Consider the following 115,343-nt stretch of genomic DNA (forward strand, 5'->3'; position numbering starts at 1 on the left):
GCGTTCACCGCGTGGCTCTCCAAGCGCATCGGCGAGGCGGAGGAGGACGGCGAGCGGTACGACGAGCTCGGCCCCCTGCGCGTGCTCTACGACATCGACGGCAAGGTCCCGGTCGAGGAGCACACCCTCGACCACCTGCGCGGCCACCGCGGCTCGACGCCGGTGCGCGTCGGCAACGCCGCCGTCGACCAGCTGCAGCTCGACATCTACGGCGAGCTGATCGACTCGGTCTACCTCTTCGACAAGTACGGCAGCGGCATCAGCCACGACGGCTGGACCGACCTGACGAAGGTGCTCGACTGGGTGCTCGAGAACTGGGACCGCGTCGACCAGGGCATGTGGGAGATCCGTGAGGACCCGCAGGCCCACACGACCTCGCGGCTCATGTGCTGGGTGGCGGTCGAGCGGATGATGCGCATCGCCCGCAAGCGCGGCCTGCCCGGCGACGTGGCCGCGTGGCAGAAGACCCGGGACGCGATCTACCACCGCATCATGGACCGCTCCTGGAACCCGGACGTCGGCCCCGAGGGCGCCTTCACCCAGTCCGAGGGCTCCGACGTGCTCGACGCCGGTGTGCTCCTGATGCCGATGGTGAAGTTCGTCGCGCCGGGCGACCCGCGCTTCCTCTCCACCCTCGCGGCGGTCGAGGAGCACCTGGTCACCGACTCGCTCGTCTTCCGCTACGACCTGGGCGACGGGGCTGACGGGGAGGACGGCGGCACCGACGACGGCATCGCCGGCGAGGAGGGCACGTTCTCGATGTGCTCGTTCTGGTACGTCGAGGCCCTCACCCGCGCGGGCCGCGTCGACGAGGCGCGGCTGTCGCTCGAGAAGATGTTCACCTACGGCAACCATCTCGGGCTCTACGCCGAGCAGGTCGGCCTCACCGGCGAGCAGCTCGGCAACTTTCCCCAGGCCTTCACCCACCTCAGCCTCGTCAGCGCCGCGATCAACCTGGACCGCGCGCTGGGCTGACGGTTTAACCGCTCGAGCGGTTAAACCGCCGCTTTGCGCCCTGAATTCAGAGCGCAAAGCACCAGGATCGTGCACACAGCCCGGTCTACGGCGCCGCGTAGCCCGTGGCCGCGTGACGCGAGAGCCATTCGTCGACGACGCCGTACGCCGCCTCGCGCGGCTCCTTCAGCGACAGGAAGACGTCGTGGCGGGCGTCGGTGATCGGCACGACGGTGGTCTCGCCGCCGAGGCAGCCCGCCCACCGGGCGATCTGGCGCACGTCGAGCACGGTGTCGGCGCGGTCGCTGGCGTCGGTGTAGCGCCGTGACCAGTGCGTCTTGTCGGAGCGCAGCACCAGCGACGGCACCCCGACGTCGAGGCCCCGGTGCAGCCGGGCGTGCCCGCGCCGTACGGCGTTGAGCCACCCCACCGTTATGGGGAACGTCGTCACGGGCTTGAGGTCGACGTCGAACTCCCACTCCCCCGTGCCGCTCGTGTGCAGCGTGGAGCCGTAGACGCTGTCGGGCAGGTCGAGCGGCCGGAACGGGCGCACCCGCGACGCGCCGCGGAGACCCCAGGTGACCGGCCCGCGCATGACGGGCTTGCCCTGCAGGTCGAACCAGGGGCTGTTGAGCACGAGGGCGGCGACGGGCTCGGTACGGCGCTCGCGGCGCCGCCGGTCGAGCCAGAGCGGCGTGATGAGCCCGCCCGTCGAGTGCGCGACGACCGTGACCGGGAGGCCGGGGTGGGACTCCGCGATCGCGGCGATGCTCGCCTCGAGCTCCTCGTCGTACTGGACGAGGTCGGAGGCGTAGTGGGCGGTCTGCCCGGGGCGCCGCGAGCGTCCGCACTTGCGCAGGTCGAGGCCGAAGAACGCCATGCCGCGCTCGGCGAAGAAGTCCGCCAGCTCGACCTGGAAGAAGTAGTCGGAGAAGCCGTGCACGTAGAGCACGGCGCCCGTGGGCCGTTCGTCGTCGCGCACGGTACGGCGCACGAGCACCGCCGCGATCTCGCCCTCGCCGTCGGGGTCGGTGCCGAGCTCGATCGTGTGCTGGGCGTAGCCGTCGCCGAGGAGGTCGGGGGCCCAGGTGCGGGCGCTCACGCGTCGGCCCCGACCAGCGCGCCGTCGTCGGTGACGGGGGTGGCGGCGGTGACCGGCGCGAGCGTGCGGTCGAGGTCGGTGCGCAGCGTGTGGAGCGAGTCGAGCACGTAGTTCTGGCGCACCTGCCAGGGGCGGCGGTCGCCCTGGCGCGGGAACGAGCCGATGGAGCGCTGCACGTAGCCGGCGGCGAGGTCGAGCAGCGGCTGCGGCTCGAGGTCGCCGTCGGGGCGGGGGGCGACGACGTCGTGGCCGCGCTTCTCCATCCAGCCCAGCACCTTGCACACGAGGCGGTGGGTGAGGTCGGCCCGCAGCGTCCACGAGGCGTTGGTGTAGCCGATGCAGACGGCGAAGTTCGGGACCCCGGTCATCATCGCGCCGTTCCACACGAACTCCTCGGAGAGCTCGACGCGGTGACCGTCGACGTACGGCTCGATGCCGCCGAAGGCCAGCAGCCGCAGACCGGTCGCGGTGACCACGACGTCGGCCTCGATCACCTCGCCGGAGCGCAGGCGGACCCCCTCGGGCACCAGGCGGTCGACGTGGTTCGTGACGACGTCGGCGTCGCCCGCCTTGATGGCCCGGAAGAGGTCGCCGGACGGGATGGCGCACAGGCGCTGGTCCCACGGGTCGTACGGCGGCGTGAAGTGGTCGGCGACCAGCTGCTCGTCGCCGAGGATCTTCGTCGCCATGCCCGTGAGCAGCTTGCGCGCGGTCGCCGGGCGGCGGCGGCAGAACTGGTAGAACGCCGTGCTGAACGCGATGTTCTTGGCGCGCACGACGTGGTGGGCGACGCCCTCGGGCAGCACCGCCTTGATGCGGTCGGCCTTCTTGTCGCGGCTCGGCACCGCGCTGATCCAGGTGGGGGTGCGCTGCAGCATCGTCACGTGGGCCGCGGCGCCCTCGCCCTTCAGCATCGACGGCACGAGCGTGACCGCGGTGGCGCCGGAGCCGATGACGACGACGCGCTTGCCGGCGTAGTCGAGGTCCTCGGGCCAGAACTGCGGGTGCACGACCTCGCCGGCGAACGACTCGGTGCCCTCGAAGACGGGGTCGTGGGGGTTGTCGTAGTCGTAGTAGCCCGCGCAGGAGTAGAGGAAGCCGCACGTCATCGTGCGCCGCTCCCCGGAGTGCGTGTCCTCCAGCGTGAGCGTCCAGCGGGCGGCGGCCGTGTCGAAGTCGGCGCCGACGACCTTGCTGGCGTAGCGGATGTGGCGCTCGATGCCGAACTCGTCGGCGGTCTCGCGGATGTAGTCGAGGATCGACGCGCCGTCGGCCAGCGAGCGGCCGTCCTTCCAGGGCTTGAAGCCGTAGCCCAGCGTGTACATGTCGGAGTCGGAGCGCACGCCCGGGTAGCGGAAGAGGTCCCACGTGCCGCCGAGGTCGTCGCGGGCCTCGAGGATCGCGTACGTCGTGCCCGGCCGCTCGGTCTGGAGGCGGTAGGCGGCGCCGACCCCGGAGAGACCGGCACCGACGACGACGACGTCGACGTGCTCGGGCGTGCCCTGCGTGTCGGCAGCGGACTCGGCGGACGAGGTCGGATCGGCGGGCGTGGAGGTGCTCATGACGTCGAGTCTGCGCCGCGCGCGCCGTACAGAACTTGCCCGAGTGCGACATAGTCTTGTCTCAGCGTGACAGGAGGCGCCCATGGGACACATCCGATCGGCCTGCCTGCGGGGCCTGCGGGCCACCGTGGCCGAGCTCGGCGGCGACGCCGAGCGGCTGGCACGGTCGGCCGAGGTGCCGGTGGAGGCCCTCGACCGCGACGACCTGCTCATCACCGAGCGCGGCGCCGCCACCATCCTCGAGCTGGCCGCCCACACCCTCGACTGCCCCGACCTCGGGCTGCGCATCGCGGCGCGGCAGGACATCACGATGCTGGGCTCGCTCGCGGTGGCCATCCAGCACTCCCCCACGCTGGGCGACGCGCTCGAGTGCACGACCCGCTACCTCTTCGTGCACAGCCGGTCGCTCACCCTCACCGTCGCGCCCGACCCGGCCGGCGACCGCGGCGTCAGCGCCCTGCTCTACGGCCCCGCCACGGCCGCCGGGCCCGTGCAGGGCACCGACAGCGGGCTGGCGTTCCTGCACCGGACGATCCTCTACCTCGCCGGCGGCCCGTACGGCCTGCGCAGCGTCGACCTGCCCTACCGGCCCGCCGCGCCCGCGGGGGTGCACGAGGCGTTCTTTGGCGCGCCGGTGCGGGTCCGGCGGGACGTGCCGGCGGCGGTGCTGCGGATGCCCCGGAACCTCATGGACCACCCGATCGGCACGGTCAACGAGAACATGCGCCAGCTCGCCCTCGCCTTCCTCGCCGAGCAGGCGCCGACGGTCGCCGCCGACCTGGCCCCCCGGGTCCGGGCCGCGGTGCAGGAGTCCCTCGGCACCCGACCCGTCGAGGTCGGCGCCGTCGCCGCCCTGCTGGCGGTGCACCCCCGCACCCTGCAGCGCCGCCTCGAGGCCGAGGGCACGACGTTCGGAGCGGTGGTCGACGACGTACGACGCCACACCGCCCGCCGCCTGCTCACCACCACCGACCTCCCGGTGGGTCAGGTGGCGCACCTCGTGGGGTTCGCCGAGCAGTCCGCGCTGTCGCGCGCCGCGCGGAGGTGGTGGGACAGCTCGCCGCGGGAGGTACGGCGCGGGGGCTGACCGGTCAGCTGCTCAGTCGATCGTCGAGACCGCCCCGGGGTCCTTGAGCACGACGGTCACGCACCGGACGAAGGTGTCGCCGACGTTCTCGAGGTCGTGCACGGTGCACTGGTCGCCCGCGTAGGTGAGGAAGTTGGTGTGCCCCACCTCGACGTCGACGACACGGCTCGTGCCGTCGTCGTAGCGCTGAAGGACCCGTCCGGGGTCGGTGACGGTCCAGAAGTAGTCCTGGTCGTGGCAGTGGAACGGCAGCCGCTCACCGGGCTGGAGCGAGAGGTCCCACACCTGGACCCGGTCGTTCTCGAACCAGATGCGCGTGCCGATGCGACGGTTCTCCCGCACGTCGCGCAGCTCGTCGGCGTAGGTCTGCGGGTCGAACACGGGTCCGGTCCCGGCGCCCTGCGTCTGGCCGGGCGCAGGCTTCTTGGTGGTCTCTCCCACGGTGGGCTCCTCGTGTCTCGTGGCGACGGGTGGGTCGGGCGGTGGTCGTGCGTCTCGTCAGCGGGGCGTCGGGCGGGATCGAGCGTCCCGCACGAGCGCGCGTGCCTGGTCGTGGGCAGCGGCGAGCGGCGTGGTGCCCCGCTCGCGGGCGTCGGCCAGCACGCTGCCGACGCGGTCGGCGATCCGGCCGAGCGCGGGCCCCAGCTCGTCGGCGGGCCACCCCGCGACGAGCGAGTGGATGTGGATCACGCCACCGGCATTGGCCACGAAGTCCGGGACGTAGAGGATGCCGGCAGAGTGGAGGTCGTCCGCGCAGGCGTCGTCCTCGAGGGTGTCGTTGGCGCCCCCGGCCACGATGCGGCAGCGGAGACCGGGGATCGCCGCTCGGGTGACCACGCGTGCCGCCGCGCAGGGGGCGAAGACGTCGGTGGCGTGGGTGAGGACCTCGTCGGCTGCGATGGCACGGCCGTCGATCTCGTGCGCCACCCGCTCGGCTCGATCGGCGTCGAGGTCGGTGACGGTGACCCGCGCGCCGTGGTCGACCAGCAGCCGCGCGAGGGCGGCTCCCACGTTGCCGACCCCCTGGACGAGGACCTCGACGTCCTGCACCCCGTCGGAGCCCAGCTGGTGCACCGTCGCCGCGCGGATGGCGTGGAAGACACCGAGCGCGGTCCACGGGGACGGATCGTCGGTCGAGCAGGTGGACGGTGCGCCGGCCGTCGCCATGAGCGCCAGGTCCTCGGTCGTCGTGCCCATGTCGACGCCCGGCAGGTAGGCACCGCCCAGACGCGCGACGAGCTCGCCGAAGCGCACGAGCCGCTCCCGCCGGTTGCGGTGGTCGCCGTCGTCGAGCACGACCGACTTGGCCCCGCCGTACGGCAGGCCGGCCAGCGCGTTCTTGTAGGTCATCGCGCGTGCGAGCCGCTGCGCCTCGAGCGCGCCGGCCCAGAACGAGGGGTACGCCTTCATCCGGACACCACCGAGACCGGGACCGAGGTCGGTGCTGTCGATGGCGATGACGGCGCGCAGGCCGGTCGCCGGGTCGCTGCAGGTGATCAGCTGCTCGGACGTGAGCGGGTCGGGCAGCTGACGGGCGGTCGCGGTGGCGACGGGGGGCATGGCGGGCGCTCTCTTCTGGGTGGAGGGGGTGAGGGTGGGACGCTCGGGAGGACGGTCAGACGCGCGCGGCGGCGCGCAGGCCGGCGTTGCGCTCCTCGATGGCGGCCCGGGTCGGCGGGAACAGCAACGCGGCTCCCTGCCCGGCGATGGCCTGGGCGCGGTCGACCAACGGACGCATGCGGTCGTCGTAGCCCGCGAGGGCCGCCGGCAGGTCGCCGCCGGCGGTGTCGAGAGCGAGCGCGAGCGCGTGGGCGCCGACCATGGCGAGCGTCGTGCCCATCCCGGAGAAGAAGGAGGCGCAGTACGCCGCGTCCCCGACCAGCACGCACCGGCCGCGCGACCACGACGACATGCGGATCTGGCTCACGGAGTCGAAGTAGAAGTCGTCGGCGTCCAGCACCTCGGAGACCGCCTGGGGCGCGACCCAGCCGTCCATCCCCTCGAACGCCCGCCGGACGATCTCACGCTGCGCCGAGGCGTCGCGGAAGTCGTGGTCCAGCCACTCGGACCGGAACCCGAGCAGGGCGGAGGTCGACGTGCCGTCGCTGCGGAGCATCACCATGCGGCCGGGGGTGTTGAGCACCTCGGATCCGGTCTCGACCCGCACGGTCCGGCAGCGCTTGGCGATCGAGACGTAGAGGCCGAGGTGGTGCACGAACTGCTTCTCGGCACCGAACACCAGCTCCCGCACGTTCGAGTGCATGCCGTCGGCGCCGACCACCAGGTCGAACCGGCTCGTGCTGCCGTCGCTGAGCGTCACCACGACCGGGCCGCCGTCGGGTCCGTCGGCGATCGCCGCGATCCACGTGTCGAACCGGAAGGTCACGCTGTCCGGCACCGCGGCCCGGAGGATCTCGCCGAGCACGTCGCGGGAGATCTCGACGTCGTCCGAGCTCTCGTAGACGTCGGCGGCGGGTCGCAGCTCGGCCTGGGTCGTCCCCGACTCGTCGACGAAGCGGTACACGTCCTCGTGCGGCACGCGACGTTCCTGGATCTCGTCGAGCACCCCCATCCGTCGCGCGACCTCGACCGCCTCCTCCCGGACGTCGATGGAGACGCCCCCGCTGCGCAGACCGTCGGCGCGCTCGACGACGGTGACCGTGTGACCTGCCCGTGCGAGCCAGTGGGCGGAGGCGAGCCCGGCGATGCTGGCGCCGGAGATGAGGACGTCCATGGGTGTTCCTTGCGAGGTCGGGGTTCGGTGGGGCGGCGTCGCGGGGAGGCGGGGTCGGGCCGTCACGGTCGCGGGTCCGCGGCGGCGGCACCGCCGGCCCAGGAGGCCTCGAGGAAGTCGAGGGCCTGGCGCACGAGGGGCGCGGACGCGAAGACGTCCGCACCGTGGTCGGCCCCGGGCACCACCTCGAGGTGCGCCGGGACGGCGCGGTCCCGGAGCGCCGCGACGAGCCGTCGTGACTGCTGCAGGTCGACCCTCCGGTCGGCGTCGCCGTGGAGGACGAGGAACGGGGGCAGCGCGTCGTCCCCGGGCGCCGGGGTGCTGATGTGGTCCACCAGCGATGTCGGTACGGCGCCGGCGGAGCCGTCGAAGAACTGGGCCATGACAGTGGCGAGCGCGTCGTCCTCCGCCGGCGAGGAGAGGGTCGCGTCGCCCCGCAGGTCCGCCGGGCTGCTCACCGGGTAGTGGGCGACGACCGCGCCGACCCTCGGGGACGGCTGCGCCGCACGATCGGACACCCGACCCAGGGGCCGACCGTGGGTGAGGGCGACCAGGGCCGCCAGGTATCCGCCGGCCGAGCTGCCCCAGAGCGCGAGACGGTCGAGATCGAGCCCGAAGCGTCCGGCGTTGCCCGCCACCCAGGTCAGCGCGGCCCGGACGTCCTCGACCGCGGCAGGGAAGGGGGCCTCGCCCGAGAGACGGTAGGAGACAGAGGCGACCGCGACCCCGTGGGCCGGGAGGCTCGTCCACGGTCCCATCGCCGGGACGCCGGCGAGGAACGAGCCCCCGTGCACGTAGACGACCACCGGGTGCGGTCCGGTGCCCACGTCCGCTCCGAGGGGCAGGTGCAGGTCGAGCTCGAGCGGTCGCCAGCCCTGCACCACCGCGTACCGGAGACGGAAGTGGCTGCGTGTCCCGGGCAGCACCTCGACGGGCGGGATCTCCACCAGGCGCGGGTCGACGACGGCCTCGAGGTCGAGGGGTGGCATCAGGTCGTCCGGGTGCGGTCGCACGGTGACCTCCTCGGGGTCCGGGCGTCGGGTGGTCTCAGGATGCATCGATGTCGATCTCCCCGTCGCGTCGCGCCCGCACCGAGTAGGCCACGGCGCCGTACACCCCGGCCGCCAGCGGCAGCAACGGCATCGCCGCGATCACGAGCGAGGTGCTGCCGGTGACCTCCTGGTAGTTCGTCAGGATGATCACGCAGATCACGATCATGCCGACGCCCGCGACGACCGGGGCGACGAGCGTGACCCAGGCGCTCTCCGGGAGGAGGCCGCGACGACCGGCCACGACGATGCTGAGGCAGCAGCCGATCATCAGCGACGTGAGGGAGATGCTGGTGATGCCGGAGACGGCCGGGAAGAGGTTGAGGATCGGGTCGGCCCCCGAGACGGCGAACGGCACGAGCATCACGATCGAGAGCCCGATCTGCAGGGCGCTGCTGCGGTGGGGGGTGCCATGGCGCGGGTGGGTCGTGGCGAGCGCGCGGGGAAGCAGGCCCGAGCGCCCGAGCGAGTAGTGGTAGCGCGCGGCCATGTTGTGGAAGGCGACGCCAGCGGCGAGGAAGCTGACCGTGACCATCGTCGAGAGCAGGCCTCCCGACCAGGAGCCCAGGTAGGCGTCGGCAGTCCGGAAGACCAGTGATCCCGGGTCGGCGGCCGCGGCGGCACGGACGTCGTCGAAGGCCGCCACGATCGACCAGGTCGAGAACACGAAGATGCCGACCAGGAGGGCGATCGACGTGTAGGTCGCGACGCGGATGGAGCGTCGTGCGACCCGGGCCTCCTCGCCGTAGATCGCGGTCGCCTCGAAGCCGACGAAGGAGAGGATGCAGAAGACCAGCGTCATGGCGACGTTGCCGTCGAACATCTGGCCGGGCGTGAAGACGCCCAGGTCCCACCCACCGGGCCGCTGGACGAGCACCGCCAGGCCCAGCACGATGATGACGGCGAACTGCAGCAGCGAGACACCGGTCGTCAGGCGCTGCGCGACGTCGACCCCGCGGCGACCGAGGTAGGCCGTCAGCCCCAGCGCGACGACGCCGTAGGCGTACCAGGGCAGATCGACGCCGAGGTAGGCCTCCGCGGTCACCCCCGCGAAGTAGCCGGTCGCTGCGATCATGCCGCCGGCCGCCATGTTGTAGGCGACCGTGGCGACGAACGCCGCACCGGCCCCGGTCGCCCGGCCCAGCCCGAACCCGATGAAGGCGTAGTAGGCGCCGGCGTTGGTGACGTGGCGGCTCAGGGCGACGTACGCCGCAGCGAAGACGGCGAGCAGTGCGGCCACGACGACGAGCAGCCCGACCGTGCCGCCCCCGACGCCGAACGCCAGGCTCAGCGAGATGTTGGAGGCCATCGCGGTGAGCGGGGCTGCGGCGGCCACCACCATGAAGGTCAGGCCGAACGCTCCGATGGTGTTGCGCCGGAGGCCCCTGGCGGTGTCGACCGGTTCCGGCTGCAGTGCTGAGCTCACGACGCCACCTTCTGGATTGGATGCGATACAACAAGATTGGATGCAGTTTGCGCCGGTTCGGTCTCCGAGGCAAGGGGTGTGCCGGATCTGTTCGCTCCCCGTGACAATCGCCCGCGCCGCGCTCAGGAGCGGGGGCCGACGCCCAGCAGGTCGGAGAGCCCGGCGAGCTGCGGGTCCCACGGCGCTGTCGGGCGGCGTACGGCGGCGCTGGCGATGAGGCCCTCCCGGCGCCAGTGCTCCTTGCGGATGGCGATCGCCGCACCGGGCTGCGTCTCCACGTGGCACCTCGCCGCCACCCGCCCCACCGCGGCCAGGCTGGCCGCCACGTCGCCGCGCTCCCAGTCCCCCACCGCGCCCACGAGGGCGCGCGTGGGCGTGGCCCCCAGTGCGACGGCCCGCGCGCCGGCGTGCAGGTCGGCGACGAGGCCCAGACCACCCATGCCCGACATCGGGACGACGTCGCTGTGACGCGCCAGCGCCGCCACGGCGGCGAAGGTCGGCGGCGACTCGCACTTGACCGCGGGGACGAAGTCCAGGCCGTCCAGCGCGCGGAGCAGCCCGTCGACGCCGATGGTGATGCCGGTCGAGCGCGGCAGGTCCTGCACGACGACCGGCAGGTCGGCCGCGGCGTGCACCGCCCGGAGGTGACGGCGCAGCTCGCGGTGGTCGCCCGAGACGACGGGCACGAGGACGGCGTCGGCTCCCGACCGGAGCTCCTCCGACCGACGTACCTGCGTGACGGCGTCGTCGGTGCCGAGCGCGAGCACGCTCACCACCAGGCCCGCCCCTCGCGGCCGCGTCAGCGCCGCCAGCCGCGAGACGACCTCGCGACGCTCCTCCTCCGCGAGGGTGCCGGGCTCCGCGATCACCCCCAGCGCGACGAGACCCGCGCACCCGTCGTCGAGAAGCGAGGTCGCCAGCCGCTCGAGCGACGCGACGTCGAGGCTCGCCCCGTCGGGCGTGAACGGCGTCGGCACCATCGCCCAGCAGGGGACGGTCCGGCGCTGCCGCGTCACGGGGCCACCCGCAGAAGGCCGATGGTGGGGGGACTGGTCGTGCGCTCGGATTGGATGCAAAACTGCGGTCGGCGAGTCCGACGGGCGAGCCTCGCCGCGGGGGCGCACCCCCGACCACGACGGGCCCCGTGCCCCAGGAGGTCCCAGCCTTGGCCACCGAGCCCGCGACCAGCGAGACCGGCGACACCGATGGCGCGCTCGGCGAGAAGCTCGCCGACGAGCTGCTGCGTCGGATCCTGTCCGGGACGATCCCCGTGGGCAGCTGGATCCGGCACACCGCCGTCGCGGAGGAGTTCGGGGTGAGCCGGACCCCCGTGCGGGAGGCCCTCCGCGTGCTCCACGCCCAGGGTGTCGTGACGATCACGCCCAACCGCGGCGCCCGGGTCAACGGCCACAGCGGCCGCGACATCCGAGAGCTGGGCGCCGTGCGCGGAGAGCTCGAGGGACTGGCGGCCGAGCTCGCCGCCGAGCTGATCGACGACGAGCAGCTGCGACGGCTGAACTCCGCCTGGGACCGCTACGACCGCGCCGTCGCGGCGCACGACACGTCCGACCCCGTTGGCGCCCAGGAGACCTCCCGGCTGTGGGCCGAGGCCAACGAGGACTTCCACGGCGTGATCCTGGAGGCCGCGGCCAGCCGACAGCTCAGCCTGACGATCGCCGAGATCAGCCGACGGCTGCCCCGCAACTCCGCGTTCGCGGCGTACGCCGGCAACTCGCGCCTGCTGCGCCAGAACTCGCAGGAGCACCGGCAGATCGCGGAGGCGATCAACGCGGGCGACGGCGCGCGCGCCCGTCGGGCGATGACGCGTCACGTCCGGTCCTCCGCCGAGGCGATGGCGCGCTGGGTCGAGAACCAGGGCGCGAGCCGCGAGGGCTGAGCGACCGGGCACGGGCTCCCTGTCGACTCCCACCGCGATCAGCGCCGCGGGACGGTGGGACCGTCACGGTGCACCCACCAGCCGACCGCAGCCACTCCGACCGTGAGCGCGGCGGACGTCGCGATACCGACGGCCGGGTGCACGCGGAGGGTGAGGGCGCCGACCAGGGCGCCGGCCCCGATGGCGACGACCGCGCACGCGCGTCGTACCCAGGGCTGACCCGCACCGGACCCGAGCCTCGAGTCCGCAGCGAGGCCGGTGATGGTCGAGGTCACGACGACGGTCGTCACGTCCTTGACCCCGACGTGCCGGGCCACGGCCGCCTGCAGGCCCATCGCGGTGGCGATGACGCCTGCCACCACGAGGCCCTCCGTGTGCCCGTACGACGTGGGCCTGGCCGCGGCGTAGCCGGCCGTGCCGGCGAAGACCGCCGCGACGACGACGAGGAGGACGGTCGTCCTCGTCCGCCACCCGACCGGGACGCCGCGCTGCGCGCGGCCACCGACCGCCGCGCCGACCATGAAGGCCGCCAGCGCGACGAGCGGACCGGCCACCGGAAGTCCGTCCTCACCGGCCACGCCCATCCCGAGGATGACCACGTTGCCCGTCATGTTGCCGGTGAAGACCTTGTCGAGCGCCAGGTAGCCGATCGCGTCCGCGACCCCGGTGGAGAAGGTGAGGACGAGCATGAGCCCGACCGTCGTCGTCGCCGCTCGGGCGGACGCGGGCACGTCCGCGGCGGGGCGGGTCCCCATCCTGGTCACCGCCCGGCCGCGTAGCCCTGGGCACCGCGTGCGTTCGCCGCCGCGCCGAGACGCCCGGTGACGGGATCCCGGGTCACGGCGGAGAGCCGACCGAGGCTCCAGCCGTCCGCAACCGTCACCGCGTGCCCCCGCCGCTCGAGCTCGGCCACGACCGCGACACCGAGGCGGTCCTCGACCACGAGACCGGCCGGCGACCACTCCCGGGGCCAGAACGAGCCGACCAGGGCCGTGGTGTGGAAGGCGGGGGCGTCGATCGCCTGCTGCGGCGTGTGCCCGCCCACGATCGTGCGCAGCAGGTAGAGGAGCTGCCACTGGTCCTGCTGGTCCCCGCCCGGGGTGCCGAGCGCGCTGGTGGCCACGCCGGAGCGGCTGAGGAGGGTGGGGCTCAGCGTCGTCCGAGGCCGGGTGCCCGGCCGGAGGGCCGACGGGCTCGCCGCGTCGAGCCAGGTCATCTGCAGCCGGGTCCCCAGGCAGAAGCCGAGGGACGGGATCGTCGGCGACGACTGGAGCCATCCGCCCGAGGGGGTCAGCGACGCCATGTTGCCGTGCCGGTCGACCACGTCGACGTGGCAGGTGTCGCCGCGAGTGCGTCCGTCGCGCGCCACCGTCGGCTCGCCCGTGCCGATACCGGCCGCGCTCCCGCCGGCGCGTGTGAGGGGCGCCCTCCAGGCCGTGAGGCCGGGCACGTCGCCCGGTCGGTGCTCGCGCGACGCCGTCTCCGCGATCTGGGCCGCTCGAGCGGCTGCGTAGGCCGGGGAGAGCAGGACGGTCCGGGGGTCGACGTGGGCGGTCCGCTCGACCGCGTCGCCGTAGTAGGTGTCCCGGTCGGCCATGGCGAGCTTCAGCGCCTCGGCCACGGTGTGGACACCGAGGGCCGTCGACGGGTCCACGTGGTCGTCGGGGAAGTGGTCGAGGATCGCGAGCGCCTGCAGCAGGACGGGGCCCTGGGTCCAGAAGCCGGCCTTGTGCACCGTGACGCCCCGGAAGTCGACGGACAGCGGCTCCTCCGTGCGCACCGCGGCGGCGGCGAAGTCCTCCCGCCCGATCACGCCGACGTGTTCCCCGCCCGAGGAGTGTCGGTGGCGCGTCGCGGCGACGTCGACGGCCGCGGCCGCCACGAACCCGCTCCGCCACTCCTCGAGCACGGCGTCGATGCGGGCCGCGCGGTCGCCTCCCCGGGGCGCCGACGCCAGCAGGCGCCGCAGCGTGGCCGCGTACGCGGCGTTGGTCACCACGTCACCGACCCGCGGGGGGCCGCCGTCACGCAGCCACAGCGCAGCCGAGGAGGGCCAGTGCTCGCGGAAGTGGTCGGCCATGGTCGCGATGACCGAGCTCAGCTGTGCCCCGGCGGGGTGCCCGTCGTCGAGGTAGGCGAGCGCATAGGCCCACACGTCGTCGAGATCCCAGGTGCCGTGCTCCCGCAGCACGTGCAGGAGCGCCGGGACGGCACCGGGGACCGCCGCCGCGAGCGCGCCGCTGCCCGGCACCTCGGTGAGTCCCTCACCGAGCATGTGCTCGATGGTCGCGCCGGACGGCGCCGGCCCCTGGCCGTCGACGACGACCGGCGCCCGGCCGGCGGGAGCCACCAGGGCGACCATGTCGCCACCCGGTCCGTTGAGGTGCGGCTCGACGGCGTGGAGCACGAAGGCGGCGGCGACCGCCGCGTCGTACGCGTTGCCGCCCCGCTCGAGCACCGACTGCGCCGAGGCGGTGGCGAGCCAGTGCGTCGACGCCGCCATCCCGAACCAGCCCTCCAACGTGGGACGGGTGGTGTGGCCTGCGGGCGGCGTGAAGGCGGCGGGGTTCGCGAGGTGGGAAAGCACGACCGAAGTATGCAATCCGAGAGAATTGGATGCAATATGCCCGCCGGTCCGACGACTCCAGCTACCGCGCGCGGGCCACGACCACCATCACGGCGGAGGTCTCCGTCAGCGGGCCCCGGGCCCAGTCGCCGTACACCGCCTCGACCTCGAAGCCGGCGGCCGTCAGGTCGCGCTCGATCTCGTCGCGTCCGCGGAAGTGGAGCAGCAGCTCCTCCGTGACGGTCTCGCCGTCGGGGAACGCGTTGCGAGCGACGAGCCGGACGACACCGGGGGCGACCTGCTCGGCCTCGGACCACTCGACGAGCGGCCCGTGCACGGTCGGGCGGGTGGTGGGCGCCGTCGTCCAGGTCTCCCAGGCCCGCGCCGCGGGGTTGCGGCTCTCGAAGGCCAGCACACCGCCGGACCGGAGGGCGGCGGCCAGGTCCGCCAGGGTGCGCGCCCAGTCGGCCTCGGGCACGTGCTGGGCGACGTTGCCGGTCATCACGGCGTAGTCGAACCGGCCGGCCGGGATCGCGCGACTGTCGCCGTGGCGCCAGTCCACCGCACCGCTACCGGGGCGGCTGCGGGCCAGGTCGAGCATCGTCGAGGACGGGTCGACACCGACGACCGTCCGGCCCCCGCGGGCCAGCGAGACGGTGAGCATCCCTGTGCCGCAGCCCAGGTCCACGACCGCGTGGGCGTCCAGCTCGTCGGCGAGCGCCCGGTAGAAGTCGTGATCGGGCCCGTCGGGGTTGTCCTCGTCGTAGAGGTCGACGAGCCGTCGGTCGTAGTCCGCCACGCCGCTAGCCTAGGCACCCGAGATCGAGGGGGGTGGGGCCGTGAGTCCGAAGGCGTTGCGAGTGCTGATCGTCGGGCAGCTGGTGCTCGGCCTCTACTGGACCGTGAAGTCGCTCGTCCGCATCGCCGCAGACCAGTACCCCTACGACGGCTTCCTCGTCCTGGACCTGGCGGTCGGCCTCGGATACCTGGTACTCGTCGTGGCCATGGTCCAGCACTACCGGCGCCGCGATTGGGCCACCGAGCGCGCGCAGGGCGGGTCACCCGAGACCGCCGCACACCCCGACTGACCCGCAGCTCCTGTCGCGCCGGGGCAAGAACTCGTCGCGCGCGGGCAAGTCGCCGTACGACGCGGCGCGCCAGACTGCCGCCATGGCTCTCCCTCGATTCACGTTCACCGGTGCCCACGTCGTCCTCACCGGGGCGGCCAGCGGGATGGGCGAGCAGATGGCCCACCAGCTCGCCGAGCGCGGCAGCCACCTCGTGCTCGTCGACCGCGACGGCGACCGGCTCGCCGGCGTCGCCGCCGCGATCTCGTCGGCGCACCCTCGGACGCAGGTGCACACCGAGGTCGCCGACCTCTCCGACATCGAGGCCCTCGCGGGCCTCGTCGAGCGGATCCTGGCCGTCGCACCGAAGGTCGCGCTGCTCGTCAACAACGCCGGCATCGCGGCGGGCGGCCGCTTCACCGACCTCACGGCGGACGAGTACGACACGGTCCTCGCCATCAACTTCCGCGCCCCCGTGACGCTCACCCGCCTGCTCCTGCCCTCGCTCCAGCAGACCCCCGGCAGCCACGTCGTCAACGTCTCCAGCCTCTTCGGCCTCATCGCGGTGCCGGGGCAGTCGGCGTACGCCGCCAGCAAGTTCGCCCTGCGCGGCTTCAGCGAGGTGCTGCGCCAGGAGCTCGAGCCCGAGGGCATCGGCGTCAGCACCATCCACCCCGGCGGCATCCGCACGCGCATCGCCCAGACCGCGATGGTGGCGGCCTCGGCGACGCCCGAGCAGGCGCGCAAGGGCAAGGAGTCGTTCGAGAAGCTGCTGACGTTCCCCGCCGACAAGGCGGCCACGCAGATCCTCGACGCCGTGCACACGCGCAAGGCCCGGGTGCTGATCGGCATGTCCGCGGTCGTCCCCGACCTCCTCGCCCGGGCCCTCCCGACGCGCTACACCGGGATCATGGCGCGGCTCACGGGACGCAGCTGACGGCCCCGGACCCCGGCCCGGCTCCACCACCGGCGCTACATTCGACGCGTGGAGCGCGCATGAGCACGACGTACGACGACGACCTCGACCACCGCGACGAGCGCGGGGACGAGCTCACCGACGACGAGCTGGCGGAGTGGGCCGACGAGGCCCGCGACCGGCGGCTCGGCTGGCTGATGCTGGTCGGCGGCCTGATCGGCGCCGTCGCGGCGTTCACGCTGGTCATCGAGCGGATGAAGCTGCTCGCCGACCCCTCCTACGTGCCCTCCTGCAGCTTCAACCCGGTGCTGTCGTGCGGGTCGGTCATGCAGACCGACCAGGCGAGCGTCTTCGGGTTCTCGAACCCTCTCATCGGGCTCGCGGCCTTCCCGGTCGTGGCCGCGGTCGGGGCGGCCCTGCTCGGCGGCGCCCGGCTGTCGCGCTGGTACTGGGCCGGCCTGCAGGTCGGCGTCGTGCTCGGCATCGCGTTCGTCGGCTGGCTGGTGGTGCAGAGCATCTACGTCATCGGCGCGCTCTGCCCCTACTGCATGGTCGTGTGGGCAGTGATGATCCCGCTGGCCTGGCACGTGACGCTCCGCAACGCCGAGGCCGGCGTGCTCGGTGAGGGCGTGGCCCGCTCCGGCGCGGTCCGGTTCCTGCGATCCTGGTCGCTGCTCGGCATCGTGCTCGTCTACCTCGTCGTCGTCGCGATGATCACCGAGGCGTTCTGGTGGTACTGGTCGACGCTCGGCTGAGCCTCACCGCACCAGCACCCCCACGGCCCCGAGGGCCAGCAGTGCCCGCACGGTGTTGAGGTGCGTCCACGTGCCCACGTACTCGACCCAGTACGACGCTCCCTGCGCCGCCAGCCGGTCGTTCAGCGGCACGTTGCCCACCACCGTGATCGCCACGCTCCCCAGCACCAGCCCGGCGGCGACGACGTGCCGCACCTCGACCGGGTCGTCCGACCCCGGCCGCAGCGCCAGCGCTCCCAGGGCCACCGCGGCCAGCGCCGACCCGACGAAGAGCACGATGAACGGCCCCCGCTCGGCCCGCACGTTGATCTCCTGCATCGCGGCCGTGGCCGCCGCCGGCTCGAGGCGTCGCAGCGCCGGCACGACCATCGCCGAGAACGCCGCGTAGACCCCGCCCACGGCGGCGGCCCCGACCCCGGTGGCGACGGCGGCGACGGAGAGGGCGTTCACGGGGCGACTGCCTGGGGAGAGGTCATGACGCCAGTCCACCTGACGGTGGCCGGACGCTGAATGACTGTTCGTCGCCGATCCTTGTCAGATCGTCTAGCGTCAGGGCCGTGGACCCCCTCAGCCAGTTCCTCGACGGCCCCCGGGCGGTCCGCGCGTTCACCCTCGGCGTCTCGATGACGGCCCCCTGGGGCATCGACGTCCGCGACGGCGCCGCCCTCGCCCTGGTGGCGCTGACCCGGGGAGAGGCGGTCGTCGAGGGCCTCGACGCCGACGGCCGTCCGGCGACCCGCACCCTGGCGGCCGGCGACGTCCTCCTCGCGCGCGGCCCCGCGCCGTACCGGATCGGCGACCGGGCCGGCGGCGACCCGACGGTGCGCATCGGGCCCGGCCAGGTGTGCACGACCCTCGACGGCGAGCCGGTGCACGTCACGCTCAGCCGGGGCCTCCACCGCTGGGGCAACGCCGACGACGGCGAGACGCAGATGCTCCTCGCGACCTACGAGCGCGGCGGCGACATCGGACGCCTGGCCACCATCGCGCTGCCGCCGCTGGCCGTCGTACGACGCGACGCGGCCGACCCGTCGCAGGCCGCGCTGCTGACGCTGCTCGACACCGAGCTGGGCCGCGACGAGGTGGCCCGCTCCACGGTGCTCGACCGCCTGGTCGACCTGCTGCTCGTGGCGTCGACCCGGGCGTGGCTGGCGGCGCACCCGTCGGAGCGGCCCGCGTCGTGGCTCGTGCGCGGCGACCCCGTGGTCACCGCCGCGCTCGCCCTGCTGCACGACGACCCCGCCGAGCCGTGGACCGTCGCCTCCCTCGCCCGGCGCCTGGCCGTCTCCCGGGCCACGCTGGCCGCCCGGTTCAGCGCCGGCGTCGGCACACCGCCGATGCGCTACCTCGCGGAGTGGCGGATGAGCCTCGCGAGCGAGCAGCTCGCCGACCCCGCCGCGACCGTGGCCTCCGTGGGGCGCCGCGTCGGCTACGAGAGCCCGTTCACGTTCAGCGTCGCCTTCAAGCGCCGGTACGGCGTGAGCCCCAGCGCCTACCGCCGGACGGCGCGGCTCACCGGCTGAGCCCGCCGAGCTGCTCCATGAGCGAGCGGCGCAGCCAGTTGCGGAAGCTCTGCTCGTCGAGCCCGGCGTCGACGGTCATCCGCGTGTAGGTCTCCACCGACACCAGGAGCCACAGCGTGGCCGCGAGCTCGTGGTCGTCCACGTCCGTGCGCAGCCAGCCCCGCGGCCGCACGACCTCGACACCGGTGCGGAACGCGGCGCGGCCCGAGCGGATCTCGCGCTCCCAGAGCTCGTTGACGACCGGGTCGACGTTCGTCGCCGCCTTCCACGCCCGCCAGAACCCGGCGGTGAGGCGGGTGTTGACGCTGTAGAACTCGACGAGCGCGTCGACGGCGCCGGCGAGGTCGTCCGCGGCGAGCACGGCCTCCATCACCGGTGCGTCCAGGATGCTGGCGAGGTCCATCGAGCCGAGCACGCCCATCCGGCGGGCGCCGTCGAGCAGCTGCGCCTTGGGCCCGTACTTCTGGACCGTCTCGACCGAGACCCCTGCCGCCCTCGCCACGTCGGCCAGCGTCGTGCGCGTGTAGCCGTGGGCGCTGAAGAGCTCGAACGCCGCGCTGTGGACGGCCTCCCGGGTGCGCGCGGCCTGCTCGCGGCGCCGCGGCGCGTCGTACTTGCGACGCGGTGACCCGACGACGGGCTTCCCCGTTCCGTCGACGTCAGGCACGGTTGGATACTACGGTGATGTGTCGAATAGACATGGTATCTCCCACCGCCCCTCCCCCGACCCCTCCAGGACCCCTCCCGATGCCCAGCGCCGTCATCTGCAGCATGCCTGCCGAGGGACACGTGCGCCCTCTGCTGGTGGTCGCGCGCGCCCTGCTCGCGCGGGGCTGGCGGGTGCGGTTCCTCACGGGAGCACGGTACGAGGCGCTCGTCCGGGACGCGCAGGTGGACTTCGTCGCGCTGCCCGCCGAGGCCGACACGCTCGACGCGATCGGAGCCGGGCCGCGCACCCGGGGGCGCGACGCGATCAACACGGGCGTGGCCGACGCGTTCCTCGCCCCGGCACCCGCCGCGGGCGACGCGCTGCTCGCCCTGCTGGCCGCCGAGCCGGCCGACGCGGTGATCCACGAGCCCACGTTCGTCGGCGTGCAGGCGCTCTTCCGGCTGCCTGCCGACGCGCGTCCCTTCACCGCCATGTGCGGCATCATCCCGCTCGGGCTCTCCAGCCGCGACACCCCGCCGTACGGCATGGGCCTGGCGCCGCTGCGCCACCCCGGCCTCAACCGGCTGCGCAACCGCGTGCTCGCCACGGTGGCCACCCGGGTCGTGCTGCGGCCGGTGCACCGCGCGGCCGACGCGATGCTGGCCCGCATGGGCGCACCCGCGCTCCACGGCCGGTTCTTCATGGACCTCCTCCGCTCCTCGGACCTGCTGGCGCAGTTCACCGTGCCCGAGTTCGAGTTCCCGCGCAGCGATGCGCCCGACAAGCTGCGGTTCTACGGCCCGCTGACCCGGATGACGGTCAGCGACGTGGAGCCGCCGACGTGGATCGACCGGTTGGACGGGGGTCGGCCGGTCGTCCACGTCACCCAGGGAACCGTGGCCAACACGGACTTCTCCGAGCTCGTGGGCCCGACCCTGGAGGCGCTGGCCGAGGCCGACGTCACCGTGGTCGTGTCCACGGGCGGGAGGCCGCTCAGCGAGCTGCCGCCGCTGCCCGCGAACGCGCTGGCCGCCGAGTTCCTGCCGTACGACGTGCTCCTGCCCCTCACCGACGTGCTGGTCACGAACGGCGGGTACGGCGGGCTCCACCACGCCATGGAGCACGGCCTGCCGATCGTGATCGCCGGCGACTCGGAGGACAAGGTCGAGACGTCCGCCCGGGTGGGCTGGTCGGGCGTCGGCATCGACCTGCGCACCAGCACCCCGACCGTCCCGGCGGTCCGCGAGGCCGTCGGCCGGGTCCTGGGTGACCGTGGGTACGCCGAGGCCAGCGGCCGGATCGGCCTGGCGATCGCCGCGTCGCCGGGCGTCGAGGCCTTCGTCGACGACGTCACCGCCGCCGTGGGGGCGCGCACCGGGTCCTGACCCGTCGTACCCGTCCGGTGGTCCTGGGGAGCGACCGGCCGGGTACGACGGGTGAGGCCCACGGCGCGTCCGCGCGAGCGGACGTCGGTGAACCCGCTCAGATCGTGGCGACCGAGCCCGAGTCGACGCGGTAGTTCGAGCCGTTGACGAACGAGGCCCGGTCGGAGCAGAGGAAGGTCACCACGTCGGCGACCTCCTCGGGCTTCCCGCGACGGCCGAGCTCCATGTAGGGGCGCTCCTCGTCGAGGAACGACTCGATCGCCTCGTCGAACGACACCCCGAGCTCGTCGGCCCGCTTCTCCATCATCGCGTCGGTCATCGGCGTGTGGATGAAGGCGGGCGACACGCAGTTCACGAGGAGGCCCTCCTCGGCGTACGAGCGGGAGAGCCCCTTGGCGAAGGCGAGCACCCCGGCCTTGGCGGCGCAGTAGGGCAGCTCGTCGTCGTACGGCTGCACGGCGTCCTCGCTCGCGAGGTAGACGATCCGGCCCCAGCCGCCATCGCGCAGCTGCGGCAGGAACGCCCGGGTGATGCGGATGGGTGCGAGCAGGTCGATGGCGAACGTGTCGGTCCAGCCGGCGTCGTCGATCTCGTGGAAGAGGCCCTGCGCACCCGTGATCCCGGCGGCGTGCACGAGCACGTCGATCGTGTCGACCTTGCCGAGCACGGCGTCGCGCAGCGCCAGCACCCCCTCCTCCGTCGCGAGGTCGGCAGCCACGTGGTGGAGACGGCCCTCCGGGGCGTCGAGCTTGCCGGCGGCCTCGGCGAGGTCGTCGGCGTCCTGGTCGGTGAGGACGACGGTGGCGCCCTCCTCGAGCAGGAGCCGTGCGGTGTGCCAGCCGATGCCGGAGTCACCACCGGTGACGAGTGCGGTGCGTCCAGAGATTCCCAGGTCCATGACCCCACGGTTGCCCGGACGTCCCCGCCCACCCCCACCCCTCGGGGTGTGCGGCGCCTCCGGCCGTCGGTCGTGGGGCGGCGATCCCATCTCCCGAAACGGCTCGAACGACGGTTCTCGACGGCATGTGGAAAGCCGTCGAGGCGTCGTGGGAGCAATTCCCCATCACCTGTGGGCGCCTATCCCCACGACACATGGGGGCGCATTCCCATGCATTGCAGAAATGATCCTCAAGGATTCGAAAATGGCATTCTTCAGGGCGCTGAACTGGGACAACACCTTGTACGGTCGCCACGTCCACCGCATTCCGTCCGCATTGTCGGCGGCCTCGTCGCGCTATTTCACGGGGGTATCGCACTGCGCGCCGTCCACCCGAGGAGACCCACCGGATGAATCCCGGCGAGACCGCGTCCCGGGCGGGCTGGATCGACATCGCCAAGGGCATCTCGATCCTCCTGGTCGTCTGGTTCCACGCGGCGATCGTGCTCGACCTGCAGGAGCTCGCCGGGCCGTGGCGGCGCCTCGCCATCCCGCTCGACGGCCTGCGCATGCCGCTGTTCTTCACCGTCTCGGGGGTCTTCGCGGCGAAGGTGCTCGCCCTGCGGCTCCCGGAGCTCTGGTCACGGCGCGTCGCGAACCTGCTGTGGCTCTACGTCGTGTGGGTGCTGCTGTCGACGGTCGTCTTCGGCTACGTCACGGCCTCCGGCGAGCCCGGGCCGGGTGTCAGCTGGTCGAGGACCGTGGACGCCTTCCGGGCGCCCCACGACCACCTGTGGTTCCTCCTCGCCCTCGGCGTGTACTTCCTCGTGGCGTGGGCGACCCGACGCCTCCCGGTGCTGGTCCAGCTGCTGCCCGCCGCCGCGATGGCGGTCTACTTCAGCAGCGCGTGGGCGCTCTCCCACGACCCCGTCGTCGCCAAGATCGGCGGGCACCTCGTCTACTTCCTCGCCGCCGTGCGCCTCGGGCCGCGGCTCCTGCGGCTGGCCCCGCGGGTGACCCCGCTCGTGACGCTCACCGTCCTGGCGACGTGGGCGCTGCTGGTCACCACGGCCATCCAGCGCGAGCTGCTGCTCGTGCCGGGCGTGCGACCGGGCCTCAGCCTCCTGGCCCTGACGGCCGGCATCGGCCTCTCCGTGCTCCTCGCCCGCTCCCGGGTCTTCGACGTCCTGGCCTGGCTGGGCCGCTCGACGCTGCCGGTCTACGTGCTCCACTTCTTCCCGCTCATGGTGCTGGCGCGCCTGTTCACGACCTACGTGTACGTCGACGAGCGGCCCCCGGTGATCGTGCTCCGGCTGCTGACCCCCGTGCTCGTGCTGCTCGCCGTCGGCTGCTCGCTCGCGGTGCACCGGCTCACCCGCTGGGTGCCCGGCCTCTACGCGCTGCCCCGGTGGCGTCGCCCGCGCCGCGACCCCGCCGCCCTCCCGCCGTCGAGCCCCGAGGATCCCGCCCGCGTCCTGGTGACCTCCCGGGGCGGCACGCACTAGCGTCGGGCCCGTGACCACGCGACTGACCTCCGCCGACCTCATCGACCTCGTGCTCGACGACGGCTCCTGGCGGTCGTGGGACAGCCCGCCGGTGCGTCCGACGGACCTGCCCGAGGCGTACGCCGCCGAGCTGGTGGCCGCGGCGGAGAAGGCCGGCACCGACGAGTCGGTGGTGACGGGCGAGGGGCTCATCCGGGGTCGTCGGGTGGCGCTGCTCATCGGCGAGTTCCGGTTCCTGGCCGGCTCGATCGGCCGCGCGGCCGCCGACCGGGTCGTCACCGCCGTCGAGCGCGCCACCGCGGAGGGCCTGCCCCTGCTCGCGGCGCCCGTCTCGGGCGGCACCCGGATGCAGGAGGGCACGCCCGCGTTCGTGCAGATGGTGCGCATCTCCGGGGCCGTCGCCGCCCACAAGAAGGCCGGGCTGCCGTACCTCGTCTACCTGCGCCACCCCACCACCGGCGGCGTGATGGCGTCGTGGGGCTCGCTGGGCCACATCACGGTCGCGGAGCCGGGCGCCCTGGTCGGCTTCCTCGGGCCACGCGTCTACGAGGCCCTCTACGGCCGGGAGTTCCCCGCCGGCGTCCAGACGTCGGAGAACCTCTACGCGCGCGGCATCATCGACGCCGTCCTGCCGCCCGAGGACCTCGTCGACATCGTCGACCGGGCGCTCGCGATCCTGCTCGCACGCCGTGCCGGTGTCGGCACGGTGCCGGCTCCCGAGCTGACCCCCGTGCCGGACGTCGAGACCTGGGACGCGGTGACCCGCTCCCGCAACCCCGAGCGCCCCGGCGTCCGTCGTCTGCTGCGGTACGCCGCCAGCGACGTCGTGCTGCTCAACGGCACCGGCGAGGGCGAGTCCGACCCCGGTCTCATCATCGCGCTCGCCCGGTTCGGCGACGCCCCGTGCGTGTTCCTCGGCCAGGACCGGCGCGGCCAGACCCGGGAGCACCCGATGGGTCCGGAGGCGCTGCGGGAGGCCCGGCGCGGGATGCGGCTCGCCTCCGACCTCAAGCTGCCGCTCATGACGGTGATCGACACCCAGGGCGCGGCCCTGTCGGCCGACGCCGAGAACGGCGGCCTCGCGGGCGAGATCGCCCGCTGCCTCGCCGACCTCGTGACCCTCGACGCGCCGACGCTCTGCCTCATGCTCGGCGAGGGCAACGGCGGCGGGGCCCTCGCGCTGCTGCCGGCCGACCGCGTGGTCGCGGCCCAGCACGCGTGGCTCTCCCCGCTGCCGCCCGAGGGCGCCAGCGCGATCGTGCACCGCGACCTCGACCACGCCCCCGAGATGGCCCGCGCCCAGCACGTGCGCGCGATCGACCTCGCCGCACTGGGCGTCGTCGACGTCGTCGTGCCCGAGCTGCCCGACGCTGCCGACGAGCCGGAGGCGTTCTGCCAGCGCGTCGGCGGCGTGCTCGAGCACGAGCTCTCCCGGCTGCTCGTCGCCGGCGCCGGCAGCGTCACCCAGAGGTCGCGGCGCTACGCGTTCTGAGGACGCTGCCGGTCGCCCACGGTCAGAGCAGGAGCCCGTTCGCCGGGTCCTCCATCACCGAGGCGACGTCGGCGAGGAAGCGCGAGCCGGCCTGACCGTCGATGTGCCGGTGGTCGAACGAGAGCGTCAGGGTCGCGACGTCGCGCACCGCCAGCTCGGACGAGCCGTCCTCCGCCGTCACCACCCAGGGCTGCTTCACGACCTGCCCGAAGCAGAGGATCGCCGACTCCCCCGGGTTGATGATCGGCGTGCCCCCGTCGATGCCGAACACCCCGACGTTCGTGATCGTGAACGTGCCGCCGGCCATGTCGGCGGGCTGGGTCCGACCCTCCCGCGCCGTGGCGGTCAGCTCGGCGAGCGCGCCCGCGAGGTCGACGAGCGGCAACGTGTCGGCCGACTTCACGTTCGGTACGACGAGGCCCCGCGGCGTCGCCGCCGCGATGCCCAGGTTGACCCGGTCGCGCAGGACGACCTCGCCGTCACCGCCCGCGGCGTCGGTGTCGAACCAGGAGTTCAGCAGCGGCGAGCGTCGCATCGCGAGCGTCACGGCCCGCGACAGCACGAGCAGCGGCGAGACCTTCACGTCCCGGAACTCCCGGCGGGCGCGCAGCTGCTCGACGTACGCCAGCGTGCCCGTCACGTCGAGGGTCTTCCAGATCGTCACGTGCGGCGCCGTGAACGCCGAGGCCACCATGGCCTGGGCCATGGCCTTGCGCACGCCCTTGACGGGCTCGCGCTGCTCTCCGCCCGTGCCCGCCACCGCCGGTGCCTGGTGCGTCACGGGGCGCGGAGCCTCCGCGGTGGGCGCCGGCGCCTCCGGCTGCTCCCGGACGGCGCCGGCCACCGCGCGCTCCACGTCCTCGCGCGACACGGTGCCGTGGGGCCCCGTGGCCGCGACCGTCGCGAGGTCGACGCCGAGCTCACGGGCCAGCAGCCGCACCGGCGGCTTGGCGAGCACGGGGGCGTCGACGGCCTCGGGCTGCGGGCTGACCACGGCCTCCGGCGTACGGCGCGGGCGTCGCTGCGCGCTCGTCTCCCGCGGGCCGTAGCCCACCAGCGTCGGGTTGCCCTCGGGCGGGACGTTGGTGTCGATCGGCTCGTCGACCGCCGGAGGGGCGGACGGCACCTCGACCTCCACGACGCTCGCCGCGGCGGGCTCCTCGACGGGCGGTGCGGCCAGCGCCGGCGGAGGAGCCGCCGGGGCGGCGGCGGGCTCGCCCACGACGATGATCGGCGTGCCGACGGCGACCGTCTCGCCGACCTCGACGAGCAGGGCGGTGACCTCCCCGCCGTACGGGCTGGGCAGCTCGACCACGGACTTCGCGGTCTCGATGTCGACGATCGGGTCGTTGACCTCGATGACGTCGCCGACCTTGACGTGCCAGGCGACGATCTCGGCCTCGGTGAGGCCCTCGCCGACGTCGGGCAGCTTGAACTCAGGCATGCGGCAGCCCTCTCAGAACGCGAACGAGCGGTCGACGGCGTCGAGCACGCGGTCGAGGTCGGGCAGGAAGTGGTGCTCGTTGCGGGCGGCCGGGTAGGGCGTGTCGAACCCGCCGACGCGCAGCACGGGCGCCTGGAGCGAGTAGAAGCACTCCTCAGTGATGCGGGCCGAGAGCTCCGAGCCCATGCCGAGGTTGCGGTGCGCCTCGTGGGCGACGACCGCGCGGCCGGTGCGCCGGACGGACGCGAGCACCGGACCCATGTCGAGCGGCGAGAGCGTGCGCAGGTCGATCACCTCGACCGAGCGGCCCTCGCTGACCGCCGCCTCGGCCGCGGCGAGGCACGTGCGCACCATCGGGCCGTACGCCAGGAGCGTGACGTCGTCGCCGCGCCGCACGACCTGCGAGGTGAACAGCGGCGGGGGCGCCACGGACGTGTCGAGGTCGGCCTTGTCGGCGTGGTACTGCCGCTTCGGCTCGAGGAAGATCACCGGGTCGTCGCTGGCGATCGCCTGCTGGATCATCCAGTAGCCGTCGACCGGGTTCGAGCAGGCGACCACCTTGAGGCCCGGGGTGTGCGCGAACTGCGCCTCCGGGCTCTCGGAGTGGTGCTCGACCGCGCCGATGCCGCCGCCGAAGGGGATGCGGATGACGAGCGGCAGGGGCACCTTGCCCTGGCTGCGGTAGGACATCTTCGCGACCTGGGTGACGATCTGGTCGTAGGCGGGGTAGACGAACCCGTCGAACTGGATCTCGATCACGGGGCGGTAGCCGCGCATCGCGAGGCCGACCGCGGTGCCGACGATCCCGGACTCCGCCAGCGGCGAGTCGAGCACGCGGCGCTCCCCGAAGTCCTTCTGCAGGCCGTCGGTGATGCGGAAGACGCCGCCGAGACGGCCGACGTCCTCGCCCATCAGCATGACCTTGTCGTCCTGCTCCATCGCGGCGCGGAGGCCGGCGTTGAGACCCTTCGCGAGGGTGATGCGGCTGGTGCTCATCGGGAGACCTCCTCGAACTGGGCGAGGTAGGCCGCGTACGAGTCGCGCTGCTCGGCGAGCTCGTCGGGCACCTCGGCGTACACGTGGTCGAACAGGGCGAGCGGCGCCGGGTCGGGCAGCTCGTGGCAGCCGCGACGCAGGGTGGCGCCGAGGTCGGCGGCCTCCTCGGCCAGGCTCGCGAGCCAGGCGTCGTCGACGGCGTCGGCGCGGCGCAGGTAGGCCTCGACGCGGGCGATCGGGTCCTTGCGCTTCCAGGCGTCGACGTCGTTGCCGGAGCGGTAGCGGGTGGGGTCGTCCGTCGTCGTGTGGGCGCCCATCCGGTAGGTGTAGGCCTCCACGAAGGTCGGGCCCTGGCCGCTGCGGGCGCGGTCGGTCGTGGCGCGCATGACGGCGTACGTCGCGAGCACGTCGTTGCCGTCGACCCGCACGCCGGGGAAGCCGAAGCCGGGGGCGCGCCAGTGCAGCGGCGTGCGCGACTGGCGCTCGATCGGCGCCGAGATGGCCCACTGGTTGTTCTGGCAGTAGAAGACGACCGGGGCGTTGTAGGTGGCCGCGAAGACGAACGACTCGAGCACGTCGCCCTGGCTGGAGGCCCCGTCGCCGAAGTGGGCGACGGCCACCGCGTCGCGGTCGAGGTCGCCGGTGCCGACGTCGCCGTCGGCCTCGATGCCCATCGCGTAGCCCACCGCGTGCAGCGCCTGCGCGCCGATGACGACGGTGTAGAGACCGAAGTTGTGGTCCTTCGGGTCCCAGCCGCCGTGGTCGATGCCGCGGAAGAGGCCGAGGAGCCGGACCGGGTCGAGCCCCCGCACCCACGCGACGCCGTGCTCGCGGTAGGTCGGGAAGATGAAGTCCTGCCGGCGGGTGCCGTGGGCCGCGCCGATCTGCGCCGCCTCCTGGCCGAGCAGCTGGGCCCAGATGCCGAGCTCGCCGTGACGCTGGAGCGCGGTGGCCTCGGTGTCGATGCGACGGGCCATCACCATGTCGCGGTAGAAGGTGCGCACCAGGTCGTCGTCGCCGTCGAAGGCGTAGTCGGGGTGCTCGCGCCGCTCCCCGTCCGGGGTGAGCAGCTGCACGTAGTCGGGCTCGCACTCGGCCGACTCGTGGGCCGTGGGGGCGCCGGTCAAGATCGTCATGACACGCTCCTCGCTCGGCTGCGGGATCACCGCCTCCGGGCTCGTCGTGACGACGCCGTACGACGCGGGGGTGGGCGCCGGACCGGAGTCGTCGGTCTGCAGATGTGTGACCCAGGTCATACGGGCCTGGCGCCACGGTAGCCGACGGAGCGCGGCCGCGCACGCCGCCGTCCCCAGCACGCACCGGAGGGCATACGGCGGACCGTGCCGGAGGCCGGAAGTGCGGCGGCCGATCGGGCCCCGCACGGGTGAGCCTGCGGTGGCCCGGGCCGCCGTACGTTGGGCGGCATGAGCATCCGCACCGGCACGACCGTCACCTGGAAGTGGGGCAGCTCCAACGCGAGCGGGAAGGTGACCGAGGTCCACCACGACAAGGTCACCCGCACGTCGAAGGGCTCCGAGATCACCCGCGACGGCAGCGACGACGACCCCGCCTACGTCATCGAGCAGGAGGACGGCACCGTCGTGCTCAAGCTGCGCAGCGAGGTCGAGCGGGGGTAGGGGTCGACCCGGACCCAGCCCCTAGTGCGCCTCGCCGAGGTCCTCGTGCTGGCGGTGGGTGGCGGGCTCGATCTGGAACGTCGCGTGCCGGACGGCGAAGTGGTCCGAGACGCAGTGGCTCACCCGGTCGAGCATGCCGCCGACGCCGTACGCCTCGAGCGCCTCGTCGCTGACCGTGACGTGGGCCGAGAGGCTGGGGAGGCCGGAGGTGATCGTCCAGGCGTGCAGGTCGTGCACGTCGAGCACGCCGTCCATGTCGCGGATGTGGCGCGTGACCTCCTCGAGGTCGAGCTCCTCGGGGGCCACCTCGAGCAGCACGCGCAGGGAGTCCCGGGCCAGCGTCAGCGCCCGCGGCAGGATCATCACCGCGATGAGCAGCGACGCGATCGGGTCGGCGCGCTGGAAGTCGGTGAGCAGGATGACGACGCCGGCGAGGATGGCGAAGACCGAGCCGAGGAGGTCCGCCATCACCTCCATCAGCGCGCCCCGCAGGTTGAGCGAGCCCGTGTCGGAGCGGCTCAGCACGGCCATGGAGACGCCGTTCGCCAGCAGGCCGGTGAGCGCGAACAGGATCATCGGCAGGGCATCGACCTCGCCCGGGTCGAACAGCCGCGAGATCCCGACGTACAGCAGCACGCCCCCGAGCCCGAGCAGCACCACCGCGTTCGCGAGGGCGGCGAGCACCTCCGCGCGGTGGTAGCCGAAGGTCGAGCGCTCCCCGGCCGGGCGGGCCGCGACGTACGACGCCCCGAGCGCCAGCAGCACGCCGCCGGCGTCCATCGCCATGTGGGCCGAGTCGGCGACGAGGGCGAGCGAGCCGGTGAGCCAGCCGCCGAAGGCCTGCAGGACCATGACCGACCCGGTGACGCCCAGGACGATCTTCAGCCGGCGACGGTCACCCGCGCGGCCCTCGCCGTGCGTGCCCCCGCCGTGCCCGTGTCCGTGACCGTGGCCCATCGCGCCTCCTCGACAGCGTCGCGCCGACCTCGTCGGTCCGGTCCGCTCCGTCGCGGACGATACCCCCGAGGGGTATCTTGCGGCTGGTTCTCATTCGCCCCCGGGGCGACGGCTCAGACCGCGAACGACGGCGTGGGGCCGAGGGCCTCGCGTCCGTGCGGGGTGGTCCACGACGCGAGGTCGGGGCCCTTCGGCACGATGCCCGACGGGTTGATGTCGGTGTGCACCACGTAGTAGTGCGCCTTGATCTGCTCGAAGTCGGTGTTGTCGCCGAAGCCGGGCAGCGCGAAGAGGTCGCGGGCGTAGGCCCACAGCGCCGGCATCTCGCTCAGCTTGTTGCGGTTGCACTTGAAGTGGCCGTGGTAGACGGGGTCGAACCGCGTCAGCGTGGTGAAGAGCCGCACGTCGGCCTCGGTCAGCCGGTCGCCCATCAGGAAGCGGCGGTCGGTGAGGCGCTCCTCGAGCCAGTCGAGGGCGGTGAAGAGCCGGTCGTAGGCCGCGTCGTACGTCTCCTGCGACCCCGCGAACCCGCACCGGTAGACGCCGTTGTTCACCTCGGTGAAGACACGCTTGTTGACGACCTCCATCTCCTCGCGGAGGTCATCGGGCCACAGGTCGGGGGCATCGGCGCGGTGGTGGTCGCGCCACTCGGCGCTGAGGTCGTAGGTGATCCACGGGAAGTCGTTCGTGACGACCTGCCCCGTCGCCACCTCGACCACCGCGGGCACCGTGATGCCGCGCGGGTAGTCGGGGAACCGCGCGAAGTAGGCCTCCTGCAGGCGCTCGATGCCGAGCACCGGGTCGCGGCCGTCGGGGTCGAGGTCGAAGGTCCACGAGCGCTTGTCGTGCGTGGGGCCCGGCGTGCCGAGCGAGATGACGTCCTCGAGCCCGAGCAGCTGCCGCACGATGATCGCGCGGTTGGCCCACGGGCACGCCTTCGCGGCGACGAGCCGGTAGCGACCCGGCTCCGCGGCCCACAACGGCACGTCGTCGGGTCCGTACGACGGCCGACGGGGCTCGCCCGTCGCGGCGTCGACGGCGGTGATGCGGTCCGGGATGTAGTTCATGTCCCGGTCGAACTCCTTGCCCGCCGTGACGTACGTCGGGGTCTGGTCGTCGGTCGGCTCGGCGCTCATGCCCCCAGCCTAGGAGGAGCGCCCTGGCGCGCCTGGCTCCTGCCGGTACGGCGCGAGCGGCTGCACCGCGTAGGGGTCGCCGGACGACCGCTCGTCCGCGCCGTCGTACGTCCCGCGCTCGTCGTCCGCACCGGGGCGCACGGGCCGGGAGCGGTCGCGCCGCCGGAGCACCGAGGCGGCGACGAGGCACAGCAGGGCGACCACGAGACCGACCCCCACCGCGATCCACGCCCGGGTGCGCAGGCCGCCGAGGAGCACGTCGACCACCGCGCCGACGAGGTCGCGGTCGGCCGAGCTGACCCGCAGTCCGACGACGTCGGAGGCGACCGAGAGGCCGGCGAGGAGCACGCCGCAGGTGAGCGCCGTGCCGAGGCCGGCGACGACCCCGACGCGCAGGCGGGTGCGGCCCGGGGCCACCAGCACCGCCGCGAGCAGGACCACGACGGCGGCGATCGGCACCCAGAGCCCGGCGCTGACGACCGGGTCGTAGGCGTCGCGCACGTCGTCGAGGTCCGAGGCCGGCAGCACCCGGAACGTCATCGGGTTGCCGCTCGGCTCCGCCAGCGTGAGCCCGCGGGAGGAGAGCTCGGCGAGGGCCGCGTCGAGCAGCGGCTCGAGCGACACCGTGATGTAGCCGCCCTCGACCTCGGCCGCACCGGGCTCGCCGCGCATGAGCGCCACGAACTGCTCGTGCGCCACCTGGTTCGCCGAGCGCCAGGCGCTGTCGAACTCGTCGCTCGTCAGGACGGTGCCGACGACCTCGTCGATCTGGGCGCGGCCCGCGTCGTCGAGCACGACCCCGGCGGGCGAGTCCTGCACCACCCGCGTGACCGCCGACGTCAGCCGCGTCGTCACCTCGCCGACGACGACGGGGTCGTCGGTCAGCTCGCCGACCGTGTCGACGTACGCCGGGGTGTCGTCCACCTGGCTGGCCGCCCACGACGCCACGAGAGCGGCCGGCACGAGGAGGCACACCACCAGCGCGAGCAGGTAGGCGACGATCGAGCGCAGCGCGCGCATGGGTCCTCCGGGGTGGTCGGGGTCGGGCCGTCCGTCAGTCTCCCGCGAGCGAGGCCACGAACTCCAACTTCTCGAGCACGGGGTCCGGAATGACGAACGGGTAGAGGTCGTCCTTGCCCATCGACTTGTTGATCTGGTTCAGCGCCACGCTCAGCGGCACCCACACGCCCACGACGAGGTCGCGGAACGAGCTGAACGCCGAGGGGTTGATGGTGACGAGGCCCTGCTCCGCCGCGGTGTCGACCGTGTCGGAGATGTGGAGGTAGTGCGCGAAGGTCTCCGCGAAGTCCTCGAACGGGTGCATGGTCGCGTAGGTCGTGATGAAGCGCTCCTCCCAGTCCTCGGGCGGGCCCTCGTCGTAGTGGCGGTCGATCTCGGCCTGGTAGTCGGCCGTGTCGTCGCCGAACAGCTCGCGGCAGCGGGCGAGCACCTCGTCGCCCTGCACGAGCCGGTACTCGATGTAGTGGCCCACCTCGTGGCGGAGGTGACCGAGCATGGTGCGGTAGGGCTCGCCCAGGTCGACCCGGACGCGCTCGCGGCGGGCGTCGTCGCTCTCCGCCAGGTCGATGGTGATGACCCCGTCGGCGTGGCCGATGACCACGTTCTGGTCGACCGAGCTGAGCATGTCGAAGCAGAGGCCCGACTCAGGGTCCTCGTCGCGACCCACGACCGGGAACCCGCGCGTGTCCAGCTCGACCACGAGGCGACGCTTCGCCGCCTCGGCCGCCGGGAACTGGCTCATGCCCTCGGCGTCGGTGTCGGCCGGCCGGGTGCGGGTGAGGTCGCAGGCGAAGCAGGTGCCCCCCTCGAGCTCGGTCAGCCAGGTGCAGCCCGAGACGTTGAGGTTGGCGCAGACGTGCCAGACGGCGCCCGAGGCGTCGACGTACTGCCCGTCCTCGACGGGCACGATCGCACGCTCGGCGCGGGAGAACCCGAGCGCCGAGCCGCACGAGACGCAGAGGGAGTTCTCGAAGAAGAGCACGTTCTCGCACGTGCGGCAGCGGAAGGACTTCACGGCCCGAATAGTAGGGGCGCAGCCCCCACTCGCCGCTTCGCCGGGACGCCCACCCCCGCAGGGGTGATCGTCCCGGCGAGGGGCGGGGAGCCGGGGCTCAGACGAACGTGTCGACCTTCCACTCGCCGTCCTCGACGACCAGGCCGATCGTGCCCTCGTCGGTCTCCGGCTCGGTCGGCGCGGCGGAGGCGTCCGGGCCGTCGCCGGTGTAGGTCGTGGTGACCTCGTAGTCGACCGTCGCCTCCTGGTCGCTCTCCTCCACGTCGGTGATCTCGAAGTCGAAGGTGATGCCCTCGGAGAACTCGCCCAGCGCCTCGGGGTCGGCGCAGAACTCGTCGATGCCGGTGTCGCTCGACGTCGACGAGAGCATCCCGAGGAGCGTGTCGCACTCGCCGTTGCCGATGGCCTCGAGGAACGTCAGGGCCACCTCGTCGGGATCCTCGGAGGGGGCGTCGGTGTCGGTGTCAGGGTCGTCCGACTCGGACTCGTCGTCCGTCGGGTCGTCGGTGCTGTCCGTGCTGTCGGTCGACTCGCTGCTGTCGTCGCTCGCGCGGTCGTTGTCGTCGTCACCGTCCGAGTCACGGATGACGAAGAAGTAGAGGACGAGGGCGACCACGAGCAGCACGGCGACCACCGCCGCGATGATCGCGATCAGCTTGCCCTTGCCCTTGCGGGGAGGCGTGCCGCCCGCGGCGACCGGGGCCGCCCCCCACTGGCCGGGCTGACCCTGCGGGCCCTGCCCGTACGACGGCAGACCCGGGCCCTGCTGACCCGGGCCCTGCTGCCCGTACGACGCGGGCTCGCCGCCCTGCGCGGGCTCGCCGCCCTGCGCGGGCAGGTGGGCCGTCGGGGCGGGCCCCTCCTCGGGGGAGGAGCCGCCCTCGGCCGGCTGGGTGTGCCCGGTCCACTGGTTGCCGTCCCACCAACGGCGGCCGCCGGAGCCGTCGGGATACCAGCCGGCGGAGGTCTGGCCGCTCGTGTCGTCGCTCATGAGGTGCGATGTACCCCGGCGGTCACCCCCGTAACCGGAGTCAGCCGGGAATCTCGTCGCTGTCGACGACCCAGGTGCCGCCCTCGTAGGCGAGGTCGAGGGAGTCGGTCGACGTCTCGTCGGTGAAGCCGGCCGCCAGGTCGGGGTCGCTGCCGATGTAGGAGAGCGTGGTCTCGTAGTCGACCGTGCCGCTCTCGCCGTCGGGGTCGACCGTCAGGTCGGTGATCTCGTAGGTGATCTCGACGTCGTCACGGGTGATCCCGGCGTCGGTGAGGTCCTCCTCCTCCGCGGCCTGGGCCCCCTCGCCGACACCGGCGCAGTCGGTGGCGTCGAAGTAGCTGAAGTTGAGCGTCTGCACGCTCTCGCTGCTCAGCTCGCAGACCTGCTCGTAGTCGCTCGCCACGTAGGCGGTGAGGAACTCGTCCGCCAGCTCCTCGGCGTCGGCCTCGCTGCCGCCGTCACCGGAGTCGTCGCTCGACTCGTCGTCCGTCGGCTCGTCGTCGGTCGGGTCGTCGGAGGAGTCCGTGCTGGACGAGTCGTCGCGCGCCGTGTCGCGGTCGCTGTCGTCGTCGCCGCCCAGGAACACGATCGCCAGGACGATGCCGACGATCACGACGAGCGCCACGCCGCCGATGATCGCGTAGAGCGGGCCCTTGCTCTTCTTCGGCGCCCCGCCGGGGGTGCCCGCGCCGTACGGCGCCTGGCCGTAGGGCTGCTGGCCGTAGGACTGCTGCCCGTAGGCGTCCTGGCCGTACGGCTGCTGCCCGTACGACGGCTGCCCCGCCCCGGGGTAGCCGCCCTGCTCGTAGCCGGGGGCCGCCGGGGCCTGGCCGAAGGGGTCCTGGCCGAACGGGGCCTGGCCCTGCGCGGTCGCGCCGTACCCGCCGTCGGAGGTGCCCTGCTCGGGGTTCGAGAGGTCGCTGCCGGCGGGGCGGGTCTGCTCGGTCCACTCCTGGCCGTCCCACCACCGCTCACCGCCGGACCCGTCCGGATACCACCCCGCCGGAGTACCGCCCTGCCCGCTCGAGTCGCTCATGGGCACCATGGTGGACCACGACGACGCCCCGGGCGACGTCAACCCAGGATCTGGTCCAGGTCCAGGTCCAGGTCCAGGTCGCCGTCGCCCGGGGCGAGGGGTCGCGTCAGATGACGCCCAGCTGCTCGAGCACCTCGATCTCCTCGGGCGTGAAGCCGAACGACTCCAGGTCCTCGGGGGTCAGGTCCAGCGACTCGAACTCCTCGAGGTCCTCGGGGGTGAGACCGAAGTCCTCGGGGTCGAAGGAGCCGAGGTCGTCGGGGCTGATCGATCCCAGGTCGTCGGGGTCCAGCGACTCGAGCTCGTCGGGGTCGATGCCGAGGTCGTCCGGGTCGAGGGACTCCAGGTCGTCGGGGTCGATCGACTCGAGGTCGTCGGGGGGCTCGATCCCCTCCACCTCGGGCACGTCGGCCGTGAGACCGCCGGCGATTCCGCCCGTCACCCTCCAGTCGCCGTCCTCGCGCACGAGGTCGAGCTCGTCGTCGGACGTCTCGCCGTCGACGGTGACGGAGTACTCCACGGTGGCGTCGTCGCCGTCCTCGGTGACGTCGCCGATCTCGAAGGAGATGTCGGGGTCCTCGGGCACCTCGACGCCGGAGTCCTCGGCCTGCCGGCGCAGCTCCTCCTCCTGGTCGTCCGCCCAGTCGCTCGCCTCCGCGCAGTCACCGGCGCCGTCGGCGGACTCGAGGAGCGCCTCCTGGTCGTCGGCGGCCGTCAGGTCGCAGAGCGTCTCGAAGTCCGAGTCCGCGGCGGCGTTGAGGTAGTCGTCGGCGACCTCCTCCGGGCCGCCCCCGCCGCGCAGGAAGAAGAACCAGACCGCGGCGATCGCCGCGAGCGCCACCACCAGCGCGAGCACGGCCGCGATCACCTTGCCCTTGCCGCCCTTGCGGCCCTGGCCGGGCCCCGGGGTCGGCTGCCCGGGGTGCCCGGGCGGGCCCTGGGGCGCCGCCGGCTGGGTGTGCGGGGTCCACCCCTCGCCGTCCCACCAACGGGTCTGGCCGGTGTTGTCGGGGTACCAGCCCGGCGGCGTGCCGCCGCTGCGGTGATCGCTCATGGCGCGGGACCTACCCCTCCCGCCCGGCGGTCAATCCTGCGTCAGAAGACGCCCCCGGCGTCGACCCGCCACTCCCCGTCCTCCTTGACGAGCTCCAGCTCCTCCGTCGAGGTCTCCCCGAGCGAGTCCTCGTAGAACTCGGCGAGGTCCTCGTCGTCGCCGACGTACGTCGTCGTGCCGTCGACGGTGACGGTCGCCGACTCCCCGTCGTCCGCCTCGGAGACGTCGGTGATCTCGAACTCGTACTCGAAGTCCTCGAGCTGGAACTCCGCGCCGTCGAGCTGCTCGGCGACCGCATCGTCGACGTCGTCGCAGCTGTCGACGTCGAGCTCCTCCAGCGAGGTCTCCTGGCTGGAGGAGCTGCTCAGCTCGCAGACCCGGCCGAAGTCGCCCGCCGTGCCGGCGTCCAGGTAGTCGCGCGCCACGCCCTCGGGGTCGTTGCCGCCGCCGCGGAGCACGGTGAACACCAGGACCAGCACGATCACGACGACGACCAGCACGACACCGCCGACGATCGCGAGCAGCTTCCGGTTGCCCTTCCGGCCGCCGGAGCCCGGCTGCTGCTGCCAGCCCTGGTCGCCGTACCCCTGCTGGCCGTACCCCTGCTGGCCGTGGCCCTGCTGGCCCGCGTTCCCCTGCGGGGCGTACCCCTGCTGGGCGCCGTACCCCTGCTGGGGAGCCGCGCCGGGCGCCGGCTGCGTGTGGTCGGTCCACCGCTGCCCGTCCCACCAACGCTGCCCGCCCGAGCCGTCGGGGTACCACCCCGCGGGGGTTCCGCCCTGGCCGCCCGATCCGTGCTGTCCACCGTCGCTCATGCGGGCATCCTGCCCGATCCGGCCGTCCGGCGCAGGCGTGGCCGGGGTGGGAACGGGGTAGAGCGACGCCATGTCGACCACCGCCGGACGCTCCCGCCGCCCCAGCACCACCGTCGTGGCGATCGTCGGCATCGCCGCCGTCGCCATCGTGCTCGGGGTCGGTGCCGCCGCCTTCCTGCTGCTCCGCGGCGACTCCCCGGAAGACGTCGTGGAGAAGGTCTACGAGAGCACCGCCTGCAGCGAGGAGCGCGAGCTGATGACCGACGAGTACGCCCGGGAGAGCGGCCTCGACGACGTCGACAGCGAGTACTGCACCACCTACAACGACTTCCGGTACGACGCGGAGGTCGGCGAGGCCGAGATCGACGGCGACACCGCGACCGTGCCGGTCGATGTGACCGTGGACCCCGACGAGGGCGAGACCTACGACCTCACCGGCACCTTCACGCTGACGGAGGTCGACGGCGAGTGGCTCGTGTCGGGCACCGAGTTCGACGAGGCGAGCTGACCGGAGCGGTGAGGGCGTCCTCCCTCACAACGGCGCGACGTCGACGGCGACCTTCAGCGTCGACGTCGTCGCCTCCGTGAAGATCACGCCCTTGAGCGGCGGCACGTCGGCGTAGTCGCGACCCCAGGCGACGGTGACGTAGCGGTCGTCGGCCCAGGTGTCGTTCGTCGGGTCGACGGCGAGCCACTGGCCGGGACGCACGGTGCCGTCGTCGGCCGCCGGCCCGGGCACCCACACGGCGCTCCAGGCGTGGCTCGCGTCGGCGCCGACCAGCCGGGCCTTGCCGGGCGGCGGCGTGGTGGCGAGGTAGCCCGAGACGTAGCGGACGGCGAGGCCGTGGGAGCGCAGGCAGGCCAGGGTCAGGTGGGCGAAGTCCTGGCAGACGCCGGCCCGGGAGGCCAGCACGTCGGCGACCGTCGTCGTCACCGTCGTGGCGCCCTGCTCGTAGGCGAAGTCCTCGTGGATGCGGCGCACCAGGTCGGAGACCGCCTCGCCGATCGGTCGGCCCGGCGTCAGCGAGACCGCGCCGTACGCGTGGGCCTCGGGGGTCTGGTCCGCCATCCGCGAGTCGAGCACGAAGTCCCAGGCCTCCCAGGCGTCGGGGGCGTCGCTGCGCACCGCGGGCCGTGCGCGCTCCCACGGGGTCGCGAGCACGTCGTCGTCGTAGACGGGCGTGGTCACGTCGACGACGCTCTCGGCGTACACCTCGAGCTCGCGGTGGGGGCGGACCACCTGGAAGTACGTCGCGGTGTTGCCGTGCACGTCGACGTCGTCGCGCACCTCGGGGGTGTCCGGGGTGACGCGCAGGACCCGCTCGCCGACCTTCTGGAACGGGCCCTCGCGCGGGGTCAGGTAGGCGACGCCGAGGCTGTCGGTGACGTCGTCGTCGTACGTGTAGGTGGTGCGGTGCCAGACCCGGTACCTCATGCGCCCGCCTCCGCCAGCAGGTCGCCCGGCGCGAGCGACGTCGGGAGCAGCTGGGCGAACGAGCGCGGGCCAGGACCGGTCGGGAAGTGGAGCACCGCGATCGCGTCGGAGAGCCGGTTCGCCTCCGTCACCACCTGGTCGAGCAGGTGCACGAGGTGCGGTCGCCGGGCGCCGCCGATGGTCACGAGCTCGCGGACGTCGACCGACGCGACCCGCTCCGTCAGCTCGTCGAGCAGGCGCTCGGGCCGCGTGGCACCCGTCGAGCCCGGCATCGCGGCGAGGTGGGTGCGCAGCTCGGTGAGCGACGAGGCCACCGACCGCGGGTTGGCCGGGTCGAGCAGCAGCAGGTCGAGCACGCTGCCGACCTTCACGTAGCCGCGGTGCCGGCGGCGGTGCGTCACGACCGACTCCGTCGAACCGAGCACGGCGTTGAGCACCCGCCGGTCGGTGTCGAGGCCGCGCCGCTCCACCAGCGTGGCGCGCAGCAGCCGGGCCACCTGCTGCACCCGCTCGAGCGCCTGGCCCGCGCAGATCATGTGCCAGCCGGGGTCGCGGATCATGCTCGCCGTGATGCCGGTGAGGGCCAGCACGCCGTTGAGCATGCGGCCGGCCGACTCCTCGACCTGGTGGCTGTAGGGCGACTCCACCAGCGAGGCCGCCGCCCGGTCGATCGACGCGAACGCGCGCCAGGTGTCGGCCGAGAGCTGGTCGCGGACCCCCTGCGCCGCCGAGCGCAGGGACCGGACCGACTGGGCGACGCTGCCCCGCCGTACGGGGTCGAGCAGCACCGAGCGGAACTCGGCGTCCAGGCCCTCGCCGCCGAGACCGCCGGGGCCGTCGAGGGCCGTGTCCGCCGCACCGGGCCGGGGCCGGCTCAGCGCGGCGATCGCCTCGAGGGCGATCGCGAGGCTGGCGCCGCCCGACGACTGCGGGCGGGTGCGGTAGTCCTCGGCCAGGGCGTGCGCGGTGAGCACGAGGCGCAGCAGGTCCTCCGCGCGCTCGGTGTAGCGGCCGAGCCAGAACATGTCGTCGAGCACGCGCGGCACCATCGCGGAGCCGGGGTCGGCGTACGAGAGCTGCAGCTGGTGGGCGAGGTGCTGGTCGGGCTCGCCCGGCTCCCGCTTGAGCACCCAGACGTCCTTCGACACCGACGGCACGGTGCGCAGCCCGTCGTGGCGCTCGCGCACGGTGGCGAGCCCGCCGACGAGGGGCCGGTACGACGAGCCGTACCAGAGCGTGAAGGTGCGCAGCGAGACCGGACCGGGGCTCACCGCCACGGCCTCCACGGCGGCCCGGGACCGCCCGGGGTCGGCCGTGCGGGCGTACGTCGGGGCCTGCGACAGCGCGATCGGCTCCTGCCCGACGTACGCGTGCGGCGCGGCCTCGACCAGCCGGCGCAGCGCGTCGGGGGCCTCGTCGACACGGGTGCCGTCGGTGCGGCGCACCTCGAGCCCGTCGAGGTGGGCCAGCACGTGGGCGCGGGAGCTCTCGTCGCCGCACCACCACGTGGGGACGGCGTCGAGCCGCAGCTCCTCGCCGAGCAGGCGCTCCGCAACGGCGGGCAGGTAGGGCAGCAGGCCCGGGTTCTCGACGACGCCGGACCCGAGCCCGTTCACCACCCGCACCGTGCCGCGGCGCACCGCCTCGGTGAGGCCGGCGACCCCGAGACGGGAGTCGCCGCGCAGCTCGAGGGGGTCGCTGAACGCCGCGTCGACGCGGCGCAGGATGACGTGCACGCGCTCGAGGTGCTCGAACACGCGCATCCAGACGGCGCCGTCGCGGACGACGAGGTCGCTGCCCTGCACGAGCGGGAATCCGAGCGTGCCGGCGAGGAACGCCTGGTCGTAGGCCGTCTCCGAGTGCGGGCCCGGGGAGAGCACGACCACCCGCGGGTTCGGCGGGTCGCCCGGGGCCGCCTGCATGAGCGTGGAGCGCAGAGCGTGGAAGAACGGCGCCATCCGGTGGAGGGTCGCCTGGCGGTACATCTCGGGCAGGACCCGGGAGATGACGCGGCGGTTCTCCATCGCGAAGCCCATGCCCGACGGGGCCTGCGCCCGGTCGGCGAGCACCCGCCACGTGCCGTCGGCGCCCCGGCCGAGGTCGGTGGCGGTGAGCAGGAGGGGTCGCGGGTCGACCGTCGAGCGGCGCGCCAGCACCCGCAGGTAGCCGGGGTGGCCCAGCACCAGCGACGCCGGGAGGACGCCCTCCGACAGCAACCGCCGCGGGCCGTACAGGTCGGCGACGAGGGCGTTGAGCAGCTCGGCGCGCTGGGCGAGCCCGACCTCGATCGTCGACCACTGGTCGGCGTCGATGACGAGCGGCACCGGGTCGAGCCGCCACGGCTCGACGCCCGTGCCCGCGGCGACGTAGGTGACGCCGTCGTCGGCCAGGGTCCGCGTGATCTCGGTGTGCACGCGCCGCAGGTCGTCGGAGGTCAGGCGCACCGCCGACTCCGCGAGCGGCTTCCAGGCGGCCCGCAGCGACCCGTCGGGGCCGACCAGCTCGTCGTACCGGGCCGGCTCGTCACCCAGGCGCGGCTGCGCGACCGCGGCGGAGTAGTCGCCGAGGACGGTCACCAGAAGCCGTTCGAGGCGCTGACGCGGCGCAGGTCGAGCGTGCGCGGGTACTCCTCCGAGGAGACCCGGCGGCCGGTCGCGATGGCGGCGGCCACGTCGACGTAGCCCGACGTCATGCCGTGGGCGTCGTAGCGGCCCCGACGGCGGGACTCGGCCTCGACGGCGTTGACCGGCGGGGTGTCGTAGCTGCGCCCGCCGGGGTGGGTGACGTGGTACGTCGCTCCGCCCAGGCTGGCGTGGGACGGCGTGTCGACCACGTCGAAGTGCAGCGGCGCGTGCACCGGGATGGAGGGGTGCAGGGCCGACCACGGCTGCCACGCCCGGTAGCGGACGCCGGCGTAGAACTCGCCGGGGACCCCGGTCGGCGTGAGCGGCACGGGCACACCCTGGCACGTGACGAGGTGGCGGTTCGGCTCCAGCCCACGGGCCAGCACCTGCACCCGCTCGACCGAGGAGTCGACGTAGCGCGACGTGCCCTGGCCGGTGGCCTCCTCGCCCAGCACGTGCCACGGCTCGATCGCCTGGCGCAGCTCGAGGTGCACCGGGCCCGCGTCGAGGAACCCGATGCGCGGGAAGCGGAACTCGAAGAACGGGTCGAGCCACGCCTCCTCGAACCAGATGCCGGCGCGGTTGAGGTCGGCGACCACCTCGCGGATGTCGTCGCGGTTGCCCTGGGGCAGCAGGAAGTCGTCGTGGAGGCGCGTGCCCCAGCGCACCAGCGGCTCCTTCGACGGGTTCTCCCAGAACATCGCGACGAGGCTGCGCACGAGCAGCGCCTGCACGAGCCCCATCCGGGCGTGCGGGGGCATCTCGAAGCCGCGCAGCTCGAGCAGGCCGAGGCGCCCGCGCGAGGAGTCGGGGCTGTAGAGCTTGTCGATGCAGAACTCGGCGCGGTGGGTGTTGCCGGTGAGGTCGACGAGCAGGTGGCGCAGCGCGCGGTCGACCAGCCAGGGCCGCGTGCTCTCGCCGATCGAGCCCGCGAAGTCGCCCAGCCGCTGCAGCTCGGCGAGCGCGATCTCCATCTCGTAGACCGCCTCCGGGCGGGCCTCGTCGAAGCGCGGGGCCTGGCTGGTGGGCCCGATGAAGCGGCCGGAGAAGAGGTAGGAGAGCGACGGGTGGCGCTGCCAGTAGCGCACGAGGCTCGCGAGCAGGTCCGGACGGCGCAGCAGCGGCGAGTCGATCGCCTGCTGCGAGCCGAGCGTGAGGTGGTTGCCGCCGCCCGTGCCGGTGTGGAGGCCGTCGACGTCGAACTTCTCCGTCGTCAGGCGGGCCTCGCGCGCCGCGTCGTACAGCGTGGTGGTGAGGTCGCGCAGCTCGCCCCAGCTGCCGGTCGGCTGCACGTTGACCTCGATGACGCCCGGGTCGGGGGTGACGACGAGCTGGGTGAGGCGGGAGTCGGGCGGGGGGCCGTAGCCCTCGAGCACGACGGGGACGGCGGTGTCGCGGGCCGCGCGCTCGACGAGGTAGAGGAGGTCGGTGTACTCCTCCAGCCGCTGGGACGGCGGCAGGAAGACGTGCACGTGCCCGTCGCGGGCCTCGACCGCCAGGGCCGTGGTGGAGGCGTCGGTGGCGGCGACGACGGCGACCGGGGGCACGTCGGGGGCCAGGGGCGGGCCGGCCACGAGGTAGTCCGGGTCGATCGCGGGCTCCGGGTCGACCCAGGCGATCGAGTCGAGCGGCAGGCGCAGGCCCACCGCCGACGTGCCCGGCGTCAGCACCAGCCGACCGCGACGGAACCGCCACTGCGGCGACACCCACTGCTCCCCCGGCACCAGCGGCAGCACCCAGCCAGTGGGAGCTTTCTCCGCCTTGTCCGCCTTGTCGAGGGCGGCGACCTGCGCCTTGTCGAGCCGCTCGTCGGCGATCCTCGGTCGCGGGCCCGCGGGCGCGCCCACCTCGGCGGCGACCGCCGTCAGCGGGTCCTCCCAGGCGGCGAGCAGCGCCCGCTTGGGCAGGCCGAGCAGCTCGGTGACCCGGCGGGCGAGCCGCTCGGCGGAGCGGGCCGCCTTCGGGTCGGCCGTCGCGGTGCTCCAGGGGTCGGCGAGGAGGTCGGGGTCCTGCCAGAGCCAGACGTTGTCGGTGCGCCACTGCAGCGCGATCTGCCAGCGCGGCAGGTCCTCGCCCGGGTACCACTTGCCCTGGCCGCGGTAGACGGCGCCACCCTGGGCGTAGATCGCCCGCAGGCGCTCCGCGAGGTCGGTGGCGAGCGCGCGCTTGGCGGGCCCGTCGGCGGCGGTGTTCCACTCCGGCGCGGTGGCGTCGTCGACGCTGACGAAGGTGGGCTCGCCGCCCATCGTCAGGCGGACGTCGCCGGCCCGGAGCCGCTCGTCGACCGCGAGGCCGACCGCGTCGATGCGGCTCCACTGGTCGTCGGAGTAGGGCAGCGTGACGCGCGGGTCCTCGTGGATGCGTCGCACCGTGTTGGAGAACGCGAACTCCACCTCGACCTTGTCGGTCGCACCCGAGATGGGGGCCGCGGCCGAGGGGTGCGGGGTGGCGGAGAGCGGGATGTGGCCCTCGCCGGCGAAGAGCGCGGACGTCGGGTCCATGCCGACCCAGCCGGCGCCGGGGAGGTAGACCTCGGTCCACGCGTGGAGGTCGGTGAAGTCCTGCTCCGGCCCGCTCGGGCCGTCGAGGCTCTTCTGGTCCGACGCCAGCTGCACGAGGTAGCCCGACACGAAGCGCGCGGCCAGGCCGTACGAGCGCAGCAGGCTCACCAGCAGCCACGCGCTGTCGCGGCACGACCCGATGCCGCGGGTCAGCGTCTCGTCGGGGGTCTGCACGCCGGGCTCCATGCGCACCGAGTAGCCGACCGAGTCCCGCACCGCCGCGTTGAGCTGGGCGAGGAACGGGATGATCCGCTCGCCGCCCCGGGGCAGGCGCGGACGCGACTTGCGGAACTCGGTGACGACCGGCCCCGGCTTGCGGCTCCCGCCCTCGCCGACCTGCACCAGGTACGGCGCGAGGTCGCGCGCCAGGGCCGCGTCGTACGTGAACGGGAACGTCTCGGCGTAGGGCTCGACGAAGAAGTCGAGCGGGTTGATCGCCATCAGGTCGGCGACCAGCCCGACGGTGATGTCGAGCTCCTTCACCGGCTCGGGGAAGACGAGGCGCGCCATCCAGTTGCCGAACGGGTCCTGCTGCCAGTTGAGGAAGCGGCTGCCCGGCGTCACGTCGAGCGAGTACGACTCGATCGGCGTGCGGCTGTGCGGAGCCGGCCGGAGCCGGACGACGTGCGGGTGCACCGTGACCGGCTCGGCGAACCGGTAGGTCGTGCGGTGCTCGAGCGCCACCTTGATCGACATGGGGAGAAGACTGTCGGAGAACCGTTGCGAACGGGTAACGCGGGCCGTGCCGTGGACGGGTGCGCCTCAGCGCACCAGCCCCGCGGTCACCCCCAGCAGCCGCTCGCACGCCTCGGCCTCGCCGACGCTGACGCGCACGCCGTCGCCGGCGAACGGGCGGCCCACGAGGCCGGCCGCGTCGAGGGCGGCGGCGAAGGCGACGGCCCGCTCGGGGTCGCCGGGGAACGGGAACCAGACGAAGTTGCCCTGGGCGTCGGGCACCTCCCAGCCCTGGGCGGCGAGCGTGGCGGTGACGTGCTCGCGGCGTACGACGAGCTGCTCGACCCGCTCGAGCAGCTCGGCCTTCGCGGCGAGCGACGCGATCGCCGCGGCCTGCGCGACCGCGGAGACGCCGAAGGGCAGCGAGACCGCCCGCAGGGCGCCGGCGATCGCGGGCGGGGCGACGGCGTACCCGACGCGGAAGCCGGCGAGCCCGTAGGCCTTCGAGAAGGTGCGGGTGAGCATGACGTTGGTGTGGCGCCGGTAGGTCGCGACGCCGTCGACGGGGTCGGCCATCCGCACGAACTCGAGGTAGGCCTCGTCGACCACCACGAGCACGTGGGGCGGCACCTTCGCCAGGAAGGCGTCGAGCTCGGCCTGGCCCACGGCCGGGCCGGTGGGGTTGTTGGGCGTGCAGACCACGACGACCTTGGTGCGGTCGGTGATCGCCGCCGCCATCGCGTCGAGGTCGTGGCGGGCCCCGGGCCCCAGCGGCACCGGCACGCCGACCGCGCCGGACGCCGTCACCGCGATCGGGTAGGCCTCGAACGAGCGCCAGGCGTGCACGACCTCGTCGCCGGGGTCGCAGAACGCCGCGAGCACCTGGTAGAGCAGGCCGACCGAGCCGGTCGCCGCCGCGAGGTGGTCTCCGGGCACGCGCAGCTCGGCCGCGAGGGCGGCGTACAGCGCCGTGCTGCCCATGTCGGGGTAGCGGTTCATGTGCGTCGCCGCCTCGTGCGCCGCCTCGAGCACACCGGGCAGCGGGGGGAACGGGTTCTCGTTCGACGAGAGCTTGTACGACGTGACGCCGGGGCGGTCGACGGGCGGCTTGCCGGGCACGTAGGCCGGGATCGCCAGCACGGTGCTCCGGGGGGTGGGCGCCTGCGGGGCGTCCGGACGGGGTGCGGTCATGCCACCGCAGGCTAGGGCATGGAGCCGGTCACCAGGAGGCGTCGGGTCGGGCGTCGGGGCGGGCGTCGCTGCGGGCGCGCCAGGGGCGCAGCGCGAGCGCGACGAGCACGCCGAGGACCGCGCCGACCACGGCGCCGGTGACGTTGTCGACCACGTCGGTCACGTCGCAGGCGCGGTCGAGGCGGGCGGCCTCGAGCTGGATCCACTCGATGAGGCCCGAGTAGGCGGCGAGGCCGAGCACGCCGAGCGGCACGAGCGTCCACGCCGAGCGCCACCGGCAGGCGGCGAGGGCGCCGAAGAAGCCGGCCGGCACGAACAGGGCGGTGTTGAGCAGGCGCTGGCCGCCGTCGAAGATCCAGAACCCGTCGGGGGCGGGGCCGCCGATGTCGGTGGAGCAGTACTCGAGGCGGCCCTCGGCGTAGACGACTCCCGGCGCACCGGTCGCGGGCACGAGGGTGACCAGCGCGACGACCACGAGCGACCACAGCAGCCCCGCGAGCGCGACCGCGAAGACCGCACCCGTGCTGCGCCGCAGCGCCGCCGCCAGCAGCAGCGCGAGGGCACCGGCGACCAGCGCCCCGAGCACCATCACGCCCGGGCCGCCGAAGCTCACCACGCGCGACACCTGCTCCCGGCCATGCGCGTGAACCTACCGATCGGGTGGAAGACTCGGGGACCCACCGACCGGCGCCACCCGCACGACGAGCACGAGGAGCAACCGTGGAGCAGGCAGCACCTCGACCCCGTCCGGCCGCGCCGGGCGGCGGCCGCGTCGTCGTGGTCGGGTCGCTCAACGTCGACACCGTCCAGCGGCTTCACCACCTGCCCGCACCGGGCGAGACCCTCACCGCACAGTCGTCCCGTCGCGCGCACGGCGGCAAGGGCGCGAACCAGGCCGTGGCGGCCCGGCGCGCCGGCGCCTCCGTGACGGTCGTGGGGTGCGTCGGCGACGACGCCGACGGCCGGGACTACGTCGCCCGCCTCGACGACTGGGGCATCGGCCGCGCGCACGTGGCCGTCTCCGCCGACCACCCGACCGGCAGCGCCGTGATCCTGGTCGACCCGTCGGGCGAGAACAGCATCGTCGTGGCGCCGGGCTCGAACGGCGCCGTCGACGCCGCGCTCGTCACGTCGGCCCGGGCCGCGATCGAGGCCGCCGACGTCCTGCTGCTGCAGCTCGAGGTGCCGGACGCCGCCGTCGTGGCCGCGGCCCGCCTGGCCCGTGCGGCCGGCGTACGCGTGCTGCTCAATCCCTCGCCGGTGCCGCACGACCCGTCGCCCGCGCTCGTCGCGGTGCTGGCGGAGATCGACCTGCTCGTGGTCAACGAGGGCGAGGCCGGGGCGCTCGGGCTCGACCAGGCGGATCCCCGGGTCTGCACGACGCTCGGCGCCGCCGGGGCCCGCTGGGGCGAGGCGTCCGCCCGGCCGCCGACGGTCGACCCCGTCGACACCACCGGCGCGGGCGACACCTTCGCGGGCACCCTGGCGGCCGGCCTGGCCGCCGGCCGCACCCCGGAGGAGGCGCTGACCGCCGCCGTCACCGCCGCCGCGACGAGCACCACCTGGCGCGGGGCCCAGCCCAGCCCGTCCTGAGGAACGGGTCGCCGGTCCCCGGACCGCCAGGATCCTCAGGCCGCCAGGATCCTCAGGCCGGCAGCACGACGTCGCCGCCGGGCACGAGGTCGAGGTCGCGGCCGACCTGCACGTCGAGCGGATTCGTCAGGCAGCGGATCGAGCCGCCGCCCTTGTGGAACTCCGAGACGTCGACGAGCACGACCTCGAAGCCCCACTCCTCCAGCTGGGCCCGCACGCGGGGCGGGCACGCCGGCATGAGCACCCGCTTGCCGACGACCACGGAGTTGGCGCAGAACGTCAGCGCCTCCTCCTCGCTCAGCACGAGCGGGTCGGGCACGAGGTCGAGCAGGGCCCGCGCGGAGGCGTCGTCGAACGCGGCCGGGCAGACCATCGCGCGGCGCTCGTCGAGGGGGCAGAAGCCGAGGTCGAGGTGGTACATGCCGGGGTGCGTGATGCGCACGCCGAGCACGCGCGCGTCGAGGTCGGCCGCCACGAGCGGCAGTGCCGCCTCCTCCGTGCGCGGGCCGAAGCCGGTCACGAGCACGCCGCCGAAGGCGAACGCGTCGCCGGCCTCGAAGTGCGCGCCGACGCCGTCGCGACCGACGTACGACGTGGTGCGGCCGCGGTCGGCGGCCCAGACGACGGCGCTGGCCGTCTCGTTGCGGCGCTGGGGGTAGCGCATGTGGGAGGCGAGCAGGTGGCGCTCGCCGTCGGCCCGCGTGACGGGGAGCCCGAGGTTCATCGCGTAGACCATGTCGGGGCTGTCGAGGCGCTGGCGGAGCACGTCGACGCGGGCGCCGGCGCCGCGCAGGGCGGCGACGAGGCCGTGCCACTGCTCGCGGGTGCGCTCGGGGTCCGGCTGGGTGGCCGGGTCCATGAACGGGTTGATGACGTACTCGACGCGAAAGTGGTCGGGGCTCACCGTGAGGTACTCGCGGCCCCACGGCAGCTCCGCCGGGGCGGCCTCGGGATGCGGGGCGAGCACGGCGGACCCGCCGACGGCTCCGTCGTGGGCCCCGTCGATGACCTCGATGGCTGACTCCTTGCGCATGGCGCCTCCCGCTCTGCTCGTGGTGACCGTCCGAGACCTGCGTCACTGATTGTCCGACAATCCGACCAGGCGCGAGTGTGCCACCCCGACCCGCCCACACCCAAGTCGGCGCGCGGCGGGCACAATGCGACCCGTGCCCGATCCCTACGCGAGCCTCAGCGTCGAGGTCACCTCGACGGTGGCCCGCGTCGCCGACGAGCTGCGCCGGGCGGTCTTCGACGGCGAGCTCGAGTCCGGCACCCCCCTGCGGGAGATGGCGCTGGCCGCCTCGCTGGGCGTCGCCCGGTCGACCGTGCGCGAGGCGCTGGGGGTCCTGGTGGCCGAGGGCATCGCCGTCCGGGAGCCCAACCGCGGCGTGGCGGTGGCCGTGCCCGACCCCGAGTCGGTGCGCGACGTCTGCCAGGCCCGCCTCGTGCTCGAGGTGGCGGGCGTACGGCGCTGGGGCACCGCCGCGGAGCCCGAGCGGCAGGCGGTGCGCGACGCCGTGGCCGCCTACACCGCCGCCGTCGCGCGCGGGGCGTCGTACGCCGAGCTCAACGAGACCCACCTCGCGATCCACGTCTCCCTCGTCGGCCTCGCGGGCTCGCCGCGCCTCGTCGCGATGGCCCGCTCGCTCGTCGCGGAGCTCAAGCTGGTGCTGGCCCAGATCGACCGCGTCGAGCGCAACGCGCACGACCAGGCCGACTCGCACGGGTCGCTGGTGGCGATCCTCGACTCGGGCGACATCGACGCCGCGGTGGCCGACATCGAGCACCACCTGGCGCACGCGGAGGACGACATCCTCGCGGCGCTCGGCGTGCGCTGAGGCGCCGGCGTTCGTCCGAACGGCTGCCCGGCCTGGACCTGTCTGCCTACGATCGGCTCGTGAAGTTCGTGGTGTGGACGCTGGTCAACGCCCTCGGCATCGCCGTCGCGGCGTGGTTGTTCGAGGGCATCTCCTTCGAGGGCGCGACCTCCGGTCAGGCCGAGATCGAGGACAAGATCCTCCCCCTCCTGGGCGTGGCGCTGATCTTCTCGGTGGTCACCGCGTTCGTGCGACCGATCGTCAACCTGCTGTCGCTGCCGCTGATCCTGCTGACGCTCGGGCTCTTCCTCTTCGTCGTCAACGCCCTCATGTTCCTGCTCACCGGGTGGGCCGCCGACCAGCTCGGCATCGGCTTCGAGGTGAACGGCTTCTGGACCGCCCTCGGCGCCTCCGTGGTCATCACGCTCGTCACCTGGACCGTCGAGGCCGTCACCGACTCCGAGGTGCGGTGACGACCGCGCCGGCCGGCAGGGGCCCGGCGCCGTACCGGGTGGCGGTGGTCTGCCTCGGCAACATCTGCCGCTCGCCGATCGCCCACGTCGTGCTGGCCGACCGCGTCGCCGCGGCCGGCCTCGACGTCGAGGTCGTCTCGGCCGGCACCGCGGGCTGGCACGTCGGCAAGCCGATGGACGAGCGCTCCGCCCACGTGCTGACGCAGGCGGGGTACGACGCCAGCCGCCACCGCGGCCGCCAGGTCACCGCCGGCGACCTGGACGCGCTCGACCTCGTGCTGGCGATGGACACCCAGAACCTCGCCGACCTCCGCGACCTCGGCGCCCCGGACGACCGCCTCCTCCTCTTCCGCGCCTTCGACCCCGAGGGCCCGGGCGACGTGGACGACCCCTACTACGGCGGCGCGGACGGGTTCACGACGACGCTCGCCGTCGTCGAGCGCACCGCCGACGCGCTCGTCGACGCGCTGGCCGCGGTCGCACCGGCGGCACCGGCGGCCGGGGGCGCACGATGACGCGACAGCCCCTGCTCGCCCGGCGTGCCGAGTCCCTGCTCGGGACCGCCGTCGCGGCCACCTCCCCCGTGGCCGGCGGCGACACGTCCACCGCCACGCGCCTGCGCCTCGCCGACGGCCGCAACGCCCTCATGAAGACCCACCCCGGTGCGCCCGCGGGCTTCTTCGAGGCCGAGGCCCGCGGCCTCGCCTGGCTCGCGGAGGCCCCCGACGGCGCGGCCGTGCCCGAGGTGCTGGCCGCCGCCCCCGACTGCCTGCTCCTGCGCTGGATCGACCCGGGCCGCCCGTCGGCCGACGCCGCCGGCGCGCTCGGTCACGCCCTCGCCCACACCCACGCCGCCCCCGCGACGGTCGGCGCGGCCGAGGACGGCTTCATCGGTCGGCTCCCCCTGCCCTGCACGGCCCCCGAGGGCACCACCTGGCCCGAGTTCTTCGCCGTGCGCCGCGTGCTGCCCTACCTCAAGCTCGCCCGCGACCGCGACGCCGTCGAGCCCCACGAGGCGGCCGCGGTCGAGCGGCTCCTGGCCCGGCTCCCCGAGCTGCTGCCGACCGAGCCGGCCTCCCGCCTCCACGGCGACCTCTGGAACGGCAACGTGCTGTGGGGCGTGGGCGGCTCGGTGCACGTCATCGACCCGGCGGCCTACGGCGGCCACCGCGAGATGGACCTCGCGATGCTCGCCCTCTTCGGCCTGCCCCACCTGCCCGTGCTGCTCGACGCCTACGTCGCCGCGAGCGAGGACCTCGGCCGCCCCCTGGCCGACGACTGGCAGGACCGCGCCGGTCTCCACCAGCTCTTCCCGCTGCTGGTGCACGCGGCGCTGTTCGGCGGCGGGTACGGCGCCCGCGCGGCGGCCGTCGCGGCGTCGTACGCCTGAATCTCAGCGCGACCTCAGGCGGGTTCGTCATACTCGTCGGGTGCCGGACACCAAGGGATCTCGCGTGCTCGTCGTCGACGACGACCGCGCCGTCCGTGACTCGCTGCGTCGATCGCTGGAGTTCAACGGGTACGTCGTCGCCACCGCCTCCGACGGCGCCGAGGCGTTGGCGACCATCGCGTCCGCCGCGCCCGACGTCGTGGTGATGGACGTGATGATGCCGCGCCTCGACGGGCTCGAGACCACGCGCGCCCTGCGGGCGGCCGGCAACGACGTGCCGATCCTCGTGCTGACGGCGCGCGACGCGGTCGGCGACCGGGTCGAGGGCCTCGACGCCGGCGCCGACGACTACCTCACGAAGCCCTTCGCGCTGGAGGAGCTGCTGGCCCGCGTGCGCGCGCTGCTGCGGCGGGTCGTGCCGAGCGAGGTCCCCGACGAGACCCTCGGCTTCGCCGACCTGACGATGGACCTCGCCTCGCGCGACGTGCGCCGCGGCGAGCGGGCGATCGAGCTGACCCGCACGGAGTTCACGCTGCTGGAGATGTTCCTGCGGCGGCCTCGGCGGGTGCTGGAGCGCGCGTTCATCCTCGAGGAGGTCTGGGGCTACGACTTCCCGACCACCGCGAACTCGCTCGAGGTGTACGTCGGCTACCTGCGCCGCAAGACCGAGGCCGAGGGCGAGCCCCGCCTCATCCACACGGTGCGGGGCGTGGGCTACGTGCTCAAGGAAGCATGAGCGCGGGGCTGCCACCCGTCCCGACGCGGCCGCGACCGACCCGGGGCTACGGCTCGGCGCGCTGGCACTACCGCCGCTCGCTGGCCAGCCGCGTCACGCTGCTGACCACCATCGCCGTCGGCGCCACCGTCGCGCTGCTCTCGCTCAGCGTCTACCTCGTGGTGCGCGTGCAGATGCAGCAGACGATGGACGAGCAGCTCGTCGAGCGGGCCCGCACCACCGCCCAGGCCGCGGACGAGCAGGCGCCGAGCGGTGTGTTCGTGGTGCAGGGCAACCTGCTGGCCAGCAGCGACATCCGGCTCGCCGTGCTCGGCGCCGACGGGTCGATGCAGACGATCGAGGGGCAGTCCGGCCTCCCGTACGGCGACGACGAGCTGCAGGTGGCCCGGGGCCTCAGCCAGGGCGTGCTCCGCACCGTGACGATCGACGGCGACACCTACCGGATGGCGACGGTGCCCTACCGGAGCGGCTCCGCCTTCCTCCTCGCCCAGGAGACCGCGTCGCAGCAGAGCTTCCTCGGCAAGCTCGGCCTCGTGATGCTGCTCTTCGGCGGCACGGGTGTGGCGCTCGCCGGCGTGGCGGGCACGGTGGTGGCCCGCAACGGCCTGCGACCCGTGCGCCGCCTCACCGACGCGGTCGAGGAGATCGCCCGCACCGAGGACCTGACCCCGCTCCGCATCGAGGGCGACGACGAGATCGCCCGCCTCGCGAGCGCCTTCAACCAGATGCTCACCGCCATCGGGGCCTCGCGCGACCGGCAGCGCCAGCTGGTCGCCGACGCGAGCCACGAGCTGAAGACGCCGCTCACGTCGCTGCGCACCAACCTCGACCTCCTCGCCCAGGTGGAGGACGCCGACGACGAGCGCCTGCCGCCCCAGATGCGCCGCGAGCTCATCGACGACGTGCGGGCACAGATCGTCGAGCTCAGCACCCTGGTGGGCGACCTCGTCGAGCTGGCCCGCGACGAGCCGCTGCGCCGCGTCGTCGAGCCGGTCTCGCTGGTCGAGGTGCTCGACCGGTCGGTCGCACGCGTGCGCCTGCGGGCGCCGTCGGTGCGGTTCGAGGTGCGCGCCGCCCCGTGGTGGCTCACCGGCGAGGCCCACTCGCTCGAGCGGGCCATCACCAACCTGCTCGACAACGCCGCCAAGTGGAGCCCGCCCGAGGGTCGCGTGGTCGCCACCCTGGCCAACGGGATCCTCACGGTCGACGACGAGGGCCCCGGCATCGCCGAGGCCGACCGTCCCCTGGTGTTCGACCGCTTCTTCCGCTCCACCGAGTCCCGCGCCATGGCCGGGTCGGGCCTCGGGCTCTCGATCGTGCGGCAGGTGGCGGAGCGTCACGCCGGCGAGGTGCGGGCCGGGTCGTCGCCCTCCGGGGGCGCCCGGATCACGATGATGCTGCCCGGCTCGCCGGTGCACCCCGACGCCGTGCCGGCGCCCGAGCCGGAGCCCGCGCCCACCGGCCGCACCCGGCGTCAGCGGTCCGGTGACACCGGCCCGCAGCCCGTGAGCGTCCCGGGCGAGAAGGCGGGCGAAAAATCGTGGCCGGAGGGAGGTGCCGGGAGCCCTCCTGCGGGGTAAGGATCTCGCCCATGAGCGAACAGCCCCCGCAGCGTCCCGGCACGCCGCCCTCCTCGGGCGGCCCCGAGCCGCACCAGCCACCGACCGAGCACACCCAGGCTCGTCGTGTGACCCCTCCCCCGTCCGGCAGCCAGCCGGGCGCGCGCCGGCCGGCGCAGGGCGGCAACCGGCCCCCGGCCGCCGGCGTCCGCGGCAGCCAGCCCTACGGCCCGGGCCAGGCGCCGTACGGCCAGCAGCCCTACGGGCAGCCGGGGCAGGCGGACCAGCAGGGCTACGGCCAGCCCTACGGCCAGCAGTACGGCGCCGCACCCGGCGCGGCGTACCCCTCGACGCCCGGCGGCGGCCAACCCCCCTCGGCTCCGCGTTCCCCCCGACGCCCCCGCGGCGAGAACCGCGGTGCGGGCCTGCTCGTGGGGGCCCTGGTGCTCGGCGTGCTCGGCGGTGTCGGGGGCGCGGCCGGCTACTCGGCGATCATCGACGACGACGGCGACCTGTTCTCGTCGTCGTCCGACGAGGGCGGGAGCGGCGGCGACACGCGGATCGACGCCGACTCGATCGACACGGGCTCCATCGACCCGCTCGACCTCGTGTCGGTCAACGACATCTCGAACGCGGTGCTGCCGGCGGTGGTCCAGATCAACGCGCCCGTCGACGGCGGCTACTCGCAGGGCTCGGGCTTCGTGATCTCCGACGACGGCGAGATCATCACGAACGACCACGTCATCGCCGGCACGGCGGAGGGCACCGACGTGACGCTCACCTTCTCCGACGGCACGATCGGCGAGGCCGAGATCGTCGGCAGCGACCCGCTGCTCGACGTCGCGCTCCTCCAGATCACCGACGGGGGCCCGGACAACCTGGTGGTCGCCTCGCTGGGCTCCTCCGACACCACCGAGGTCGGCCAGGCCGTCGTGGCGATCGGTGCGCCGTACGGGCTGCAGTCGACCGTCACGGCCGGCATCGTCAGCGCCCTGCGCCGCCCGTTCGTGCTCGACCTGCCGGAGGGCCTCGTGGCCTACCCGGCCATCCAGACCGACGCGGCGGTGAACTCGGGCAACTCGGGCGGCCCGCTGGTGAACCTGCGCGGCGAGGTGATCGGCATCAACGGCGCGATCGAGCTCGCCCGCGGCGCCGACGGCCCGTCGTCGCCGGGGTTCATCGGCATCAGCTACGCCATCCCGATCGACGACGTGCTCTACGTCATCGAGCAGCTGCGGGCCGGCGACGAGCCGGAGCACGCCGCGATCGGCGTCAACGCCGAGACGGCCGTGATCGACGACGTCGTCGACGGCGCCGCGGAGCTCACGTTCGTGAACAGCGACGGGGCGGCCGCGGCGGCCGGCCTCGAGCGCGGCGACCTGATCACCGACGTGGGCGGGGTGCGGGTCAACAGCTCCGACGCCCTCATCACCGCGGTGCTCGCGTTCGAGCCGGACGAGGAGGTCGAGGTGACCTACGTGCGGGACGGCAGCGAGGAGACCACGACGATGACCATGGGCAGCGACGCGTCATGATGGAGCGGTGACCTGGACGAGTGACGTACGACGGCGCGGCGGTCGACGGGGGCGGGACGCCCTCGCGGCCGCCGCGCTGGTCGTCGCCGGCGCGACGGCGCTGGCGGCCTGCGGCGGGGACGACGGCGCGCTGCCCGAGGGCTCCTCGTCGCTGACCACCTTCCCGACGGACGACCCGAGCTCGTCGGCCGGGTCTCCCGGGGCCTCGGGCGCACCGACGGAGGGCGCCACGAGCGCCGCCGGTCGCGCGGTGGCCGACCCCTGCGAGGCGCTCACCCCCGAGGAGGTCGGTGCCCTGGTCGGCCTCACCGTCGAGGAGACCGCCGACGGCACGGACGCCGCCCGGGCCTGCTCCTACACGGAGCCCGGCGCCGACGTGCCGGTGCTGACCATCACCACGTTCGCCGCCTTCGCGGAGATCCAGATCGACGACGTGCTGGGCGACGCCGAGGAGGGCGTCGAGATCGTCGAGGTGCCCGTCGAGGGCGCGGAGGCCGCGCGCATCGTCACCGACGACGGCGAGGACGCCGTGCTGATGACCGGCATCGTCAGCCACGACGGCCAGTTCGACCTGGTGAACCTGGGCGTGCCCGCGCCGTACGACCTGCCGGCCCTGCAGACCAGCATCACCACCGTGCTGACCGCCCTCGTCGCGAACGCCGCGGCGACCGACTGAGCCGCCTCAGAGCGCGCGCAGGAGGCGCTCGACCTTCCAGCGGGACTCGGCGTGCTCGTCGGCGAGGTCCGAGCGCACGGTGACCCCGCCGCCGGTGCCGACGGTCCACGTGCGCCCGTCCGGGCTGGTGAGGCTGCGGATCACGACGCCGAGGTCGGCGCGTCCGTCGCCGCTGATCCAGCCGAAGGCCCCGGCGTACGCACCCCGCGGCGTGGCCTCGACGGCGGCCACGACCTCCATGGTGCGCAGCTTCGGCGCACCCGTCATCGAGCCGGCGGGGAACAGGGTGCGGAGCGCCTCGACGGTGCCGACGTCGGCGCGCAGCTCGCCGGTGACGACGGAGACGAGCTGGTGCACGGCGGCGTACGACTCCGTGGTCATCAGCGTCGGCACCCGGACGGTGCCGGCGCGGCTGACGGCGCCGACGTCGTTGCGCAGCAGGTCGACGATCATCAGGTTCTCGGCCCGGATCTTGGGGTCCTCGACCAGCGCGCGTCGGAGCGCCTCGTCGTCGGCGGGCGTCGCCCCGCGCGGCGTCGTGCCCTTCATCGGCTTGGCCGTGATCGTGCGGGTGCCGGGGGTGGGGCCGGGCTCGATGCGCGCGTAGCGCTCCGGCGAGGCGCTCAGCAGCCAGGCGGGAGCGCGACCCGTCTCGTCGTCGACCGCGTGCTGGAGGAACCCGGCGTACGGCGCGGGGCTCGCCGCCCGGAGCCGCGCGTAGACCTCGGCGGGCGGGCGGTCGCTGGTGACGGTGCGGCGGTAGGTGAGGTTGACCTCGTAGCTGTCGCCGGCGTGGAGCGCCTCCTGGACGCGGGCGAAAGCCTCGGCGTACGACGCGGGGACGGGCCCGGTGTCGTCGGACTCGCCCGGCGGCGCGGGGGCGGCGTCCGCCGGTGGGTGCTCGACCACCCGGACCCGGCTCGGGCGCATCCACACGGCCGTCGGCAGCGGGTCGTCCGGGTCGACGAGCGCCGGCAGGTCGGGACGGGCGGCGTACCCGAGGTAGCCGAACCACTGGGCACCGGGCGCGTCGGCGAGCTCGCGCTCGAGCACCGCGAACACGTCGTCGCCGACCACCTGTGAGCGCCAGCGGCCCGGGGCGCCGACCCAGCGCCGTACCTCACGGGTCGAGGCGTCGTAGGACAGCGAGACGTCGTCGTCGCTCAGCCCCGCCAGGAGCGAGCGGCGGCCCGACCACTCCCGGCCCCCGCCGCCGTCGAGCCAGACGCAGCGGGGGTACGACGCCGCGAGCGCCCGGAACTCGTCGAGGGGGTCCGGGGCGGTGGGCACGGGGGAAGGGTAGGGCGTGCCCCTCAGGCGAAGCGGCGGACCAGGGCCTCGAGTGTCTCCGTGATCCCTGCGGCGTTCTTGTCGGTCTGCTTCGTGGCCTCGAAGACCTTGCCGAGCTTGCTGTCGCTGTAGTCGAAGGTCTCCGTCACCTGGGTGACGCCCGGTCGCAGCTCGTCGAGCTCCCAGCGCCACTTGTGGCCGAACGGGTGCTGCCACTCGACGACGCGGTTCTCCTCGAAGGCGGTGACCGTCGACGTGATCGAGTACGGAACGCCGTACTGCTTCATGCCGACCCCGAACTTCGCGCCCTTCGAGAGGCGCTGCGGACCCTTCACCGGACGGTCACGCACGGTGCCCGAGCCGTCGAGCTCGGGGTGGCGGTGGGGGTTCGCGACGAGGTCGAAGATCGCGGACGCCGAGGCGGGCACCTCCACGCGGCGGGACACGCGGCGCGTCCCGGTGTCGACGGTGGTGACGTGAGCGGACATGGCGAGCCTCCGGGGGTCGGGGGACGTGCGGACGGCGGTGCACCTCGACGCTAGCGGGTCGCCTGACGGGGTGAGGGGGTTCGGGCGCGCCGTTGGCCCCGGGCACGGGGGGCGCGGGGCTGGCGGGGTGGGTGTGTGGGTGTGGGTCAGCCGGGTGGTTCTGGGGGGCTGGGTGGGTCGAGGTCGTGGGTGCCGTGGTGGTCGCGCATCCAGTGGTGGCCGTGGGGGCTGGTCCAGGCGTAGGTGCCGGGGGTGATCGGCGTGTAGGTCCAGCCGGTGTGGGTCTTGAGGCGGTGGTGGCGTCGGCAGAGCGGGGCGAGGTTGCAGGTGCAGGTCGCGCTGCCGGGTGAGTCTGGGGCGCCGGGGTCGTAGGCGGTGATGTGGTCGCAGTCGGTGGCGTGCCGGTCGGGGGCCAGGCGCCGGGCGGGGCGGGTGCAGTGGGGGAACACGCAGTGGTGGTCGCGCAGGGCGACGCGTTCGGTGATGCGGTCGGGGATCTCGTAGGCGTCGACGTGGACGTGGTCGGCCAGGTCGATCACCGGCACCACGCGCAGGTCGACGGTCGGGCGGCCGCACCAGTCACGGATCAGCTCGGCCGGGACCGGACCGCGCAGGTGCTCGGCCCGACCGATCCCGACGTCCGCCGAACCGTGGAGCTGGTCGAGGGTGAGGTGGAGGTAGAGGTTCACGCCTCGGCGGCCCGACGCCCGGCGGGTGAGGGCACCGACCGATTCCGCGTCAGCACCGGCGCCGCCGCCGGCCGCGGTCGTGCCGTCGGCGCCAGCCCCTGCATCCTCCGCGGCCTCGGTCATGAGATCGAGGGTGAGGTCGGCGCGGGCGAGGTCACCGAGTGCGGCGGCCCGTCGCGCGCCAAGTGCGGCGGTGGATCCGAGCGACTTGTAGGCGGCGGCGCGTCGGGTGAGGGCGTCGTCGAGGTCGTAGGCGTCGAGCATGTCGACCTCGGCGCGGATCTCGACCGTGCCGGAGTAGGTGACCTGGTCGCGGTCGATGCTCACGTGGCGGCGTTCGTCGAGCTCGTGCTCGGCGTCGTGGGCGATCCGTTCCGCGGTGTCGGGGTCGGTGCGCCAGATCGCCTCCTCCACCAGCGCGTCCAGGCGGGCGACCCCGATCGTGCCGGCGACGGGGGTGACGTGACGGTCCACGAACCCCGCGACCTCGACCGTGTGCGCCATGGTCGTCTCCGCGACCCGCCGGGCCCGCCACACCGGCACCCTCCCGGCGATCACCGCGGCGTAGAGCCGTGGGAGGCGGTATCGCAGCTCCACCGCGGCCGCGACGTGCGCGCGACCCGCGGCCGGCGACATCCCCAGCACCGCGACCAGCTCGTCGATCGCGAGGTCCTCCACCAGCGGCGCACCCGCCCCGGCGACCGGCACGACGGGACGGAACCGCCCCGGCCGGGCCACGTGATCCGCGGAGTGCATCGCGACCCAGTCCAGGGTCGACTCCAACAGCCGGACCTGCGCGGTCTCGGCGTCACGCTGCGCGGCCCGCGCCGCCCGGAGCACCGCACCCGACGAGCCCTGCGCCGCACCCGAGGAGCCCTGCGCCGTACCCGCGCCGACCAGCCCGTCGGGGCAGCCAGCGGCGCCGTCGAGCACCGCGGGAGCGGTGTCGAGGAGGCTGGTCTGGTGGCTACGGGACATACCCCCATCTTACCTCGGATTCGAACACGTGTGCGAGTCATCCACAGGACAGTTTCGGACAGTTGACGGCATCCCGACTCGTCGGCCACGACGTACGACGCCGTGGTTTCGAGACACTCGCTGGCGCTCGCTCCTCAACCACCGGTGACGCGGCACGCTCCGCTCACGGCTCCTCAACCACCGATCGGGCGACTCCTCGACCACGACGTACGGCGCCGTGGTTTCGAGACGCTCGCTTGCGCTCGCTCCTCAACCACCGTTGACGCAGCTCGCTCAACCACCATCCGTACTGCCGCTCGGCCGGTCGGACCTCCGGCGAGGGTGACCCGGCTCGGGATCAGCCCCGGCCGAACCACCGTCGCTTCGTCGGGCCCGGCGCCTGCCTCTCGTCCTGCGCCTGACCCTGGCCCGAGGCCTGGCTGGCCACCACGTCGAGCACCGGTGTGCTCCGCAGGAGATCGGTGCCGAGGACGAGGGTGTGCGGCACGCCGTCCAGATTGATCCGGGCGCCCGGTGCGGGCGGCGTCCCGGCCTCGAGCAGGTCGGCGACGGCGGTGCGCAGCACGTTCCACGCCTCCTGAGGCGAGAGCCTGCTGCCGGACCACTGCACGTCGGTCGCACCGAGCGCACCGAGACCGTCGGTGAAGGCGTGGCTGGTGCCCGCCGCCGGATCGAGCTGCATCGCGACCACACGGAACCAGGTGTGCGCCGGCCTCCGGGACAGCTCGCCGACGAACAGCACGTCGGTCGTGACCTGGCCCTGGTGCGGCAGCCAGACAGCGCGGGCATCGTCGCGGTCGAGGATTCCGGCGGCGAAGTTGCTGATGATCTGGTGGGCCGCGATCGGGTCGGCCCCGGCAGCCACCGTGGTCGCCACGAGCGCCGTGCCGCCGTGCGTCGCCGCGACGGGCTCGACCCGCTGGCGTACCAGGCTCTCGGCCACCGCCTGGCGGAACTCGGCGGAGGTCTCGGGCGGCTGCACGGCGAACCGCACGTCGAAGCCGTTCACCGGCACCGAGATCACGGGGAGCGCACCGATGGCCGGCTGCGCCTGCACCGTCTGCGCGAGGGACGGGTGGGCCGCGGTGAGCAGCTCACCGATCCCCGCGAGCGGGGAGTCGAGGAGCACGACGGCGAGGAGGGGCTGGCTCGCTTCGGGGCTGGTGGAGGTCATGGGGCCACTGCTACCCACGGCCGCCGGTCACGACACGCCCTCGCGGCCGTAGGGCGCCACGCTCGCTGCGGTCCACGTACTGCCAGTGTCCGGCGATGTCGGGTCGTGGTTTCGAGACGCGGCTCGCGGCTCCTCAACCACCGGCGGCGCTGCGTGGTTTCGAGACGCTCGCTGGCGCTCGCTCCTCAACCACCGAGGGCGCTCGCTCCTCAACCGCCGAGGACGCCGACCCTCAGCGCGCCTTGACCGCCACGGTGACGTTGCGACCCGCGGTGACGGCGTTGCCGGCGTACGCGATGGTCAGCTCGTGCCAGCCCGCGGTGAGGCGGACGCTCGTGAGCAGCGTGCCGTTCGCCAGCTGGGCGGTGCCGATGCGGGAGCGGCCGCGGTAGATGGCGACCAGTCCGTTGGGCACCACGCCCGTGGCGGTCACGGTGACCCGCAGGTAGACGCGGTCGGCGGTCACGCCCGGGGTGACGGTGACGGTCGGGGTGGCCTTGGCGACCGGGGCGGTGGGCACGCTCTCGACGACCTTCGTCGTGTGGCCGGTCCGCACGTACGTCGCGCGCACCGTGATCCGGCGGCCCAGGTCGGCGGCCACGGCCTGGTGGAACCACCGGGTGGCGCCGGGGATGGCGACGCCGTCGCGGTACCACTGCACCGTCGGGCCGGGGCCGCTCGGGACGGCGACGCCGTACGCGCCCTCGAGCCGCTGGCCCACCGCGGCGGTGCCGGCGACCCGGGGCACCGGGGTGCTGATGACGCCGGGCGCGACGACCTGGGCGGCGGAGGTGGCCGTGCCCGGGAGGTGGCCGGAGCGCGTCGCGGTCACGCGGACGGCGACCTCGCGGCCGCTCCACTCGGGCAGCAGCGCGACGGCGGCGTTCGTCGCGCCGGGCACGGGGGCCCCGCCGACGAGCCACTGGTAGGCGTACGACGACCCGCCCGGGGCCTCCCAGGTGCCCGTGGTCGCCGTGAGGACGGCGCCGACGCGACTGACGCCGCGGACCTCCGGCGGGGCGGTGCTGACGAGCTCGGCGCCGCGCTCGCCGTACACGAGGTCGGAGGGGAGCGTCGTGGTCGCGCCGAGCGTGACGGGGATGGTGGCGTCGCCCACCGAGCGCAGCACGGAGTCGCCGGCGAACCAGGCCGGTCCGTCGTGCTGCGAGGTGAGGTCGACGACGAGGCGGTAGGCGCCGGTGGTGAGACCGCCGACCACGAACCGGCCGTCGGCGCCGGTGACGCCGCGGCGGGCGACGAGGCTGCCGTCGGCGGTCGAGGCCTCCACCACGGCACCCACGAGCGGGGCGCCGTCGGCGTCGAGCACGCGGCCGCCCAGGCGGGCGCCCGTGACGAGGGTGGCGTCGACGCCGGTGGTCGACGAGCCGCCCGTGACCGCGACGACCGTCGCGGCGGCGGGGCCCGCATGCTCGGCGAGGCCGGCCCAGCGCTGGGCGGCTCGGTCGGTGGTGGCGCCGGCGACGCGGGCGAACTCGACGCGGTAGCGGCCGGCGGGCAGACCGTCCACGGCGTACGTGCCGTCGTCGCCGACCTGCAGCGAGCGCACGACCGCGCCCGAGGTGGCGTCGACGAACCGCACGTTGCGGGCGCCCTCGTCGGTGCCGGCGCCCGTGACGGTGCCGCTCACCGACCCGCTCGGCACGAGCGCGAGGTCGACGACGACGGTGGCGCCGGAGGCGAGCGGCACGTCGAGGGCGTCCTCGACCGCGCCGGCGAGGAAGCCGGCGCCGTGCCAGGCCGACGGGTAGCCGACGGGGCCCTCGAACGAGAGCCGGTAGGTGCCGGGGTCGGCGACCATCGTCCAGGTGCCGTCGGCGCCGGTCGCCGCTCCGGTGACCTGCGTCCACGACTCCGAGGCGGCGTCGTACACGTGGGCCGCGACCCACACGTCACCGAGCGCGCGGCCCGTCTGGTCGACGACCTTGCCGCGCAGGGTGGGCTTGAGCGCGAGGCGCGCGTCGACGGTCGCCGGGGTGCTCGTGCGCACCGTCAGCGGCCGGGCGCCCTCCATCGTCGCGGCGCCCGCGCCCCCGTCGTACCACTGCGTGGCGTGCACCGCCGCGCCCCGCTCGTCGTGGAAGCGCAACAGGTAGGAGCCCGCCGCGAGCCCGAGGCGGTAGGTGCCGTCGGCGCCGGTCTCGCTGACGTCGATCCAGGAGGTCGCCCCGACCTCGTACGCCGCGACGACCACGCCCGCGAGCGGGCTGCCGGACGGTCCGGTGACCTTCCCGGTGACCGCGGAGAGGGCGTCGAGCCGCATGTCGATCCGGGTCGTGCCGCCGGCGGAGACCTCCACCGGCGTGGCGTCGGCCTGCGTGCGGGCGCCGCCGTGGAAGACCGGGGTGTGGCCGGGCGCGTCGAAGCGCACCAGGAACGGGCCGGGCGTCTCGACGTCGACCCGGTAGGTGCCGTCGCTGCGCGTGAAGTCGTAGGAGAACCACGTGTAGTCGCCGAGCGAGGCGTCGTAGCGCAGCACCGTGACCTCGACGTCGGCCACCGCACCGCCCGCGCCCGTCACGGTGCCGCTGATCGTGGCGGTGCCGGCGACGGCGCTGCCGGCGGCGACCGCGGGGCCGCTCGGACCCGTCGCGACGAGGGCGACGAGGAGCAGGCCCACGAGCGCCAGCAGTGCGCGTGAACGGAGGAGGAAGACGGTCACGAGGGCCCCATCGGCGGGGTTGAGGGATTCTTGATCGAAACCGCCCGCGCGTCGCGCGTCACATCGCCAGGAAGCGCGCCACCATCTGCGCCCCGTGCTCGCTGAGCACCGACTCGGGGTGGAACTGCACCGCCTCCAGCGGCAGGGTCCGGTGCCGCACGCCCATGACGACGGCCTCTCCGTCAGGCGCGCCCGGCTCCCCCGCGCAGGTCGCCGTCACCTCGAGGCAGTCGGGCACCTCGAGCGCGGCCAGCGAGTGGTAGCGCACCGCGGCGAACCCCTGCGGCAGCCCGGCGAAGACCCCGCGCCCGTCGTGCGCGATCGCGGCCACGTCGCCGTGGGCGGGCGTACGGCGACCGACCCGGCCGCCGTACGTCACCACGAGGCCCTGCAGCCCCAGGCACACGCCGAGCACCGGACGGGTGGCGGCCCGCAGCACCTCCCGACCGATGGCGAAGTCGCGCGGGTGCACGGGCGACCCCGGCCCCGGCGAGAGCACCACGTGGGAGTGCGCGAGCACCTCGGCCGCCGTCACCGCGTCGTGCTGGACGACCCGGGGCAGCTCGCCGGTCACCTCGGCCACCAGGTGCGCGAGGTTCTGCGTGTAGGAGTCGTGGTGGTCGACGACCACCACGTCCGGTCGACCCCCGCTCACGACCCGCTCACGTGCTCACACGAGCAGGTCGCGCACCAGGCGGTGCAGGATCTCGAACCCGTTCTGCGTCAGGATCGACTCCGCGTGGAACTGCAGGCCCCGGAAGTGCGGGCCCGACACGAGGTGCACGTCGCCCGACTCGGGGTCGGCCTCGACCGTCACGCCGGCGGGCAGCTGCGCCGTCCGCGCGTCGGCGTCGGTCTCCACCCGGCCCACGAACGTGTTGTAGAAGCCCACCCGCTCGGTGCGGCCGTCGAGGCGCACCGGCGACTGCGTGCCCTGGAAGACGATGTCCTTGAACGCCAGCGGGATGCCGAGGTGGGCGCACAGCGTCTGGTGGCCCAGGCACACGGCGAGCAGCGGCTGACCGGCCGCCATCTGCTCGGCCAGCGCGGCCCGCATCTGGGCGATCTTCGGGTCGTCGCCGTCGCGGGGGTCGCCCGGGCCCGGCCCGATGATGACGAGGTCGTGGCCGTCGAGCGCGCCCGGCTCCCACGCCTCGTGGCGCACCACCGTGCTCGTCATGCCGAGCACCGCGAGCACGTGGCGCAGCATGTTCACGAAGTCGTCCTCGCCGTCGAGGATGACGGCGGACCGGCCGGCGAGCTCCGGGTCGGCGTCCTCGCCGGCCTGGTCGGTCAGCCAGAACCCCGAGAGGCGGCGGTTGCGGGCGGCGAGCGCCAGCAGCACGTCCTCGTCGTTGGTGAGCTCGTGCACGTCGACGGTGCTGCGCGGCGCGGAGGGCACCAGGCCGAAGGCGCTGAGGATGCCGCCCGCCTTCGCGCGGGTCTCCGCGACCTCGTACGCCGCCTCCGAGTCCCGCACCAGCGTGGCCCCCGCGGTGACGGTGAGGCGCCCGTCGAGGTCGACGTCCGCCGTACGGATGACGATGGGGCTGTCGACGACCGGCTCGCCCTCGTCGTCGCGGCCGAAGATCGCGAGCGCCGCGCCGTAGTAGCCGCGGCCGTGCTCCTCGTACTGCTTGATGAGGCGGCAGGCGTTCTCGACCGGGCTGCCGGTGACGGTGGCGGCGTACATCGTGTCGCGCAGCACCTCGCGCACGTCGCGGGCGGTGCGGCCGGCGAGGAGGTACTCGGTGTGCACGAGGTGGGACATCGGCTTGAGGAACGGGCCGAGCACCTGGCCGCCCTCGTGGCAGATGTCGCACATCATCTTCAGCTCCTCGTCCACCACCATGAAGAGCTCGTAGATCTCCTTCTCGTCGGCGAGGAAGGTGAGGAGGTCGCGCTTCAGGGTGGCGGCGTCGACCCCGGCGCCGTCGGCGTCGCGGGGCAGGCGGAAGGTGCCGGAGATCGGGTTCATGCGCACGTCGCCGCCGTGCACGCTGACGTGGCGCTCGGGGCTGGCGCCCACGAGGTAGCGGTCGCCGGTGAAGAAGAGGAAGGTCCAGTAGGCGCCGCGCTCGCGCTCGAGCAGGCGGCGGTAGACGGTGAGCGCCTTCTCGGCGCTCCAGTCGGCGACGACCGCGCGGTACTGCCGGCCGACGACGAGGTTCGCGCCCTCGCCCTGGCCGATCTCGTCGCGGATGATCGACTCCACGACCTTCGCGTAGTCGTCGTCCTCGCTCTCGAAGCCGCCGCGGTCGACGAAGTCGATCTCCCCGACCGGCAGGGCCTCGACGACCTCGGCCACGGAGAACTCGAACTCGTCCTCCACGTCGACGACCACGAGCGGCGTGCCGTCGTCGTGCACCTCGAAGCCGCGCTCCGCGATCTGGCGGAACGGCACGGCGACGAGGCGGTCGCACTGGCGGCCCGGCGCCGGCACCCCGGTCTCGAGCGGGATGTCCGTCAGCGACTCCGCCTCCCAGCGGTGGCCGCCGACCATGCCGACGGTGTCGCGGTCGCCCGCCCGGGTGGAGCGTCGGATGATCGCCCACGCCTCGTGCCCCTGGAGCGCGGCGAGGGCGTCCTGGACGGTGGTGGCGGCGGCAGTCATGGCACGGGAGCCTACTTCTCGCCGGCCCCGTCCCCGCGCCCGTCTCGCCCCTCCCGCGCCCAGCGCGCGAGGTGGTCGACGAAGGCGACGCGGTCCTGGGTCCAGTTGAAGTGCTCGGCGACGTAGGCGTGGCCCGCCGCGGCCATCGCGCGGGCCCGCTCGGGGTCGTCGACGAGGGCCAGCACGGCGCTCGCCGTGGCGTCGACGTCGGCGAAGGGCACCACGACCCCGCCCCCGGAGGCGGCGACGAAGTCGCGCACGGCGGGCAGCGGCGTCGCCACCACCGGCACGCCGTGCGCCAGGTACTCCATGTTCTTCGTCGGCAGCGACACCCGGTGGTTGAGCTCGTCGTGCAGCAGCGCGAGCCCGGCGGCCGCCCCGTGGATGGCGGGCAGCGCCTCGTCGTTCGGCACGAACCCGTGCCACACCAGCCGCCCCGCGTCGTGCTCGGCCTGCAGCGCGGCGCCCGTGGTGCCGTGGGCCGTGCCGAACACCTCGAGCCGCACCCGGTCACCGATCGCGCGGGCCAGGCCGACGATCTCCTCGGCCCCGCGGTCGCGGGTGAGGGACCCGACGTACACGACCCGGCGCGAGCTCGGCGGGTCGACCGTGGCCGGCACGGTCGTCGAGTTCGGTACGACGGGGTGGTCGCCGCGGAAGAGGTCGCGGTAGCCGTGCTCCGCGAGCAGCAGGTGGTGGCGCTTCTCGGCGCGGCCGAGCAGCCACGTCAGGAAGCCCCCGAGCGGCGCCTTCAGCGGCCCCGGCACCCAGGAGCGGATGTGGACGGTCGCCGGCACGTTCTCGTGCACGTCCCACACCACCGGCGTGCGCCCGGCGGCGCCCGCGACGAGCAGCAGCTCGGGGTCGTGGATCAGCACCAGGTCGTGGCGGGGGGCGAGGCGTCGGATCTTCGCCCGCGCGTCGCGCAGGGCGGCGACGCGACGGCGGCCGTAGGCGCGTCGTACGTCGACCGCGGTCACCCCGGCGCGCGGCTCGACCCCGAACCCCGAGAACGGCGCCAGGAACGTGACCTCGAAGCCCGCGTCGAGCAGGGCGCCCATCTCGCGGTGGGCGATCCGGGCGTCGCCGGGGTGGTGCACGACGGTCGCGACGAGCACCGTGAGGCCCGCGCCGGGGCGGTCCCCCGGGGCCGGCTCGGTTTGCTCCGCCGTCGGGGAGGGGACGGTGCTCCCGGGTTCGCCTCGCTGCGCGCTCATCGGGTCGATCCTAGGACCGGCCCGGCCGCCCGACGCCCCGCCGACACCTGAGCGACATCGAGGTCCCCCATGAGCCTGCCGCCCCTGCCTCCCTCCGCCGGCGGCCAGCCCCCGCAGGGCCCGTACCAGGCTCAGCCGCAGGGTTCGCCCGGTCCTCGCCCCCGTCGTGGCCGCGGGCCGCTGGTGGCGGCCGGCGTCGCGGTCGCGGTGCTGGCGATCGGGGGCACGGCGTGGGCCGTCGTGGCGACGACCGGCGACGGCGACCCGACCAGCGTCGAGGAGGTCGCCGAGCAGGCCGTCGACGCGGCCCGCGACCTCGACGTCGACGCCGGCGTGCGGCTGATGTGCGAGACCCCCAGCGCCGACGAGCGCGAGGAGCTGGAGGACGCGATCGCCCAGGGCCAGGACTACACGGGCGACGACGACCTCGCGCTCGCCTTCGAGGTCCGCGACGCCGCCGACGGGCCCGAGGGCTCCGTGCGCATCGACGTCGAGGGCGACCAGGCCGAGCTGGAGGGCGCGACCATGGAGATCGAGCTCACCGTCGTCCAGGAGGGCGACCGCTCCTGCATCGACGAGGTCGAGATCCTCGACGGCACGGCCCCCGACGGCTACGACGACTGACCCGGCGCGGCGACCCGTGAGCGACCGGGCGGGCGACCGGGCGGGCGACTGGGCGACCCGCGCGCTGCTCGTGCTGACGGCGGCGCCGTTCCTGGCGCTCGTCGTCTCGTTCGGCCTCGGCACGACCCGTCGGCTGGTGAGCCTCCTGCTCGACGCCAACCCCGTCGTCGGGGTCGCCGCCGTGGTCTGGCTGGGCACGCCGGTGCTGCTGGTCGCGGCCGTGGCCGCGCTGCGTCGTACGCCGTGGCCGCTCGTCGCCACCGCGACCCTGCACGTCACCGCCCTCGCCGTGCTCGGCGCGCGCTACGGCCACCTGCTGCCGTGGCCTGCGTGGGCGTACGGCGCCGCGACCGCCGCCGTGGCCGTCGCGGTCGCCGCGCTGGCGGCGGTCAGGACACCGTCGACAGCAGCTGGGTCGCGCGGGTGAGCACCACGTAGAGCGTCGCGCGCCCGGTCATCGACTCGTCCTCGATCTCCTGCGGACGCACCACCACGATGCCGTCGAACTCGAGGCCCTTGGTGTCGAGGCCGGTGAGCACGACGACGCGGTCGGTGCCGCTGGGCGCGACGGCGGAGTCGACCGCCGCGGCCGCCGACGGCGCGTCGGCCGCCAGCTCGGACCAGCCCGCGAGCCAGGCGTTGACCTCGGAGCGGCGCGCCGCGGGCACGACGATGCCGACGGTGCCGGCCACCTCGCCGGCCAGCCGCACGACCTCGGCCCGCACGGCCGCCTCGAGGTCGACCTCCGCCACGCCGTCGACCTCCACGGGCGGCACCCCGGTGCGGCGCACCGCGTCGGGCAGGTCGGCGTCGAGGCCGACCCGCTCGGCGTATGCCGCGGCGTACGCGTAGATCTCGGCCGAGTTGCGGTAGTTCGTCGAGAGGTGGAACGCGTGCTCGACCTTGCCCGAGAGCGCCTCGGCGCGCGCGGCGGCGGACTCCTCCGGCACGGGCCACGACGACTGGGCGGGGTCGCCGACGATGGTCCAGGACGCGGTGCGGCCGCGGCGGCCGACCATGCGCCACTGCATCGGCGTGAGGTCCTGCGCCTCGTCGACGAGCACGTGGGCGTAGCCGTCGTCCTCGATGCGGTGGGTCGGCGCCGACCAGGCGCGCCCGCTCGGGGCGTACTCCCGGTCGGAGGCCGTCGTCAGCTCGACCAGGTCGACGCCGCCCTCGGCGGCGGTGAGCACGTCGTCGAGCTGGGTGTCGGTGTCGGTGGCCGCGGGCACGTCGCCGAGCGTGTAGCGCAGCTCGTCGATGAGCGCGACGTCCTCGATCGAGAGGCCGGCGCCGGTGCGGACGTCGATCGGGCCCGTGCCCCACGACTTCACGAGGAGGCGCTGCTCCTCCGCGTCGAGGACGCCGTCACCCACGCGGGCGAGCAGCTCGGGGTCGCGCAGCCACGTGAAGACGTCGACGGCGCTGAGCGGCGGCCACCAGCTCGTCGCGAAGTCGACGAAGGCGGCGTTGTCGAGCATGTCCTCGTCGAAGAACTCGCGGCCGAGGTCGCGTCCGCGCTCGCTGCGCACCTGGCGCCACATCGCGTCGAGCAGCGTGCGGGGCACGCGGGAGAGCTGGCGGTTGCGCAGGCCCTGGCTCATGAGCTGGCGGCGCACGCGCCCGAGCACGCCGCGGTCGAGCACGATCTTGTTGTCGCGCCAGAACACGCTGAACTCGGCCGGCGACCCGGGGGCCTGCTGCCGCGCCGTACGGCGCACGACCTCGGCCATGCGGGCCGAGCCCTTGACGTCGGCCACCTGGGGCTCGTCGTGGCGGTTCGCGCGGATGCCGCCGACGACCTCGCCGAGGGAGCGCAGCGCCACGGCGGTCTCGCCGAGGCTCGGCAGGACCCGCTCGATGTAGCGCATGAACACGCCGCTCGGGCCGATGACGAGCACGCCGCCCGACTCGAAGCGCCGCCGGTCGGAGTAGAGGAGGAACGCGGCGCGGTGCAGCGCCACGACCGTCTTGCCGGTGCCCGGACCGCCCGAGATCGACACGACGCCCTTGGCGGGGGCGCGGATCGCCTTGTCCTGCTCCGCCTGGATCGTGGCGACGATGGAGTGCATGGAGCGGTCGCGCGCCCGGGAGAGCTGCGCCATCAGCGCGCCCTCGCCGATGATCGGCAGCGCGCGGCCCCGCTCCTCCTCGACGGCCAGCGCGTCGGCGTCGAGCAGCTCGTCCTCGACCCCCAGCACGGTGCGCCCGCTGCTGCGCAGCACGCGGCGTCGTACGACGCCCTGGGGCTCGGCCGCGGTGGCCTGGTAGAACACGGCGGCCGCGGGGGCGCGCCAGTCGATGAGCAGCGTGTCGTGGTGCTCGTCGCGCAGGCCGATGCGGCCGATGTAGCGGGGCTGCACGTCGCGCTCGGAGGTCAGGTCGAGGCGGCCGAAGACGAGGCCCTCGTGGGCCGCGTCGAGCTGGGCCATGCGCTTGGCGGCCTGGAAGACCATCGCGTCGCGCTCGACGAGACCGCCCTCGTGGCCGAGCTTGCCGCGGGCGTGGCCCTCGTCGGCGATCTCCTTGGCCCGCCGCGCGGAGTGCACGATCTCGCCGTGCACGCGGTCGACGACGGCCTGCTCGGTCGCGACCTCGCGGGTCTCCAGGTCCTCGGCCGGGGCCTGGGTCTCCTGCTGCGAATGCTCGTGCGATGGGTCCTGCGTCACCGTGCGCCCTCCGTGCCGGAACTGCTGCGCCACGGGGCTCCGGTCACCCCGACCGGCCGTTGGACGCAAGCAGGCAAGATTACCCGCCCGGCGCGACCTGGGCGCTACGGCGCCGCAGGTGATCTTGTTCTCCTGCCTGACACACGCGCAGGACACAATGGCGCCCGTGAAGCGAGACATGGGGTGCCACCTCGAGATCGACGTGATCGACCCGACCGACCTGGAGCTGCAGGTCGCGGTGAGCGGCTACGCCCCCGACCAGGTCAACGAGTTCCTCAACGTCACCCTCAACGGCTGGCAGGTCGACGTCCAGGAGGTGCGGGACCCCTCCGGCGGCCGCATCCACATGCTGCGACCCGGTCGTGGCCACCTCGTCGTCGACTACAACGCCACCGTGTGGGGCAACGTCGCGCCGGCGCGCGCCGCGGCGTACGAGCGCTCCCTCTACCTGCGGCCCAGCCGCTACTCCGAGGCCGACAAGTTCTTCGGCTACGCCGCGACCGAGTTCGCCGAGGTGATCCAGGAGCACGGCGACGCGCCCGAGGTGCTGCTGCCTCGCGTGGCCGCCTGGGTGGGGGCCCGGCTCGACTACGTGCCCGGCAGCAGCGACCCGATCGACGGCGCGACCGACACCCTGCTCGCCGGCGCGGGCGTCTGCCGCGACTACAGCCACCTCACCGTGGCGCTGCTGCGGGCGCTCGGCGTGCCGGCGCGGCTGGCGGCCGTCTACGCCCCCGGCTGCGAGCCCATGGACTTCCACGCCGTCGCCGAGGCGCTCGTGGGCGACACCTGGTACGCCGCGGACGCCACCTGCCTCGCCCCCCGCTCCAGCCTCGTGCGCATCGCCACCGGCCGCGACGCCGCCGACACCGCCTTCTGCGACAACCACGGCGGCAACATCCAGCTCAACGTCACCCAGGTGACGGCCATCGTCGACGGGCCGCTGCCCTACGACGACCTCTCCGAGCTGGTGCCGATCACCTGAGGCGCGGGGCCCGGATCAGCCCTTCCTCCTCCCGAGGAACGCCGTCATCGCCTCGCGGGCGGCGTCGGACCCGAACAGCCGCGCGCTCTGCTCCACGAGCCGCTCGCCGTCGGCGTCGATGCGCGCCAGCAGGTCGCGGTTGAGCAGGGCCTTCGTCTCGGCGAGCCCCTGGACGGCCCCGGTCGCGAGCGAGGCCACCACCTCGTCGACCGCACCCTCGAGCTCGTCGGGCGCGACGGCCCGGGTCACGAGCCCGTACGACGCCGCCGCGGCCCCGTCGAACACCTCGCCGCCGAGCGCCACGAGGGCGGCGGCCCGGTCGGTGAGGCGGGGCAGGACGGTGAGCGAGATGACCGCCGGCGCCAGGCCGAGCTTCACCTCGGTGAGCGCGAAGGTGGCGTCGGTCGAGGCGAGCGCGACGTCGGCGGCGGCGATGATGCCCGTGCCGCCGGCGCGGACCGGTCCGGCCAGCACGGCCACGACGGGTTTCGAGTGCGCGACGATCCGGCGCTGGAGGGCCACGATCGCCCGGGCGCCCTCCTCCATCGGCGTCGTCGCGGCCTCGGACAGGTCGGCGCCGGCGCAGAAGACCCGGTGGGCCGACCGGACGACGACGACCTTCGTGGTGGCGTCCGCGTCCGTGGCGTCGAGGTGGGCGCCCAGCTCGGTGATCAGGCGGCGGCTGAGCGCGTTGCGGTTGTGGGGCGAGTCGAGGGTGATCGTCGCGACCCTCCCGGCGCCGTCGGGCAGGTCGGCGTGGGTGAGGTGGACGAGCTCGGAGTCACTCATGCGGCGATCCTGCCAGTGATGCTGTCAGGGTCGGAAGGGGTGGCGGGTGGGGTGGGGTGGGCGCTCGCGTCGGCGGGCGCGGGAGTGTGGCGGACCGATGCACGTCCGGCGCCGCCGGATCCGCATGCGTCCGCCACACTCGGCCGCCGGGGTCGCCGCCCCGACCCGACCCCCGGGCGCCCGACCCCGTGCCGTGCCCCTCAGGCCAGCAGGGCCGCGATGAGCGTGACCGCGGGCACCGACAGCACCGTCGTCAGGAACACCACGTCGCGGGCGAGCGTGATGCCCCGGTCGTAGCGGGTCGCGTGCACGAAGACGTTCTGCGCCGTCGGCAGCGCCGAGAGCACCGTGACCGCGAGCAGGGCCGTGCCGTCGAGGTCGAGCACGAACCGCCCGACCGCCCACGCGACGAGCGGCTGCAGCACCAGCTTGAGGCTCGTGATGAGCGCGAGCTCGGGGCCGTTGGCGAGGCTGGGGCGGGGGCCGAGGCGGAGGTAGACGCCGTACGCGAGGAGCATCGACGGCACCGCCATCGCGGCGAGCAGCTCGAGCGGGTCGTGCACGGGCCGCGGCAGCTCGATGTCGGTGGCGGCGAGGAAGAGGCCGAGCAGCGAGCCGACCGTCAGGGGCGTGCGCACCGGGCGGCTGACGATCTTCAGCCACGAGGGGCGCACGTCGGCGACCGCGACGTCCATCACCGTGAGGGCCAGCGGCTGCAGGATCAGCAGCTGCATGAGCAGCACGGGCGCGACGTACGCCGCGTCGCCCAGCACGTAGGCCGCGATCGGGAGCCCGAGGTTGCCGGCGTTGACGTACGCCGCGCACAGCGACCCCACGACGGTGTGGGCGAGGTCCCGCTTGAGCACGAACCGCGCGACGACCACGTAGACGACCGCCGTCACGAGGACGCCCGCGGCGGAGGCGACGAGGGTGCGGGAGAGGACCTCGCCGATGTCGGCGTCCTCGAGCACGGTGATGAGGAGGGCGGGCGAGGCGACGTAGAAGGCCAGCAGCGACAGCGCGCGCTGGCCGGCGAGGTCGATGATGCCGAGATGGGCGAGCAGCATGCCCACCGCGATGAGCACGGTGATCGTCGCGAATCCCTCGAGCACCGCTATCACCGACGGCACGCTACCCACCCCGACCCATCCGGAACGCCCCGCGTCCCGAACACCCCACATGGCGAACACCACACGGGCGCGACGCGGCGTCCCCACCCTCCTGGCAGCGGTCGGCGGCGTGCTGGCCACGCTCGTCGGGATGGCGGTCGGCCACCTCGTGGCCTCGTTGCTCGACCCGGCGGCCTCCCCGGTCCTCGCGGTCGGCTCGACCGTCATCGACGCCACCCCCACCCCCGTGAAGGAGTGGGCGGTCGCCGAGTTCGGTACGGCGGACAAGCCGATCCTCATCGGGTCGGTGATGGTCGTGACGCTGATCCTGGCCGGGATCGCCGGCATCCGGGCGCGCACGCACTTCCGTCAGGGCCTCGCGATCCTGCTCGTGCTCGTGGCGCTCGCCGGGGCCGCGGCCCTGATCCGGCCCACCGCCGGCCCGCTGGACGTCGTGCCCGCCCTGGTGACGGCCCTCGTCGGCGCCCTGGCGCTCGCCTGGTTCATGCGCACGCTCAACGAGGCCGTCGCCCTGCAGTCCGGCGCCCACAGCGGCGCGCCGACGGCGACCACCCCGGGCACGACCGACAAGACCGAGGGCGCGGCCCCGAGCCACCCGATGGTCGACGCGACCCCGGGCGAGACCGCCCCCGCCGGCGGCGCCCACGCGGCCACCGACACCGACCCGGCCCCCGCCCGCGGCGGTCGTCCGACCCGACGCGGCGTGCTCGTCGCCTCCGGCGTCCTGGCGGTCACGGCCGTCGCCGCCGGCGCGGTCGGCCAGTGGATCGGCAACGTCCGCACCCGCATCTCCGACATCGTGCTCCCGAAGCCGCAGGACCCCGCGGCCGCGCTCCCGGACGCCCTCGACGTCGACGGCATCTCGCCCTTCCGCACCCCGAACGACGAGTTCTACCGCGTCGACATCAACCTCACGGTGCCCGTCGTCGACCAGGACGAGTGGACCCTCACCATCGACGGCGACGTCGACAACGAGGTCACGATCACCTGGGACGAGCTGCTCGACATGCCGATGGTCGAGCGCGACATCACGATGACCTGCGTCTCGAACGACGTCGGCGGCAAGTACGTCGGTGCCGCCCGCTGGCTCGGCGTGCCCCTGCAGGACATCCTCGACCTGGCGGGCGTCGGTGGCAGCGCCGACCAGCTGCTCTCCACCGCCGTCGACGGCTTCACGATCTCCACGCCCCTCGAGGTCGCCACCGACGGCCGCGACGCGCTGGTCGTCGTGGGCATGAACGGCGAGCCCCTCCCCCGCGAGCACGGCTTCCCGGTCCGCCTGATCATCCCGGGCATCTACGGCTACGTGGGCTCCACGAAGTGGCTCACCAAGCTCACCCTGACGACGTACGACGACGTCGACTCCTACTGGACCGAGCGCGGCTGGGCGACCGAGGGCCCGATCAAGATCTCGTCGCGCATCGACGTGCCGAGGGCCGGCGACGAGGTCTCGTCCGGGTCGACCGTGATCGCCGGCGTCGCCTGGGCGCAGCAGCGCGGCGTCGACGTGGTCGAGATCCAGATCGACGGCGGCCCCTGGACCCCGGTCGAGATGGGCCCCGACGCGGGCGTCGACTACTGGCGCCAGTGGTACTACGAGTGGGAGGCCGAGACGGGCTCGCACGCCGTCACGGTGCGCGTGACCGACAGCGAGGGCGAGGTCCAGACCGACGCCCGGGCCATGCCGTTCCCCAACGGTTCCAGCGGTCTGCACACGCGCCGCATCATCGTGAGCTGACCTCCAGCCGGCTCGCCCCGGGCGCTCCCGCGAGCGCCCGCCCCGACCCCCGTCCACCCGGTGCCGACCGGGTGTGCGGGGGTCGTCTGCCTACCGTGGCGGGCATGATCTGCCGCGCGCCCGACCCCCTCGAGGGTCACCCCGCGCCTCCGTCCGCCGGAGCGCCGGCGTCCGGCGCACCGCTCCTCGCGACGCGGTTGCGCCCCCTGACGGCCGCCGACCTCGGACCCCTGGCCCGCGCCCAGCGACGCCACTTCCCCGGCAACGTCATCGGCCGCTTCGGCGACCCCCTGCACACCACCTACCTGCGCTCCTTCCTCGGCACGCCCACCGCGACCGCCGTCGTGGCCGAGAGCGTCGACGGCCCCGTCGGCTACGCCCTCGGCGTGCTGGGCACCGTCGAGCACCGCGCCCGGGTCCGGCGTCGGTACGGCGTCGCCCTGCTCGTGGCCGCCGTGCTGGCGGTCGTGCGGCACCCGCGTCTGGGCACCGGGATGCTGCGGCGGCGGTGGGCGCTGCGGTCGGCGGCCCGGGCCTCCTCGGGCCCCGCGGCCCCCGTCGACACCCGCCGGCTCGCGGTGCTCTCGCACGTCGCCGTCGAGGCGCCCGCCCGCGGCACCGGCACGGCCGCCCGGCTCGTCGACGACTTCCTCGACCGGGCCCGGCGGGCGCGCTGCGACGCCGCGGTCCTCGCCGTACGGCGGGACAACACCCGCGCCCTCGCCTTCTACGAGAAGCACGGTTGGCGGAGGGTGGCCGAGCGCAGCACCTTCGACGGCCGTGACCTCTGCCTCTACGAAAGGGAGCTGTGAACCGGAACCCGACCCGATCGTCCCCCTCGCGCCCGTCCGGGCGCCCCCGCCGTTCCCCGGGTCCGCGGCGCGGTCGACCTGCCCGCGCCGTCGCCGTCGGCGCCCTCACGGCGCTCGTGCTCGCAGGATGCGCGTCGGGCGGCGACGACGGGGCCGGCGACGGGGGCCCCACCGGCCCCGCGACGGACAGCGGTACGACGTCCGCCGCGCCGACCTCGACGCCCTCCACCTCGTCGGCGCCGCCCACGACGACGGCCCCCGCCGTACCCCCGCCGAACGAGCCGCAGCCGGCCGCGATCGTCGAGGTGCCCGCCGCGCAGTGGGAGGCGATGGTGGCGGCGGGCATGGTGCGGCCCGAGTGCCCGGTGCAGAGCCCCGACCAGCTGCGCCGCGTCGAGGTCGACTACATCGACTTCGAGGGCGACCGGCAGCGGGGCCACCTGGTCGTCGCCACCGACACCGCGGAGACGACGGCCCGGATCTTCCAGCGGCTGGTCGACGCCGAGTTCCCCATCCGGCAGATGCGCGGGGTCGAGGTCTACGACGGCGACACCCTGGCGAGCCTCCAGGCCGACAACACCTCGGCCTACAACTGCCGCCGCGCCGACCAGATCAACGCGCCGTTCACCGACTCGCCCCACGCGAACGGCCGCGCGGTCGACATCAACCCGCTCGAGAACCCGTGGCGCGACCTGCGCTGCGACTGCTGGTCGCCCAGCGCCGAGTTCGCGGAGCGCACACCGGGCCCCGGCAAGATCCTCGAGGGCGACCTGGTGTGGCAGGCGTTCGACGACGAGGGCTGGATCTGGCAGAACATCGACGTGCCCGACTACATGCACTTCGACACCGGGTACCCGTCGCGTCCCTACGCCTCGTAGGGCCCAGGAACGGGCGGTAGACCCGGTCAGGCCGGGTCCCGAAAAAATATTCCCATCCGGACCCATCCGGTCCACCGGGAGTGCCGAACTACTCCTGCAAGCCCGCCGAGGGGCCGACCGAGAGGCCGGAACCAGTCACGGACGGGACCACGACAGGAAGGTCAGCTCGATGAAGCGCACGACTCTGAACCACCGTTCCAGCCTCCGCCGTGTCGGCGGCATCGCGGCCCTCGCGGTGACCATGTCGGTCGGCCTCGCCGCGTGCTCCGACGACGGTGACACCGCGTCGGACGACACCAGCTCCGACTCCAGCGCCGACTCGTCGGCCTCCGAGGAGACCACGCCCTCCGACGACGCCTCGTCGGACGCCGGCACCGAGGACGCCACGTTCGGTGAGGCCTGTGGCCAGATCCCGGCCGACGGCGCGGGCTCGCTCCAGGGCATGACGGTCGACCCGGTCGCCACCGCGGCCGGCAACAACCCGCTCCTCACCCAGCTCGTCGGCGCCGTGGGCCTCGTCCCGGGCCTGGCCGACACGCTGAACTCGACCGACAACCTGACGGTCTTCGCGCCGTACGACGACGCGTTCGCCGCCGTCGACCCGGCCACCATGGAGGCCCTCACGGCCGACCCCGAGGGCGCTCTCGCCCCCGTGCTCAGCCACCACGTGCTCCCCGAGCGCCTCGAGCCCGACGAGATCGCCGGCGAGCACGAGACCCTGAACGGCGACACCGTCGTCGTCACCGGTGACGCCGAGTCCGGCGTGACCATCGAGAACGAGGGTGGCCCGGCCACGGTTCTCTGCGGCGGCGTCCAGACGGCCAACGCGACCGTCTACGTCATCGACTCCGTGCTCCTCCCCACCGGCTGATCCAGCTCCGGCTGATCAGCTTCACCACCAGAGTGCGTCCGTGACGGGAGAATGACTTCTCATGAAGCCACTCCGCTCCGTCCCCTCCGGCGAGGTCTCGCCGGAGGGGACGGGCGGGCGCCCGTCGCCCGCGCCCGACCAGGTTTCCGGCCCGTTGCCCGGAGACCTGAACGCCGAGCTCGCCGAGCTGCTGCGTCGCTCCGCCCGGGGTGACGAGGTCGCTTTCGCCGAGCTGTACGACGCCTCCGCCGCTCGGGTCCACGGGATGGTGCTGCGGGTCATCCGCAACCCCGCCCAGGCCGACGAGGTCACCCAGGAGGTCTTCCTGGAGATCTGGCGGACGGCCACCAGGTTCGACGCCGACCGAGGGTCCGCCCTCAGCTGGCTGATGACGATCGCGCACCGCAAGTCCGTCGACCGGGTCCGCTCGGCCGAGGCCGCCACGAGGCGCGACACGTCGTACCACCAGCAGAACCAACCGGTCGACCACGACGCCACCGCAGAGGCTGCGCACACGTCGATCGAGGCACAAAGGGTCAGGAGTGCACTCAGCGCGCTGACTCCGGTGCAGAATGAGGCTGTACGACTCGCCTACTTCGGCGGGTACACGCACACGGAAGTCGCCAAGATGCTCGATCTCCCGGTCGGCACGGCGAAGACACGCATCCGAGATGGGCTCATCCGGCTGCGCGACGCGATGGGAGTGGGCCAGTGACAGACATCCATGCCCTCTCCGGGGCGTACGCCGTCGACGCACTGTCGGACGACGAGCGCGCCGACTTCGAGGTCCACCTCTCCGAGTGCCCGGCGTGCCGGGCCGAGGTCGACTCGCTGCGCGAGGCCGCCGCCCTGCTCCCGCTCGTCTCCCAGATCTTCCCCTCGGACCACGTGCGTGCCTCCGTGCTCGCCGGCATCGCGAACGTGCGGCCCCTGCCGCCCCTCGAGGAGCCGAGGCACCGCCAGGAGCCGGAGCCCGAGGAGCAGCTCGCCGAGGTGGTGCCCCTGCGGCGCCGCCCGGTCCGGATGGCGCTCACCGCCGTCGCGGCCGCCGTGATCCTCGCCGTCGGCGTGGGCGTCACGGTGCAGCAGCCCTGGGCCGACGACTCCTCCGAGACGCAGACCAACCTGACCGCGGCCGAGCAGATCATGCAGGCCGACGACGTCGAGAGCTACGCGATCGACCCCACGACCATCGGCGGCGCCGAGGCCACGGTCTACCGCTCGCCCGACCACGACGCGGTCGCGCTCGTCACCCACGACATGGCCCCGGCCGGTGACGGGCGGGTCTACCAGCTGTGGCTCCAGGCCGAGGACGGCTCGATGAAGTCCGCCGGCATCATGCCCGAGGGTCCCGACAACAAGGTCGTGCTCGCGGGCGACGGCTCGGACGCCATCGGCGCCGGCATCACCGTCGAGCCCACCGGCGGGTCGGACTCGCCGACCATGCCGCCGGTCGCGCTCGTCTCGTTCGAGTCGGCGTGAGCGGCCGCACCACCGAGCAGCAGCGCCGCATCGCAGTCGTCGGGTCCGGGGTCGCCGGGCTGACGGCCGCGTACGTCGCCTCCCGCTCGGCCCACGTGACCCTCTTCGAGGCCGACGCCCGTCTCGGCGGCCACGCCGACACCCACCTCGTCCCTGTGCCCGACGGCCACGGCGGCACCACCGAGGTGCCGATCGACACGGGCTTCATCGTCCACAACGAGCGCACCTACCCGGTGCTCCTGCGCATCTTCGCCGAGCTCGGCGTGGCGACGCAGGAGTCCGAGATGTCGCTCTCGGTGCGCGACGACGAGAGCGGCATCGAGTGGGCCGGCGCCCTCGGGTTCCCCGGCCTCTTCCCGAGCCGCCGCAACGCCCGGCCGGCGTACCTGCGGATGCTCACCGAGATCCCGCGCTTCCACCGGATGGCCCGCCGCCTGCTCGACACGCCCGAGACGGACGCCGACGCGCTCGAGACCTTCGGCGCGTTCCTCGACCGCGGCCGGTTCTCGCCGATGCTGCGCACCCACTTCGCCGAGGCGCTCGTCGGCGCCGTGTGGTCGACCGACCCGCGGCTCGCACTCGACTACCCGGCGCGCTACCTCTTCCGCTTCCTCGACCACCACGGGATGCTCGCGATCTTCGGCTCGCCGGTGTGGCGGACCGTGACGGGCGGCTCCCGCACGTACGTCGAGCGCGTGGCCCGCCACATCGACGACGTCCGGCTCTCCGCCAAGGTGACCGCCGTCGAGGAGACCCCCGACGGGGTGCGCCTCACCGACGGCAACGGCGACCTCACGACGTACGACGCCGTGGTGATCGCGACCCACCCGCACCAGGCGCTCGCCATGCTCGCCGACCCGACGCCGGCGCAGTCCGAGGTGCTCGGCGCTCTGCACTACTCGCCGAACACCGCCCAGCTGCACACCGACACCTCGATCCTGCCGACGCTCCCGGGCGCGCGGGCCTCGTGGAACTACCTGCGGCGCGAGATCCCCGACCCCGAGCGGGCCGGCGGGGCCATCACGCTCACCTACGACCTCTCCCGGCTGATGCGCGTGCCCCCGCTGCCCGGCGCGCCCGACACCCGGTTCCTCGTCACCCTCGGCGGCGCCGACCTCGTCGACCCGGCGAAGGTCATCGACACGATGGAGTACGAGCACCCGCTCTACACGCCGTCGACGGTGGCCGCGCAGGCCCGGCTCGACGAGTGCGACACCCCCCGGATCGCCTTCGCCGGCGCCTACCACGGGTGGGGCTTCCACGAGGACGGCGCACGCTCCGGCGTCGAGGCCGCCGCCCACCTCGGCTTGTCGTGGGAGGACACGACCACCGCCGCGGCCACCGGCCACGACCCGGCCGGCACGATCTTCCGCACGACGATCCGCCACACCCGCCGTCAGCCCTGGCGGCGGCAGTTCACCCTGACGTCGTCGACCTGGGTCGTCGACCTCGACAACCTGCCCGACCACGGGGCGCTCAGCGTCGTGAAGGGCTCGTTCGAGGCGCGCGACCACCTCGGTGAGCCCGACCGCTCGATCCGCGGCAACGTCGAGGGGTTCCTCGACCTGCAGGGGGTCGAGCTCGACCGCGACGGTCGACGCGGCCGGATCCTCATGGCCGCCCAGCCGCGCGCGTTCGGTCACTGCTTCAACCCGATCAGCGTGTTCTGGTGCTTCGCCGGCGACCAGACCCTCGACGACGTGCCCGCCGCGGTGGTCGTCGAGGTGCACAACACGTACGGCGACCGCCACGCCTACCTGGTGCACCCCGACGCCCAGGGGCGCGCGACGACGCCGAAGGCCATGTACGTCTCGCCGTTCCACGGCACGGACGGCACCTACTCGCTCGCGGTGCCGACACCGCGCGCCGGCGCCGGCGGACGTCTCGACATCGTCGTGAACCTGACGACCGACGACGGCGCGACCTTCAACGCGTCGCTCACGGGCCGCCCGGAGCACCGCCGCACCGGGGTCTGGCGCGCCGCGCCGGCCGCGCTGCGAGGATCCGTGCTGATCCGCGCCCACGGCATCTGGCTGTGGGCACGCCGCCTCCGCATCCACCCCCGTCCCTCCCACCGACAGGAAGGCGTCCGATGACCTCCGAGATGACGTCTCCGCCCCCCGCCAACCCCGAGCCCCCGCACGCCGGGTCGGCGCTGCCCGACCTGGCCGCCGAGGGCCGGCACCGCGCCGAGCCCGCCGTCGCCCGGCCGGGCCAGACGGCCGAGCACGACACCGACCGGCCCGATGCGGCCGGCACGACGTACGTGCCCGCTCCCCCCGCCCGGTCCGACGTGCAGCGCTGGCCCGACCTCGACGACGTGCCCACCGGCCCCCGCGCCGCGACGTACGCCCGGGTGGCCCGCGGCCTGTTCCACGGCATCGCCAACCGGCTCGACCTCACGGTGCGCGTCGGTGACGGCCCGGACGCGCAGGTGTGGGGCCGTGGCGGACCCGTCATGGTCGTCCGTCGCCCCGACGAGTTCTTCGCCCGCGTGGGTCGCCACGGCCTCATCGGGTTCGGCGAGGCCTACCTCGTCGGCGCCTGGGACGTGCCGGGCGAGGACGAGGGCGCGACCCCCGGTGCCCTCGGCGAGCTGCTCACCGTGCTGGCCGCGCAGATGCCGAACCTCGTGCCGCAGTGGATGCAGCGGCTCCGCAAGGCGTACGTCATGCGGCCGCCGGCGTTCCAGGTCAGCTCGAAGTCGAACAGCCGCGCCAACATCGCGCACCACTACGACCTGAGCAACGACCTCTTCACGGCGTTCCTCGACCCGACGATGAGCTACTCCTCGGCGCTGTTCGAGCACCAGGAGATCCCCCGCACCGACGCGGTCGGCCCGCTCGTGGTCGCCACGGCGCCCGACGCCCGGCTGGGCGAGCCGCTCGCGGACGCCCAGGCCGCGAAGATCGAGCGGCTGCTCGACGCCGCCGGCGTCACCGAGGGCTCACGCGTGCTCGAGATCGGCACCGGCTGGGGCGAGCTCGCCCTGCGCGCCGCCCGCCGCGGCGCGACCGTCCACTCCGTCACGCTGTCGAGCGAGCAGCAGTCGCTGGCCCGCACCCGGGTCGCCGAGGCCGGCTACGCCGACCGCGTGAGCGTCGAGCTCTGCGACTACCGCGACGTCGAGGCCCCCGAGGGCGGGTACGACGCGGTGGTGTCGGTCGAGATGGTCGAGGCCGTCGGGCACGAGTACTGGACGACCTACTTCCAGAAGATCGACGAGGTGCTCGCGCCGCACGGCCGGGTCGGCATCCAGGCGATCGTCATGCCCCACGACCGGATGCTCGCCACGCGCAGCACCTACACGTGGATCCACAAGTACATCTTCCCGGGCGGGATGCTCCCGTCGGTGCAGGTCATCGACGAGGTCACGCGCTCCGCCACGTCGCTGCGGCTCGCCGACGGCGTCGACCGGCTCTCGTTCGGCGGCCACTACGCCGAGACGCTGCGCCTGTGGGACGAGAACTTCCTCGCCTCGTGGGAGTCGCACGTGACCGGGCTCGGCTTCGACGCCACCTTCGCCCGGATGTGGCACTTCTACCTCGAGTACTCCCGCGCCGGCTTCGCCAGCGGCTACATCGACGTGCAGCAGCTCGTCTTCACGAAGGGCTGAGCATGACCACCGAGAACCCCGTCGCCCCCCGTCTCGCCGAGGCGCTCCGCCCGTTCGTCGGCGGCGAGCTGCCCGTGCGCCTGCGCGCGTGGGACGGCTCCGAGGCCGGTCCCGTCGACGCCCCCCTGGTCGAGCTGCGCTCGCCCGACGCCGTACGACGCCTGGCCCGCCACCCCGGGGAGCTGGGAGCCGCGCAGGCCTACGTCACCGGTGAGCTCGAGGTGCACCACGACCTCGACGACGCCCTCACCCACGCGTGGCGCGTGGTCGCCGAGCGCAACCTCTCCGGCGTGCGGCCCGGGCCCGCGGCGTACGCCGCCGCGCTCAAGGTCGCCGCGGAGACCGGCGCCATCGGCCTGCCGCCGCGCGCCCCGGGCAGCCAGGCCCAGGTGGGCGGCCCCCTCAACACGCTGCTCGGCCGCCGCCTGCACTCGAAGCTGCGCGACCGGCTGGCGATCAGCCACCACTACGACCTCAGCAACGAGTTCTACTCGCTGATCCTCGACGACCACATGGCCTACTCGTCGGCCTACTACACGAGCGAGCCGAGCACCCCGGGCTACACGCTGGAGGACGCCCAGGCCGACAAGCTCGACCTCGTCTGCCGCAAGGTCGGCCTGCACGAGGGCGCGACGTTCCTCGACGTGGGCTGCGGCTGGGGCTCGCTCTCGCTGTTCGCCGCCGAGAACTACGGCGCCCAGGTCACCGGGGTCACGATCGCCGCCGAGCAGAAGAAGTTCATCGACGCCCGCATCGCCGAGCGCGGTCTGCAGGACAAGGTCGAGATCCGGCTGCAGGACTACCGCGACGTGCCCGAGGCCCAGGGCGGCGAGGGCCACTTCGACGCCGTCGCCTCGCTCGAGATGGGCGAGCACGTCGGCCAGCGCAACTACCCGACGTACGCCCGGCTGCTGCACGACGCCGTGAAGCCCGGCGGCCGCGTGCTGATCCAGCAGATGTCGCGTGCCGGCGGACGCTCCGGGCACCCCGGGGGCGGCCCGTTCATCGAGTCGTTCATCGCGCCCGACATGTACATGCGCCCCGTGGGCGAGACCGTGGCGTTCCTCGAGCGCGGCGGCCTCGAGGTGCGCGACGTGCACGCCCTGCGCGAGCACTACGTGTGGACCGTCGACGCCTGGATGCAGCGCTTCGAGAAGAACGAGGAGCGGCTCGTCGAGCTGGTCGGCGAGGAGGTCGTGCGCGTGTGGCGGCTCTACCTCGTCGGCGGTCGCATGGCGTTCCGCGACGGCCGCATGGGCGTCGACCAGATCCTCATGGTGCGCCCCGGCGCCGCCCACTCGCTGTCGCCCACCCGGGACTGGTGACCACCACGTGCCCACGCTCGTCGCGGTCCTGATCGCCGGGGCGGTCACCGTCGCCCTCCTCATGACCGCCACCGCGCTCGTCGCGAAGCGCGTCGGCCGGCTCGCCGTCGTCGACGTCGTCTGGGGCGCGGGCTTCGTGCTCGTCGCCGTGGTCGGCGCGGTGGTGGCGACGCTCGTCGAGGGCGAGGTCGACGGCTCCGTCGTCGCCCGTCGCTGGCTGCTCGTCGCGCTCGTGGCCGTCTGGGGCGGCCGGCTGGCCTGGCACATCCGCAAGCGCGCCGAGGGCCTGCTCGGGCCGGGCGAGACCCCGCCGGAGGACCCCCGCTACGCGGAGCTCATGGAGGGCAAGACCTTCTCGTACGCCGTCACCCGCGTCTTCCTGACGCAGGGCGTGGCGATGCTGCTCGTGTCGACGCCGGTGCTGGTGGGCCTGTCCGTGGCCCCGGCCGGGTCGGAGGACGGCGCCGGGGGCTGGGGCTGGTGGGTCGTCGCGATCGGTGTCGTCGTGTGGGTCGTCGGGCTCGTCTTCGAGGCCGTCGGCGACGCGCAGCTGGCGTCGTACAAGGAGATCCCCAAGCCCGAGCGCCCGACGGTGCTCGACACCGGGCTGTGGCGGTTCACGCGCCACCCCAACTACTTCGGCGACGCGACGCTCTGGTGGGGCCTGTGGCTCGTCGGCGGCCTCGCGTCGGGCTGGGTCGCCGGGCTCGCGACCGTGCTCGCCCCCGTCGCGATGACCTACTTCCTCGCCTTCGCCACCGGTGCCCGCCTGCTCGAGCGCGAGATGATGAAGCGCGACGGCTACCCGGAGTACGCCGAGCGCACGTCGATGTTCGTGCCGCTTCCGCCGAAGAAGGGCTGAGCCGGGCGTCTCGTCGGGCAGGATCACCGGCATGACCCAGATGCCGGAGACACCCGGGCGCGTGGCGCTCTACCTCGACTTCGAGAACCTCGTGGCCTCGCAGTACGACGCGGTGCACGGCCGCAGCTCCTGGACGAACGACCGGGTGGTGCACGCCGCGGCGGACGACCCGGTCGTCGGACCGAAGGTCAGGGCCGCGCGGCTCGACCTCGACGCGATCGTCGACTACGCGGCTTCCCTCGGCGTGGTCGCCATCAGCCGGGCCTACGCGAACTGGGCGGGCCCCGTCTACGGCTCCTACGCGAAGGACCTCACGTCCCGCGCCGTCGACCTGACGCAGCTGTTCCCGCTCTCGGGCACGAAGAACGGCGCCGACATCCGGCTCGCGACCGACGTCGTCGACGACCTCGGTCGGTTCTCGGACCTGAGCCACGTGGTCATCGCGGCGGGCGACTCCGACTACGTCGCCGTGGCCCAGAAGGCGCGGCGCTTCGGTCGTCTGGTCGTGGGGGTCGGCGTCGCCGGTTCCATCGGACGCTACTGGGAGGCAGCCTGCGACGAGTTCAAGCGGTACGACGCACTGCCCGGCGTCGAGCGCCCGTCCCCTCCCGCCCGGGTGGACGAGGCCGATGACCACCCCGACGTCTCGAACGACCGCGTGAAGCCCGTCCCGTACAGCAAGCTGTTCCGCAAGGCGATGAACCTCGTGCTCCGCAAGCGCAGCGACGACAAGGTGCCGATGTCGGAGCTGAAGCAGGTGCTCCTGCGGATGAGCCCCGGGTTCGACGAGTCGACGCTGGGGTTCGAGACGTTCTCGGCCTACGTGCGCGCGCAGCCCGGAGTGGCCACGGACGCCAAGAACCAGCAGGTCTGGTTCACCGACTGAGCCCCTTGCGCCCGCGCTGGTCGACTCTTGAGCCGACGTTGCGCGAATCGTCGGCGCACCCTGCGGAGCCGCGGGCAGACTCTTCCTCAGAACCGCGGTGGAGACCCGAGACTCCACCGCGGTTCTTTCCATTTCCGGAGGCGGACGGCCCGGGATGCACCGCACCTCCCTCTTGAACCGTGTTCAACAGTCGCCGTACTGTCAGCCCATGCCCGACCTCGGCGACGCCCTCGCCCTCCCCTGCGGCCGCACGCTCACCAACCGGCTCATGAAGTCGGCCCTCAGCGAGGGCCTCGGCACCTCGACCGGCGCGCCGACCGCGCGCCTCGGGCGGCTGTACGACGCCTGGGCCGGCGGCGGCTACGGGCTCGTCGTCACCGGCAACGTCATGGTCGACCCGCGCCACCGCGGCGAGCCCGGCAACGTGGCCGTGGAGGACGAACGCCACCTCGAGGGCCTCACCCGCTGGGCCAAGGGGTTCGCCGACTCCGGCACGCCGCTGTGGATGCAGGTCAACCACCCGGGCCGCCAGTCGAACCCGCTGGTCGGTCGGCACCGACCGGTGGCCCCGAGCGCCGTCGGCGCGAACGTGCCCGTCGCCGCGAGGCCGCGCGAGCTCACCGACCGCGAGATCCACGAGATCGTCGAGCGGTTCGCCGTCACGGCCGCGGTGGCGGAGGCGGCGGGCTTCGACGGCGTGCAGGTGCACGGCGCCCACGGCTACCTGGTCACCCAGTTCCTCTCCCCGCTGAGCAACCGCCGCACCGACGCCTGGGGCGGCGACCCCGAGCGCCGTCGCCGCTTCGTCGTCGAGGTGGTGCGGGCCATCCGCGAGCGGGTCGCGCCCGGCTTCGCCGTCGGCATCAAGCTCAACTCCGCCGACTTCCAGCGCGGCGGCTTCAGCGAGGAGGAGTCGCGCGACGTGGTCGCCGCCCTGGTCGCGGAGGGCATCGACCTCGTCGAGATCTCGGGCGGCACCTACGAGGCCCCGGTCATGTTCGGGCCCGACACCCGCCGCGCCTCGACCCGGGAGCGCGAGGCCTACTTCCTCGAGTACGCCGCGAGCGTCCGCGCGCAGGCCGGCGCCGTGCCCCTCGCCGTCACCGGCGGCTTCCGCACGCGTACGGCGATGGCCGCCGCCGTGGCGGACGGCGAGTGCGACGTGGTCGGCCTCGGGCGACCGGCGTCGGCGTACCCCCACGTCGGTCGCGAGCTCGTCGACGGCTCGCGGGAGCGGATCGAGCTGCCGGTGGTCCGGGTGGGAGCGGGACGCGGGCTCGTCGGCCGGGTCACCACGCTGCACACGGTCGACAGCGCGCTCGACCTCTCGTGGCACACCGACCAGCTGCACCGGATCGGTGCCGGCAGGGCCCCCGACCTCGATCGACCGTGGTGGCGCACCGCCGTGCGGGCGACGCTGCGCAACGGCCCCGGCGCCTTCGTGCCGAAGCGGGGCTGAGGGTCAGCCGGGCCGATCAGCGGGTCGGCCGGTCAGCCCGCCTCGGGCTCGGGCTCGGCGGCACCGGCCGACTCCGACGCCGACCCCGACGCCGGCCCCGACGCCCGCTCAGGGCTCGCCCCCTCGGCGCGCGCCCGCTCGGCGGCGCGGCGACGACGCTCGTCGGCCGCGGCCCGGATGCGCGCCTGCTCGGCGGCCTGCTGCTCCCGGTAGGCCCGGCGCTGCTGCTCGGCCCGCTCCCGGACCTGCTCCAGGAACGCCTCGTCCCCCGCGGAGTCGGTCGCGGCGGCGCGACCCGGGCGGTCGTACTCGGGGTACGACGGCACGGACCGCTCACCGGGGCGCGGCCGGTCGGCGACCGGCTGGCCGACGAGCAGCCAGGCCAGGGAGCCGACGAGGGGGAAGAGCAGGACGAGGAGGATCCAGCCGATCTTCGGCAGGTGGCGGACCCGGTCCTCCGACGCGCTGATCGCCTGCACGAGGCAGTAGACCCAGAGGCAGAAGACGACGACGGCGAACGCGGCCTGGAGCTTGAGCACGCGATCAGTGTGCGCAAGCCCCTGCGGCCGCGTCCCGGGAATCGGGCGAATTCTCCCCGAACTCGACGACGAGGACCGGCGGCGGGCGTCCTACCGTGGGGAGAACGACGCCGTACCGACCAGGAGTGCCCGTGGACGCCACCGCCGAGAACCCGCTCGCCGTGCCCGACGCCGCGAGCTGGCACGACTGGCTCGCCCGTCACCACGCGAGCGCCACCGAGGCCCACGTGCTCGTCGGACGGCAGAGCACGAAGCGGACGTCGCTGCGCAGCGCGGACGCCCTCGACACCGCGCTCTGCTTCGGCTGGATCGACAGCGTCCGGCGCCGGTGGGACGTCGAGACCTTCGTGCAGCGCTACAGCCCACGGCGTCCGGGCAGCCCGTGGTCGGCGGTGAACGTCGCGAAGGTCGAGGCCCTGCTAGCCGCGCACCGGATGGCGCCCGCCGGTCTGGCCGAGGTGGCCGCCGCGCAGGCCGACGGCCGGTGGGCCGCGGCGTACCCGGCCCAGCGCGACGCCGTCACGCCCGACGACCTCGCGGCCGCGATCGCGGCGGACCCGGTGGCCGACGCGCGGTGGGCCGGGCTGGGCCGCACCGAGCAGTACGCCGTGATGCTCCCCGTCCTCCGCGCCGTCGGGGGCGTGCGTCGTGAGCGGGCGGTGCTGGCCGCCGTACGGCGCCTGGCGCGCGACACCTGAGCGCCGGCTCAGGCGACGCAGAACTCGTTGCCCTCCGGGTCGAGCATGACGACGTGCCCGAGCACGGAGCCGCGCTCGTCGGTGTAGTGCTCGTCGCGCACCTCGGTCGCACCGTGCGCGACGAGGTCGACGACCGTCGCGCGGATGAGCTCGGTGCGCGCGGCCCAGTCCCACGGTGGCTCGCCCGCCACCCGCAGGTCGAGGTGGAACCGGTTCTTGGCGGTCTTCGCCTCCGGCACGCGGAGGAAACCGATCGCCGGGCCGCGACCCTCCGGGTCGACGATGGCGCCGAGGTCGGGCTCGTCGATGCCGGGCTCCGGCACGTAGCCGAGCGCGTAGGCCCAGAAGGCGGCCAGGAGGTGGGGGTCGAGGGCGTCGGCGCCGACGGTCCAGTGCACAGCCATGCGGGGACCCTAGGCCCGGTTCCGGACGGACGGCTTCCGGGATCGCCGCCCGCGTGGGAACCGTGCGGTTGGATCAGGGCATGAGCGACTTCAACGACCGCATCATCGCCGAGTTCCGCGAGAACCGGGGGTTCGTCTCCACCAACGGGTTCGGCAGCAACCTGGTCCTGCTCCACACCACGGGTGCGAGGAGCGGCGAGGCACGCCTGCACCCGGTCTTCGCGGTGGAGGACGACGCCGGCTGGTACGTCGCGGCCTCCAAGGCGGGCGCACCGACCGACCCCGCGTGGGCCCACAACCTGCGGGCCCACCCCCGCGTGACGGTCGAGACCGGCACGGGCGACGTGGCGGCCGAGGCAGTCGAGCTGGCCGGCGCGGAGCGCGACGCGGCGTACGCGCGGTTCGAGGAGCGGTCGTCCGGGTTCAGCGACTACCAGGAGCGTGCCGGGGACCGAGTCATCCCGGTCTTCGCGCTGCGCCGCACCTGATGGTTACCGAGTAGTAATGTCGCGGGCATGACCTCCCGCAGCGTGCTCATCACCGGAGCGGCCGCCGGCATCGGCCGTGCCACCGCCCTCACCTTCGCCCGCGAGGGCTGGACCGTCGGCGCGTACGACGTCGACGAGGCCGGGCTCGCCAGCCTCGCGGCCGAGGTCGTGGCGCTCGGCCAGACCGCCGTCGTCGGCCACCTCGACGTGGGCGACGCGGACGCCTTCGCCGCGGCCGTGTCGGACTTCGCCGAGCGCGCCGGCGGGCTCGACGTGCTGGTGAACAACGCCGGCGTGCTGACCGCGGGGCGCTTCGAGGAGATCCCGGTGGCCCGCCACCACCGGGAGATCGACGTCAACGTGCGCGGCGTCGTCAACGGGATGCACGCGGCGTCGCCGCACCTGGAGCGGGGCGCGACGGTCGTGAACCTGGCCTCCGCGTCGGCGATCTACGGCCAGGCCGAGCTGGCGGTCTACAGCGCGACGAAGTTCTTCGTGCGCGGGCTGACCGAGGCGCTCGACATCGAGTGGGGTCCGCGCGGCGTGCGGGTGGTCGCGCTGTGGCCGCTGTTCGTCGAGACCGCCATGACCGACGGCGTCGCGACGGGCACGACCGACTCCCTCGGCATCCGCCTCACCGCCCAGGACGTCGCCGACCAGGTGCTCGCCGTCGTCACCCCCGGACGGGTCGCCACGGCGCTCCACCAGGTGCACTTCCCCGTCGGACGCCAGTCGAAGGCGATGGCCCTCGGCGCCCGGTTCTCGCCCGCCTGGCTGACCCGGGTGGTCAACAAGCGGCTCGCCGCGCACTGAGGCGGACGACCGCCGGAGGTAGTCCCTGACGTCGTGGTCGTCCCGGTGGCCGGGGCACGACCGCTACGTCAGGGACTATCCGTCCGGACGCTCGGACGGCGGGCTGCCGCCCCTCAGTACGACTTCGGCAGCCCCAGCGAGTGCATGGCGACGAAGTTGAGGATCATCTCGCGGCTGACCGGCGCGATCCGCATGACGCGGGAGGCGACGAGCAGCGCGGCCATGCCGTACTCCTGCGTGGCGCCGTTGCCGCCGTGGGTCTGGATCGCGCGGTCGACGGCGCGGCACGCGGCCTCGCCTGCGGCGTACTTCGCCATGTTCGCCGCCTCGCCCGCACCCATGTCGTCGCCCGCGTCGCAGAGCGCCGACGCCTTCTGCGTCACCAGCCGGGCGAGCTCGACCTCGATGTGCGACTCCGCCAGCGGGTGGGCGATCGCCTGGTGGGCGCCGATGGGCTTGTCGCCGAAGACGGTGCGCTCCTTGGCGTACGCCGTGGCCTTGTCGAGGGCGAACCGCGCGAGGCCGGTGGCGAACGAGGCCGCCATGATGCGCTCCGGGTTGAGGCCGGCGAAGAGCTGCACGAGCCCGGCGTCCTCGTGGCCGACGAGCGCGTCGCCCGGCAGCCGGACGTCGTCGATGAACACCGTGAACTGCTTCTCCGGCGACACCATCTCCATCGCGATGGCCTGGAACTCGAAGCCCGGCGCGTCGGTGGGCACGACGAACAGGCAGGGCTTCAGCTTGCCCGACCTCGCGTCCTCCGTGCGCGCGATGACGAGCACGTTCTTCGCCTCGTCGACGCCCGAGATGTAGATCTTGCGGCCCGACAGCACCCACTCGTCACCGTCGCGACGCGCGGTGGTGGTGATCTTGTGGCTGTTGGAGCCGGCGTCGGGCTCGGTGATCGCGAACGCCATCGTCTCGGTGCCGTCGGCGATGCCGGGCAGCCAGCGCTGCTTCTGCTCCTCCGTGCCGAAGCGGGCGATGACGGTGCCGCAGATCGCCGGGCTCACGACCATCATCAGCATCGGGCAGCCCTGCGCCGCCAGCTCCTCGCAGACCGCCGCCACGTCGCCGATGCCGCCGCCGCCCCCGCCGTACTGCTCGGGGATGTTGACGCCGAGGTAGCCGTTCTTGCCCAGGTCGAGCCAGAGGTCGGTGGTCTTGCCGCCCGAGCGGGCCTGCCGGGTGAAGTACTCCTGGCCGTAGGTGCCGGCCAGCCTGCGCACGGCCTGGCGCAGCTCGCGCCGCTCCTCCGACTCGGTGAACGCGGCGTGGGTGGTGCCTTCCTGCTGCTCCGTCATCGTCATGCGACTGCTCCTTCGTCGGGGTTGCCCGGGTCGTCCTGCTCGTCGGTGCCTGCGTCCACGACCGCGAGCACGTCGCCCGCCGCCACCTGCTGCCCGGCCGCGACCGGGACCTCGCTGACCACGCCGTCGTGCGGCGCCGCCACCGTGTGCTGCATCTTCATCGCCTCGAGCACCAGCACGGGGTCGCCGGCGACGACCGTCGCCCCGACCTCGGCGAGCACCCGCACCACCGTGCCCGGCATCGGCGCCAGGAGGCTGCCCGAGGCGAGGGCGTCCGCGGGGTCCACGAACCGCGGCACGACGCGCAGCGCGACGTGGCCGTCGGGCCCGTCGACGTCGACGGTCCGCGCGCCGCTCCCGGCCGCACCACCGGCCCCGAGGGCCACGTCGTACGACGTGCGCACCCCGTCGACCTCGAGCGTGACCCGGGAGGGCGTGGCCGCGACCACCGTGAGCCCGTCGACGACGTAGCCGTCGCGACCGCCCCACCAGTCGACCGCGACCTCGTCGCCGTCCACCTCGAACCGCGTGGTCTGGGGCTGGGAGACGACGTTGCGCCAGCCCACGGGGATGCCGGTCTGGACCGTGCGGGTCGCGCCCGCCTCCGCCGCGAGGGCCAGCGCCCCGGCGACGGCGTGCGCCCGGACGTCGCGGGGCGCCTCGTCGAGCCGGCCCCCCAGCGCCGCCAGGGGCCGCGACCCCAGGAACGCCGTGCTCACGTCGCCCGACAGGAACACCTCGTCGCCGAGGATCTCGACGAGCAGGTCGCGGTTCGTCACCAGCCCGTGCAGCCGCGCCCGGCGCAGCGCCCCGGCGAGCGCCCGCGCCGCCTGGCGCCGGGTCGGCGCCCACGCGATCACCTTCGCGAGCATGGCGTCGTAGTGCGTGCCCACCTCGTCGCCCGCGCCGAAGCCCGAGTCGAGCCGCAGGCCCGACGACGCGTCGGAGGGCGACAGCTCGACGTCGACGCCCGGGATGTCGAACGCCGTGAGCAGGCCGCTCTGCGGCTGGTAGTCCGCCGCCGGGTCCTCGGCGTACAGGCGCACCTCGATCGCGTGCCCGCGCGGCTCGGGGCGGGCGGCCGGCGTCGGCAGGCCCTCGGCGACGGCGAGCTGCATCTCCACGAGGTCGACGCCGAAGACGGCCTCGGTGACCGGGTGCTCCACCTGCAGACGCGTGTTCATCTCGAGGAACCAGAACTTCTGCGTGGCCGCGTCGAGCAGGAACTCGACGGTGCCGGCGCCGCGGTAGTCGATCGCCTCGGCCGCGCGCCGCGCCGCGTCGTGCAGCGCCCGCCAGGTCTCCTCGCGCAGGCCCGGGGCGGGCGACTCCTCCACCACCTTCTGGTGGCGTCGCTGCAGCGAGCAGTCGCGCTCGCCGAGCACGATCACACCGCTGGCGTCGCCCCCGGTGCCGACGACCTGCACCTCGACGTGGCGGCCGTCCTCGACGTACGGCTCCACGAACACCGTGCCGTCGCCGAACGCACTGAGCGCCTCGGCCTCGGCCTCGGCGACCGCCTCGGCGAGGTCATCGAGCCGCCGGACGACGCGCATGCCGCGCCCGCCACCACCGGCCGACGCCTTCACGAGCAGCGGCAGGTCGTCGTCGCCCGCGGAGGCGACCGTGAGGTCGCCGAGCACCGGCACGCCGGCGTCGGCCATCAGCTTCTTCGCCGCGACCTTCGAGCCCATGGCCTCGATGGCCTCCGGGCTGGGCCCGATCCACGTCAGCCCGGCCTCGATCACGGCCCGGGCGAACCCGGCGTTCTCGGAGAGGAAGCCGTAGCCCGGGTGCACCGCGTCGGCGCCGGTGCGGCGGGCCGCGTCGAGCACCAGGTCGACGCGCAGGTAGGTGTCGGCGGGGCTGTCGCCCGGCAGGCGCACGGCGGCGTCGGCCTCGGCCACGAACGCCAGGTGGGCGTCGGCGTCGGAGTGCACGGCGACCGTGCCGATGCCGAGGCGGCGGCACGTCGCGAACACCCGGCGGGCGATCTCGCCGCGGTTGGCGACGAGGACTCGTTGAATCACGGCTCTCCTAGGTGGAACGGAGGTATCGGGGTCCCCGCGGCGTTGTCGCGGGGGAGCGGAGCGGAGGAGCGAGAACGTCGTGGGGTGATCTCACATCCTGAAGACGCCGAAGCGGTCGGTCCCGCGGATCGGCTGGTGGTCGATGACGGAGAGGCAGATGCCGAGGACGGTGCGGGTGTCGCGCGGGTCGATGACCCCGTCGTCGTACAACATGCCGGAGAGGAAGTGGGGCAGCGACTGCTCCTCGACCATCTGCTCGACGAAGGCGCGCATGCCGGCGTCGCCCTCCTCGTCGTACGGCGCGCCCTTGGCCTCCGCGGACGCGCGCGCCACGAGCGAGAGCACCCCCGCGAGCTGGGCCGGGCCCATGACGGCGGACTTCGCGCTCGGCCACGTGAAGAGGAACCGGGGGTCGAACGCGCGCCCGTTCATGCCGTAGTTGCCCGCGCCGTACGACGCGCCCATCACCACCGACAGGTGCGGCACCTTCGAGTTCGAGACCGCGTTGATCATCTGGGCGCCGTGCTTGATGATCCCGCCCTGCTCGTACTCCGCGCCGACCATGTAGCCGGTGGTGTTGTGGAGGAACAGCAGGGGCGTGTCGACCTGGTTGGCGAGCTGGATGAACTGCGTCGCCTTCTGCGCCTCCTCGCTGAACAGCACGCCCTGGGCGTTGGCGAGGATGCCGACCGGGCGGCCGTGGATGCGCGCCCAGCCCGTGACGAGCGAGGCGCCGTACAGCGGCTTGAACTCGTCGAACGGCACCCCGTTGCCCGCGGGCCCAACACCGGCCCGGGTGCCGTCGACGATCCGCAGGATCACCTCGCGCGGGTCGAAGGGCTCCTTGAGGTCGGCGGGGATGAGGTCGAGCAGGCCGTCGGGGTCGAGGTCGGGCTCCGAGTACGGCGGGAGCGCGGCGTCGCTGCGCGCCTTGGCCTGGTTGAGGCGGGCCACGATGCGGCGGCCGAGGCGGATGGCGTCGTGCTCGTCGGCGGCGAGGTAGTCGGCGAGGCCGGACGTGCGGGCGTGCATCTCGGCCCCGCCGAGCGACTCGTCGTCGGACTCCTCACCGGTGGCCATCTTCACGAGCGGCGGGCCGCCGAGGAACACCTTGGCGCCCTCCTTGACCATCACCGTGTAGTCGCTCATGCCGGGGATGTAGGCGCCGCCGGCGGTCGAGTTGCCGAACACGAGCGCGATGGTCGGACGGCGGTCGGCCGAGGCGCGGGTGATGTCGCGGAACATCCGTCCGCCGGGGATGAAGATCTCCTTCTGCGTCGGCAGGTCGGCGCCGCCGGACTCCACCAGCGCGATCGTCGGCAGCCCGTTCTCCTCCGCGATCTGGGAGGCGCGGAACGCCTTCTTGAGGGTCCACGGGTTGGAGGCGCCGCCCTTGACCGTCGGGTCGTTCGCGGTGATGAGGCACTCCACCCCCTCGACCACGCCGATGCCGGTCACCAGCGAGGCGCCGACGGCGAAGTCGGACCCCCAGCCGGCCAGCGGCGACAGCTCCAGGAACGCGGAGCCCTCGTCGACGAGCAGCTCGATGCGCTCCCGGGCCAGCAGCTTGCCGCGCTTCCGGTGGCGCGCGACGTACTTCTCCCCGCCCCCGGCCACCGCCTTCGCGTGCTCGACGTCGAGCGCCTCGATCTTCTCGAGCAGCGCCTCACGGTTGGTCATGCTGGCTCCCTCGGTGCCGGGTGGGGTCAGGTCGGTGTCGGCGCTCATCCGGCGTACCCCAGCAGCCGGGCGCTGAGGTCGGCGAGCACCTCGTTGGCGCCGCCGCCGATGCCGAGCAGCCGGACGTCGCGGTAGTGGCGCTCCACCTCGGAGCCGCGCATGTAGCCCGCGCCGCCGAAGATCTGGACGGCCTCGTGGCAGACGTGCTCGGCGGTCTTCACGGCAGTCTCCTTGGCGAGGCAGGCCTCGGCGATCACCTGCTCACCGGCGTCGTGGCGGGCGGCGACGGCGTGCGTGTAGGTGCGCGCCACCTCCACCTGGCGGCGCATCTCGACCAGCTTGTGGCGGATCACCTGGCGGGTGGCGAGGGGCTTGCCGAAGGTCTGCCGCTCGCTCGCGTACGTCGCCGCGAGCGCCAGCGCGCGGGCCGCCGCGGCGTACCCCTGCACCGCCAGCCCGAGGCGCTCGACCACGAACTGCTGGGCGATCTGGACGAACCCGCTGCCCTCCTCGCCCACCAGGTTCGCGACGGGGACGCGCACGTCGACGTACGACAGCTGGGCCGTGTCGGAGCAGTGCCAGCCGAGCTTCTCGAGCTTGCGGTCGACGGTGAACCCGGGCGTGCCGGCCTCCACGACGAGCAGCGAGACGCCCCCGTGGCCCTTGCCGGGCTCGAACGACCCGCCCGTGCGCACCGCGGTCGTCACGAAGTCGGCGCGGGTGCCGGAGGTGATGAACGTCTTGGCGCCGTTGACGACGTAGTGGTCGCCGTCGCGCACCGCGGTCGTGCGGATCGAGGCCACGTCGGAGCCGCCGTCGGGCTCGGTGATCGCCAGCGACCCGATCAGCTCGCCGGCCAGCGTCGGCCGCACGAACCGGTCGACGAGGTCGGCCCCCGCGGGCGTGTGCCCGGCCGCCGCGATGTGGGGCAGCGCGATGCCGTGGGTGAAGAGGCTGGCGATCAGCCCGCCCGAGCCGCCGCCGTCGAAGATCCCCTCGGTGACGGTGAGCGAGTCGACGAGCGTGCCGCCGTCGCCGCCGACCTCCTCGGCGAACCCGACGCCGATCAGCCCGGCCTTCGCGGCCGCCCGGTGCAGCTCGCGCGGCAGGGCGCCGGCGTCCTCCCAGGCGTCGAGGTGGGGGGCGACCTCGCGGCGCGTGAAGGCGGCGGCCGCCTCGCGCAGGGCGTCGCGCTCCGGCGTACCCGTGAAGACCACGCCGCTGCTGAGCGCGCTCGGGAGCGCGGCGGTCGACGAGGCGCTCACAGGAGGCTGTCCTCGACGCTCACCAGGCGGCTGCGGACCCACTCGCCCAGCCCCTTGGCCTGCGGGTCGAAGCGCGTCGACGCCGCGACGCCCTCGCCCAGCAGCCCGCGGACCAGCACGTTGACGCCGCCCAGGTTGGGCAGCGGGTAGACCTCGACGTCGAGGTCGGCCGCCTCGGGCACGAGCTCGCGCACCCGGTGGGGCGTGATGAGCTTCGTGAGCCAGGTGACCCGGGCGTCGTACCGCTCCGGCGAGGCCGCCCGGCCCGTGTGCGCCACCCAGAGACCGATGTTGGCGTCGCCGCCCTTGTCGCCCGAGCGGGCGTGCACGAAGGAGCCGAGCGGCATGCGGCGGGTGAGGGTGTCGACCGGGGCCGGGTACGGCGAGGGCCGACGCGCCGCGCTCTCGTCGCCCAGCTCGGCCGTCCGGGCCGGGTGGGGCACGAGCACGCGCTCCTTCTCGGCGCCGTCCGCGCCCAGCACCACGACGACGTGCTCGACGGCGTCGCGGTCGACGTACGCGGGGTGGTAGACGCCGTACGGCGTCGGCTTCGCCGGCGGGGCGGTGATCGCGAACCCGGGGTAGGAGCCGAGGGCCAGCTCGACGGCCGCTGACGTGAACGGCTTGCCGACCTTGTCGGCGTCCGGGTCGAGCACGGTGAGGCGGAGCAGCACCGAGGCCGACTCCTCGGTGGGGGCGTCGGGGGTGGCCGGTCCGGCGGTCGACCACGCGACCGTGGCGGGCCGCCCGAGCGGGGAGGCCTCGAGCGCGGTCTCGACCTGGCGGCGCACCCAGGCGGCCTTCTCCTCGATGTCGAGACCGGTGAGCACCAGCTCGACGCTGTTGCGGAACCCGCCCAGCACGTTGACGGCGACCTTGAGGCGCGCCGGCGGGGCGCTGCCGGTGACGCCGGAGACCTGGACCCGGTCGGAGCCGGCCTGCTCGAGGCGGATCGAGTCGAGGTCGGTGGTGACGTCGGGGCCGAGGTAGCGGTTCGACTGGATCTCGTAGACCAGCTGGGCCGTCACGGTGTCGACGGTGACGGCGCCGCCGGTGTCGTCGTGCTTGGTGACGACGAAGGAGCCGTCGGCGGCCAGCTCGGCCACGGGGAAGCCGAGCGGCCGGGTCAGGGCCTCGGCCGGCAGGTCGCGGAACCCGGAGAAGTTGCCGCCCGTGGCCTGGGTGCCGCACTCGAGCACGTGGCCCGCGACGACGGCGCCGGCCAGCGCGTCGTACTGCGTGGGCGTCCAGCCGAAGTGGGCGATCGCCGGCCCGACGACCACGGAGGCGTCGGTGACGCGGCCCGTGACGACGACGTCGGCGCCGCCCGCGAGGGCCTCGGCGATGCCGAACGCGCCGAGGTAGGCGTTGGCGGTGAGCGCGTCGGAGCGGCCGAGGTCGACGGTGCCGGCCTGGACGGCGGGGAGCAGGTTGTCGCCGCTGACGTAGGCGATGCGCGGCGAGAGGCCGAGGGCGGTCGCGACCTCGGTGAGCCTGCGCGCCAGGCCCGCGGGGTTGAGGCCGCCGGCGTTGCTGACGATCCGGACGCCCTTCTCGAGGGCGAGGCCGAGGCAGTCCTCGGCCTGGCGCAGGAAGGTGCGGGCGTAGCCGCTCGCCGGGTCGCGCATCGCGTCCTTGCCGAGGATGAGCATGGTCAGCTCGGCGAGGTAGTCGCCGGTGAGCACGTCGAGCCCGTGCGGGCCGTCGGGGCCGGAGGTGACGCCCTCGAGCATCTCGCGCATCGCCGAGAGGCGGTCGCCGTAGAAGCCGGAGCAGTTGCCGATGCGCAGGACGTCGCTCACGCGGTGCCTCCCTCGGTGGGGCCGGTGGTGGGACTGGTGGTGGATCCGGTGGTGGCCGCCGCAGGCGGGCGGCCGGGTCCGGGCGGGCCGGCGAAGGCCTGGGCGACGTCGAGCCAGCGGTCGGCGTCGGGACCGGTGGCGACGAGGTCGAGGTCGAGGCGGTGCCGGCGCTGCGTGACGAGGCGGGCGAAGTCGTGCGCCGACCCCTCGACCCGCTGCGCGGCGTCCTCGGGCCCGTACGTCCAGACCTCGCCCGACGGCGCGAGAAGTTTCACGTGGAACTCCTCGGCGGGCGGCGTGAGCTCACGGGTGGCGAAGGCGAAGTTCCGGGTGCGGACGCCGATGTGCACGACGTGGCGCACCCCGTCGTCGGGCGGCAGCTCGACGCCGAGCGCGTCGGCGACGTCCAGCCCGTGGGCCCAGGTCTCCATGTAGCGGGCGGACGCCATCGAGACCGGGCTCATCGGCGGGCCGAACCACGGCATCTTCTCGCCGGGCCGCTCCTGGGCCTGGGCGCGCAGCGCGGCGGCCAGGTCGACCCGGGCCTTGCGCCACTGGGCCAGCAGCGCCGGCGGGTCGACCGCACCGCCCTGGAGCGCGACGGTGTCGACGAAGCCCTCCATGTCGGCCAGGGCCTGCAGCACGATCTCGTCCCACGCCGCCTTGTCGGTGGCGGCCGCGGTGGCGGCGACGTCGGTCCACGCGAGGTGGGCGACCTGGGTGGCGACGTCCCAGCCGGCGGCGGGGGTCGGCGTGCGCCAACCGTCCTCGTCGAGCGGGGTGACCAGTGCGTCGAGGCTCGCGCTCAGCACGTCGAGGTCGGTGAGCACGCCCTCGAGGAGGGCATGCGGGGCCGGGGCGCCGGCGGTCTCGCCGGTCTCGCCGTGCGGGGCCTCGGCGCGCGGCTCGGCCGGGATCTCGACGGGGGAGATGGACGGGTCGGTCATGCGGCCTCCAGGGCTCGGTCGAGGGTGAGGGCCCACTGGTCGAGGATGCGGCCGCGGCGGCCGGTGTCGTCGCCGAGCGTGGCGGCGAGGCCGAGGCCCCGCACGAGGTCGAGGGTGGCCTGCACGAGCTCGCGCACGCCGGGCCGGGACTCGTCGGCGGCCAGCATCTCGACGGCCAGGCGGTGGGTCTCGCGGCCGACGTGCTGCTCGAGCGGCGCGACCACGGCGAGCAGCTCGTCGTCGGTGCGGGCGGCGACCCAGAGCTCGAGGGCCGCGGCGAAGATCGGGCTGGTGAAGTGGTCGGCGAAGAGCTCGAGCACGGCCCGCGTACGGCGCCCGCCCTCCGCCGGCAGGCCTGCCGCGGCGGCCGCGAGCTCCTCCCGGCGTACCTGCATGAGGTGCTCCACCGCCGCGAGCACCAGCGCGGACTTCGACGGGAAGTGGTGCAGCTGCGCCCCCCGGCTCACGCCGGCGCGCTGCGAGACGACCGTCGTGGACGTGCCGGCCCAGCCGTTCTCCGCCAGCACCTCGACGCACGCCTCGAGGAGACGGGCCCGCATGGCGCGGGTGCGCTCCTCCTGCGGCACGCGCGGGGCGCGCTGGGTGACGGTCACCGGACCAGCGTGAGCCCTGACGAACAAACAGTCAAGACTGACTTTTAATGGGCGGCGTCGCGCCGGGTGACCGGGTAGTCCCTGACGTTGGGGTCGTTCCGGGCCCCCGACCACGACCACTGCGTCAGGGACTACCCGGCCGCAGCGGCGGCGGGCCCCTCCCCCCTCGGTGACCCATCGGTCACACTGACGCCCATGACGACCCCGGACGCCGGCCCCGAGCCGAAGACGATCCTCATCACCGGTGCCAGCTCGGGCCTCGGCGCCGAGATGGCGCGCCAGTTCGCGGCGCTCGGCTACGACCTGGCGCTGTGCGCGCGCCGTACGGACAAGCTCGAGGCGGTCCGCGACGAGGTGCTGGCGGCCGACGGGGCCCGTCGGGTGGAGGTCCGGGCGCTCGACGTGACCGACGACGACGCGGTCTTCGCGGTGTTCCAGGACTTCGCCTCGACCTTCGACACGATCGACCGGGTCGTGGTCAACGCCGGCCTCGGCAAGGGCGCGAAGCTGGGCACCGGCGGGCACCGGGCCAACCGCCAGACGGCCATGACCAACTTCGTCGGCGCGCTCGCCCAGACCGACGCGGCGCTCGAGATCTTCCGTCGGCAGAACTCCGGTCACCTCGTGATGGTGTCGTCGGTGGCCGCCGTGCGCGGGATGCCGGGCACGACCGCGACGTACGCCGCCACCAAGGCCGCCGTCGCCCACCTGGCCGAGGGGGTGCGGGCCGACGTGCACGGCACGCCCATCAAGGTGACGGTGCTCTACCCGGGCTTCATCACCTCGGAGATGAACGACGGCACCAACGGGAACCCGCCGATGATCGTGTCGACCGAGAAGGGCGTGCGGGCGATGGTGACGGCGATCCAGAAGGAGAAGGACTCGGCGTTCGTGCCGCCCCTGCCCTGGGCGCCGCTCAGCGTCGTGATGCGCCACGCGCCGATGGGGCTGTACCGGAAGCTGGTCTGAGCGCCCGGGGCTCGTTGCCGGGATCGTGCGCCGAGTGCCGGTTTCACCGGCTAGGTCACGAACCCGGCACCTAGCGCGCGAACCTTCGTGCGCCAGGTGCTGGTTTCACCGGCTAGCCGGTGAAACCGGCAGCCACCCCGCACCTCACTCCCCCGACGGCCCGCACTCCAGGTGGCTGTGCTCGTTGAACGACACGAGCCGCACGCCGCGCAGCCCGACCGTCACCTTGGTGACCGAGGTGTTGACGACGACCGAGTTGAGGCGGCCCCAGGCTCCGGCGTACCCGCGGGGGTCCTCCCCCGGCGACCACATCGCGACCATGGCGGCGGTGAGCCAGGCGATCGGCCCGCCCGAGCTGACGACCAGGACGGTGCCGCCGCGACCCACGCGGTCGGCGGCCTCGGCGAGGGCCGACTGCGTACGGCGCGCGAAGCCGTCGAACGACTCGGCGTAGTCGGCGTCGTGCTCGCCCCCGGTCCAGCGGGCCATCGCGAGCGTCAGCCACTGCTGGAACTGCTGGGGCTCCGGGTCGGCGCCACCGACCATCGTCGGCAGGTGGTCGCGCAGCACGTCGACGTGGTCGAACTCGTCCCAGCGGGGGTCGACCACTTCGCGTCCGGACCAGCCGGCCGCCTCCCCGATCGCCTCGGCGGTCTCGCGGTGGCGGCGCGCGTCGCCGCGGACGACGAGGTCGGGCACGACGCCGCGGGCCGCGAGGGCGGTGCCGAGCATCCGGCCCTGCTCCCAGCCGAGCGGGGAGAGCAGGTCGTCGGTGTCCTCCGACCACGCCTCCTGGCCGTGACGCACCAGCAGGAGCGTCCCCATCACGCGTCCCACCCGACGGGGCCGGCCTCGATGACGCGCCGGCAGCGCTGCTCGAGGTAGCCGACCATCGGGCCGAAGCCGGCGAAGGCGGGGTTGCTGGTGAGACCGGCGCGGTAGCGGGCCCAGATCTGCTGGAGGATCACGGCCAGCCGGAACAGGCCGAAGACCTCGTAGAAGCGCCAGGTGGCGGCGTCGACCTCGAGGCCGCGGCGGGCGGCGTACGCGGTGACGACCTGCTGGCGCGTCCACATGCCCGGCAGGTTCGTGGGCTGGCGGCGGGTCGCGACGAAGACGTCGTCGTCGTCGGCCTGCACCCAGTAGGCGAGCGCGCTGCCGAGCTCCATCAGGGGGTCGCCGGTGGTCGCGAGCTCCCAGTCGAGCACGCCGGTGACCGTGAACGGCTCGTCCGTCCCGGGCCCGCCCGCGAGCACGAGGTTGTCGAAGCGGAAGTCGTTGTGCACCAGGCAGCGCAGCGGCAGGTCGGGGGGCTGCTCGGCGTCGAGCCATGCCGTGACGTCGGCGTAGTCGGGCACGTCGTCGGTGCGGGCGGCCTCGTAGCGGCGGATCCAGCCGGCGACCTGACGGGCGACGTACGCATCGCCCTTGCCGAACGACGCGAGCCCGGACGCCTCGAGGTCGACCTCGTGCAGGTCGACGAGCACGTCGACCGCACGGCCGCAGAGCGCGTCGAGGTCGGCGGGCGTCACCGCGTCGGCGAGGTCGGGGGTGAGCTCGCCGCGCAGGATCGTGCCGGTGAGCCGCTCCATCACGTAGAACTCGGCGCCCAGCACGTCGTTGTCGGTGCAGTGCGCCACCATGGTCGGCACGAGCGGGAAGACCGGCCGCAGGGCGCTCTGGAGGCGGTACTCACGACCCATGTCGTGGGCGCTGCCGCCGCGGGCGCCGTGCGGCGGGCGGCGCAGCACGAGGTCGCGCGGGCCGTCGGGTCCGGCGTAGGTGAGCTGGTAGGTGAGGTTGGAGGCACCACCCGGGAACTGGCGGACGTCGGGCAGGCCGTCGCCGAACGAGGCCACGTGGGCCGGTGCGGCGTTCGCTCGCAGCCAGGTGTCGACGGCCGCGACGTCGAAGACGTCCTCGGCCCGCACCGGCCGGGAGGCGTTGCCGCGCTCGGCAGCCCGTTGCTCGCTGATCGTGCTCTCCCTCGGGTGTCGTGGACGGCCCGGCCGTCCGGAGGAGTCATTGTGTCGGAGAAGATCTGCGGGCGAGGCGAAACCAGACTTTGCGCGGGCGACGGGCCCGGGCTGGCCGGTCGGCAGGAGGGGGAGCAGGGATGCGAGCAGTGCGAGGGGGAGGCGTCCTGCGGGGTGCCGCGAGGCGTCGTACGGCGCCGCGCGCCCGGGTCGCGACCGCGGCGGGCCTGCTCGTCGTCGCCACCGCGTTGGCCGGCTGCAGCGGTGACGACGAGGCCGACGAGGCGCTCGACGCCGCGACCCGCGTCGCCGACGACCTGGCGGAGGGGCTCGCCGGCGGCGACCTCGCCGACGTGGCCCTCGAGGGCGCCGAGCCCCCCGCCGCCACCGAGCAGCTGACGGCGATCGTCGCCGGGATGGGCGAGGTGACCCCGACGGTGGCGGCGCGCGACGTGAGCGTCGACACCGACACCGGGCGGGGCTCCGCCCAGCTCGTGTGGTCGTGGCCGGTCGGCCCCGCGGAGTGGACCTCCACCTCGACCGTCGCCCTCACCGGCAGCGGCACGACGTGGGCGGCGGAGTGGTCGCCGAGCCTCGTCGAGCCCTCGCTCGAGGCCGGCGAGCGGCTGGTCGCCCGCACGGACGCACCCGTGCGCGGCGACGTGCTCGCCGGCGACGGCACCCCGATCGTCACCGAGCGCGACGTCGTGCGCTTCGGCATCGACAAGTCGCAGGTCGACGCCGCGACCGCCCAGGCCTCCGGGCAGGCGCTGGCGGAGGCGCTCGAGATCGACCCGACGGCGTACGTCGCCCGCGTCACGGCCGCCGGTGAGCGGGCGTTCGTCGAGGCCCTCGTCGTGCGCGCCGACGCGGCCGACCGCGACCTCCTCGCCGGCACCCCGGGGGTCGTCGGGATCCCCGACACTCGACCCCTCGCGCCCACCCGCGGGTTCGCCGCCCCGATCCTCGGGTCGGTCGGCGAGGCCACGGCCGAGGTCGTGGAGCAGTCCGACGGGGCCGTCGTGGCCGGCGACCAGGTCGGCCTCAGCGGCCTGCAGGCCCGGTACGACGAGCAGCTGCGCGGCCTCGACGGGGTCACGGTCAGCATCGTCGGCGCCGAGGGCACCGACGGCGCGGAGCCGGAGGAGCGCGAGGTGCACTCCGCCGAGCCCGTCGCCGGCACGCCCCTGCCGACCACCCTCGACGTCGACCTGCAGACGCTCGCCGAGCAGGTGCTGGCCGAGACCGGGCCGGCGAGCGCGCTCGTCGCGGTCCGTCCCTCCGACGGCCACGTGCTGGCGGCCGCCAACGGCCCCGGGACGGCCGGGCAGAACGCGGCGACCTTCGGCCAGTACGCGCCCGGGTCGACCTTCAAGGTCGTCACGTCGCTGGCGCTGCTGCGCGCGGGTGTCGGCCCGGACGACACCGTGTCCTGCCCCGCGACCGTGACGGTCGACGGCCGGGTCTTCGAGAACTACGACGACTACCCGGCGTCCGGCATCGGCGACATCACGCTCACCCAGGCCGTGGCCAACTCCTGCAACACGGCCTTCATCTCGCAGGCCGACCGGCTCGGCGACGGCGCGCTCGCCGACGCCGCCGCGGCGCTCGGCCTGGGCGTCGACCAGGACCTCGGCTTCCCGGCGTACTTCGGCCAGGTGCCGACACCGGAGGGCGCCACCGAGGCCGCGGCCTCGATGATCGGCCAGGGCCGCGTGCTCGCGTCGCCGCTGACGATGGCCACCGTCGCCGCCTCGGTGCAGGCCGGCACGACCGTGCTGCCGGTGCTCCTCCCGGACGACACGGCCGACCAGGTCACCCCCGGCACGCCGCTCACCGCCGACGAGGCCGCCGCGCTCCAGGGCCTCATGCGCGCGGTGGTCACCGACGGCAGCGGCCGCTCGCTCGCCGACCTGCCCGGCGACCCGGTCGGGGCGAAGACGGGCACGGCGGAGTACGGCACCGAGACCCCGCCGGCCACCCACGCCTGGATGATCGCGACGCGGGGCGACCTGGCCGTCGCGGTGTTCGTCGAGACGGGCGCCTCGGGCTCCCAGACGGCCGGCCCCCTGCTGCGGGAGTTCCTCGTCGGCGCGGGCTGAGCAGCGGGCCACGCCCTCTGACCTGCACGAGGAGAACCGTCCCGACACCGGATCGTCATGGTTAAGTCATGCGCCGCAGGGCTGACGGGGGGTACCTCCCGGGGGTAGCGTCGGTGCTCCACGCATCAGCTCCGTCGCGGTCTCGGGTCCGTCGTCACCTGACGTGGGGGTGCCGCCGGGCGCGACCGTGACCCTTCTCGGGGAGTCACTCCGTGTCTCGGTCGTCACGTCTGCGCCCAGCCCTCCGCGGCGGCGTCGCCCTCCTGCTCGTCACGCTCACGCTCGCCCTCGGCGGCAGTCCCGCCCAGGCGACGAGCGGCCTCGAGGTCGGCATCCGCACGACCACCGGCACGCAGCTGCCCTCGGGCACCCCCTTCGGCTACGAGGTCAAGATCGTCTGCGCCCGCGCCGACGGCACCTGCGAGCAGGTCCGGGCGACGGTCCCGCTGGGCGACGTGGCGTCGTACGACGTGGTCCCCGGCCCGACGACCTCGCCCACCGGCGTCACCACCACGACCGCGGTCGTGGGCGAGGACCTCGTCGTCACGGCCACCGGGGCCCTCCCCTCCGGCGGCACCGTCACGGCGCCCTTCACGCTGACGCCGCCCAACGACGAGCTGCCCGGCGGCACCGAGTGGGAGCTCCGCCCGGTCGCCACGAGCAGCAGCACGCAGGTCGGGTCCACGCCCCCGGCCGGCTACACCTCGACGGCCACCGGGGCCGTCGACGCCGAGAGCCACGTGGAGGCCGAGCTCGTCCGACGCGGGTCGACGCTCCGCAAGGCCGGGCAGGAGGTCGTCTTCGACCTCTCGGTGCGCTGCGTGCAGCCCGAGGTGGGCAACTACTTCCCCGAGCGCCTCGTCGTGCGGGCCGAGCTGCCCGCCGGCCTCGACCTGGTGCGGGTGACCCCGGGCGGCAGCGGCACGACCGGACGCACCGTCGTCTGGAAGCCGACGGGCGGCGACCTGCCGGGCAGCTGCCGCGAGCGTGGCTCCGACGCCGCGACCGTCGGCACCATCACCGCGAAGGTCGCGGCCGGCCAGGCCGACCGCACGCAGCTCGACCTCCGCCTGCGGGTGACCCCCGAGACCGCCGGCGCCACGCCGAGCCCGACCGGCCCCGACGCGACCAGCAGCGCCCAGGTCACCGTCTCCAACACCCCCGAGAGCAGCCCCGGTTCGGTCTTCAGCAGCGCGTTCGGCCAGGTGCGCACGGGCGGGTCCGACCAGGGCAGCGTCGAGGACCAGTCGCTGGCGACCTACCCCGGCAACTGGCTCGGCACCGTCGGCCAGCAGCCGGGCAACCTGCTCGGGCAGTACCTGCCCAACGAGTCCTCCGGCCTGACGCAGGCCGGCTTCAAGGCGTCCTACAACAACGTCGAGGGCGGCTCCGGCTACCAGGTCGCGCTGTCGCAGTCGCTGCCGTGCCTCTCGAACGGCACCCAGCACCGGCCCGCCGAGACCGGCTGCGACCCCGCGTTCCACGCGACCACGGCGGCCCTGTGGGTCGACAACAACGCGGCGGGCGACCACGGCCCGGTGCTCGCGTCGTCGTACCGCGCGAAGGCGCTGCTCACCGACGGCTCCCGCGTCTCGCTGCACCGCACCGGCGCCACGACGGCCCTCGCGGCCGGCGGCCAGTGGGTCACCTTCAGCGTGCCGACGCACGCCCGCGGCCGGGTCGTGGCGATCGAGTTCCCGCGCGCCGAGGGGCTGGCGTCGTACCGGATGCACTGGGCGGTCTTCGGGTACGCCGACGAGGCCACCGCCCCCGGCGACGTGCTGACCGGCCGGGTCACGGCCCGCGCCCACCAGGGCGACTGGTCGGCCGCGCTCGACCCCCGCGAGTCGAGCATCACCGTCGCCGGGCGTCCCCAGCTCGGCGTCGAGTCGACGTTCACCCCCTCGACCGCGGAGCAGGTGGGTGACGACGTCACGCTCGACCTCACCGCCCGCGCGCTGCTGCCCGAGGCCCCCGAGGGCGACCTGGTCGTGGCCGACCGGCTGCCGCAGGGCACGGAGTGGGCCGGAGACGCGCCGACCACGCTGCCCGCCGAGGTCACCGTCACCTCCCGCGGCGGCTCGCAGTCGCTGAGCACCCGCACGACGACGGTCGACCTCCCGCTGGTCGTCACGCCGAACGTCCGGGGCAGCGGTCGCACGCTGGTGCGGCTGACGCTCCCCGCCGACCAGCTGGCGTCGTACGCCGGGAGCGCCGGCGCGCGCGTCGAGGTCGCGGCCCGCCTGCCCCTCACCACCACGGCCCCGGGCCTGCACGTGAACGAGGCCCGGGTGCTGCTCCCCGGCTCCCCGATCGCCACGGCCTGCGCCCAGCGCCCCTCCGCCTCCGCCGACCCGGCGACGCCCGGTCACCTCACCGGGCTCGACGAGGTCGCGGATGCCTGCGCCTCCGCCTCCCGGCTCCGGGTCGAGGCGGGGAGCGACTCCGCGTCGTTCCACGTCGACACCGCCGTCAGCGGCGACCGCGACGAGGAGGCGAAGACGGCCCCGTCCCTCGGCCTGGTCGACGCCGCCGACGGCGAGGCGACCTACACGATCCGCTGGCGCAACACCTCGGACGTGCCGCTGAAGGACGTCGTGCTGTACGACGTGCTGCCCCGCACGGACGACACCATGCTGGCGGGCGTCTCGGCCGGCTTCCCGCGCCGCAGCGGCTTCGACACCACCCTCACCCGGCTCCACCACCTGCCGGGCGGGGTGCGGGCGGCGTTCGCGACCGGCGCCGACGTCTGCCACGGCGACCTCGGCGCGCCGCAGACCGACGGCTGCGCCCCCTGGAGCGACCGGGCGCCCGCCGACCTCGACGACGTGCGCGCGCTGCGCATCACCTCGCCCCACACCTACGACCTGGGCGAGGGCTTCGACGTCACCTTCACCGTCGCCACGCCCGACGCCCTCGAGCCGGGTGCGGTGGCCTGGAACTCCGTCGCCGCGACCGCGCGCAACGCGTGGACGGGCACGCCGCTGCCGGCGAGCGAGAGCGCCAAGGTCGGACTGACCCGGTACGCGGAGGACCTGCCGCCGGTCGTTAGCGTCACCGCCGACCGCGCGTACGCCGCCACCGGCGAGCCGGTCACCTACCGGGTGCGGATCTCCAACCCGGGTCCGTTCCCGCTCACCACGCCGGCCCCCGTCGGCTCCCTGCCGGTCGGGCTGCAGTTCCTCAGCGCCACCGCGGGCGGCGTCGTCGAGCTGCTCTTCGAGCTGGTCGACGGGCTCACCGGCGGGCTGCTCGGCGACCTGACCGGCGTGACCGCGGCGGAGGTGCCGGTGGCCGACGCCCCCGTGGCCGAGGTCCCGGCGGCCGAGGTCCCGGCGGCCGAGCGGCCGCTGGTGCCCGAGGTGCCGGTCGACGGCGGGGCCGGGTCGGGGCTGCTGCCCTCCGAGCCCGTGCCCTCGCTCGACCCGACGGTGGCGGTCGACCCGACGGTGCCCGTCGACCCGACCGTCCCGGTGGACCCGACGCTCCCCGTCGACCCGACCGTCCCGGTCGAGCCGACCGTCCCGGTCGACCCGACCGTCCCGGTCGAGCCGACCGTCCCGGTCGAGCCCGAGGTGCCCGTCCAGCGTCCGAACGGCAGCACGGTCACGTGGCCGGAGATCGAGCTGGGCCCCTACGCCACGCGCGTCATCGAGGTCGTGGCGGCGCCCGACGAGTACTCCGCGGGCAGCCTGCTCAGCCGCTTCGAGCTCGCCGGGGCCATCACCCCCGACCCCTGCCCCGACGGCGCGGGCGTGTGCGCCGAGGTGAACGTGCCCTCCGGCACGCTGGCCGTCAGCCACGAGGCCGAGGGCGAGGGCGCCGACCTGTTCGCGTCGGGCACCACCACCATCCAGGTCAGCTGCGTGCGCGGCGGTGTCGCCGTCCACGGCTTCCCCCGCTCGGTGCAGCTCGCCGACGGTGCGACGAGCGAGCCGCTCGCGGTGCCGTACGGCTCGGTCTGCTCCGCCGGCGTCACCCAGGACCAGGGCGCGACCGCCGTCGCCGTCGAGCCCGCGGCGGGCACCCGCGTCACCCCGGAGGCCCCGGCCGGCACGCTCGCGGTCGCGACGCGGTTCGACCTCGGCCGACTCGTCGTCAGCAAGGAGATCACCGGCGTCGGCCAGGCCCACGCCCCGTCGGTGTTCGACGTGCGGGTCAGCTGCTCCTGGCGCGGTGAGTCCCTGCCGGGCTTCCCGACCAACGTCCGCCTGGGCGCGGGGCAGGCGCGGGAGATGCTCGTGCCGCTGCCCGTGGGCGCCCGCTGCAGCGCCGACGACACGGCCCGCTACGGCGCCGACCAGTCCGCGAGCGGCGCGGTGGTGCTGCAGGCCGGCGCTCCCGGTGGCGTCACGACGCTGCCCGTCGTGGGCCGCTACTCCGCGGGTCACCTGACCGTCGCGGGCTCCTCCGACCTCGACGGCGACGCGTCGGTGCGCGTCGTCTGCCGCACCGAGGAGACCCTCGTCTGGCAGGGCGTGCTCACGGCGGACGCTGGCGGCACGGCGACCGCCCAGCGCCGTGGCGCCCCGGCCCTGCTGCCGGTCGGTACGGCGTGCACGGCCACCCCGCTCGGCGCCTACCGCGTCGACGCCGACGAGGCCGGACAGGCCGCGCAGGTGGCGGCGGGCGCCCCCGAGCGGGTGCAGGCCCTCACCATCACGGTCAGCCCGGCCGGTTCCGGCTCGGGCGGCACGAGTGGTGCCGGTGGCTCGATCGGCGGCAGCACCAGCGGCTTCTTCGGCGGCGGCGGCACCACGACGGTCGGCAGCCCGCGGAGCCTCGACCCGACCTCGCGGATCCTCGGCGCCCTCCCCGGTCTGCTGCCGCCCGGCGGCGCCGTACCCGAGGAGGCCGAGCCCCGCGTCCGGTCCTTCGACGGCGCCGAGCGGCCCGACGGCGCGCTCGGACTGGCGTCGCCGGCCGCGGGCGAGGCCGCCGACGAGGGCACGGACGGCGGACGCGAGCCGCTCCTGCCGTTCGCCATCGTCGGCGTGCTGGTGATCGCGGGCGCCGCGGTCGCCCAGCGGGTGCGGGCGAGCTGACCCTGACGCGGCGCCGGTCGCCGTACGACGGGTTGCGGTGTCAGCGCCCCGTCCACCCTGTCGCTGACACCGCGACCCGGCGAGCCCGACGGGTTGCGGTGTCAGCGCCCCGTCCGCCCTGTCGCTGACACCGCAACCTGGCGGAGGCGGACCAGCCACCGGGTGAGAACGGCCCGGTACGACGCGGCTCAGCGCGGCGCGCGGGTCCGCAGCAGCCAGGCGATGCCGAGGAAGGGCAGCACGAGCGGCAGGTAGCCGTAGCCCTGGCCGAACACCGACCAGACGGTGTCGTCGGGGAACCAGTCGGCGTGCACGACGCTGACGATCCCGACGCCGATGACGCCGACGAGCTCGACGCTCACGGCGATCCAGGCCACCCGGCGCCAGACCGCGCCGCGGCGCGCGAGGCCGAGGGTGGCGGCGACGTACACGACCCCCGCGAGCGCGGAGAGCGCGTACGGGACCGGCGCCTCGGAGGCGTGGGTGGCGAGCTGGATCGACGAGCGTCCGGTGGCGGCGACGGCGAAGACCGCGTAGACGGCGATGAGCACGCGGCCGAGGCCGCCGCTGGTGCGCGCGGGCTGCGTGGACGGCTGGTCGGGCAGCTGGTCGGGGGACGGCTCAGACAAGGACCGGGTCCCAGATCTGCTGCAGGCGCACGACCAGCACCGGCACGACGACGAGCACCACGAGCAGCACCCCGGTGCCGGCCCGGCTGGGCTCGCCCCTCGCCCACCAGACGCCCGCGGGCAGGGCGATCACGAGCCCGACCAGGTAGCCGAGGAAGGTCGCCGTGCTGACCCCCTCGGGCACGCCCTCGACCACCTGGACGACGCCGATCACGAGCTGCGCGACGAGCAGCACCTGCACGACGCCGACGGCCGCCACGAGCCAGCGGTCGGGGCGGCGGTCGGGCACGACGTACAGCAGCGACCCGACGGCGACCACGAGGGAGGCCACGATGACGGCGGTCTGGAGCGGGTCCCACATGGGCGCCATCGTAGTGAGACGCCCGCGACCCGCACGCCGCCGCCGAGCCGCGCGGTCCTACGCTGGCGAGGTGATCTCCGCCCCCGGCCCGACCGCCCCCGGCGGCCCGCTGCCCACCGCGGCGGACATCGACGTCGCCGCCGCCCTCCTCGCGCCCGTCCTCCCGGTCACCCCGCTGCAGCGCAGCGCGCGCCTCTCGGCGCTGACGGGGTATGACGTGTGGCTTAAGCGGGAGGACCTCACGGCCGTCCGGTCCTACAAGGTGCGGGGCGCCTACACCGTCATCGCCGGCCTCGACGAGGCCGCTCGCGCCCGGGGCGTCACGTGCGCCAGCGCCGGCAACCACGCCCAGGGCGTCGCCTACGCGTGCGCCAGCGCCGGGGTGCACGCCACGATCTTCCTGCCCCGCACGACGCCGCGGCAGAAGCGCGACCGCGTGGCCGCCCTCGGTGGGGACGTCGTCGACGTGGTCATCGCGGGCGAGGCGTACGACGACGCCGCCTCGGCCGCCGCGGAGTTCGCGGCCGCGTCGGGCGCCACGGTCGTGCCCGCCTTCGACCACCCCGGCACGGTCGCCGGTCAGGGCACGGTGGCCGCCGAGATCCTCGCCCAGGCCGCCGAGGCCGGCGTCACCCCCGCGGCCGTGGTCATCCCCGTCGGGGGCGCGGGCCTGCTGGCCGGCACCCTCACCTACCTCGCCGAGCGCGCGCCGGACGTCCGCGTGATCGCCGGCGAGCCGGCCGGCGCCGCCAGCCTCGCCGCCGCCCTCGCCGCGGGCGAGCCCGTGGACCTCCCGGGCGTCGACCCCTTCGTCGACGGTGCCGCGGTGCGCCGGATCGGGGCGGTGACGTACGCCGCGGTGGCCGCGGCGCGCCGTACGGTCGCGCTGGAGACGGCCGCCGTGCCCGAGGGCCTCATCTGCGTCGAGATGCTCGACCTCTACCAGTCCGACGGCATCATCGCCGAGCCCGCCGGCGCGCTCTCGAGCGCGACGCTGCGCCTCGACGGGCTGGCGCCGCTGGCGCCCGGGAGCACCGTCGTGTGCGTGGTGTCGGGCGGCAACAACGACGTGTCGCGCTACGCCGACGTGGTCGAGCGGGCGCTCGTGCACGAGGGCCTCAAGCACTACTTCCTCGTGGAGTTCCCCCAGGAACCGGGCGCGCTGCGCCGCTTCCTCGACGAGGTGCTGGGCCCGGACGACGACATCACGCTCTTCGAGTACACGAAGCGCAACAACCGCGAGACCGGACCGGCGCTCGTCGGTGTCGAGATGGCCCACCGCGACGACCTGCCCGGCCTGCTGGTGCGGATGGAGGCGTCGAACCTGCGGGTGCAGTCGGTGCCGCCCGACAGCCCGCTCTTCGGCTTCGTGCTCTGAGCCGCGGACCTGCGCCAGAGCGGCTCACGCCACCAGCAGCGCCACCCCCAGCGTCGCCAGGCTGATCGCGAGCAGCAGCCCGCCGGCCGGCACCATCCAGAAGAACCGCGGGTTCGCGGTCTCCCGCCCGGCGCCCATCGACGAGAAGAAGAAGCCGCCGGGCAGCAGCAGGGCCGACGCGGGCACGCCCGACCGCGCCAGCCAGCCCGCGGCCCCGTCGAGCGACGTCGCGTCGACGTACAGCAGGCAGACCAGCCCCAGCAGCAGGAGCACCGCGGCGTGGGCGTGGCCGGCCCGGGCGAACTTCTCCTGGAACGCGGTGACCGGCGCCGTGCCGCGCACGATCCTCAGCAGGTAGAGCCCGCCGGTCTCGACGGTCACGAGCGACAGCAGCAGCACACCGGCGAGGAGCCGGGACTCGTCGGACAACATGGGAACCTCCACGTTTGGATAGTGAACTCTCCAATATGTTGGCGAGTCGACTATCTAACTGTCAAGATGATCCCCATGTGGATGTCCGAGCTGTCGTCGCGCAGCGGGGTGCCCGTCGCGACCGTGAAGTTCTACCTGCGGGAGCGCCTGCTCCCGCCGGGCGAGGCGGTGGGGGCGACGCGGGCCCGGTACGGCGAGGCGCACGTGCGCCGGCTGCGACTGGTGCGGGCGCTGGTGGAGACGGCGGGCATGGGCCTCGAGCAGGTACGGCGCGTGCTCGCCGCCATGGAGGCCGAGACCGACCTCGCGCTCGCCATCGGCAGCGCCCACCTCGAGCTCTCCCCCGCACCTCACGACGCACCGTCCGACCACTCGCGCGCCCGGGTCGCCGCCCTCCTGGCGGGCGGCGAGTGGGTCAACGAGCCGCACGGTCGTCACGCCACCGCCCTGGCGAGCGCCCTCGACGCCCTCGACGCCGCGGGGCAGCCGTTGGCCGACGAGGTCCTGGCGACCTACGCCCGCGCGGTGCGCGCGCCGGCCGAGGCGGACCTCGCCCACCTCGTCGCCGACGACCCCACCCTCGACCGGGAGGCGGCCACGACGTACGCCGTGCTCGGCACCGTGCTCACCGACCCCGTGCTCCTGACCCTGCGCCGGATGGCCCACGAGGACCTGGCCCGGCGACGCCTGCCCGGCTCCTCCTGAGGTCGCCCGTCATGACCGCCGCCCCCACGGGGTACCTCTCCGCCGTGCCTCGGCACGACACGGCACCGGCTCCCTCCCGAACCGTGCGTGGCATGTCGTGATCTGGGGCACACTGTTCGATCCCTGCACATGAATGGTGGTTGACGAGGAGGTCACCCCGATGTCCGCACCGATCCGCCTGCGTCCCTCCCGACGTTCCTCCCGCAGCACGCGGCCGGCCCCGGCAGCACCGACGAGCCCCCTCGTCCGTCGTGACTACGACGGCGGCGGGCTGCGCACGACGCTGCTCGACCTCTCCCTGCGCTCCACCGTGAAGCCCTTCATCTCCGTGTGGGCCAAGGCCCCCGGGCTGCCCTGGCCGTACGGCGTGGCCGACCACGCCGGTCGCCTGCTGCGGCCCGTCGCGGGCACGCGCTTCCGCCGTACGCGCCTGCCCCACTGCCCCGCCACCCTCGTCACCAGCAAGGAGTCGGCGGCCTCGACCCGCACCATCGTCTACCTGCACGGCGGCGCGTTCCTCGTCGGCGGCAACCACCTGCACCGCCAGCTGATCAGCCGCGTCGTGCAGCGCACGGGCGTCAGCGTGATCGCGCCGGAGTACCGCAAGCTGCCCCGCCACCCCGTGGCCTCCGCCGTGACGGACGCCGTCGAGGCCTACCTCTGGGCGCTCGACCACGGCAGCGACCCGGCCGAGACCGTGCTCATGGGCGACTCCGCCGGCGGCTTCCTCGCCGTCATGGTCGGCGTCGAGATCGAGCGCCGTGGCCTGCCGACCCCGGCTGCGATCGTCGCGATGTCGCCGCTCGTCGACTTCGTCGCGCCCGAGACGCCGTACCGCGGCTGCACCCTCTTCCCGCGCTCCGCCATCGGCCGCTTCCAGGACCTCGCGGCCCGCGTGAACCGTCGGGCCGGGCTGGGCACCGACCCGATCGAGTCACCCGTCCACGCCCCGCACCCCGGCCTGCCCCCGACGTTGCTGCAGGTCAGCTCGACGGAGTGCCTCTACGACGACGGCGTGCGCCTGGCGGAGGCCCTCGCCTCGGCGGGCGTGCACTGCGAGCTCGAGGTGTGGGCGAAGCAGGTGCACGTCTTCCAGGCCGCGGCCGGGCTGCTGCCCGCGGCGGCCAGGGCGCTCGACAACGTCGCGGAGTTCATCGACCGCGTCGTCGCCGAGGGCCGCGCCCGTGACACGGGTACGGCGGGCGCCGGCGTCGCCTGAGGTACGCGGGTCGGTCCCGTCAGAGCAGCGTCACCAGCAGCGCGACGAGGATGATCACGGCGAGCAGCACCGCCCCGCCCACGAACGCGAGCGCGACCTTCACCTCGCCGGGCATGGCCTTCTTCAGGCCGAGCCCCTCGGCGGCCTCCTTGATGGCCCGCTGGCCGACGGTCGAGTCGAAGTCGTAGTCGACCACCAGGTCGGGCCGGCCGGAGTCGTCGATGCCGATCGTCTTCTGCGAGGAGCGCTCGTAGACCCAGCCCTTCTGGGTCGACCACTCGCCCGTGACGTTCGGGGCCGGGGCGCCGTCGGCCACGCCGCCGACGCCGGCGCGCCACTCGACGGTGCGGGAGGAGTCCGTGCGGCGGTAGCTGCCGTTCTCCTCGTCGACCCGCACCTCGTGGCGGAACTGCTTGGTGAGCCCGGAGCGACTCAGCACGCCCCACCAGCGGGCGTCGGCCAGGTCGACGACGACGTCGAACCCGCCGGGGGCGGGGTGCACGCCGTACGGCGTGTCGTGCAGGCGGCGGGCGACCTCGGTCGCGAGGGCGTGGGTGGTGGACATCCTGGGTTCGTCCCCCCACGCGGGGAGGGCGAAACGCGGGTCAGCGCACGCTGCCGGGGTCAACGACGTTGCGGGGGTCGCGCATCGCGCCGTACAGGAGCCCGTCGCCACTGAGGCGCGGGGCCTGCGGCTCGTCGAGGAGGTCGAGCACGAGGACGGTGACGTTGTCCTTGCCCCCGCCGTCGAGCGCGGCCTCGACGAGGGCGTCGGCGACGTCCTGGGTGTCGCCGTGGATCCGGGCGGCGATGTCGGCCTCGCTCACCATGTCGGTGAGGCCGTCGCTGCAGACGAGGAACCGGTCGCCGGGCCGCGCGTCGACGGCGAGGATGTCGGGGCGCACGTCGTCCTCGTCGCCGGAGCCCGCGTGCAGCGAGCGCATCACGACGTTGCGCATCGGGTGGCGCCCGGCAGCCTCGGGCTCGAGGTCGCCGGAGTCGACGAGGGCCTGCACGAGGGTGTGGTCGCGCGAGAGCCGGAACAGCCCGCCGTCGCGCACGACGTACGCCCGCGAGTCACCGATGTGCGCGAGCACGACACGGTGGCCGTCGGTGGCCAGCGCCGTGAGCGTGGTGGCCATGCCCGTGCGGTCGGGGTGGTCGGTGACGCCGCGGTGGAGGTCGACCACCACCTGCCGGATCGCCTCGCCGAGCAGCCGGGCCGGGTCGTCGTCGGGGCGCGAGCGGGTGGTGGCGGCCACGACGTACGCCGCGGTGGCCGAGGCGACCTCACCGGCCGCCGCTCCTCCGACGCCGTCGGCGACGACCGCGAGGTAGGGCGAGCTGAACGCCGCGTCCTCGTTGTGGTCGCGCACCCGCCCCACGTGACTGGCGCCGGACCCCGCGAACCGCAGCATGGGTCCATCCTGCCAAAGAGCTGCGCGGGTGCCCATGGGCGCCGCCGTGCGGACGGGCGGGCGGGCGTTCGTGCGCCACCCCGGACCGGTCGCCTCCGACACCTCCCGGACACGCTCCCGACACCTCCGTGTGACCTACGGCATTCGTCGTGGGTGGCCCGCTGGGGATGCCCTGCGGGCGGTCCACCGCGTACGGTCGGCCGGTGACCTCGCCCGCTCCCGTGACCTGCGTCGGCGGAGCGGTGCTCGACCGCTCCTACCGGCTTGCCGCCCCCGTGGTGCTGGGCACCTCGAACCCCGCGACCGGGGGGACGTCGTACGGCGGCGTCGCCCGCAACGTGGCCGAGAACC

The 115,343-nt window shown here is 74.1% G+C and carries 104 protein-coding genes (2 of these 104 running past the window's edge); 46 read left to right on the forward strand and 58 right to left on the reverse strand.

Annotated elements, in window-relative coordinates:
* Positions 1-975, forward strand: partial view of a glycoside hydrolase family 15 protein gene (locus K329_RS0118770; protein ID WP_028474248.1) — the 3' portion only. It extends 930 nt beyond the left edge of the window; 975 of the gene's 1,905 nt are visible here — the last part of the coding sequence; its start codon lies off the left edge, out of view; the stop codon is at positions 973-975.
* Positions 976-1,060: 85 nt separating this feature from the next.
* Here K329_RS0118770 and K329_RS31065 read toward each other — a convergent pair whose 3' ends face one another.
* Positions 1,061-2,056, reverse strand: a complete 996-nt coding sequence (locus K329_RS31065; RefSeq protein ID WP_028474249.1) for an alpha/beta hydrolase — start codon at positions 2,054-2,056, stop codon at positions 1,061-1,063.
* Positions 2,053-3,618, reverse strand: coding sequence for a flavin-containing monooxygenase (locus K329_RS31070; RefSeq protein WP_052337109.1), 1,566 nt, complete (start codon positions 3,616-3,618; stop codon positions 2,053-2,055). The genes K329_RS31065 and K329_RS31070 overlap by 4 nt, the downstream gene beginning before the upstream one ends.
* Before the next feature lie 82 nt (positions 3,619-3,700).
* Here K329_RS31070 and K329_RS0118785 point away from each other — a divergent pair, with 82 nt between their 5' ends.
* Positions 3,701-4,705, forward strand: a complete 1,005-nt coding sequence (locus K329_RS0118785; RefSeq protein ID WP_028474250.1) for an AraC family transcriptional regulator — start codon at positions 3,701-3,703, stop codon at positions 4,703-4,705.
* A gap of 12 nt (positions 4,706-4,717) precedes the next feature.
* Here K329_RS0118785 and K329_RS27995 read toward each other — a convergent pair whose 3' ends face one another.
* The 6 genes from K329_RS27995 to K329_RS0118815 form a co-directional block, all read right to left on the reverse strand.
* Positions 4,718-5,146, reverse strand: coding sequence for a cupin domain-containing protein (locus K329_RS27995; RefSeq protein ID WP_052337110.1), 429 nt, complete (start codon positions 5,144-5,146; stop codon positions 4,718-4,720).
* A gap of 57 nt (positions 5,147-5,203) precedes the next feature.
* The gene (locus K329_RS0118795) at positions 5,204-6,265 is read right to left on the reverse strand and encodes a Glu/Leu/Phe/Val dehydrogenase dimerization domain-containing protein (protein ID WP_043644217.1); all 1,062 of its coding nucleotides are present in this window, start codon (positions 6,263-6,265) and stop codon (positions 5,204-5,206) included.
* A gap of 55 nt (positions 6,266-6,320) precedes the next feature.
* Positions 6,321-7,439 (reverse strand): FAD-dependent monooxygenase, encoded by a 1,119-nt coding sequence (locus tag K329_RS0118800; protein ID WP_028474252.1) that lies wholly within the window; start codon positions 7,437-7,439, stop codon positions 6,321-6,323.
* Positions 7,440-7,501: 62 nt separating this feature from the next.
* Complete coding sequence (locus K329_RS28000; protein WP_052337111.1) at positions 7,502-8,452, reverse strand: alpha/beta hydrolase; 951 nt, start codon at positions 8,450-8,452, stop codon at positions 7,502-7,504.
* Positions 8,453-8,486: 34 nt separating this feature from the next.
* The gene (locus K329_RS0118810) at positions 8,487-9,914 is read right to left on the reverse strand and encodes an APC family permease (protein WP_211225909.1); all 1,428 of its coding nucleotides are present in this window, start codon (positions 9,912-9,914) and stop codon (positions 8,487-8,489) included.
* Positions 9,915-10,036: 122 nt separating this feature from the next.
* Positions 10,037-10,930, reverse strand: coding sequence for a dihydrodipicolinate synthase family protein (locus tag K329_RS0118815; protein ID WP_157571824.1), 894 nt, complete (start codon positions 10,928-10,930; stop codon positions 10,037-10,039).
* 149 nt (positions 10,931-11,079) lie between these two features.
* On the opposite strand from K329_RS0118815, the gene K329_RS28005 reads away from it, so the two are divergent.
* A complete protein-coding gene (locus K329_RS28005; protein ID WP_052337112.1) occupies positions 11,080-11,811 on the forward strand; it encodes a GntR family transcriptional regulator in 732 nt (243 codons plus the stop codon).
* A 38-nt stretch (positions 11,812-11,849) separates the two neighbouring features.
* On the opposite strand, the gene K329_RS0118825 is transcribed toward K329_RS28005, so the two are convergent.
* The 3 genes from K329_RS0118825 to K329_RS0118835 all read right to left on the reverse strand — a co-directional run bounded on the left by K329_RS0118825 (position 11,850) and on the right by K329_RS0118835 (position 15,176).
* A complete protein-coding gene (locus K329_RS0118825) occupies positions 11,850-12,566 on the reverse strand; it encodes a YoaK family protein (protein ID WP_043644219.1) in 717 nt (238 codons plus the stop codon).
* A gap of 5 nt (positions 12,567-12,571) precedes the next feature.
* A complete protein-coding gene (locus tag K329_RS0118830) occupies positions 12,572-14,398 on the reverse strand; it encodes a gamma-glutamyltransferase (RefSeq protein ID WP_028474256.1) in 1,827 nt (608 codons plus the stop codon).
* Positions 14,399-14,459: 61 nt separating this feature from the next.
* Positions 14,460-15,176, reverse strand: coding sequence for a class I SAM-dependent methyltransferase (locus K329_RS0118835; protein WP_028474257.1), 717 nt, complete (start codon positions 15,174-15,176; stop codon positions 14,460-14,462).
* 40 nt (positions 15,177-15,216) lie between these two features.
* Between K329_RS0118835 and K329_RS0118840 the strand changes: the two genes are divergently transcribed.
* The 3 genes from K329_RS0118840 to K329_RS0118850 all read left to right on the forward strand — a co-directional run bounded on the left by K329_RS0118840 (position 15,217) and on the right by K329_RS0118850 (position 17,115).
* Positions 15,217-15,465, forward strand: a complete 249-nt coding sequence (locus K329_RS0118840) for a hypothetical protein (protein ID WP_157571825.1) — start codon at positions 15,217-15,219, stop codon at positions 15,463-15,465.
* A gap of 82 nt (positions 15,466-15,547) precedes the next feature.
* The gene (locus K329_RS0118845; RefSeq protein ID WP_028474259.1) at positions 15,548-16,381 is read left to right on the forward strand and encodes an SDR family NAD(P)-dependent oxidoreductase; all 834 of its coding nucleotides are present in this window, start codon (positions 15,548-15,550) and stop codon (positions 16,379-16,381) included.
* Positions 16,382-16,440: 59 nt separating this feature from the next.
* The gene (locus K329_RS0118850; protein WP_052337114.1) at positions 16,441-17,115 is read left to right on the forward strand and encodes a vitamin K epoxide reductase family protein; all 675 of its coding nucleotides are present in this window, start codon (positions 16,441-16,443) and stop codon (positions 17,113-17,115) included.
* A 3-nt stretch (positions 17,116-17,118) separates the two neighbouring features.
* Here K329_RS0118850 and K329_RS0118855 read toward each other — a convergent pair whose 3' ends face one another.
* On the reverse strand, positions 17,119-17,565 hold the full coding sequence (locus K329_RS0118855) for an anthrone oxygenase family protein (RefSeq protein ID WP_028474261.1): 447 nt from the start codon (positions 17,563-17,565) through the stop codon (positions 17,119-17,121).
* A gap of 107 nt (positions 17,566-17,672) precedes the next feature.
* On the opposite strand from K329_RS0118855, the gene K329_RS0118860 reads away from it, so the two are divergent.
* Entirely contained in the window at positions 17,673-18,638 is a 966-nt protein-coding gene (locus K329_RS0118860) for a helix-turn-helix transcriptional regulator (protein ID WP_028474262.1), read from the forward strand.
* On the opposite strand, the gene K329_RS29875 is transcribed toward K329_RS0118860, so the two are convergent.
* Positions 18,628-19,305 (reverse strand): TetR/AcrR family transcriptional regulator, encoded by a 678-nt coding sequence (locus tag K329_RS29875; RefSeq protein ID WP_052337115.1) that lies wholly within the window; start codon positions 19,303-19,305, stop codon positions 18,628-18,630. The two genes, K329_RS0118860 and K329_RS29875, sit on opposite strands and share 11 nt — an antisense overlap.
* 104 nt (positions 19,306-19,409) lie before the next feature.
* On the opposite strand from K329_RS29875, the gene K329_RS0118870 reads away from it, so the two are divergent.
* Complete coding sequence (locus K329_RS0118870) at positions 19,410-20,672, forward strand: nucleotide disphospho-sugar-binding domain-containing protein (RefSeq protein WP_211225910.1); 1,263 nt, start codon at positions 19,410-19,412, stop codon at positions 20,670-20,672.
* A 97-nt stretch (positions 20,673-20,769) separates the two neighbouring features.
* On the opposite strand, the gene K329_RS0118875 is transcribed toward K329_RS0118870, so the two are convergent.
* The gene (locus K329_RS0118875; protein WP_028474264.1) at positions 20,770-21,570 is read right to left on the reverse strand and encodes an SDR family NAD(P)-dependent oxidoreductase; all 801 of its coding nucleotides are present in this window, start codon (positions 21,568-21,570) and stop codon (positions 20,770-20,772) included.
* 389 nt (positions 21,571-21,959) lie between these two features.
* Here K329_RS0118875 and K329_RS0118880 point away from each other — a divergent pair, with 389 nt between their 5' ends.
* On the forward strand, positions 21,960-23,054 hold the full coding sequence (locus tag K329_RS0118880) for an acyltransferase family protein (protein WP_028474265.1): 1,095 nt from the start codon (positions 21,960-21,962) through the stop codon (positions 23,052-23,054).
* Between the two features lie 10 nt (positions 23,055-23,064).
* The gene (locus K329_RS0118885) at positions 23,065-24,546 is read left to right on the forward strand and encodes a carboxyl transferase domain-containing protein (RefSeq protein ID WP_028474266.1); all 1,482 of its coding nucleotides are present in this window, start codon (positions 23,065-23,067) and stop codon (positions 24,544-24,546) included.
* 22 nt (positions 24,547-24,568) lie between these two features.
* On the opposite strand, the gene K329_RS0118890 is transcribed toward K329_RS0118885, so the two are convergent.
* The 3 genes from K329_RS0118890 to pdhA are packed head-to-tail and all read right to left on the reverse strand — an operon-like array spanning position 24,569 to position 28,122.
* Positions 24,569-25,990 carry a dihydrolipoamide acetyltransferase family protein gene (locus K329_RS0118890; RefSeq protein WP_028474267.1) on the reverse strand — a complete coding sequence of 474 codons (1,422 nt, stop codon included), beginning with the start codon at positions 25,988-25,990 and terminating at the stop codon, positions 24,569-24,571.
* 12 nt (positions 25,991-26,002) lie between these two features.
* Entirely contained in the window at positions 26,003-26,986 is a 984-nt protein-coding gene (locus K329_RS0118895) for an alpha-ketoacid dehydrogenase subunit beta (protein WP_028474268.1), read from the reverse strand.
* On the reverse strand, positions 26,983-28,122 hold the full coding sequence (gene pdhA / locus K329_RS0118900; RefSeq protein ID WP_028474269.1) for a pyruvate dehydrogenase (acetyl-transferring) E1 component subunit alpha: 1,140 nt from the start codon (positions 28,120-28,122) through the stop codon (positions 26,983-26,985). The genes K329_RS0118895 and pdhA overlap by 4 nt, the downstream gene beginning before the upstream one ends.
* Before the next feature lie 288 nt (positions 28,123-28,410).
* Here pdhA and K329_RS0118905 point away from each other — a divergent pair, with 288 nt between their 5' ends.
* On the forward strand, positions 28,411-28,623 hold the full coding sequence (locus tag K329_RS0118905) for a hypervirulence associated TUDOR domain-containing protein (RefSeq protein WP_028474270.1): 213 nt from the start codon (positions 28,411-28,413) through the stop codon (positions 28,621-28,623).
* 21 nt (positions 28,624-28,644) lie between these two features.
* Here K329_RS0118905 and K329_RS0118910 read toward each other — a convergent pair whose 3' ends face one another.
* The 8 genes from K329_RS0118910 to K329_RS31525 form a co-directional block, all read right to left on the reverse strand.
* Positions 28,645-29,580 (reverse strand): cation diffusion facilitator family transporter, encoded by a 936-nt coding sequence (locus tag K329_RS0118910; RefSeq protein ID WP_028474271.1) that lies wholly within the window; start codon positions 29,578-29,580, stop codon positions 28,645-28,647.
* Positions 29,581-29,693: 113 nt separating this feature from the next.
* Positions 29,694-30,716 carry a glutathione S-transferase family protein gene (locus K329_RS28015; protein ID WP_043644222.1) on the reverse strand — a complete coding sequence of 341 codons (1,023 nt, stop codon included), beginning with the start codon at positions 30,714-30,716 and terminating at the stop codon, positions 29,694-29,696.
* A gap of 9 nt (positions 30,717-30,725) precedes the next feature.
* The gene (locus K329_RS0118920; RefSeq protein ID WP_028474272.1) at positions 30,726-31,736 is read right to left on the reverse strand and encodes a hypothetical protein; all 1,011 of its coding nucleotides are present in this window, start codon (positions 31,734-31,736) and stop codon (positions 30,726-30,728) included.
* Positions 31,737-31,770: 34 nt separating this feature from the next.
* Positions 31,771-32,751 (reverse strand): zinc-binding metallopeptidase family protein, encoded by a 981-nt coding sequence (locus tag K329_RS0118925; RefSeq protein WP_028474273.1) that lies wholly within the window; start codon positions 32,749-32,751, stop codon positions 31,771-31,773.
* 97 nt (positions 32,752-32,848) lie between these two features.
* On the reverse strand, positions 32,849-33,742 hold the full coding sequence (locus K329_RS31520) for a DUF2510 domain-containing protein (protein ID WP_028474274.1): 894 nt from the start codon (positions 33,740-33,742) through the stop codon (positions 32,849-32,851).
* Positions 33,743-33,782: 40 nt separating this feature from the next.
* Positions 33,783-34,778: a DUF2510 domain-containing protein gene (locus K329_RS29885; RefSeq protein ID WP_169721617.1), complete on the reverse strand. Its 996-nt coding sequence runs from the start codon at positions 34,776-34,778 to the stop codon at positions 33,783-33,785.
* Between the two features lie 106 nt (positions 34,779-34,884).
* Positions 34,885-35,832 carry an Rv0361 family membrane protein gene (locus K329_RS0118940; RefSeq protein WP_028474276.1) on the reverse strand — a complete coding sequence of 316 codons (948 nt, stop codon included), beginning with the start codon at positions 35,830-35,832 and terminating at the stop codon, positions 34,885-34,887.
* Positions 35,833-35,873: 41 nt separating this feature from the next.
* Positions 35,874-36,647, reverse strand: coding sequence for a DUF2510 domain-containing protein (locus K329_RS31525; protein WP_211225911.1), 774 nt, complete (start codon positions 36,645-36,647; stop codon positions 35,874-35,876).
* A 70-nt stretch (positions 36,648-36,717) separates the two neighbouring features.
* Between K329_RS31525 and K329_RS0118950 the strand changes: the two genes are divergently transcribed.
* Entirely contained in the window at positions 36,718-37,155 is a 438-nt protein-coding gene (locus tag K329_RS0118950; protein WP_084541439.1) for a hypothetical protein, read from the forward strand.
* A gap of 24 nt (positions 37,156-37,179) precedes the next feature.
* On the opposite strand, the gene K329_RS0118955 is transcribed toward K329_RS0118950, so the two are convergent.
* From K329_RS0118955 to K329_RS0118975, 5 genes are all read right to left on the reverse strand, one after another.
* On the reverse strand, positions 37,180-38,082 hold the full coding sequence (locus tag K329_RS0118955; protein WP_028474278.1) for a transglutaminase family protein: 903 nt from the start codon (positions 38,080-38,082) through the stop codon (positions 37,180-37,182).
* Positions 38,079-40,658 carry a circularly permuted type 2 ATP-grasp protein gene (locus tag K329_RS28035; protein WP_052337117.1) on the reverse strand — a complete coding sequence of 860 codons (2,580 nt, stop codon included), beginning with the start codon at positions 40,656-40,658 and terminating at the stop codon, positions 38,079-38,081. Before K329_RS28035 ends, K329_RS0118955 begins: the two co-directional genes overlap by 4 nt.
* A complete protein-coding gene (locus K329_RS0118965) occupies positions 40,655-43,963 on the reverse strand; it encodes a transglutaminase family protein (protein WP_028474279.1) in 3,309 nt (1,102 codons plus the stop codon). Before K329_RS0118965 ends, K329_RS28035 begins: the two co-directional genes overlap by 4 nt.
* Before the next feature lie 66 nt (positions 43,964-44,029).
* Entirely contained in the window at positions 44,030-45,133 is a 1,104-nt protein-coding gene (locus K329_RS0118970; RefSeq protein ID WP_028474280.1) for a histidinol-phosphate transaminase, read from the reverse strand.
* 28 nt (positions 45,134-45,161) lie between these two features.
* Entirely contained in the window at positions 45,162-45,749 is a 588-nt protein-coding gene (locus K329_RS0118975) for a VanZ family protein (protein ID WP_028474281.1), read from the reverse strand.
* 104 nt (positions 45,750-45,853) lie between these two features.
* Here K329_RS0118975 and K329_RS0118980 point away from each other — a divergent pair, with 104 nt between their 5' ends.
* A complete protein-coding gene (locus tag K329_RS0118980; protein ID WP_028474282.1) occupies positions 45,854-46,726 on the forward strand; it encodes a ribokinase in 873 nt (290 codons plus the stop codon).
* Between the two features lie 52 nt (positions 46,727-46,778).
* Here K329_RS0118980 and K329_RS0118985 read toward each other — a convergent pair whose 3' ends face one another.
* Positions 46,779-47,759: a dimethylarginine dimethylaminohydrolase family protein gene (locus K329_RS0118985; protein WP_084541440.1), complete on the reverse strand. Its 981-nt coding sequence runs from the start codon at positions 47,757-47,759 to the stop codon at positions 46,779-46,781.
* A 133-nt stretch (positions 47,760-47,892) separates the two neighbouring features.
* Here K329_RS0118985 and K329_RS0118990 point away from each other — a divergent pair, with 133 nt between their 5' ends.
* Genes K329_RS0118990 through K329_RS0119025 form a run of 8 tightly spaced genes read left to right on the forward strand, consistent with a single transcriptional unit; the run spans position 47,893 to position 54,912 of the window.
* On the forward strand, positions 47,893-48,564 hold the full coding sequence (locus K329_RS0118990) for a GntR family transcriptional regulator (protein WP_245596606.1): 672 nt from the start codon (positions 47,893-47,895) through the stop codon (positions 48,562-48,564).
* A gap of 59 nt (positions 48,565-48,623) precedes the next feature.
* The gene (locus tag K329_RS0118995; protein WP_028474285.1) at positions 48,624-49,016 is read left to right on the forward strand and encodes a phage holin family protein; all 393 of its coding nucleotides are present in this window, start codon (positions 48,624-48,626) and stop codon (positions 49,014-49,016) included.
* Positions 49,013-49,531, forward strand: coding sequence for a low molecular weight protein-tyrosine-phosphatase (locus K329_RS28040; protein WP_043644228.1), 519 nt, complete (start codon positions 49,013-49,015; stop codon positions 49,529-49,531). Before K329_RS0118995 ends, K329_RS28040 begins: the two co-directional genes overlap by 4 nt.
* Complete coding sequence (locus K329_RS0119005; protein WP_028474286.1) at positions 49,528-50,406, forward strand: fructosamine kinase family protein; 879 nt, start codon at positions 49,528-49,530, stop codon at positions 50,404-50,406. The genes K329_RS28040 and K329_RS0119005 overlap by 4 nt, the downstream gene beginning before the upstream one ends.
* Before the next feature lie 40 nt (positions 50,407-50,446).
* A complete protein-coding gene (locus K329_RS0119010; RefSeq protein ID WP_043644230.1) occupies positions 50,447-51,142 on the forward strand; it encodes a response regulator transcription factor in 696 nt (231 codons plus the stop codon).
* Positions 51,139-52,722 (forward strand): sensor histidine kinase, encoded by a 1,584-nt coding sequence (locus K329_RS28045; RefSeq protein WP_084541441.1) that lies wholly within the window; start codon positions 51,139-51,141, stop codon positions 52,720-52,722. The genes K329_RS0119010 and K329_RS28045 overlap by 4 nt, the downstream gene beginning before the upstream one ends.
* 11 nt (positions 52,723-52,733) lie before the next feature.
* Positions 52,734-54,236, forward strand: coding sequence for a S1C family serine protease (locus K329_RS28050; RefSeq protein ID WP_084541442.1), 1,503 nt, complete (start codon positions 52,734-52,736; stop codon positions 54,234-54,236).
* Positions 54,237-54,243: 7 nt separating this feature from the next.
* A complete protein-coding gene (locus K329_RS0119025) occupies positions 54,244-54,912 on the forward strand; it encodes a DUF3558 family protein (protein ID WP_028474288.1) in 669 nt (222 codons plus the stop codon).
* 6 nt (positions 54,913-54,918) lie between these two features.
* On the opposite strand, the gene K329_RS0119030 is transcribed toward K329_RS0119025, so the two are convergent.
* From K329_RS0119030 to K329_RS28055, 8 genes are all read right to left on the reverse strand, one after another.
* Positions 54,919-56,202, reverse strand: a complete 1,284-nt coding sequence (locus tag K329_RS0119030; RefSeq protein ID WP_043644232.1) for an anthranilate synthase component I family protein — start codon at positions 56,200-56,202, stop codon at positions 54,919-54,921.
* 23 nt (positions 56,203-56,225) lie between these two features.
* Positions 56,226-56,690 (reverse strand): SRPBCC family protein, encoded by a 465-nt coding sequence (locus K329_RS0119035; protein WP_028474290.1) that lies wholly within the window; start codon positions 56,688-56,690, stop codon positions 56,226-56,228.
* Positions 56,691-56,836: 146 nt separating this feature from the next.
* The gene (locus tag K329_RS0119040; RefSeq protein ID WP_028474291.1) at positions 56,837-58,357 is read right to left on the reverse strand and encodes an HNH endonuclease signature motif containing protein; all 1,521 of its coding nucleotides are present in this window, start codon (positions 58,355-58,357) and stop codon (positions 56,837-56,839) included.
* Positions 58,358-58,694: 337 nt separating this feature from the next.
* Positions 58,695-59,531, reverse strand: a complete 837-nt coding sequence (locus K329_RS0119045) for a hypothetical protein (RefSeq protein ID WP_028474292.1) — start codon at positions 59,529-59,531, stop codon at positions 58,695-58,697.
* A 232-nt stretch (positions 59,532-59,763) separates the two neighbouring features.
* A complete protein-coding gene (locus K329_RS0119050; protein ID WP_028474293.1) occupies positions 59,764-62,211 on the reverse strand; it encodes a carboxypeptidase regulatory-like domain-containing protein in 2,448 nt (815 codons plus the stop codon).
* Positions 62,212-62,269: 58 nt separating this feature from the next.
* Entirely contained in the window at positions 62,270-62,866 is a 597-nt protein-coding gene (locus tag K329_RS0119055; RefSeq protein WP_028474294.1) for an anthranilate synthase component II, read from the reverse strand.
* A gap of 15 nt (positions 62,867-62,881) precedes the next feature.
* A complete protein-coding gene (locus K329_RS0119060; protein ID WP_028474295.1) occupies positions 62,882-64,825 on the reverse strand; it encodes an anthranilate synthase family protein in 1,944 nt (647 codons plus the stop codon).
* Between the two features lie 11 nt (positions 64,826-64,836).
* Positions 64,837-66,042: a glycosyltransferase family 4 protein gene (locus K329_RS28055; protein ID WP_052337119.1), complete on the reverse strand. Its 1,206-nt coding sequence runs from the start codon at positions 66,040-66,042 to the stop codon at positions 64,837-64,839.
* Positions 66,043-66,111: 69 nt separating this feature from the next.
* Here K329_RS28055 and K329_RS0119070 point away from each other — a divergent pair, with 69 nt between their 5' ends.
* Positions 66,112-66,666 carry a hypothetical protein gene (locus tag K329_RS0119070; protein WP_157571826.1) on the forward strand — a complete coding sequence of 185 codons (555 nt, stop codon included), beginning with the start codon at positions 66,112-66,114 and terminating at the stop codon, positions 66,664-66,666.
* Between the two features lie 16 nt (positions 66,667-66,682).
* Entirely contained in the window at positions 66,683-67,093 is a 411-nt protein-coding gene (locus tag K329_RS0119075) for a hypothetical protein (protein WP_028474297.1), read from the forward strand.
* Here the strand turns inward: K329_RS0119075 and K329_RS0119080 are convergent.
* On the reverse strand, positions 67,056-69,335 hold the full coding sequence (locus K329_RS0119080) for a HelD family protein (RefSeq protein ID WP_245596607.1): 2,280 nt from the start codon (positions 69,333-69,335) through the stop codon (positions 67,056-67,058). The genes K329_RS0119075 and K329_RS0119080 overlap by 38 nt on opposite strands.
* 166 nt (positions 69,336-69,501) lie before the next feature.
* Between K329_RS0119080 and K329_RS0119085 the strand changes: the two genes are divergently transcribed.
* A complete protein-coding gene (locus K329_RS0119085) occupies positions 69,502-70,320 on the forward strand; it encodes a transglutaminase-like domain-containing protein (RefSeq protein WP_028474299.1) in 819 nt (272 codons plus the stop codon).
* 15 nt (positions 70,321-70,335) lie between these two features.
* Here the strand turns inward: K329_RS0119085 and K329_RS0119090 are convergent, their stop codons facing one another.
* Both K329_RS0119090 and K329_RS0119095 read right to left on the reverse strand, forming a co-directional pair.
* Entirely contained in the window at positions 70,336-71,109 is a 774-nt protein-coding gene (locus tag K329_RS0119090; RefSeq protein ID WP_028474300.1) for an enoyl-CoA hydratase-related protein, read from the reverse strand.
* Between the two features lie 200 nt (positions 71,110-71,309).
* The gene (locus K329_RS0119095; RefSeq protein WP_028474301.1) at positions 71,310-72,230 is read right to left on the reverse strand and encodes an AEC family transporter; all 921 of its coding nucleotides are present in this window, start codon (positions 72,228-72,230) and stop codon (positions 71,310-71,312) included.
* Positions 72,231-72,288: 58 nt separating this feature from the next.
* On the opposite strand from K329_RS0119095, the gene K329_RS0119100 reads away from it, so the two are divergent.
* The 12 genes from K329_RS0119100 (at position 72,289) to K329_RS28080 (ending at position 86,168) form a co-directional block, all read left to right on the forward strand.
* Positions 72,289-73,977 (forward strand): molybdopterin-dependent oxidoreductase, encoded by a 1,689-nt coding sequence (locus tag K329_RS0119100; protein ID WP_028474302.1) that lies wholly within the window; start codon positions 72,289-72,291, stop codon positions 73,975-73,977.
* Between the two features lie 104 nt (positions 73,978-74,081).
* Positions 74,082-74,789 carry a GNAT family N-acetyltransferase gene (locus K329_RS28060; RefSeq protein ID WP_043644236.1) on the forward strand — a complete coding sequence of 236 codons (708 nt, stop codon included), beginning with the start codon at positions 74,082-74,084 and terminating at the stop codon, positions 74,787-74,789.
* Positions 74,790-74,905: 116 nt separating this feature from the next.
* On the forward strand, positions 74,906-75,667 hold the full coding sequence (locus K329_RS28065) for a M15 family metallopeptidase (RefSeq protein WP_084541570.1): 762 nt from the start codon (positions 74,906-74,908) through the stop codon (positions 75,665-75,667).
* Between the two features lie 169 nt (positions 75,668-75,836).
* The gene (locus tag K329_RS0119115) at positions 75,837-76,538 is read left to right on the forward strand and encodes a fasciclin domain-containing protein (RefSeq protein WP_028474303.1); all 702 of its coding nucleotides are present in this window, start codon (positions 75,837-75,839) and stop codon (positions 76,536-76,538) included.
* 154 nt (positions 76,539-76,692) lie between these two features.
* Positions 76,693-77,253, forward strand: coding sequence for an ECF RNA polymerase sigma factor SigK (gene sigK, locus K329_RS0119120; protein WP_052337300.1), 561 nt, complete (start codon positions 76,693-76,695; stop codon positions 77,251-77,253).
* Complete coding sequence (locus tag K329_RS0119125) at positions 77,250-78,020, forward strand: anti-sigma factor (RefSeq protein ID WP_028474305.1); 771 nt, start codon at positions 77,250-77,252, stop codon at positions 78,018-78,020. The genes sigK and K329_RS0119125 overlap by 4 nt, the downstream gene beginning before the upstream one ends.
* Positions 78,017-80,116 carry an FAD-dependent oxidoreductase gene (locus K329_RS28070; RefSeq protein WP_084541444.1) on the forward strand — a complete coding sequence of 700 codons (2,100 nt, stop codon included), beginning with the start codon at positions 78,017-78,019 and terminating at the stop codon, positions 80,114-80,116. The genes K329_RS0119125 and K329_RS28070 overlap by 4 nt, the downstream gene beginning before the upstream one ends.
* An 8-nt stretch (positions 80,117-80,124) precedes the next feature.
* Entirely contained in the window at positions 80,125-81,636 is a 1,512-nt protein-coding gene (locus K329_RS0119135) for an SAM-dependent methyltransferase (protein ID WP_084541571.1), read from the forward strand.
* A gap of 2 nt (positions 81,637-81,638) precedes the next feature.
* Complete coding sequence (locus K329_RS0119140) at positions 81,639-82,961, forward strand: SAM-dependent methyltransferase (protein WP_028474307.1); 1,323 nt, start codon at positions 81,639-81,641, stop codon at positions 82,959-82,961.
* Between the two features lie 7 nt (positions 82,962-82,968).
* Positions 82,969-83,823, forward strand: coding sequence for a DUF1295 domain-containing protein (locus K329_RS0119145; protein WP_028474308.1), 855 nt, complete (start codon positions 82,969-82,971; stop codon positions 83,821-83,823).
* 31 nt (positions 83,824-83,854) lie between these two features.
* Complete coding sequence (locus tag K329_RS28075) at positions 83,855-84,709, forward strand: NYN domain-containing protein (protein ID WP_052337121.1); 855 nt, start codon at positions 83,855-83,857, stop codon at positions 84,707-84,709.
* Positions 84,710-84,917: 208 nt separating this feature from the next.
* Positions 84,918-86,168, forward strand: a complete 1,251-nt coding sequence (locus tag K329_RS28080) for an oxidoreductase (RefSeq protein WP_043644238.1) — start codon at positions 84,918-84,920, stop codon at positions 86,166-86,168.
* 32 nt (positions 86,169-86,200) lie between these two features.
* On the opposite strand, the gene K329_RS28085 is transcribed toward K329_RS28080, so the two are convergent.
* Positions 86,201-86,707, reverse strand: coding sequence for a PLDc N-terminal domain-containing protein (locus K329_RS28085; protein ID WP_084541445.1), 507 nt, complete (start codon positions 86,705-86,707; stop codon positions 86,201-86,203).
* A 131-nt stretch (positions 86,708-86,838) separates the two neighbouring features.
* Between K329_RS28085 and K329_RS0119165 the strand changes: the two genes are divergently transcribed.
* The gene (locus tag K329_RS0119165) at positions 86,839-87,405 is read left to right on the forward strand and encodes a YdeI/OmpD-associated family protein (RefSeq protein ID WP_043644241.1); all 567 of its coding nucleotides are present in this window, start codon (positions 86,839-86,841) and stop codon (positions 87,403-87,405) included.
* 8 nt (positions 87,406-87,413) lie between these two features.
* Here K329_RS0119165 and K329_RS0119170 read toward each other — a convergent pair whose 3' ends face one another.
* Positions 87,414-87,809, reverse strand: coding sequence for a VOC family protein (locus K329_RS0119170; protein WP_028474310.1), 396 nt, complete (start codon positions 87,807-87,809; stop codon positions 87,414-87,416).
* An 80-nt stretch (positions 87,810-87,889) separates the two neighbouring features.
* On the opposite strand from K329_RS0119170, the gene K329_RS0119175 reads away from it, so the two are divergent.
* Both K329_RS0119175 and K329_RS0119180 read left to right on the forward strand, forming a co-directional pair.
* On the forward strand, positions 87,890-88,297 hold the full coding sequence (locus K329_RS0119175) for a nitroreductase family deazaflavin-dependent oxidoreductase (protein WP_028474311.1): 408 nt from the start codon (positions 87,890-87,892) through the stop codon (positions 88,295-88,297).
* 27 nt (positions 88,298-88,324) lie between these two features.
* Entirely contained in the window at positions 88,325-89,110 is a 786-nt protein-coding gene (locus tag K329_RS0119180) for an SDR family oxidoreductase (RefSeq protein ID WP_028474312.1), read from the forward strand.
* 113 nt (positions 89,111-89,223) lie between these two features.
* Here the strand turns inward: K329_RS0119180 and K329_RS0119185 are convergent, their stop codons facing one another.
* The 7 genes from K329_RS0119185 to K329_RS0119215 form a co-directional block, all read right to left on the reverse strand.
* A complete protein-coding gene (locus K329_RS0119185; RefSeq protein ID WP_245596608.1) occupies positions 89,224-90,420 on the reverse strand; it encodes an acyl-CoA dehydrogenase family protein in 1,197 nt (398 codons plus the stop codon).
* Complete coding sequence (locus tag K329_RS28090) at positions 90,417-92,450, reverse strand: acetyl/propionyl/methylcrotonyl-CoA carboxylase subunit alpha (RefSeq protein ID WP_052337123.1); 2,034 nt, start codon at positions 92,448-92,450, stop codon at positions 90,417-90,419. Before K329_RS28090 ends, K329_RS0119185 begins: the two co-directional genes overlap by 4 nt.
* A 90-nt stretch (positions 92,451-92,540) precedes the next feature.
* Positions 92,541-94,130, reverse strand: a complete 1,590-nt coding sequence (locus K329_RS0119195; RefSeq protein WP_028474314.1) for an acyl-CoA carboxylase subunit beta — start codon at positions 94,128-94,130, stop codon at positions 92,541-92,543.
* 44 nt (positions 94,131-94,174) lie between these two features.
* Entirely contained in the window at positions 94,175-95,395 is a 1,221-nt protein-coding gene (locus tag K329_RS0119200) for an acyl-CoA dehydrogenase family protein (RefSeq protein WP_281169830.1), read from the reverse strand.
* Positions 95,392-97,197 (reverse strand): acyclic terpene utilization AtuA family protein, encoded by a 1,806-nt coding sequence (locus tag K329_RS0119205; protein ID WP_028474316.1) that lies wholly within the window; start codon positions 97,195-97,197, stop codon positions 95,392-95,394. The genes K329_RS0119200 and K329_RS0119205 overlap by 4 nt, the downstream gene beginning before the upstream one ends.
* Positions 97,194-98,144, reverse strand: a complete 951-nt coding sequence (locus tag K329_RS28095; protein WP_084541446.1) for a TIGR03084 family metal-binding protein — start codon at positions 98,142-98,144, stop codon at positions 97,194-97,196. Before K329_RS28095 ends, K329_RS0119205 begins: the two co-directional genes overlap by 4 nt.
* Entirely contained in the window at positions 98,141-98,758 is a 618-nt protein-coding gene (locus K329_RS0119215; RefSeq protein ID WP_043644244.1) for a TetR family transcriptional regulator, read from the reverse strand. Before K329_RS0119215 ends, K329_RS28095 begins: the two co-directional genes overlap by 4 nt.
* Positions 98,759-98,953: 195 nt before the next feature.
* Between K329_RS0119215 and K329_RS0119220 the strand changes: the two genes are divergently transcribed.
* Positions 98,954-99,727 (forward strand): SDR family oxidoreductase, encoded by a 774-nt coding sequence (locus K329_RS0119220; protein WP_028474318.1) that lies wholly within the window; start codon positions 98,954-98,956, stop codon positions 99,725-99,727.
* Positions 99,728-99,871: 144 nt separating this feature from the next.
* Here the strand turns inward: K329_RS0119220 and K329_RS0119225 are convergent, their stop codons facing one another.
* Both K329_RS0119225 and K329_RS0119230 read right to left on the reverse strand, forming a co-directional pair.
* Positions 99,872-100,552 (reverse strand): histidine phosphatase family protein, encoded by a 681-nt coding sequence (locus K329_RS0119225; RefSeq protein ID WP_028474319.1) that lies wholly within the window; start codon positions 100,550-100,552, stop codon positions 99,872-99,874.
* Positions 100,552-101,658 carry a phosphotransferase family protein gene (locus tag K329_RS0119230; RefSeq protein WP_028474320.1) on the reverse strand — a complete coding sequence of 369 codons (1,107 nt, stop codon included), beginning with the start codon at positions 101,656-101,658 and terminating at the stop codon, positions 100,552-100,554. The genes K329_RS0119225 and K329_RS0119230 overlap by 1 nt, the downstream gene beginning before the upstream one ends.
* A gap of 185 nt (positions 101,659-101,843) precedes the next feature.
* Between K329_RS0119230 and K329_RS0119235 the strand changes: the two genes are divergently transcribed.
* Both K329_RS0119235 and K329_RS29895 read left to right on the forward strand, forming a co-directional pair.
* Complete coding sequence (locus K329_RS0119235) at positions 101,844-103,805, forward strand: penicillin-binding transpeptidase domain-containing protein (RefSeq protein WP_028474321.1); 1,962 nt, start codon at positions 101,844-101,846, stop codon at positions 103,803-103,805.
* A gap of 212 nt (positions 103,806-104,017) precedes the next feature.
* Positions 104,018-108,850 (forward strand): DUF5979 domain-containing protein, encoded by a 4,833-nt coding sequence (locus tag K329_RS29895; protein ID WP_052337126.1) that lies wholly within the window; start codon positions 104,018-104,020, stop codon positions 108,848-108,850.
* A gap of 188 nt (positions 108,851-109,038) precedes the next feature.
* Here the strand turns inward: K329_RS29895 and K329_RS0119245 are convergent, their stop codons facing one another.
* Positions 109,039-109,479 carry a hypothetical protein gene (locus tag K329_RS0119245; RefSeq protein WP_245596609.1) on the reverse strand — a complete coding sequence of 147 codons (441 nt, stop codon included), beginning with the start codon at positions 109,477-109,479 and terminating at the stop codon, positions 109,039-109,041.
* On the reverse strand, positions 109,472-109,840 hold the full coding sequence (locus K329_RS0119250) for a hypothetical protein (protein WP_028474323.1): 369 nt from the start codon (positions 109,838-109,840) through the stop codon (positions 109,472-109,474). Before K329_RS0119250 ends, K329_RS0119245 begins: the two co-directional genes overlap by 8 nt.
* A 70-nt stretch (positions 109,841-109,910) precedes the next feature.
* Between K329_RS0119250 and ilvA the strand changes: the two genes are divergently transcribed.
* Positions 109,911-111,218 (forward strand): threonine ammonia-lyase IlvA, encoded by a 1,308-nt coding sequence (gene ilvA / locus K329_RS0119255; RefSeq protein WP_245596610.1) that lies wholly within the window; start codon positions 109,911-109,913, stop codon positions 111,216-111,218.
* A 24-nt stretch (positions 111,219-111,242) separates the two neighbouring features.
* Here the strand turns inward: ilvA and K329_RS0119260 are convergent, their stop codons facing one another.
* Positions 111,243-111,647 carry a hypothetical protein gene (locus tag K329_RS0119260; protein ID WP_425411487.1) on the reverse strand — a complete coding sequence of 135 codons (405 nt, stop codon included), beginning with the start codon at positions 111,645-111,647 and terminating at the stop codon, positions 111,243-111,245.
* A gap of 78 nt (positions 111,648-111,725) precedes the next feature.
* On the opposite strand from K329_RS0119260, the gene K329_RS0119265 reads away from it, so the two are divergent.
* Together K329_RS0119265 and K329_RS28105 are read left to right on the forward strand one after the other, a co-directional pair.
* Positions 111,726-112,355 (forward strand): MerR family transcriptional regulator, encoded by a 630-nt coding sequence (locus tag K329_RS0119265; protein WP_028474326.1) that lies wholly within the window; start codon positions 111,726-111,728, stop codon positions 112,353-112,355.
* A gap of 160 nt (positions 112,356-112,515) precedes the next feature.
* Positions 112,516-113,574 (forward strand): alpha/beta hydrolase, encoded by a 1,059-nt coding sequence (locus K329_RS28105; protein ID WP_169721618.1) that lies wholly within the window; start codon positions 112,516-112,518, stop codon positions 113,572-113,574.
* A gap of 19 nt (positions 113,575-113,593) precedes the next feature.
* On the opposite strand, the gene K329_RS0119275 is transcribed toward K329_RS28105, so the two are convergent.
* Positions 113,594-114,139 carry a hypothetical protein gene (locus K329_RS0119275; protein WP_028474327.1) on the reverse strand — a complete coding sequence of 182 codons (546 nt, stop codon included), beginning with the start codon at positions 114,137-114,139 and terminating at the stop codon, positions 113,594-113,596.
* Positions 114,140-114,179: 40 nt separating this feature from the next.
* On the reverse strand, positions 114,180-114,992 hold the full coding sequence (locus K329_RS28110; protein WP_043644849.1) for a PP2C family protein-serine/threonine phosphatase: 813 nt from the start codon (positions 114,990-114,992) through the stop codon (positions 114,180-114,182).
* A 203-nt stretch (positions 114,993-115,195) separates the two neighbouring features.
* On the opposite strand from K329_RS28110, the gene K329_RS28115 reads away from it, so the two are divergent.
* Positions 115,196-115,343 carry the start of a carbohydrate kinase family protein gene (locus K329_RS28115; RefSeq protein ID WP_052337128.1) on the forward strand. 875 nt of this gene lie beyond the right edge of the window, so only the first 148 of its 1,023 coding nucleotides appear in the window; it begins with the start codon at positions 115,196-115,198; the stop codon falls past the right edge of the window.

It is taken from the genome of Nocardioides alkalitolerans DSM 16699 (assembly GCF_000426525.1).
Taxonomy (GTDB): Bacteria; Actinomycetota; Actinomycetes; order Propionibacteriales; family Nocardioidaceae; genus Nocardioides; species Nocardioides alkalitolerans.

Coding starts and splice junctions, on each gene's coding strand:
- K329_RS31070 (WP_052337109.1), bottom strand. CDS start 3,618: ATGAGCACCTCCACGCCCGCCGATCCGACCTCGTCCGCCGAGTCCGCT.
- K329_RS0118785 (WP_028474250.1), top strand. CDS start 3,701: ATGGGACACATCCGATCGGCCTGCCTGCGGGGCCTGCGGGCCACCGTG.
- K329_RS0118795 (WP_043644217.1), bottom strand. CDS start 6,265: ATGCCCCCCGTCGCCACCGCGACCGCCCGTCAGCTGCCCGACCCGCTC.
- K329_RS0118800 (WP_028474252.1), bottom strand. CDS start 7,439: ATGGACGTCCTCATCTCCGGCGCCAGCATCGCCGGGCTCGCCTCCGCC.
- K329_RS0118825 (WP_043644219.1), bottom strand. CDS start 12,566: ATGGGGACCCGCCCCGCCGCGGACGTGCCCGCGTCCGCCCGAGCGGCG.
- K329_RS0118845 (WP_028474259.1), top strand. CDS start 15,548: ATGGCTCTCCCTCGATTCACGTTCACCGGTGCCCACGTCGTCCTCACC.
- K329_RS0118850 (WP_052337114.1), top strand. CDS start 16,441: ATGAGCACGACGTACGACGACGACCTCGACCACCGCGACGAGCGCGGG.
- K329_RS0118870 (WP_211225910.1), top strand. CDS start 19,410: ATGCCTGCCGAGGGACACGTGCGCCCTCTGCTGGTGGTCGCGCGCGCC.
- K329_RS0118875 (WP_028474264.1), bottom strand. CDS start 21,570: ATGGACCTGGGAATCTCTGGACGCACCGCACTCGTCACCGGTGGTGAC.
- K329_RS0118880 (WP_028474265.1), top strand. CDS start 21,960: ATGAATCCCGGCGAGACCGCGTCCCGGGCGGGCTGGATCGACATCGCC.
- K329_RS0118890 (WP_028474267.1), bottom strand. CDS start 25,990: ATGCCTGAGTTCAAGCTGCCCGACGTCGGCGAGGGCCTCACCGAGGCC.
- K329_RS0118895 (WP_028474268.1), bottom strand. CDS start 26,986: ATGAGCACCAGCCGCATCACCCTCGCGAAGGGTCTCAACGCCGGCCTC.
- pdhA (WP_028474269.1), bottom strand. CDS start 28,122: ATGACGATCTTGACCGGCGCCCCCACGGCCCACGAGTCGGCCGAGTGC.
- K329_RS0118905 (WP_028474270.1), top strand. CDS start 28,411: ATGAGCATCCGCACCGGCACGACCGTCACCTGGAAGTGGGGCAGCTCC.
- K329_RS0118910 (WP_028474271.1), bottom strand. CDS start 29,580: ATGGGCCACGGTCACGGACACGGGCACGGCGGGGGCACGCACGGCGAG.
- K329_RS28015 (WP_043644222.1), bottom strand. CDS start 30,716: ATGAGCGCCGAGCCGACCGACGACCAGACCCCGACGTACGTCACGGCG.
- K329_RS0118920 (WP_028474272.1), bottom strand. CDS start 31,736: ATGCGCGCGCTGCGCTCGATCGTCGCCTACCTGCTCGCGCTGGTGGTG.
- K329_RS31520 (WP_028474274.1), bottom strand. CDS start 33,742: ATGAGCGACGACACGAGCGGCCAGACCTCCGCCGGCTGGTATCCCGAC.
- K329_RS29885 (WP_169721617.1), bottom strand. CDS start 34,778: ATGAGCGACTCGAGCGGGCAGGGCGGTACTCCGGCGGGGTGGTATCCG.
- K329_RS0118940 (WP_028474276.1), bottom strand. CDS start 35,832: ATGAGCGATCACCGCAGCGGCGGCACGCCGCCGGGCTGGTACCCCGAC.
- K329_RS31525 (WP_211225911.1), bottom strand. CDS start 36,647: ATGAGCGACGGTGGACAGCACGGATCGGGCGGCCAGGGCGGAACCCCC.
- K329_RS0118950 (WP_084541439.1), top strand. CDS start 36,718: ATGTCGACCACCGCCGGACGCTCCCGCCGCCCCAGCACCACCGTCGTG.
- K329_RS0118955 (WP_028474278.1), bottom strand. CDS start 38,082: ATGAGGTACCGGGTCTGGCACCGCACCACCTACACGTACGACGACGAC.
- K329_RS0118965 (WP_028474279.1), bottom strand. CDS start 43,963: ATGTCGATCAAGGTGGCGCTCGAGCACCGCACGACCTACCGGTTCGCC.
- K329_RS0118970 (WP_028474280.1), bottom strand. CDS start 45,133: ATGACCGCACCCCGTCCGGACGCCCCGCAGGCGCCCACCCCCCGGAGC.
- K329_RS0118985 (WP_084541440.1), bottom strand. CDS start 47,759: ATGCGCAAGGAGTCAGCCATCGAGGTCATCGACGGGGCCCACGACGGA.
- K329_RS0119005 (WP_028474286.1), top strand. CDS start 49,528: ATGACGCGACAGCCCCTGCTCGCCCGGCGTGCCGAGTCCCTGCTCGGG.
- K329_RS28045 (WP_084541441.1), top strand. CDS start 51,139: ATGAGCGCGGGGCTGCCACCCGTCCCGACGCGGCCGCGACCGACCCGG.
- K329_RS28050 (WP_084541442.1), top strand. CDS start 52,734: ATGAGCGAACAGCCCCCGCAGCGTCCCGGCACGCCGCCCTCCTCGGGC.
- K329_RS0119035 (WP_028474290.1), bottom strand. CDS start 56,690: ATGTCCGCTCACGTCACCACCGTCGACACCGGGACGCGCCGCGTGTCC.
- K329_RS0119040 (WP_028474291.1), bottom strand. CDS start 58,357: ATGTCCCGTAGCCACCAGACCAGCCTCCTCGACACCGCTCCCGCGGTG.
- K329_RS0119045 (WP_028474292.1), bottom strand. CDS start 59,531: ATGACCTCCACCAGCCCCGAAGCGAGCCAGCCCCTCCTCGCCGTCGTG.
- K329_RS0119060 (WP_028474295.1), bottom strand. CDS start 64,825: ATGACTGCCGCCGCCACCACCGTCCAGGACGCCCTCGCCGCGCTCCAG.
- K329_RS28055 (WP_052337119.1), bottom strand. CDS start 66,042: ATGAGCGCGCAGCGAGGCGAACCCGGGAGCACCGTCCCCTCCCCGACG.
- K329_RS0119070 (WP_157571826.1), top strand. CDS start 66,112: ATGAGCCTGCCGCCCCTGCCTCCCTCCGCCGGCGGCCAGCCCCCGCAG.
- K329_RS0119090 (WP_028474300.1), bottom strand. CDS start 71,109: ATGAGTGACTCCGAGCTCGTCCACCTCACCCACGCCGACCTGCCCGAC.
- K329_RS0119100 (WP_028474302.1), top strand. CDS start 72,289: ATGGCGAACACCACACGGGCGCGACGCGGCGTCCCCACCCTCCTGGCA.
- K329_RS28060 (WP_043644236.1), top strand. CDS start 74,082: ATGATCTGCCGCGCGCCCGACCCCCTCGAGGGTCACCCCGCGCCTCCG.
- K329_RS0119115 (WP_028474303.1), top strand. CDS start 75,837: ATGAAGCGCACGACTCTGAACCACCGTTCCAGCCTCCGCCGTGTCGGC.
- K329_RS0119135 (WP_084541571.1), top strand. CDS start 80,125: ATGACGTCTCCGCCCCCCGCCAACCCCGAGCCCCCGCACGCCGGGTCG.
- K329_RS0119140 (WP_028474307.1), top strand. CDS start 81,639: ATGACCACCGAGAACCCCGTCGCCCCCCGTCTCGCCGAGGCGCTCCGC.
- K329_RS28075 (WP_052337121.1), top strand. CDS start 83,855: ATGACCCAGATGCCGGAGACACCCGGGCGCGTGGCGCTCTACCTCGAC.
- K329_RS28080 (WP_043644238.1), top strand. CDS start 84,918: ATGCCCGACCTCGGCGACGCCCTCGCCCTCCCCTGCGGCCGCACGCTC.
- K329_RS0119170 (WP_028474310.1), bottom strand. CDS start 87,809: ATGGCTGTGCACTGGACCGTCGGCGCCGACGCCCTCGACCCCCACCTC.
- K329_RS0119175 (WP_028474311.1), top strand. CDS start 87,890: ATGAGCGACTTCAACGACCGCATCATCGCCGAGTTCCGCGAGAACCGG.
- K329_RS0119180 (WP_028474312.1), top strand. CDS start 88,325: ATGACCTCCCGCAGCGTGCTCATCACCGGAGCGGCCGCCGGCATCGGC.
- K329_RS0119185 (WP_245596608.1), bottom strand. CDS start 90,420: ATGACGATGACGGAGCAGCAGGAAGGCACCACCCACGCCGCGTTCACC.
- K329_RS0119195 (WP_028474314.1), bottom strand. CDS start 94,130: ATGACCAACCGTGAGGCGCTGCTCGAGAAGATCGAGGCGCTCGACGTC.
- K329_RS28095 (WP_084541446.1), bottom strand. CDS start 98,144: ATGACCGACCCGTCCATCTCCCCCGTCGAGATCCCGGCCGAGCCGCGC.
- K329_RS0119220 (WP_028474318.1), top strand. CDS start 98,954: ATGACGACCCCGGACGCCGGCCCCGAGCCGAAGACGATCCTCATCACC.
- K329_RS0119225 (WP_028474319.1), bottom strand. CDS start 100,552: ATGGGGACGCTCCTGCTGGTGCGTCACGGCCAGGAGGCGTGGTCGGAG.
- K329_RS0119235 (WP_028474321.1), top strand. CDS start 101,844: ATGCGAGCAGTGCGAGGGGGAGGCGTCCTGCGGGGTGCCGCGAGGCGT.
- K329_RS0119250 (WP_028474323.1), bottom strand. CDS start 109,840: ATGTGGGACCCGCTCCAGACCGCCGTCATCGTGGCCTCCCTCGTGGTC.
- K329_RS0119265 (WP_028474326.1), top strand. CDS start 111,726: ATGTGGATGTCCGAGCTGTCGTCGCGCAGCGGGGTGCCCGTCGCGACC.
- K329_RS28105 (WP_169721618.1), top strand. CDS start 112,516: ATGTCCGCACCGATCCGCCTGCGTCCCTCCCGACGTTCCTCCCGCAGC.
- K329_RS0119275 (WP_028474327.1), bottom strand. CDS start 114,139: ATGTCCACCACCCACGCCCTCGCGACCGAGGTCGCCCGCCGCCTGCAC.
- K329_RS28110 (WP_043644849.1), bottom strand. CDS start 114,992: ATGCTGCGGTTCGCGGGGTCCGGCGCCAGTCACGTGGGGCGGGTGCGC.